The organism is Streptomyces sp. NPDC004610 (assembly GCF_040609715.1).
In the GTDB taxonomy this organism is placed as follows: Bacteria; Actinomycetota; Actinomycetes; order Streptomycetales; family Streptomycetaceae; genus Streptomyces.
In genome coordinates this window covers 1-111,117 of record NZ_JBEXLA010000004.1, presented here as the reverse complement: position 1 = coordinate 111,117, position 111,117 = coordinate 1, and the positions used below count along the sequence as shown (strand labels likewise).

At 71.6% G+C, this 111,117-nt stretch carries 105 protein-coding genes (1 of these 105 only partly in view); 46 read left to right on the top strand and 59 right to left on the bottom strand.

The genetic code is table 11. The annotated features are described in order from the left end of the window. Window positions 1–1,071, top strand: partial view of a tetratricopeptide repeat protein gene (locus ABZX40_RS05935; RefSeq protein WP_355737568.1) — the 3' portion only. 2,133 nt of this gene lie to the left of the window's left edge; only the last 1,071 of its 3,204 coding nucleotides appear in the window; its start codon lies off the left edge, out of view; it ends in the stop codon at window positions 1,069–1,071. Between the two features lie 122 nt (window positions 1,072–1,193). Here the strand turns inward: ABZX40_RS05935 and ABZX40_RS05930 are convergent, their stop codons facing one another. The 3 genes from ABZX40_RS05930 to mca all read right to left on the bottom strand — a co-directional run bounded on the left by ABZX40_RS05930 (window position 1,194) and on the right by mca (window position 4,485). Beyond that, window positions 1,194–2,021: a glycoside hydrolase domain-containing protein gene (locus ABZX40_RS05930; RefSeq protein ID WP_355737571.1), complete on the bottom strand. Its 828-nt coding sequence runs from the start codon at window positions 2,019–2,021 to the stop codon at window positions 1,194–1,196. 1,269 nt (window positions 2,022–3,290) lie between these two features. Continuing rightward, entirely contained in the window at window positions 3,291–3,611 is a 321-nt protein-coding gene (locus ABZX40_RS05925; protein ID WP_355737574.1) for a hypothetical protein, read from the bottom strand. After that, window positions 3,604–4,485, bottom strand: coding sequence for a mycothiol conjugate amidase Mca (gene mca / locus ABZX40_RS05920; protein WP_355737577.1), 882 nt, complete (start codon window positions 4,483–4,485; stop codon window positions 3,604–3,606). The genes ABZX40_RS05925 and mca overlap by 8 nt, the downstream gene beginning before the upstream one ends. A 232-nt stretch (window positions 4,486–4,717) precedes the next feature. On the opposite strand from mca, the gene ABZX40_RS05915 reads away from it, so the two are divergent. Together ABZX40_RS05915 and greA are read left to right on the top strand one after the other, a co-directional pair. Next, the gene (locus ABZX40_RS05915; protein WP_355737580.1) at window positions 4,718–5,119 is read left to right on the top strand and encodes a DUF4307 domain-containing protein; all 402 of its coding nucleotides are present in this window, start codon (window positions 4,718–4,720) and stop codon (window positions 5,117–5,119) included. Between the two features lie 161 nt (window positions 5,120–5,280). After that, window positions 5,281–5,781, top strand: a complete 501-nt coding sequence (greA, locus tag ABZX40_RS05910; protein ID WP_355737583.1) for a transcription elongation factor GreA — start codon at window positions 5,281–5,283, stop codon at window positions 5,779–5,781. A 135-nt stretch (window positions 5,782–5,916) separates the two neighbouring features. Here the strand turns inward: greA and ABZX40_RS05905 are convergent, their stop codons facing one another. From ABZX40_RS05905 to ABZX40_RS05880, 6 genes are all read right to left on the bottom strand, one after another. After that, window positions 5,917–6,351 (bottom strand): DUF6281 family protein, encoded by a 435-nt coding sequence (locus ABZX40_RS05905; protein ID WP_355737586.1) that lies wholly within the window; start codon window positions 6,349–6,351, stop codon window positions 5,917–5,919. Window positions 6,352–6,431: 80 nt separating this feature from the next. Beyond that, on the bottom strand, window positions 6,432–7,082 hold the full coding sequence (locus ABZX40_RS05900) for a dihydrofolate reductase family protein (protein WP_355737588.1): 651 nt from the start codon (window positions 7,080–7,082) through the stop codon (window positions 6,432–6,434). Window positions 7,083–7,207: 125 nt separating this feature from the next. Continuing rightward, window positions 7,208–7,705, bottom strand: coding sequence for a hypothetical protein (locus tag ABZX40_RS05895; protein ID WP_355737591.1), 498 nt, complete (start codon window positions 7,703–7,705; stop codon window positions 7,208–7,210). A gap of 88 nt (window positions 7,706–7,793) precedes the next feature. After that, a complete protein-coding gene (locus ABZX40_RS05890; protein ID WP_355737594.1) occupies window positions 7,794–8,042 on the bottom strand; it encodes a hypothetical protein in 249 nt (82 codons plus the stop codon). Window positions 8,043–8,135: 93 nt separating this feature from the next. Further along, on the bottom strand, window positions 8,136–9,377 hold the full coding sequence (locus tag ABZX40_RS05885) for a helix-turn-helix transcriptional regulator (protein ID WP_355737596.1): 1,242 nt from the start codon (window positions 9,375–9,377) through the stop codon (window positions 8,136–8,138). A 232-nt stretch (window positions 9,378–9,609) separates the two neighbouring features. After that, the gene (locus ABZX40_RS05880; protein ID WP_355737599.1) at window positions 9,610–10,788 is read right to left on the bottom strand and encodes a helix-turn-helix transcriptional regulator; all 1,179 of its coding nucleotides are present in this window, start codon (window positions 10,786–10,788) and stop codon (window positions 9,610–9,612) included. A 105-nt stretch (window positions 10,789–10,893) separates the two neighbouring features. On the opposite strand from ABZX40_RS05880, the gene ABZX40_RS05875 reads away from it, so the two are divergent. After that, window positions 10,894–11,238 carry a hypothetical protein gene (locus ABZX40_RS05875; RefSeq protein ID WP_355737856.1) on the top strand — a complete coding sequence of 115 codons (345 nt, stop codon included), beginning with the start codon at window positions 10,894–10,896 and terminating at the stop codon, window positions 11,236–11,238. 109 nt (window positions 11,239–11,347) lie between these two features. On the opposite strand, the gene ABZX40_RS05870 is transcribed toward ABZX40_RS05875, so the two are convergent. The 3 genes from ABZX40_RS05870 to ilvA all read right to left on the bottom strand — a co-directional run bounded on the left by ABZX40_RS05870 (window position 11,348) and on the right by ilvA (window position 14,643). Beyond that, on the bottom strand, window positions 11,348–12,193 hold the full coding sequence (locus ABZX40_RS05870) for an ABC transporter permease (RefSeq protein ID WP_355737602.1): 846 nt from the start codon (window positions 12,191–12,193) through the stop codon (window positions 11,348–11,350). Continuing rightward, a complete protein-coding gene (locus ABZX40_RS05865) occupies window positions 12,190–13,194 on the bottom strand; it encodes an ATP-binding cassette domain-containing protein (protein ID WP_355737605.1) in 1,005 nt (334 codons plus the stop codon). Before ABZX40_RS05865 ends, ABZX40_RS05870 begins: the two co-directional genes overlap by 4 nt. 201 nt (window positions 13,195–13,395) lie before the next feature. Continuing rightward, complete coding sequence (ilvA, locus tag ABZX40_RS05860; RefSeq protein ID WP_355737608.1) at window positions 13,396–14,643, bottom strand: threonine ammonia-lyase; 1,248 nt, start codon at window positions 14,641–14,643, stop codon at window positions 13,396–13,398. Window positions 14,644–14,788: 145 nt separating this feature from the next. On the opposite strand from ilvA, the gene ABZX40_RS05855 reads away from it, so the two are divergent. From ABZX40_RS05855 to ABZX40_RS05845, 3 genes are all read left to right on the top strand, one after another. Further along, window positions 14,789–15,337, top strand: a complete 549-nt coding sequence (locus ABZX40_RS05855; RefSeq protein ID WP_355737611.1) for a MarR family transcriptional regulator — start codon at window positions 14,789–14,791, stop codon at window positions 15,335–15,337. Window positions 15,338–15,494: 157 nt separating this feature from the next. Next, entirely contained in the window at window positions 15,495–16,016 is a 522-nt protein-coding gene (locus tag ABZX40_RS05850; RefSeq protein ID WP_355737614.1) for a sigma factor-like helix-turn-helix DNA-binding protein, read from the top strand. Window positions 16,017–16,193: 177 nt separating this feature from the next. After that, the gene (locus ABZX40_RS05845; RefSeq protein WP_355737616.1) at window positions 16,194–16,442 is read left to right on the top strand and encodes a hypothetical protein; all 249 of its coding nucleotides are present in this window, start codon (window positions 16,194–16,196) and stop codon (window positions 16,440–16,442) included. Window positions 16,443–16,850: 408 nt separating this feature from the next. On the opposite strand, the gene ABZX40_RS05840 is transcribed toward ABZX40_RS05845, so the two are convergent. Next, window positions 16,851–18,005 carry a cystathionine gamma-synthase gene (locus ABZX40_RS05840; protein ID WP_355737618.1) on the bottom strand — a complete coding sequence of 385 codons (1,155 nt, stop codon included), beginning with the start codon at window positions 18,003–18,005 and terminating at the stop codon, window positions 16,851–16,853. A 153-nt stretch (window positions 18,006–18,158) separates the two neighbouring features. Here ABZX40_RS05840 and ABZX40_RS05835 point away from each other — a divergent pair, with 153 nt between their 5' ends. Then, window positions 18,159–19,277, top strand: coding sequence for a hypothetical protein (locus tag ABZX40_RS05835; RefSeq protein WP_355737621.1), 1,119 nt, complete (start codon window positions 18,159–18,161; stop codon window positions 19,275–19,277). 115 nt (window positions 19,278–19,392) lie between these two features. Here ABZX40_RS05835 and ABZX40_RS05830 read toward each other — a convergent pair whose 3' ends face one another. Both ABZX40_RS05830 and ABZX40_RS05825 read right to left on the bottom strand, forming a co-directional pair. Then, window positions 19,393–20,055 carry a TetR/AcrR family transcriptional regulator gene (locus ABZX40_RS05830; protein WP_355737624.1) on the bottom strand — a complete coding sequence of 221 codons (663 nt, stop codon included), beginning with the start codon at window positions 20,053–20,055 and terminating at the stop codon, window positions 19,393–19,395. Continuing rightward, window positions 20,052–20,723 (bottom strand): DUF998 domain-containing protein, encoded by a 672-nt coding sequence (locus tag ABZX40_RS05825; RefSeq protein WP_355737626.1) that lies wholly within the window; start codon window positions 20,721–20,723, stop codon window positions 20,052–20,054. Before ABZX40_RS05825 ends, ABZX40_RS05830 begins: the two co-directional genes overlap by 4 nt. Window positions 20,724–20,944: 221 nt before the next feature. On the opposite strand from ABZX40_RS05825, the gene msrA reads away from it, so the two are divergent. The 5 genes from msrA to ABZX40_RS05800 all read left to right on the top strand — a co-directional run bounded on the left by msrA (window position 20,945) and on the right by ABZX40_RS05800 (window position 27,436). Continuing rightward, on the top strand, window positions 20,945–21,613 hold the full coding sequence (gene msrA / locus ABZX40_RS05820; protein ID WP_355737629.1) for a peptide-methionine (S)-S-oxide reductase MsrA: 669 nt from the start codon (window positions 20,945–20,947) through the stop codon (window positions 21,611–21,613). A gap of 311 nt (window positions 21,614–21,924) precedes the next feature. Continuing rightward, on the top strand, window positions 21,925–22,311 hold the full coding sequence (locus ABZX40_RS05815; protein WP_355737631.1) for a hypothetical protein: 387 nt from the start codon (window positions 21,925–21,927) through the stop codon (window positions 22,309–22,311). After that, a complete protein-coding gene (locus tag ABZX40_RS05810) occupies window positions 22,298–23,410 on the top strand; it encodes a caspase family protein (protein ID WP_355737634.1) in 1,113 nt (370 codons plus the stop codon). Before ABZX40_RS05815 ends, ABZX40_RS05810 begins: the two co-directional genes overlap by 14 nt. A gap of 45 nt (window positions 23,411–23,455) precedes the next feature. Next, complete coding sequence (locus ABZX40_RS05805; protein ID WP_355737637.1) at window positions 23,456–25,543, top strand: restriction endonuclease; 2,088 nt, start codon at window positions 23,456–23,458, stop codon at window positions 25,541–25,543. Between the two features lie 243 nt (window positions 25,544–25,786). Further along, on the top strand, window positions 25,787–27,436 hold the full coding sequence (locus tag ABZX40_RS05800; protein WP_355737640.1) for a sigma-70 family RNA polymerase sigma factor: 1,650 nt from the start codon (window positions 25,787–25,789) through the stop codon (window positions 27,434–27,436). Between the two features lie 424 nt (window positions 27,437–27,860). Here the strand turns inward: ABZX40_RS05800 and ABZX40_RS05795 are convergent, their stop codons facing one another. Further along, window positions 27,861–28,241, bottom strand: coding sequence for a VOC family protein (locus tag ABZX40_RS05795; protein WP_355737643.1), 381 nt, complete (start codon window positions 28,239–28,241; stop codon window positions 27,861–27,863). Window positions 28,242–28,402: 161 nt separating this feature from the next. Between ABZX40_RS05795 and ABZX40_RS05790 the strand changes: the two genes are divergently transcribed. The 3 genes from ABZX40_RS05790 to ABZX40_RS05780 are packed head-to-tail and all read left to right on the top strand — an operon-like array spanning window position 28,403 to window position 31,610. After that, a complete protein-coding gene (locus tag ABZX40_RS05790; protein ID WP_355737859.1) occupies window positions 28,403–29,443 on the top strand; it encodes an iron-siderophore ABC transporter substrate-binding protein in 1,041 nt (346 codons plus the stop codon). Then, on the top strand, window positions 29,443–30,441 hold the full coding sequence (locus ABZX40_RS05785) for an iron ABC transporter permease (protein ID WP_355737862.1): 999 nt from the start codon (window positions 29,443–29,445) through the stop codon (window positions 30,439–30,441). The genes ABZX40_RS05790 and ABZX40_RS05785 overlap by 1 nt, the downstream gene beginning before the upstream one ends. After that, entirely contained in the window at window positions 30,438–31,610 is a 1,173-nt protein-coding gene (locus ABZX40_RS05780) for an iron ABC transporter permease (RefSeq protein ID WP_355737646.1), read from the top strand. The genes ABZX40_RS05785 and ABZX40_RS05780 overlap by 4 nt, the downstream gene beginning before the upstream one ends. A gap of 22 nt (window positions 31,611–31,632) precedes the next feature. On the opposite strand, the gene ABZX40_RS05775 is transcribed toward ABZX40_RS05780, so the two are convergent. Beyond that, window positions 31,633–32,673 carry an NAD(P)-dependent alcohol dehydrogenase gene (locus ABZX40_RS05775; protein WP_355737649.1) on the bottom strand — a complete coding sequence of 347 codons (1,041 nt, stop codon included), beginning with the start codon at window positions 32,671–32,673 and terminating at the stop codon, window positions 31,633–31,635. 221 nt (window positions 32,674–32,894) lie between these two features. On the opposite strand from ABZX40_RS05775, the gene ABZX40_RS05770 reads away from it, so the two are divergent. Then, window positions 32,895–33,809 (top strand): helix-turn-helix transcriptional regulator, encoded by a 915-nt coding sequence (locus ABZX40_RS05770; protein WP_355737865.1) that lies wholly within the window; start codon window positions 32,895–32,897, stop codon window positions 33,807–33,809. Window positions 33,810–33,906: 97 nt separating this feature from the next. On the opposite strand, the gene ABZX40_RS05765 is transcribed toward ABZX40_RS05770, so the two are convergent. The 5 genes from ABZX40_RS05765 to ABZX40_RS05745 form a co-directional block, all read right to left on the bottom strand. Further along, entirely contained in the window at window positions 33,907–37,218 is a 3,312-nt protein-coding gene (locus ABZX40_RS05765; protein ID WP_355737652.1) for a S8 family serine peptidase, read from the bottom strand. 248 nt (window positions 37,219–37,466) lie between these two features. After that, window positions 37,467–38,150, bottom strand: coding sequence for an ABC transporter ATP-binding protein (locus tag ABZX40_RS05760; RefSeq protein ID WP_355737867.1), 684 nt, complete (start codon window positions 38,148–38,150; stop codon window positions 37,467–37,469). A gap of 344 nt (window positions 38,151–38,494) precedes the next feature. Further along, window positions 38,495–39,949: an ABC transporter permease gene (locus tag ABZX40_RS05755; RefSeq protein ID WP_355737654.1), complete on the bottom strand. Its 1,455-nt coding sequence runs from the start codon at window positions 39,947–39,949 to the stop codon at window positions 38,495–38,497. 160 nt (window positions 39,950–40,109) lie between these two features. Further along, a complete protein-coding gene (locus ABZX40_RS05750; protein ID WP_355737656.1) occupies window positions 40,110–41,384 on the bottom strand; it encodes an Ig-like domain-containing protein in 1,275 nt (424 codons plus the stop codon). Window positions 41,385–41,658: 274 nt separating this feature from the next. After that, complete coding sequence (locus tag ABZX40_RS05745) at window positions 41,659–42,135, bottom strand: hypothetical protein (RefSeq protein WP_355737659.1); 477 nt, start codon at window positions 42,133–42,135, stop codon at window positions 41,659–41,661. A 109-nt stretch (window positions 42,136–42,244) separates the two neighbouring features. Here ABZX40_RS05745 and ABZX40_RS05740 point away from each other — a divergent pair, with 109 nt between their 5' ends. Both ABZX40_RS05740 and ABZX40_RS05735 read left to right on the top strand, forming a co-directional pair. Further along, window positions 42,245–42,571 carry an LPXTG cell wall anchor domain-containing protein gene (locus ABZX40_RS05740; RefSeq protein ID WP_355737662.1) on the top strand — a complete coding sequence of 109 codons (327 nt, stop codon included), beginning with the start codon at window positions 42,245–42,247 and terminating at the stop codon, window positions 42,569–42,571. A 32-nt stretch (window positions 42,572–42,603) separates the two neighbouring features. After that, window positions 42,604–43,401, top strand: a complete 798-nt coding sequence (locus tag ABZX40_RS05735) for a hypothetical protein (protein WP_355737665.1) — start codon at window positions 42,604–42,606, stop codon at window positions 43,399–43,401. An 83-nt stretch (window positions 43,402–43,484) separates the two neighbouring features. On the opposite strand, the gene hutH is transcribed toward ABZX40_RS05735, so the two are convergent. The 3 genes from hutH to ABZX40_RS05720 form a co-directional block, all read right to left on the bottom strand. Then, window positions 43,485–45,023, bottom strand: a complete 1,539-nt coding sequence (gene hutH / locus ABZX40_RS05730) for a histidine ammonia-lyase (RefSeq protein ID WP_355737869.1) — start codon at window positions 45,021–45,023, stop codon at window positions 43,485–43,487. A 76-nt stretch (window positions 45,024–45,099) separates the two neighbouring features. Next, the gene (locus ABZX40_RS05725) at window positions 45,100–46,269 is read right to left on the bottom strand and encodes a diguanylate cyclase (RefSeq protein ID WP_355737668.1); all 1,170 of its coding nucleotides are present in this window, start codon (window positions 46,267–46,269) and stop codon (window positions 45,100–45,102) included. A gap of 340 nt (window positions 46,270–46,609) precedes the next feature. After that, the gene (locus ABZX40_RS05720) at window positions 46,610–47,413 is read right to left on the bottom strand and encodes an enoyl-CoA hydratase-related protein (RefSeq protein ID WP_355737671.1); all 804 of its coding nucleotides are present in this window, start codon (window positions 47,411–47,413) and stop codon (window positions 46,610–46,612) included. Window positions 47,414–47,601: 188 nt separating this feature from the next. On the opposite strand from ABZX40_RS05720, the gene ABZX40_RS05715 reads away from it, so the two are divergent. Then, window positions 47,602–48,192, top strand: coding sequence for a hypothetical protein (locus ABZX40_RS05715; protein WP_355737674.1), 591 nt, complete (start codon window positions 47,602–47,604; stop codon window positions 48,190–48,192). Between the two features lie 13 nt (window positions 48,193–48,205). Here the strand turns inward: ABZX40_RS05715 and ABZX40_RS05710 are convergent, their stop codons facing one another. Beyond that, window positions 48,206–49,324 (bottom strand): adenylate/guanylate cyclase domain-containing protein, encoded by a 1,119-nt coding sequence (locus tag ABZX40_RS05710; protein ID WP_355737677.1) that lies wholly within the window; start codon window positions 49,322–49,324, stop codon window positions 48,206–48,208. Window positions 49,325–49,600: 276 nt separating this feature from the next. Further along, entirely contained in the window at window positions 49,601–50,473 is an 873-nt protein-coding gene (locus ABZX40_RS05705) for a biotin--[acetyl-CoA-carboxylase] ligase (protein ID WP_355737679.1), read from the bottom strand. Window positions 50,474–50,663: 190 nt separating this feature from the next. On the opposite strand from ABZX40_RS05705, the gene ABZX40_RS05700 reads away from it, so the two are divergent. The 4 genes from ABZX40_RS05700 to ABZX40_RS05685 all read left to right on the top strand — a co-directional run bounded on the left by ABZX40_RS05700 (window position 50,664) and on the right by ABZX40_RS05685 (window position 53,429). Next, window positions 50,664–52,247: an acyl-CoA carboxylase subunit beta gene (locus tag ABZX40_RS05700; protein ID WP_355737682.1), complete on the top strand. Its 1,584-nt coding sequence runs from the start codon at window positions 50,664–50,666 to the stop codon at window positions 52,245–52,247. Window positions 52,248–52,268: 21 nt separating this feature from the next. Continuing rightward, window positions 52,269–52,475: an acyl-CoA carboxylase subunit epsilon gene (locus ABZX40_RS05695; RefSeq protein WP_355737871.1), complete on the top strand. Its 207-nt coding sequence runs from the start codon at window positions 52,269–52,271 to the stop codon at window positions 52,473–52,475. A 164-nt stretch (window positions 52,476–52,639) separates the two neighbouring features. Further along, window positions 52,640–52,768, top strand: coding sequence for a hypothetical protein (locus tag ABZX40_RS05690; RefSeq protein ID WP_355737685.1), 129 nt, complete (start codon window positions 52,640–52,642; stop codon window positions 52,766–52,768). A 31-nt stretch (window positions 52,769–52,799) separates the two neighbouring features. After that, window positions 52,800–53,429, top strand: a complete 630-nt coding sequence (locus tag ABZX40_RS05685) for a nucleoside triphosphate pyrophosphatase (protein ID WP_355737687.1) — start codon at window positions 52,800–52,802, stop codon at window positions 53,427–53,429. Here ABZX40_RS05685 and ABZX40_RS05680 read toward each other — a convergent pair. Then, complete coding sequence (locus tag ABZX40_RS05680) at window positions 53,398–53,844, bottom strand: hypothetical protein (RefSeq protein ID WP_355737690.1); 447 nt, start codon at window positions 53,842–53,844, stop codon at window positions 53,398–53,400. The two genes, ABZX40_RS05685 and ABZX40_RS05680, sit on opposite strands and share 32 nt — an antisense overlap. Before the next feature lie 352 nt (window positions 53,845–54,196). On the opposite strand from ABZX40_RS05680, the gene ABZX40_RS05675 reads away from it, so the two are divergent. Then, window positions 54,197–55,969 carry a biotin carboxylase N-terminal domain-containing protein gene (locus tag ABZX40_RS05675; protein WP_355737692.1) on the top strand — a complete coding sequence of 591 codons (1,773 nt, stop codon included), beginning with the start codon at window positions 54,197–54,199 and terminating at the stop codon, window positions 55,967–55,969. Window positions 55,970–56,049: 80 nt separating this feature from the next. On the opposite strand, the gene ABZX40_RS05670 is transcribed toward ABZX40_RS05675, so the two are convergent. Continuing rightward, window positions 56,050–57,057: a DeoR/GlpR family DNA-binding transcription regulator gene (locus tag ABZX40_RS05670; RefSeq protein ID WP_355737695.1), complete on the bottom strand. Its 1,008-nt coding sequence runs from the start codon at window positions 57,055–57,057 to the stop codon at window positions 56,050–56,052. Window positions 57,058–57,206: 149 nt separating this feature from the next. Beyond that, window positions 57,207–58,655, bottom strand: a complete 1,449-nt coding sequence (locus ABZX40_RS05665) for an NAD(P)H-quinone dehydrogenase (protein WP_355737698.1) — start codon at window positions 58,653–58,655, stop codon at window positions 57,207–57,209. Window positions 58,656–58,785: 130 nt separating this feature from the next. Here ABZX40_RS05665 and ABZX40_RS05660 point away from each other — a divergent pair, with 130 nt between their 5' ends. The 3 genes from ABZX40_RS05660 to ABZX40_RS05650 all read left to right on the top strand — a co-directional run bounded on the left by ABZX40_RS05660 (window position 58,786) and on the right by ABZX40_RS05650 (window position 62,001). Beyond that, the gene (locus tag ABZX40_RS05660; protein ID WP_355737701.1) at window positions 58,786–59,223 is read left to right on the top strand and encodes a gamma-glutamylcyclotransferase; all 438 of its coding nucleotides are present in this window, start codon (window positions 58,786–58,788) and stop codon (window positions 59,221–59,223) included. Between the two features lie 136 nt (window positions 59,224–59,359). Continuing rightward, on the top strand, window positions 59,360–60,184 hold the full coding sequence (locus ABZX40_RS05655; RefSeq protein WP_355737704.1) for a purine-nucleoside phosphorylase: 825 nt from the start codon (window positions 59,360–59,362) through the stop codon (window positions 60,182–60,184). 182 nt (window positions 60,185–60,366) lie between these two features. Continuing rightward, window positions 60,367–62,001, top strand: coding sequence for a phospho-sugar mutase (locus ABZX40_RS05650; RefSeq protein ID WP_355737707.1), 1,635 nt, complete (start codon window positions 60,367–60,369; stop codon window positions 61,999–62,001). Window positions 62,002–62,028: 27 nt separating this feature from the next. Here ABZX40_RS05650 and ABZX40_RS05645 read toward each other — a convergent pair whose 3' ends face one another. The 11 genes from ABZX40_RS05645 to ABZX40_RS05595 all read right to left on the bottom strand — a co-directional run bounded on the left by ABZX40_RS05645 (window position 62,029) and on the right by ABZX40_RS05595 (window position 76,452). Then, a complete protein-coding gene (locus tag ABZX40_RS05645) occupies window positions 62,029–63,270 on the bottom strand; it encodes a hypothetical protein (RefSeq protein WP_355737710.1) in 1,242 nt (413 codons plus the stop codon). Window positions 63,271–63,313: 43 nt separating this feature from the next. Beyond that, a complete protein-coding gene (locus ABZX40_RS05640) occupies window positions 63,314–64,036 on the bottom strand; it encodes a hypothetical protein (RefSeq protein ID WP_355737713.1) in 723 nt (240 codons plus the stop codon). A 10-nt stretch (window positions 64,037–64,046) separates the two neighbouring features. Further along, window positions 64,047–64,973, bottom strand: a complete 927-nt coding sequence (locus ABZX40_RS05635) for a phosphate ABC transporter ATP-binding protein (protein WP_355737716.1) — start codon at window positions 64,971–64,973, stop codon at window positions 64,047–64,049. An 18-nt stretch (window positions 64,974–64,991) separates the two neighbouring features. Continuing rightward, entirely contained in the window at window positions 64,992–65,924 is a 933-nt protein-coding gene (locus ABZX40_RS05630; RefSeq protein WP_355737719.1) for a class E sortase, read from the bottom strand. A gap of 98 nt (window positions 65,925–66,022) precedes the next feature. Then, window positions 66,023–67,471: an Ig-like domain-containing protein gene (locus ABZX40_RS05625; RefSeq protein WP_355737722.1), complete on the bottom strand. Its 1,449-nt coding sequence runs from the start codon at window positions 67,469–67,471 to the stop codon at window positions 66,023–66,025. 144 nt (window positions 67,472–67,615) lie between these two features. Further along, complete coding sequence (locus ABZX40_RS05620) at window positions 67,616–68,662, bottom strand: hypothetical protein (RefSeq protein ID WP_355737725.1); 1,047 nt, start codon at window positions 68,660–68,662, stop codon at window positions 67,616–67,618. Window positions 68,663–68,827: 165 nt separating this feature from the next. Further along, entirely contained in the window at window positions 68,828–71,377 is a 2,550-nt protein-coding gene (locus ABZX40_RS05615) for a hypothetical protein (RefSeq protein WP_355737727.1), read from the bottom strand. Between the two features lie 236 nt (window positions 71,378–71,613). After that, the gene (gene pstS / locus ABZX40_RS05610; RefSeq protein ID WP_355737730.1) at window positions 71,614–73,371 is read right to left on the bottom strand and encodes a phosphate ABC transporter substrate-binding protein PstS; all 1,758 of its coding nucleotides are present in this window, start codon (window positions 73,369–73,371) and stop codon (window positions 71,614–71,616) included. Beyond that, on the bottom strand, window positions 73,371–74,738 hold the full coding sequence (gene pstA, locus ABZX40_RS05605; RefSeq protein ID WP_355737733.1) for a phosphate ABC transporter permease PstA: 1,368 nt from the start codon (window positions 74,736–74,738) through the stop codon (window positions 73,371–73,373). Before pstA ends, pstS begins: the two co-directional genes overlap by 1 nt. A 14-nt stretch (window positions 74,739–74,752) precedes the next feature. After that, the gene (pstC, locus tag ABZX40_RS05600; RefSeq protein ID WP_355737735.1) at window positions 74,753–75,757 is read right to left on the bottom strand and encodes a phosphate ABC transporter permease subunit PstC; all 1,005 of its coding nucleotides are present in this window, start codon (window positions 75,755–75,757) and stop codon (window positions 74,753–74,755) included. Window positions 75,758–76,065: 308 nt separating this feature from the next. Beyond that, window positions 76,066–76,452: a DUF1508 domain-containing protein gene (locus ABZX40_RS05595; RefSeq protein ID WP_355737737.1), complete on the bottom strand. Its 387-nt coding sequence runs from the start codon at window positions 76,450–76,452 to the stop codon at window positions 76,066–76,068. 498 nt (window positions 76,453–76,950) lie between these two features. On the opposite strand from ABZX40_RS05595, the gene ABZX40_RS05590 reads away from it, so the two are divergent. Beyond that, on the top strand, window positions 76,951–77,709 hold the full coding sequence (locus ABZX40_RS05590; RefSeq protein ID WP_355737740.1) for a DUF5707 domain-containing protein: 759 nt from the start codon (window positions 76,951–76,953) through the stop codon (window positions 77,707–77,709). Between the two features lie 96 nt (window positions 77,710–77,805). Here the strand turns inward: ABZX40_RS05590 and ABZX40_RS05585 are convergent, their stop codons facing one another. Continuing rightward, the gene (locus tag ABZX40_RS05585; protein ID WP_355737743.1) at window positions 77,806–78,474 is read right to left on the bottom strand and encodes a PH domain-containing protein; all 669 of its coding nucleotides are present in this window, start codon (window positions 78,472–78,474) and stop codon (window positions 77,806–77,808) included. A 225-nt stretch (window positions 78,475–78,699) separates the two neighbouring features. Here ABZX40_RS05585 and deoC point away from each other — a divergent pair, with 225 nt between their 5' ends. The 3 genes from deoC to ABZX40_RS05570 are packed head-to-tail and all read left to right on the top strand — an operon-like array spanning window position 78,700 to window position 81,966. Beyond that, a complete protein-coding gene (deoC, locus tag ABZX40_RS05580) occupies window positions 78,700–79,647 on the top strand; it encodes a deoxyribose-phosphate aldolase (RefSeq protein WP_355737746.1) in 948 nt (315 codons plus the stop codon). Between the two features lie 5 nt (window positions 79,648–79,652). After that, on the top strand, window positions 79,653–81,089 hold the full coding sequence (locus ABZX40_RS05575; RefSeq protein ID WP_355737749.1) for an aldehyde dehydrogenase family protein: 1,437 nt from the start codon (window positions 79,653–79,655) through the stop codon (window positions 81,087–81,089). Beyond that, the gene (locus ABZX40_RS05570) at window positions 81,082–81,966 is read left to right on the top strand and encodes an aldehyde dehydrogenase family protein (RefSeq protein ID WP_355737752.1); all 885 of its coding nucleotides are present in this window, start codon (window positions 81,082–81,084) and stop codon (window positions 81,964–81,966) included. The genes ABZX40_RS05575 and ABZX40_RS05570 overlap by 8 nt, the downstream gene beginning before the upstream one ends. Before the next feature lie 64 nt (window positions 81,967–82,030). On the opposite strand, the gene ABZX40_RS05565 is transcribed toward ABZX40_RS05570, so the two are convergent. Beyond that, on the bottom strand, window positions 82,031–82,321 hold the full coding sequence (locus ABZX40_RS05565; protein WP_355737755.1) for a hypothetical protein: 291 nt from the start codon (window positions 82,319–82,321) through the stop codon (window positions 82,031–82,033). A gap of 298 nt (window positions 82,322–82,619) precedes the next feature. Here ABZX40_RS05565 and ABZX40_RS05560 point away from each other — a divergent pair, with 298 nt between their 5' ends. Next, window positions 82,620–83,363, top strand: coding sequence for a DUF5753 domain-containing protein (locus ABZX40_RS05560; RefSeq protein ID WP_355737757.1), 744 nt, complete (start codon window positions 82,620–82,622; stop codon window positions 83,361–83,363). Further along, window positions 83,342–83,551, top strand: coding sequence for a DUF397 domain-containing protein (locus tag ABZX40_RS05555; RefSeq protein WP_355737760.1), 210 nt, complete (start codon window positions 83,342–83,344; stop codon window positions 83,549–83,551). Before ABZX40_RS05560 ends, ABZX40_RS05555 begins: the two co-directional genes overlap by 22 nt. A 58-nt stretch (window positions 83,552–83,609) precedes the next feature. Here the strand turns inward: ABZX40_RS05555 and ABZX40_RS05550 are convergent, their stop codons facing one another. Next, window positions 83,610–83,990, bottom strand: a complete 381-nt coding sequence (locus ABZX40_RS05550; RefSeq protein ID WP_355737763.1) for a hypothetical protein — start codon at window positions 83,988–83,990, stop codon at window positions 83,610–83,612. Between the two features lie 132 nt (window positions 83,991–84,122). Between ABZX40_RS05550 and ABZX40_RS05545 the strand changes: the two genes are divergently transcribed. Beyond that, window positions 84,123–84,758 (top strand): uridine kinase, encoded by a 636-nt coding sequence (locus ABZX40_RS05545; RefSeq protein ID WP_355737766.1) that lies wholly within the window; start codon window positions 84,123–84,125, stop codon window positions 84,756–84,758. A 311-nt stretch (window positions 84,759–85,069) separates the two neighbouring features. On the opposite strand, the gene ABZX40_RS05540 is transcribed toward ABZX40_RS05545, so the two are convergent. Beyond that, complete coding sequence (locus ABZX40_RS05540; protein WP_355737769.1) at window positions 85,070–85,813, bottom strand: SigE family RNA polymerase sigma factor; 744 nt, start codon at window positions 85,811–85,813, stop codon at window positions 85,070–85,072. A gap of 294 nt (window positions 85,814–86,107) precedes the next feature. Here ABZX40_RS05540 and afsQ1 point away from each other — a divergent pair, with 294 nt between their 5' ends. The 5 genes from afsQ1 to ABZX40_RS05515 all read left to right on the top strand — a co-directional run bounded on the left by afsQ1 (window position 86,108) and on the right by ABZX40_RS05515 (window position 90,193). After that, window positions 86,108–86,785, top strand: a complete 678-nt coding sequence (afsQ1, locus tag ABZX40_RS05535) for a two-component system response regulator AfsQ1 (protein WP_355737772.1) — start codon at window positions 86,108–86,110, stop codon at window positions 86,783–86,785. Further along, window positions 86,782–88,398 (top strand): HAMP domain-containing sensor histidine kinase, encoded by a 1,617-nt coding sequence (locus tag ABZX40_RS05530; RefSeq protein ID WP_355737774.1) that lies wholly within the window; start codon window positions 86,782–86,784, stop codon window positions 88,396–88,398. The genes afsQ1 and ABZX40_RS05530 overlap by 4 nt, the downstream gene beginning before the upstream one ends. Next, on the top strand, window positions 88,395–89,006 hold the full coding sequence (locus tag ABZX40_RS05525; protein ID WP_355737777.1) for a hypothetical protein: 612 nt from the start codon (window positions 88,395–88,397) through the stop codon (window positions 89,004–89,006). The genes ABZX40_RS05530 and ABZX40_RS05525 overlap by 4 nt, the downstream gene beginning before the upstream one ends. A 315-nt stretch (window positions 89,007–89,321) precedes the next feature. Then, window positions 89,322–89,897 (top strand): VanZ family protein, encoded by a 576-nt coding sequence (locus ABZX40_RS05520; RefSeq protein WP_355737780.1) that lies wholly within the window; start codon window positions 89,322–89,324, stop codon window positions 89,895–89,897. 92 nt (window positions 89,898–89,989) lie between these two features. Beyond that, a complete protein-coding gene (locus ABZX40_RS05515) occupies window positions 89,990–90,193 on the top strand; it encodes a PspC domain-containing protein (protein ID WP_355737783.1) in 204 nt (67 codons plus the stop codon). 65 nt (window positions 90,194–90,258) lie between these two features. Here ABZX40_RS05515 and ABZX40_RS05510 read toward each other — a convergent pair whose 3' ends face one another. Beyond that, window positions 90,259–90,624 carry an ATP-binding protein gene (locus tag ABZX40_RS05510; RefSeq protein WP_355737785.1) on the bottom strand — a complete coding sequence of 122 codons (366 nt, stop codon included), beginning with the start codon at window positions 90,622–90,624 and terminating at the stop codon, window positions 90,259–90,261. Between the two features lie 197 nt (window positions 90,625–90,821). Beyond that, a complete protein-coding gene (locus tag ABZX40_RS05505; RefSeq protein WP_355737788.1) occupies window positions 90,822–91,994 on the bottom strand; it encodes an adenosine deaminase in 1,173 nt (390 codons plus the stop codon). A gap of 113 nt (window positions 91,995–92,107) precedes the next feature. On the opposite strand from ABZX40_RS05505, the gene ABZX40_RS05500 reads away from it, so the two are divergent. Then, window positions 92,108–92,869, top strand: coding sequence for an alpha/beta hydrolase (locus ABZX40_RS05500; RefSeq protein ID WP_355737791.1), 762 nt, complete (start codon window positions 92,108–92,110; stop codon window positions 92,867–92,869). Window positions 92,870–93,035: 166 nt separating this feature from the next. On the opposite strand, the gene ABZX40_RS05495 is transcribed toward ABZX40_RS05500, so the two are convergent. Next, window positions 93,036–93,989, bottom strand: coding sequence for a LysR substrate-binding domain-containing protein (locus ABZX40_RS05495; RefSeq protein ID WP_355737794.1), 954 nt, complete (start codon window positions 93,987–93,989; stop codon window positions 93,036–93,038). Between the two features lie 63 nt (window positions 93,990–94,052). Here ABZX40_RS05495 and ABZX40_RS05490 point away from each other — a divergent pair, with 63 nt between their 5' ends. Next, window positions 94,053–95,405 (top strand): MFS transporter, encoded by a 1,353-nt coding sequence (locus tag ABZX40_RS05490; protein ID WP_355737796.1) that lies wholly within the window; start codon window positions 94,053–94,055, stop codon window positions 95,403–95,405. Window positions 95,406–95,606: 201 nt separating this feature from the next. After that, window positions 95,607–96,623 (top strand): sigma-70 family RNA polymerase sigma factor, encoded by a 1,017-nt coding sequence (locus ABZX40_RS05485; protein WP_355737799.1) that lies wholly within the window; start codon window positions 95,607–95,609, stop codon window positions 96,621–96,623. Here the strand turns inward: ABZX40_RS05485 and ABZX40_RS05480 are convergent. Beyond that, a complete protein-coding gene (locus ABZX40_RS05480; RefSeq protein WP_355737801.1) occupies window positions 96,507–96,893 on the bottom strand; it encodes an STAS domain-containing protein in 387 nt (128 codons plus the stop codon). The genes ABZX40_RS05485 and ABZX40_RS05480 overlap by 117 nt on opposite strands. A 145-nt stretch (window positions 96,894–97,038) precedes the next feature. Between ABZX40_RS05480 and ABZX40_RS05475 the strand changes: the two genes are divergently transcribed. Beyond that, the gene (locus ABZX40_RS05475; RefSeq protein ID WP_355737804.1) at window positions 97,039–97,962 is read left to right on the top strand and encodes an AEC family transporter; all 924 of its coding nucleotides are present in this window, start codon (window positions 97,039–97,041) and stop codon (window positions 97,960–97,962) included. 6 nt (window positions 97,963–97,968) lie between these two features. Here the strand turns inward: ABZX40_RS05475 and ABZX40_RS05470 are convergent, their stop codons facing one another. From ABZX40_RS05470 to ABZX40_RS05425, 10 genes are all read right to left on the bottom strand, one after another. Further along, window positions 97,969–98,562 carry a Uma2 family endonuclease gene (locus ABZX40_RS05470; protein WP_355737807.1) on the bottom strand — a complete coding sequence of 198 codons (594 nt, stop codon included), beginning with the start codon at window positions 98,560–98,562 and terminating at the stop codon, window positions 97,969–97,971. A gap of 95 nt (window positions 98,563–98,657) precedes the next feature. Continuing rightward, window positions 98,658–99,950, bottom strand: a complete 1,293-nt coding sequence (locus ABZX40_RS05465; RefSeq protein WP_355737810.1) for a thymidine phosphorylase — start codon at window positions 99,948–99,950, stop codon at window positions 98,658–98,660. Between the two features lie 91 nt (window positions 99,951–100,041). Further along, window positions 100,042–100,437 carry a cytidine deaminase gene (locus tag ABZX40_RS05460; RefSeq protein ID WP_355737812.1) on the bottom strand — a complete coding sequence of 132 codons (396 nt, stop codon included), beginning with the start codon at window positions 100,435–100,437 and terminating at the stop codon, window positions 100,042–100,044. Beyond that, window positions 100,434–101,699, bottom strand: a complete 1,266-nt coding sequence (locus ABZX40_RS05455) for an ABC transporter permease (protein WP_355737815.1) — start codon at window positions 101,697–101,699, stop codon at window positions 100,434–100,436. The genes ABZX40_RS05460 and ABZX40_RS05455 overlap by 4 nt, the downstream gene beginning before the upstream one ends. Further along, complete coding sequence (locus ABZX40_RS05450) at window positions 101,696–102,820, bottom strand: ABC transporter permease (RefSeq protein ID WP_355737818.1); 1,125 nt, start codon at window positions 102,818–102,820, stop codon at window positions 101,696–101,698. The genes ABZX40_RS05455 and ABZX40_RS05450 overlap by 4 nt, the downstream gene beginning before the upstream one ends. 1 nt (window position 102,821) lies before the next feature. Next, window positions 102,822–104,597, bottom strand: coding sequence for an ABC transporter ATP-binding protein (locus ABZX40_RS05445; protein ID WP_355737820.1), 1,776 nt, complete (start codon window positions 104,595–104,597; stop codon window positions 102,822–102,824). Window positions 104,598–104,816: 219 nt separating this feature from the next. Further along, complete coding sequence (locus tag ABZX40_RS05440) at window positions 104,817–105,875, bottom strand: BMP family ABC transporter substrate-binding protein (RefSeq protein WP_355737823.1); 1,059 nt, start codon at window positions 105,873–105,875, stop codon at window positions 104,817–104,819. A gap of 297 nt (window positions 105,876–106,172) precedes the next feature. Next, window positions 106,173–107,228, bottom strand: coding sequence for a BMP family ABC transporter substrate-binding protein (locus ABZX40_RS05435; RefSeq protein ID WP_355737825.1), 1,056 nt, complete (start codon window positions 107,226–107,228; stop codon window positions 106,173–106,175). Window positions 107,229–107,496: 268 nt separating this feature from the next. Then, window positions 107,497–108,774: a M20 family metallopeptidase gene (locus ABZX40_RS05430; protein ID WP_355737827.1), complete on the bottom strand. Its 1,278-nt coding sequence runs from the start codon at window positions 108,772–108,774 to the stop codon at window positions 107,497–107,499. Window positions 108,775–109,362: 588 nt separating this feature from the next. Continuing rightward, entirely contained in the window at window positions 109,363–109,791 is a 429-nt protein-coding gene (locus ABZX40_RS05425) for an ATP-binding protein (protein WP_355737829.1), read from the bottom strand. Window positions 109,792–109,971: 180 nt separating this feature from the next. Here ABZX40_RS05425 and ABZX40_RS05420 point away from each other — a divergent pair, with 180 nt between their 5' ends. Continuing rightward, window positions 109,972–110,823 (top strand): helix-turn-helix transcriptional regulator, encoded by an 852-nt coding sequence (locus ABZX40_RS05420; protein WP_355737831.1) that lies wholly within the window; start codon window positions 109,972–109,974, stop codon window positions 110,821–110,823. Continuing rightward, window positions 110,820–111,026 (top strand): DUF397 domain-containing protein, encoded by a 207-nt coding sequence (locus tag ABZX40_RS05415; protein WP_355737833.1) that lies wholly within the window; start codon window positions 110,820–110,822, stop codon window positions 111,024–111,026. The genes ABZX40_RS05420 and ABZX40_RS05415 overlap by 4 nt, the downstream gene beginning before the upstream one ends. Window positions 111,027–111,117: the final 91 nt, after the last annotated feature.

The window sequence follows — 111,117 nt, the reverse complement described above, 5'->3', positions numbered from 1 at the left end:
CGCGAGGCCCTCGACCTCCAGGCGCCCCCGCAACTGGCCACCGACCGGGCCTGGACGATGCACGCGCTGGCCGCCGTCGAACGCGACCGGGCGCATCTCGCCGAGGCCCTGGACCTGCTCACCGGCTCCCTCGCCCTGCACCGCGCCGGCGAGTCCGTCCACGGCGAGGCATGGGCGCACTTCCAGCTCGGCCAGCTCCATGTCCGCCTGGGCGACACGGACAGCGCCGAAGCCTCCCTCCACGCCGCCCTGGAGCTGTACGACCGCACCCGCGACGCCCGCGGCACCGCCTGGGCGCTGACCCAGCTGGCCCGCGCCCACCTGGTCGCCGGAGACGCCTCCCCGGCGGTCGACGAACTCCGCGCGGCAGCCGCCCGGCACCGCGAGAACGAGGACGCCCGCGGTGAGGCGTGGACCCTGTACTACCTCGGCCAGGCCCTGGAGGAGAGCGGCGACCGCGAGCAGGCGGTCCGGGACCTGGAACGCTCCCGCACGATGTTCTCCCGGATGCGGGACGTGTACGGGCTGGCCTGCGCCCGGCACCACTCGGCCCGCGTCACCCGCGACCAGCGCGCCGCGCAGACCGGCTCCCTGCGCAACTCCGGTTTCGCCCGTCAGCTCCTGGTCGACGCCCGCGCCGACTTCCAGCGCATCGGCGTCGCCCACGGCGAGGCGTGGACCTGTCTGGAACTGGCGGTGGTGGACGCCGGGAACGCGAAGACGCCCCAGGCGCTCGACCTGTGCGAGGAGGCGGCGGCGCTGTTCGCCTCGTACGGCGACCGGCGTGGCGAGGACTGGGCCCGCTTCCTGCGCTGCACCCTCCTGCCCTACGCGGCCCCGGGCGGCGTCGAGGTCGGCACGGCGGTCGCCCAGGAGGAACTGGCCCAGCTCGCCCGCACGACCCACACCATGCGCGACCCCAAACTCACCGAGTACGCGGAGACGTACCAGCTCTTCCTGGAACGCGGGATCAGCCTGGAGGCGGGCTGGCAGGCCTGGCGCCTGGGCATGGTCCCGAGCCGCCATGCGCGGGAGGTCATGGGGGTGGGGGTGGTGGGGGTGGGGGGCTGAGGAGAACGGTGGGGTTCGCTGGGGTTCGGTGCTGGGGGGCGGGGCGGCTCGGGCAGTAGGCAGCCCGCGCCGCCGCGCCTGCTCCGGGACCGCCCGCGCGACCGCGCCAGGAGACGCTGCTGCTATCCGATCAGGGCCACGGGGGCGTCCCAGGCATTGCGGTCGACGGTGATGGTGTGGCCGCCACGGGTCTCCTTGCTGTTGACCATGTACTGATGGCCGCGGCTGTGGTTGGTGTACAGCTTGGGATCCCAGGGCCAGTCGTCCGTGGTGGTGTTCTTGTTGTTCCACAGCGCGTACCAGAGGTTGCCGGGCAGGTCGGTCCGGTCCTTCGCGGTGGCGATGGCCTTGGCGCTGGAGCTGCTGAAGCCGTAGTAGCCGGCGCGGTAGGTCTTCGCCCGCAGGGTCTTGGTGAAGGAGCGCACGTAGGTGAGCGTGGCGTCGTTGCACGCCTTGTTCGTGATGTCGTACGACTCCATGTTGAGGTAGATGGGGCTGCCGGGCTTCATACCGAGGGCGGCTGCTTTGGCGATGGCGTCGTTGGCGTTGCTCGCGCCGAGGGAGGCCGCGGTGGACGCGGTGAACCTCTCCGGGTTCCTGCTGGTCTGGCAGGGCGGCTGGGCGCCGACGTAGAGCGGGATCAGCTGCCAGCCGGCGGTGCTGACGGACTTGACCCAGGACGCGGTGAGGTTGGGCTGGGCGCAGCCGCGGTTCTTGCCGCCGATGTAGACCGCCGCGGCGCCGTAGAAGCCGGTCTTCCATGCCTTCATCGCGGTGAGTGAGGGCGCTGTGCAGGTGTCGAACGCCCGTCCCGTGTACGTCTTCTGCGCGGGCCAGCTCGTGGCGGCCATGGAGGTCTGCGCCGCGATCCCGGCGCCTGCGACCACGACGACGCCGGTCGTGGCCCACGCGATGTAGCGGCCCCTCTTGGACAGCCGGTGACTGGACATTCCCACCCCATTCAAATCACGGCCCGCAGCCCGCACCTGGTGCACATGAAGGCCTGCGCGCGGTGGCACACCAGGGGGTGTGACCGCGGTGCTCGCCAGGACGGCGGTACGACTCCGGCAGTCGGAGCGCTCCGTACCCTATCCAGGGGAGATTCCCCACCCTGCCCCGCGGTCAGCCCCCTGCGCCCTTCCTATGGGCGGCCATTGATATCGCTCCGGCTCCTGTGGACGAGCCAGACGGCGAAGAGTGATCCGGCGGCCGGGGGAATGAAGTTGAGTGACGCCCTCAGGCCCCATTGTGCGGCGGTGAAGAGTGCGGCGACGTGGATGAGCACCGCGATTGTCGAGACGAGGAGTAAGGGGCCTCTGGCGAGCATCGTGTGTCTTTTCTGGGCGGGGCTGGCTTTGCTTGGTTTTTGCCAAGAGGGTCAGCATGCCGCGTGGCACTTGCGTCCGCAACAGCAGGTTGTTGCAGGGTTCCGAACCGGTGACCCCGTACGTCCCTTTGCGGAGACATTGCGAATCTGGGGCTGATTACTACCGTGCGGGGCGATCGGGGACGTTTCTCACCCGACGCAGGTTGGCCTATTCTTTTTGGTTTGGCTCATTTGGTTTGGCTCATTCGTTTCGCGGGCTGCATACGCCTCCACACCCGAGAGATCCGGTGGCTGCGAGCATGCCGGTCTCAACGAGGCACTGTCCCGAACAGCTGACAGGAAACCCTCATGAAATCCATAGGAATCGAGCTCATTTCGGCAGGGTCTGCCCTGGCAGCAGTCGCCGACTTCTTCGACAGGAAAAAACGGCGAGCAACCGAGCCGGTGACATTCGGCGTCGCGCTGAGATCCGCCCCGCCGGAGAGGTGGAGCCAGTCGGCACGGTGGGGCGCGGTTGCCGCCCTGGCCGTACGTGTCAGTGTCAACGCGGTGGGTGATGGTCAGGATGCCGGTACCAGCGAGGGCGCAGACCAGCGCCGGTATCGCGGACGCGCACAGCCCAGGCCGGTGGTCCGGGCCGCCGAGGTGGCGTGCCTCGACCGGTTCCAGCCGTCCAGCCGTCGGGCCGCCACGGTCGCCACGGCCTCCAGGCCCCGCGGCGGCCCGCGGCCTCCAGTGCCCAGGGTCGCCACGGCCTCCAGGCCCTGGGTCACCACAGCCGCCAGTGCCCTGCGCCGCCGCGGCCTCCAGTCCCCTGCGCCGGGAGGCGTCGGCCGCCGTCCCGGACCGCGTGGCGCCCCGCACTCGCTGTGGAGCCCGCCCCGACCTGGGACTACGCCCGGGTGTCGCCGCCTGCCGTCGGTGCCGCGGCGGCGCCGGCGGTGCTCGCCGTCGTGGTCTTGCGGACGCCCCCGTCCGCAGCGTCCGCCGCCTCGGCCGCCTCCGCCGCCGGATCCTCCGGCGCCTCCTTGAAATCGACCTTGCCCATATGGCGGCTCATCGACTTCATCAGGCCCCACACGGCCAGGGCCATCACCGCGAACACGATGAAGCCGAGGACGCCGGGGGTCACCTTGTCCTCGTCGAGCTCCTTCGCGGCGAAGGTGACGAGGTTCGTCATTGCCAGGCTTGCGCTTGCGCTCATGTCAGGCATTGTCCCGGACGCCCGCGAAGAGGTCGTCCTCGGGGAGGGAGGTATCGACCAGAGACTTCGCCAGCTCGTACTCCTCCGTCGGCCAGACCTCCTTCTGGAGCTCCAGCGGCACCCGGAACCAGCCCCCGTCGGGGTCGATCTGCGTGGCGTGCGCGATCAGCGCCTTGTCCCGGATCTCGTAGAAGTCCGCGCACGGCACATGCGTGGTGAGCGTGCGCTCCTTCTGGCCGAACTCGTCCCACCGCTTGAGCCAGTCCCCGTAGGGCGACTCCATGCCGCGGTCCAGCAGCGCCTGGTGCAGCGCCTCGGTGCGGGGGCGGTTGAAGCCCTGGTTGTAGTACAGCTTCAGCGGCCGGTGGGCGGGCCCGTACTCGGCCTCCGGGAAGCGCTCGGTGTCCGCCGCGCCCTCGAACGCCACCATGGAGATCTTGTGGGTCATGATGTGGTCGGGGTGCGGATAGCCGCCGTTCTCGTCGTACGTGGTGATCACCTGGGGCCGGAAGGAGCGGATCCGGCGGACCAGCTCGCCCGCCGCGTGCTCGACGTCCTCCAGGGCGAAGCAGCCGTCCGGCAGCGGGGGCAGCGGGTCCCCCTCGGGCAGCCCGGAGTCCACGAACCCCAGCCACTCCTGCTTGACCCCGAGGATCTCCCGGGCCTCGTCCATCTCCTTCTTGCGCACCTCGTGGATGTGCTCCTCGATGTAGGTGTCACCCTGGAGCTTGGGGTTGAGGACGGAGCCGCGCTCGCCGCCCGTGCAGGTCACGACCAGCACGTCCACCCCCTCCGACACATACTTCGCCATGGTCGCCGCGCCCTTGCTCGACTCGTCGTCGGGATGCGCGTGCACGGCCATCAGTCGCAGCTGGTCAGTCAAGACTCAATCCTCGGTGAATAGGCGCCCGGGGGTCGACCGGGCGCGATGGTCGGTGCCCGGCCCGCCTGATGGGCCCGGATGGGCCCGGATGGGCGAGGGGCGGGGGTCCGCGGCGGACGGGCGGCTTCTATAGTGACCGAATCGGAGGGCCAATAATTCCGGAGTCCGGCTCCGGGGCCCCTTTTGGGACAGCGTCTTCGGATTTGTTCCACCCGCGGCCGAGAGGACGATCATGAGCACGGTGACCACGCCACGGCCGGACGGCCGCTACGGCCGTGCCTCGGACGAGCGGGCCGACCGCACGCTGAGGATCGTCGGGACGGCGATGGGCGCGGTGCTGATCCTGCTGCTCGGCTACTTCGGCTACCACTACGTCGGCCAGAACAAGATCAGCGCCGAGCTGATCAGCTTCGAGCTGGGCGAGGACGCGGTGCAGGTCAGGCTGAAGGTGGAGAAGGACGCGGGGGCCTCCGGCTACTGCACGGTCCGCTCCCAGTCGGCGGACGGCGCCGAGGTGGGCCGCGCCGACTTCCGCTTCGACGGCGACGACGCCTCCGGCGGCACCGAGGTCGTCACGCTCCGTACGACCTCCCCGGCCACCTCCGCGGAGCTGCTCGGCTGTCACGCCGACTGACCAATACCTCCGTGCTGAGCTGCGTTGACGGGATTTTGGTGACTTATGTCCTCCCCGTATCGCCATTGAATTGTTAGGCTCGTGGTTTCGCCCACTCATGAAGGAACATCCTTCTGAGTAGGGCGATGCTTTGTATTCCCAGTACCGACGAGGAGCACCCTGTGACCCAGACCAGCGAGAACGTCACCTGGCTGACCCAGGAGGCGCACAACAAGCTCACGGAAGAGCTTGCCTACCTTACTGGTCGTGCGCGCACGGAGATCGCCGCCAAGATCGCCGCCGCGCGCGAGGAGGGGGACCTGCGCGAGAACGGCGGGTACCACGCGGCCAAGGAGGAGCAGGGCAAGCAGGAGCTGCGGGTCCGCCAGCTGACCCAGCTGCTGGAGAACGCCCAGGTCGGCGAGGCCCCGGCCACCACGGACGGCACCGTGGCCCCCGGGATGGTCGTCACCATCGCCTTCGACGGCGACGAGGACGACACCCTGGCCTTTCTGCTGGCGTCCCGCGAGTACGCCAGCTCGGAGATCGAGACCTACTCGCCGCAGTCCCCGCTGGGCGGCGGCGTGCTCGGCCACAAGGTCGGCGAGGACGTGGAGTACGAGCTGCCCAACGGCCGGAAGGCGTCCGTACGGATCCTGAAGGCGGAGCCGTACAGCGGTTGACGCTCCGCTCGGTTCGGTTCGGTTCGGGTCCGGGTTCCGGATCGGGTTCGAGTTCGGGTTCGACGGCTGAGGCCCCCGGCGTCCTGAGGGATGCCGGGGGTCTTGTGCTGCTCGGCCCGCGTCCCGTACTCGGCGTCACGAACCGCCGATCAGCCGCTCGATCTCCGGAGGGAGATCGCCGTCGAGAGTCTCCGCGACGAACAGGACGCCGTCGGGTGCGTCCTCCACGGCGATGGCGATGCTGGGGTCCACGCCCTCGACCGCGTAGGCGATCGTCGAGGTCGGTGAGTCCGGCGAGTCCGGGCCGTCTTCGTCGTCGAGGGAGTCGTCGCACGGGGGGACGGTCGCGGAGCCCAGTTCCTCACCGATCGTGAAGTCGGCGTTGGCGAGGCCCGTGTACGTGCGGGTGTCGTACTCGACCAGGTACTCGCAGGAGGACCCGGACCCGGACCCAGACTCGGACTCGGACTCGCCGCCGCTCGGTGAGGCACAGGAGGCAGCCGCCATGACGGCCGCCGCCACGAGTGCTGCCAGGGGGATACGCCGTCCAGCCATGACCAGGGGTTTCACCCGGTCACCTCCTTCTGAGCGTCTGCCCTTGGACTGTCCCCGGGCCCGCCACGTACCCCTACCCGTCGTCCCTTGCCTCCTCACTTCCGCCAGAACAGATGGTGGCTGACGCCGCTGGGGCTGGGCACGACCTCCAGGTGGAAGCGGTCGAGGAGGTCCTCGGGGGACTCCCACAGGCGCCTTCCGGAGCCGAGTTTCAGGGGCGAGACGGCCACGTGCAGGGTGTCGACCAGGCCGGCGTCGAGGAACTGCCGGATGGAGGAGACCCCGCCGCCGAGCCGGACGTCCTGGCCGTTCGCGGCCTTCTTGGCCCGGTCGAGGACGGTGGCCGGGTCGTCGTCCACGAAGTGGAATGTGGTGTCGCTGAGCGTGAACGAGGGGCGCGGGTGGTGGGTCATGACGAAGACCGGGGTGCGGAAGGGGGGCTCGTCGCCCCACCAGCCCTGCCATTCATGGTCCTGCCAGGGGCCGCGCTGGGGGCCGAATTTGTTGCGGCCCATGATCTCGGCGCCGATGTTGCGGGCGAAATCGCGGGTGAAGTAGTCGTCCAGGCCACGGGTACCGCCGGGATCCGTCCGCATGGGCCAGCTGGCGGTGGCTCCGGCCCAGGAGAACAGCCGTTCGGGGTGCTCGAAGCCGAAGGGCTGGTCAAGGGTCTGGTCCTGGGCCTCACCGGCGGCTACTCCGTCGCTGGAGACGTTGAAGTTCATGACGCGCAGTAGCTGATCCATGGGGTGCCGTGCCTCTCCTCGCGGGTGGCGGGTGCTGTCCCGCCATCGTGGAGCAGGGGCTCCACATCTTCATGTCGATCGGGGGACGGCCGGATCGACAGGGCAGGGGTTTCTTCTTTTTCTCCTCACCGGGTGGCTGTCGTCTCCGCCGGTCGGGCGATGCCCCACGCGTCGAGCCGGGCGGCCAGCCAGCCGGGTGCCACGCCGTAGTCGTGGGCGAGGCGGGTGAGGGGGGCGCCCATGAGGTAGCGGTGGGCGAGGGTGTCGCGGTCGCGGTCGGGGTCGGGGTCGCCGAGCGCGTGTGCTTGTGCGGGGGTGGGGTGTGGGAGGGCGGGGGTGGGCTGGGGCGGGGGCGGGACTGCGGGGGCGGGCTCGGGTCGGTGCGGGAGAGCGGGGACGCGCTCCGGTGGGCAGGGGACTGCGGGGCCGGGCTCGGGTCGGCGGCCCTGGTGGGCGCGGTTCTCGTGGAGTGACCGGAGGTCACGCGCGCGGATGACTCCGTCGATGTCACCGAGGGCGGCTCTGGTGTGGAGGGCCTCGCGGAGGGCTCGGCACCAGGGGCAGCGGGTGGGGTCGGGTGGGCCGGGGCGGGGGGTGGTGAGGGGGTTGCGGGGGGTGGGCATCGGGTCTCCGGGGGCGTCGGCCGGCGGTCGGTCGACGCGCGCTTCGGGGTGGGCGGTGGCTGTGGCTGTGGCTGTGGTCGGTGCTCGCTCAGAGGCGCTGTCTGGAGGCCGCGTTGCGCGCCGCGTTGCGGACCCTCAGCTCTTCGCGCGCGGTGAGGGGACTGACGGTGAAGGCGTCCCACTCCGTGCCGCCGTTGATCGGGCGGAGCTGTACGCGGTCACTGCCGTAGTGCCCCATCACTACGCCGACCAGGTCCCGGTCGATGTCCTTGACCAGGGTGCCGAGGCCGCAGTCCTGGGGCGGCACGGCCGTCTGGTCTGTGTCCGTTGTGGCCATGCGTCGACGCTACGGGCGGTGACGGCCGGCAACCAGAAAGGCAGCGATGCACTTCCGCCGACGTATCGTCAGAAGTGCATCTGGGTGGTGCAGTTACGCGAAAGCGCCCAGGCGGGCGCCCACCCTCCGCATCTCCGCCGTCAGGGTCCGACGCTTCTTCGAGATCTCCTCGAACGTGATCGCCGCCGATGCCTGGTGGCAGAACCACTGGGGTGCGGCCTCATCAAGGTGGGTCAGCTCCTCCATGGCCGCCGTGGGGTCTCCCGTACGGACAAACGCACGCGCGAGGTCGAGCCGGTAGCGGTGGCCGTCGTTCGTGCTGGGCCCGCCAAGCCGCTTCCAGTGCTTCTCCTGGAGGGCTTCCTCGTCCTTGGACTTCCGGATCACGGACCGTGCATCGCCCACGATCATGTGGTCTTCGAGTTCCTTCATGGCCGCGGTGACGGGACCGAACCGCGACCAGTGCCGCAAGAAGTTCTTGTGCCCCTTGCCGACCGCTCTGGCCGCGGTACCGGCTGCCCGGCGCAGCGCCACGGCTTCCTCGGGACGGTTGTTGCGAATGGCGGCAGCCGCCGCCTCCATCGCCAGGCCGCCCCATGTGGCGTACTGATCCGGCGTAGCGCCCATGATCTTGGGTTCCACCACATCCATCGTCGCGACGGCGATGTCCTCGGCTTCGTCGAACCGCTGAGTCCTGATGAGGAGCCAGCACATCCCGCCCACGCCGGACGCTGCGGCAAGGTCGTCTCCCGCGCCCTTGGCGTCCTCGATCGCGCTCCTCGCCGCCACATGAGCCAGATCGAACTGCCTGACCTGGGTCAGATATCGGCCCACTACGTTGAGCGCCTGGGAGCGGAGAACAAGCGCTTCTGCCCGCTGCTCCCCGGAGTCGAAGTAGGTCACGGCGTCATTCGCCGCCTTGATGAGGCCGGGCAGTTCCGCAGCGATGCTCGTATAGGTGTCGCTGAAGTACAGAACAGAGTTGTCGTGCGTCATTCTGCGCAGACGGTGAAGATCGGGCTCGTCGCCCACCGGGCTGCTGGCGGGAGCCAGGCTGAGCGCGGGCGTCAGCGCGATACGCAGCTCACGCAGGTTCTGGCTGTTCGGGTCTTCGAGTTTCACCGGCTCGGGCGGCCCTGGCGCCATCAGGTCGGACGTCTTCACGCCCAAGGCACGTGCGATCGAGTGAAGGGTCTCCATCCGAAACCCGTCCTGCCCCTGCTCTATCCGCCGCACCGGACCGACGGACAGACCTGATCGATGGGCCAGTTCCTCTTGGCTGTACCCCCTTGCGCGCCGGTAGCGTCGTACATTGCGTGCGAGTTCTTCCGACATGCGTCACCACCTTCTCCGGCCAGCGTACGGCGGTGGGGGATGCCGCGATTTCCTGAGCCCGGCCCCCGGCACGGCGAAGGGCCGGCCAGCCGGGCGTCACGCCGTGAGGGTGCGCCCACGAGGTGGCTGGTGGGCGAGGGGGTCGCAATCGCCGAGGGCGGCGTGTACGTGTTCGGGGGTGGGCATCGGCCGTTGCTCGGGCGGAGCTGTACGCGGTCACTGCCACACGGCGTCACACCGGCAGGCTCACCACATCCGCGAGCGTCCGCATCTCCGGTGTGAGGGTGCGGCGTTTGCCCACGACGCGTTCCATGATGTCGCGGGCGTACCGCTGGTTCGGGAGCCACTGCGGTGAGGTTGCGTTGATCCCTTGCAGTACCTCGACGGCCTCCCCGTACCGCCGGGTGCGGGTATAGGCGTCGGCGACGTCGAGCAGGTGGCGGTTCCGGTTGTTCGACGTGGGCCTCAGCTTGTCGGCGGGGATCTGGGTCGCCAGGTGGAGCACCTGGTCCGGTCGGCCGGAGATCATCGCGTTCTCGGTGCGCTTCAGGGCCACGGTGACGGGGCCGAAGGTGCGCAGAAAATCCTCGGCGGGCGCGAACTCACGTCCCATGGCCACGGCTGCCGACTGCGCGAGACGCAACGCGTGCTCCGCCTCGCCCGGACGGTTGTCCCGGATACCGGCGGCCGAGGCACGGAGCAGGAGCCAGCCCCAGGCGCTCAGTTCGGACGGGGTGGCCCTGGACATGCGCGGCTCGGTGTCGTCGGCCCACTCCGTGGCGAGTTCGCGGGCCTGTGCGATACGTCCTCGGCGCAGGAGGAGCCAGCATTGGGTGCTGACCGTCGAGGCTGCCTGGAGGCGGTCGGCGGACTCGTCGAGGGCGCGTTCGAGGGCCATCTCGGCGATGTCGAACTGCCGGGTCTGGGTCAGGAGCCACCCCGTGAGCTGCATCAGCTTGACGCGGACCGCCCGGCCGTCCGGATCGTGCCGGGCGAGTACGTCGGTGTCCCGCAGCAGGGGCGGGAGGATCGCGCCGAGTTCGGCGAAGCGGTCCCCGGAGAAGAGGGGCATCGCGTGCCGCAGTGCGCTGCGCACCCCTTTGAGGGTGGGCTCCTCAAGGCCGTCGTCACCCGTCGGAGGGATGACGAGCGCCCGGCGCACGGGCTCCCACTGGTCGCGCGTCGCCCGTCCCGCGCCTTCCTCTACGGCGTCCGCCATCAAGCGGGTGGTGGGGACCCGCAGGGCGGCGGCGAGGCTGCGTGCGGTTTCCAGGCGAGTGTCTGCTCGGTCGCCCTGCTCCAGCTTTCGGATCAGGGAGAGGGAGATCCCGGACGTGTCGGCGAGTTCCCGCTGGCTCATGCCCCGGCGCTTGCGAACATCACGGAGCCGTGCCCCGATGTTGGCACTCATGATTCGAGGGTACGGCTTCCGGCAGCAGGCGCTCAGGCGTGCTGAGTTCGGCAGATCGACGCGACGAAAGGCATTGGCGTGGCACACCCCGAAGAAGACGGCCGGATGTTCCGGGAAGCCTGGATCACCGGTGTGAAGGCCCACTTCCCCGGGGAGCCCAAGCCCGGCTACATCACGCCCTGGGAGGACACCCCCGACTGGGAGCGCGAGTCCGCGGCCGTCGTCTGCGGTCAGGTCCGTGAGTTTCTGCGGGTCAGCGGGCGGAGCGCGGCGCGGCTCACCCGGGAGCAGAAGGGGCGCTTCGTCTCGCTCTGCTGGATCGCCCAGATCTTCGCCCACTTCCCCGACCCGAAGCCGTCGTACGTCGCCGACTGGCCGGAGCAGCCCGCGTGGCAGCGCGAGACCAACTCCGACATCTTCGAGGCGATCGAGGGCGCGACAAGGCCCTGAACGCCGACGGTACGGATGTGAATGTGAATGTGGATGTGGCGAAGGGCCAGGAACCGGTACCCCATCCCGGTCCTGGCCCTTCCGCACGCCTCGTCCAGCGGCGGAGCCGTCAGCTCGCCGCGCTCCGGTACTTCCGGACCGCCAGCGTCCGGAACACCACGATGATCAGGACCGACCAGATCAGCGACGCCCACACCGGATGCTGCATCGGCCACGCGTCCGACGGGGACACCCCCGGGTTCCCGAACAGCACCCGGCACGCCTGCACCGTCGCGCTGAACGGGTTCCAGTCCGCCACATGCTGGAGCCACGGCGTCATCCGGCTGCTGTCCACGAACGCGTTGGACACGAACGTCACCGGGAACAGCCACACCAGACCGCCGGACGTGGCCGCCTCCGGCGTCCGTACGGACAGGCCGATCAGCGCGCCGACCCAGGTGAACGCGTACCCGAGCAGAAGCAGCAGACCGAACGCGCCCAGTACCTCACCGAAGTTGGTGTGGGTGCGCCAGCCGACGAGGAGGGCGACGATCGCGAGGACGAAGAGCGTCAGCGCGGTCTGCACCAGGTCGGCCAGTGTGCGCCCGGTGAGCACCGCGCCCCGCGCCATCGGCAGCGAACGGAAGCGGTCGATCAGGCCCTTGTGCATGTCGTCGGCGATTCCGGCGCCCGCGCCCGCCGTCGCGAAGGTGACGGTCTGGGCGAAGATGCCGGCCATCAGGAACTCGCGGTAGACGGCGGGGTCCGTGGTGCCCCCGATGTCCATGGAGCCGCCGAAGACATAGCTGAACAGCACGACGAACATGATCGGCTGGAAAAGGCCGAAGATGATCATCTCGGGGATGCGGGACATCCGGATCAGATTCCGCCGGGCCACCACCAGGGAGTCCCGTACGGACTGGATCACCGGGTTCGTGGGCGGCGCGATCGGCACCGCGTCGGTGACGGCACTCACTGCGCGGTCTCCTTCTTCTGCTTGGGGGACTTGCCGGGGGCGGTGCCGTCCGCGGACTCCTCTTCGGCTATGTGGCCGGTCAGGGAGAGGAAGACGTCGTCCAGGGTGGGGCGGCGCAGCCCGATGTCGTCGATCTCGATGCCCCGGGTGTCCAGTTCGCGGATGATCTCCGCGAGGAGCTTCGCGCCGCCGGTGACCGGGACGGTCAGCTTGCGCTGGTGGTCCTCGACCGTCGTGTCCCCCTTGCCGAAGCCCCGCAGGATCTCGGACGCCGTGGCGATGTCCTCGCGCTCATGGACGACGACCTCGACGCGCTCGCCGCCGGTGCGGGCCTTGAGCTGGTCGGAGGTGCCGCGGGCGATCACCTTGCCGTGGTCGACCACCGCGATGTCGTGCGCGAGATGGTCGGCCTCCTCCAGATACTGGGTGGTGAGCAGGAGTGTCGTACCGCCGGAGACAAGCTGCTTGATGACCTCCCACAGCTGCTGGCGGTTGCGCGGGTCGAGGCCCGTGGTGGGCTCGTCCATGAACATCACCGGCGGGCGGACCACGAGCGCCGCCGCCAGGTCGAGCCTGCGGCGCATACCGCCGGAGTAGGTCTTCGCGGGGCGGTCGGCCGCGTCGGCCAGGTTGAACTGGTCGAGCAGCTCGGTGGCCCGGACCTTCGCGGCCTTGGACCGCATCTGGTAGAGCTGGCCGACCATCTGGAGGTTCTCCCGGCCGGTCAGATACTCGTCCACCGCGGCGAACTGGCCGGACAGGCCGATGGAGCGGCGGACGTCGTTCGGGTTCTTGAGCACATCGATCCCGGCGACGACGGCACGGCCGCTGTCGGGGCGGAGCAAGGTGGTCAGACAGCGGACGGTGGTGGTCTTTCCCGCGCCGTTCGGCCCGAGCAGGCCCAGCACGGTGCCTTCCGGGACATCGAGATCGACGCCGTCCAGTGCCTTTACGTCACCGAAGGTCTTGACCAGACCCTCGGCGTAGATGGCGCCTGGCATATGAGTCTCCACATGATCAGGTTGATTCGAGAAGAGTGGTGAAAGTCTGAGAAGCGTAGAAGGTGGTGTTCTGTTCCGCACAGGGGTGTGCGTGAAGGGGATGGTGGCGGGGGTACGCGTCCGCCACGCCGGACACCATAACGCGATGTATCGCGTCTTACAACGGGTTTATGCGCGAGCCCCGCCGCCCTCGTCGCCGCCTCAGTCGATGACCGTGTACCCCGCGTCACGCAGGGCCTGGCCGACCTCGGCGCAGTGGGCCGGGCCCTTGGTCTCCAGGTGCAGTTCGACCTCCGCCTCGGTGAGCCCGAGCCGGGGATCGGTTCGTACATGACTCACATCGAGCACGTTAGCGTCCACCACTGACAACGCCCCCAGCAGCGAGGCCAGGGCCCCGGGACGGTCGGTCAGCCGGAGGCGAACCGCCAGGTAGCGGCCCTGCGCGGCCATTCCGTGCCGCAGCACCCGCTCCATCAGCACCGGATCCACGTTCCCCCCGGACAGGACGGCGACCACCGGTCCCTCCGGCATCCTCGGCCCCGCCGGGTCGCTCAGCAGCGCCGCGACCGGGCTCGCCCCCGCCGGTTCCACCACCAGTTTCGCCCGCTCCAGGCAGAGCAGCAGCGCGGCCGACAGCGCGTCCTCGGAGACCGTACGGACCTCGTCCACCAGCTGTGCGCAGATCGCGAACGGGACATCCCCGGGGCGGCCCACCTTGATGCCGTCGGCCATCGTCGTCGGCAGTTCGACCGCCACCGGACGGCCCGCCGCCAGCGACGGCGGATACGCCGCCGCCCCCGCCGCCTGCACCCCGATGATCCGTACGTCCGGGCGCAGCGCCTTCACCGCGACCGCGATCCCGGCCGCCAGCCCGCCGCCGCCCATCCCCACGACGATCGTGCGCACCTCGGGGCACTGCTCCAGGATCTCCAGCCCGACCGTGCCCTGCCCGGCGATGATGTCCGGGTGGTCGAAGGGGTGGATGAACACCGCCCCCGTCGTCCGGGCGTACTCCTGCGCGGCGGCCAGCGTCTCGTCGACGACCTGACCGTGCAGCCGCACCTCGGCGCCGTACTCCCGGGTCGCGCTGATCTTGGGCAGCGGGGCGCCCTTCGGCATGAACACCGTCGCCCGCACCCCGAGCAGCGCGGAGGCCAGCGCCACCCCCTGGGCGTGATTGCCCGCGCTCGCCGCGACCACCCCGGCCGCCCGCTCCTGGGGCAGCAGCCCGGCGATCCGCACATAGGCGCCGCGCAGCTTGAACGAACCCGTCCGCTGGAGGTTCTCGCACTTGAGGTGCACCGGCGAGCCGACCAGCTGGGTCAGATAGCGGCTGCCCTCCATCGCGGTCACCCGCGCCACGCCCATGAGCATCTTCTGCGCGCCCCGCACATCGTCCAGGGTGACCGGGGACGAGGGGGCGGCGGGGGCGGTCCTGCGGTGGTTCATGACTCAAGTCTCGCAGTTCACAGGCGGCACACGCGGGTGTGACCAAGCACCGAGACCGGTTTCCGCAGCGCCGGTACGGCCCGCCTTCCATCCGCGTACCCTGTCCCCCAACCTTGGCACCCAGCATGAAGTGAGCCCCCTGGCCATGCCCACAACGCCTGACATGTCGATGGACATGACGACGGACGTGACGAAGGACGTGACGACCGTCGGTGACACCGGTCTTCTCGACGCGATGCAGCACGAGGTCGCGGTGTTCGCCCGCCGGGCCGAACAGACCCGGCTCGGTGGCGTCGGGCAGGTCCGCAACTCCATGGACCGGGCCGCGTACCTGCTGCTCAACCGGCTCGACAACGAGGGCCCCATGGGGGTCAAGGCCCTCGCCTCCAGCATGGGCATCGACTCCTCCACCGTCACCCGGCAGGTGGCGCCCCTGGTGGACACCGGGCTGGTCAAGCGGACCTCCCACCCCGAGGACGGCCGCGCGGTGGTCCTCCAGCTCTCCCCGCGCGGGCACTCCCGGCTGGACGAGGTGCGCTCCTCCCGCCGGCAGCTCATGGCCGAGCTGACGGAGGAGTGGACGCCGCAGGAGCGGGAGGCGTTCTGCACGCTCCTCACCCGTTTCAACCGGGCGCTGTCCTCCCGGATGTCCGCCCAGGACACGCCGGGCGCGGACGCCCCGGGCCTGTCCTGACCCTCACCGGCGTGTCCCCGGCCGTGCACGGTTCTTGACCGGCGGGGTGCGGCCGGTCTCCCATGAGGCGAGGGCGGTCGCTTCCGGCGCCGCCCCTCGGGAGACGGCTCCGGGAAGGCTTCAGGACGGCCTCAAAACGGCCTCAGGGGGAGGCGCGGTGTGGGCACGGGCACAGGCTCAGGCACGGCGGACGGTGCGGGACGCCCGCCGGGACGAGGAGTTCGCGGCGTTCGCGGCGGGCGCCTCGGGTCGGCTGCTGCACACCGCCACCCTGCTCACCGCCGAGACCCCGGACGCCAATCCCCGCGCGCGGCACCTGCTCACCCTGTCCCTCGCCCACACCTACGCGGCCTGGGACCGGCTGCGCGGGGAGGACCCGTACGACCGGACCCGGCAGTATCTCGCCGGACGCTTCGCGCGCTCCGCCTGGCACCAGTACGGGGCCCTCGGGCGGGCCCGCCCCCATCCCGACAGCACCCTGGCCGTGCTGGGCCCCCGGGAACGGCTGGTGCTGGTGCTGCGGCTGTTCGAGGGCGTCGCCGAGGAGCAGACCGCCGCGCTGCTCGGGCTCCCCGTGGAACGCGTCCACGCCCTGTGCGACCGGGCCACGGCGACACTGCTGCATCCCCCGCGCCGGGCCACGCCCCCGGTGCGGGCCCCGAAGGCGGCGACCTCGTGAACGGCCCCGGGGGGAAGGCGGCCGGGGTCATGAGCCGCGCCGACGGTACGGGCCCCGAAGCCAGCGACCTCATAAACGGCCCCGGACGAAAGCGGCCGGGGTCATGAGCCGCGCCGACGGTACGGGCCCCGAAGCCAGCGACCTCATAAACGGCCCCCGGCGAAAGCGGCCGGGGTCATGAGCCGCGCCGACCGTGAGGCCGCTGCCCGGCGGATCCTGGAGCGGCGGCCCCCGCCGGTCCCGCCCGAGCTGCACCGGGACGCCGTCCGCCGGGGCGGCCGGGCCCTGCGCCGCCGCCGGGTCGCGCTGCGGCTGCTGTGGCTGCTGATGCTGGCCGCGTGCGTGGCGTTCACGGTGTGGGCGCTGACCGTACGGCCCTGGGTGGAGCCGCCGTCGGAGACGACCCCACCGCTGACCGGCTGGTGAGCCCGGCGGACGGCTCGGCCCCAGGGCCCGCTGAGCGGTCGGTGCCCCCTGCGGGCGGGTCAGCGCAGGGCCCGCCGTGCGGCCGGTGAGCGGGGCGGGCCCCTGCGGGCGGCCCAGCCCGGCGCACCCTGAGGGGCTGGCAACCCCGGCGGGCGGCTCAGCGCAGGGCCCCGCCGACCGGCCGGTGAGCCGGGCGGACCCCTGCGGGCGGCTCATCCCAGCGCACCCTGAGGGGCTGGCAACCCCTGCGGGCGGGTCAGCGCAGGGCCCCGCCTACCGGTCGGTGAGCCCGGCGGGCCCCTGCGGGCGGCCCAGCCCGGCGCACCCTGAGAGGCTGGCAACCCCTGCGGGCGGCTCAGCCCAGCGCCCGCCTACCGGCCCGTGAGCCCGGTGGGCACCCTCGCGCGGCTAGCCCAGCGCCTGCTGGAGGTCTTCCAGGAGATCGTCGACGTTCTCGATGCCGACGGACAGCCGGACCAGGTCGCCCGGGACCTCCAGGGCCGAACCGGCGGCCGAGGCGTGGGTCATCCGGCCCGGGTGCTCGATCAGGGACTCGACCCCGCCGAGGGACTCACCGAGCGTGAAGATCCGGGCCCGGTTGCAGACCTCGACGGCCGCCTCCTCGCCGCCCGCGACCTGGAAGGAGACCATGCCGCCGAAGGACCGCATCTGCTTGGCGGCGATCTCATGGCCGGGGTGGTCGGGCAGGCCCGGGTAGAGGACCCGGGTCACGCGCGCGTGCCGGGTGAGCATGTCGGCGATCTTCGTGGCGTTCTCGCCGTGCCGGTCCATCCGGACCGACAGGGTCTTCGCGCCGCGCAGCACCAGCCAGGAATCGAACGGCCCGGCGACCGCGCCCATGGCGTTCTGGTGGTACGCCAGTTCCTCGCCGAGCGCCTCGTCGGCGACGACCAGCGCACCGCCGACGACATCGGAGTGGCCGCCCATGTACTTGGTCAGCGAGTGCACGACGACATCGGCGCCGAGCGCCAGCGGCTGCTGGAGATAGGGCGTGGCGAAGGTGTTGTCGACGACCAGCCGGGCGCCCGCGTCCCGGGCGATCTGGGCGACGGCGGCGATGTCCGTGATGCCGAGCAGCGGGTTGGACGGCGTCTCCACCCAGACCGCCTTGGTCTTCGGGGTGAGGGCGGCCCGTACGGCGTCGGGGTCGCTGGTGTCGGCGACCGACCACTCGACGCCCCAGCGCGCGACGACCTTGGCGAACAGCCGGAACGTGCCGCCGTAGGCGTCGTTGGGGATCACCACGTGGTCGCCGGGGGCGAGCAGGGTGCGCAGCAGGCAGTCCTCGGCCGCGAGCCCGGACGCGAAGGCAAGACCGCGACGGCCGCCCTCCAGCGCCGCGAGGTTCTCCTCCAGGGCGGTGCGGGTGGGATTGGCGCTGCGGCTGTACTCGTAGCCGCCGCGCAGTCCGCCGACGCCGTCCTGTTTGTAGGTGGACACCTGGTAGATCGGCGGGACGACCGCTCCGGTCAGGGGATCGGCGGTGTTGCCCGCGTGGATCGCGAGCGTCTCGAAGTGCTGACTGATGTGCCTGTCGCTCATGGGCCCCGAGCGTAGTCCGCCGGGCGGGACGGCGCGGTCAGGCGGTTGTCCACGGACGAGGGCCCGTGGTTGTCCACAGGCGGTCGCGGGCGGTTGTCCACAGGTGGGACGGTGGGTTGGCCAATTGTCGGCGTGGTCTGGTTCGCTTGAGGCATGGAGATTCTCTGGGTCCTGATGGCGCTGCTCATGCTCGGCTTCGTGCTGGGTCCGGTCGCCCTGCGCCGGCGGCGGGCCGTGGGGCTGGTCCCGCCCGGCCACCCGGACGCGGCGGACCCCGCGAACTACGGCTTCGTCCGGCAGGAGGAGCTGGACATCCGGATGCCGGGCCCGGACCAGGACCTGCTGGATGTGCTGGACGTGGTGCAGCGCGGCCAGGACCACCGCGCGGCGGCCCAGCTGCTGGCGGGCACTCCGGCGGACGGCGAGACGCGCTGGCAGCGGGTGCAGGCGTTCGCGGGCGCGGCGTCGCTGGAGCTCCAGCAGCGGCCGGGCGGGGTCGGTGAGACACCGGGCGGGCAGTGGCTGCGGGTGTGGCGCGCTGAGCAGCCGAAGGACGCGGGCGGCGCGGCGGTGCACGCCGAGTTCCTGGTCCAGCAGGCGTGGCGGACGGCGACGCCGGGCACGGACGACTTCCGGATCATCATGGAGGAGGCCAGGGCGGCCTGCGAGGAGGCGGCGCTGCTCGCCCCCGGGGACCCGATCCCGTACATCGTGCAGCTCTCGGTGGCGCGGGGCCTCGGTTATCCGCGCGAGGAGTTCGAGCAGCTCTGGCTGAAGATCCTGGACCGGGCGCCGAACCACATGGGCGCGCATCTGGCGGCGCTGCACTACTGGTGCGAGAAGTGGCACGGCTCGCGGGAGCTGGCGTACGCGTTCGCGGAGGCGGCGGCGGCGCGGGCGCCGCGCGGGTCGCTGCTGGCGGCGATGCCGCTGTTCGCGGTGTTCGAGCATCTGCCCGAGGTCAATCTGGTCGCGAGTTTCTACCAGAGCGAGGTCGTGACCAAGGCGATCCACGGCGCCCTGCACGCGGTGCACTCCGCCCGCGCGGACGATCCGATGCTGGCGCACGTCCGGCATCTGCTGGTGTTCTTCCTGGTCCGCTCGGAGCGCTGGGCGGAGGCCATGGGCCAGCTGGTGCATGTGGACGGCCATGTGGGCGCCCTGCCCTGGACGCTCTCGGAGGACCCGGCGGCCGAGTTCGCGGTGTACCGGGCCCTGGCGGTGGCGGGCTTCGAGGCGAACGGCGGCAGCCTGGCCTCTCTGAGAGCGTGAGCGTCCCGGTCTCGGCGGGCGGGACGCCTCCCGGAGGGGGGTGCCGGACATCCACGGGGTCCACGGGGTCCACCGGGCCCCTTTCGGCCCCGGCGACAGCCACGGCCGCCCCCGCTCACCCCTCCTCCGCCGGTCGCGGCCAGGTCGTCCGGCGGACCTGCCCGTCGGTCATCGCGGCCGTGGGCTCCGGTGTCGGTGCCCGAAGGCCGAAGCCCGTGAGCATGGCGTCGGCGTAGCGGCGCCAGGCGCCGGGGGCCACCTCCTGGGTGCGGTCGGCGATGGCCCCCATCATGTAGAGGAAGGCGTACACATCCGCGCTGGCGAAGTCCTCGCGCACCACGCCCGCCGCGACAGCCCGTTCGACCAGCCCGTCCACCCGCCGGCCGAACTCGTCGCGGATCCCCGCGATGGGCTCCGCCTCGATGCTCGCGCTGCCGAGGATGACCTCCAGGGCGCGGTCATCGGCCCTCCAGCGCGCCGCCTCCAACAGATAGGTGGTGAGCGCGCGCCCCGGGTCGGGGTCCTTCGCGGCGGCCGTCGCGATCTCCATGAACGCGGTGAAGCGCTCGGTGAACAGCGCGTCCAGCAGTGACTGCACATCGGGGAAGCGCCGGTACACGGTGCCGACCCCGACCCCGGCCGCGTGCGCGATCTCGTTGAGGGGGACGACGGACCCGCGCTGCGCGAACAGCCGCTCGGCCGTCTCCATGATCAGCCGGCGGTTGCGTTCGGCGTCGGCGCGCAGCGGAGGTCGCGTGGATCTGGTCTGCTCGGTCACACCGTGACATTCTCCACGACCGCCGGGCGGCGCAGCTTCCCGGCCAGGATCAGACCGCCGGTCACGACGCTCCAGAGCAGCCAGGAGTAGACACTGGCCCGCTCGAAGGCGCCGGCCGTCTCCACCGAGATCCCGACCAGGGCCAGGCTCAGCAGTCCCAGCACCCCGACGGCGACGCTGAACACGCGGTAGGACCGCGCCACGGGGAGGCCGCGCAGGGTGCCCGACATGATCGCCAGCGTGTTCGCGCCCAGGATCGCCATGCCCGCGCCGATCATATGCAGCGCCAGACCGTAGCTCGGCCCGCTCTCCGAACCGTGGTAGACGCCGACCAGCAGGAACCCGATGGCGTGCCCGACCGCGAGGGTCGTCACGATCTTGCGGGTACGACCGCTGACCAGCCGGGCGAGCAGCAGGATGCCGATCGCGAAGAGAACGCCCTCGGCGATGATCGAGACGTTCATCAGCGTGTGGTCGGGCGAGCAGATGACGCGGTCCTGGAAGGTGACGCCGCATTCCGGGACGCCCAGGTCGCTGATGTAGTTCCTGGCGTAGCTGTAGGGCGGATCGGTCCAGGCCGCCGCGGCCAACGCTTCGGAAACCACCCACTGCACCGCGTTCACGATCAGGACGACCGCGCCGAGCGGAAGCCACACCTTGCGTGACATCGGAGCTCCTCTCACCCTCATGTGCGCAGGCGCCATCCCGGCAGGGCTGACGCCGACTGCTGCTGCTGCGCGCAACGGTAGCACTATCTGGATAGATCTATCCGCTTGCGTTGAGTGGAGGGGTGCAGGGGTACAGGGGTGAGGCCCGGAAGGATCCGCGGCGATCGGAATTCCCGGGGAACCCCCCGCGTTGAAGTAGCCGACCCCGATTGGAGACCACGATGTTCCTGCACAGCCGCACGCCCCAGCTGCCGTCCCCCGAGCAGGCACTGCGGGGGCGCCCGGAGCCGGGCTTCACCGTCCCCGAGCGTCACACCGTCCTCGGCACCCCGCTGCTCGGCCCCTACCCCGAGGGCCTGGAGACCGCCGACTTCGGCCTCGGCTGTTTCTGGGGCGCCGAGCGCAAGTTCTGGCAGCTCCCGGCGGGGGTCTACACCACGCTGGTCGGCTACCAGGGCGGTTCCACCGAGAACCCCACCTATGACGAGGTCTGCTCGGGCCTGACCGGTCACACCGAAGTGGTCCGCGTGGTCTTCGACCCGAAGGTGATCTCGTACGAGTCCCTGCTCAAGACGTTCTGGGAGGCGCACAACCCCACCCAGGGCTTCCGCCAGGGCAATGACGTGGGCACCCAGTACCGCTCGGCGGTCTACACCCACTCCCCCGAGCAGGCAGCCGCCGCCGAGGCGTCCCGCGCGGCCTATCAGAAGGTCCTCACGGGCTCGGGCTACGGGCAGATCACCACGGAGATCCGCCCGGCGGAGGGCCGCGCCTTCTACCCGGCGGAGGGCTACCACCAGCAGTACCTGGACAAGAACCCGGCGGGCTACTGCGGCATCGGCGGGACGGGCGTGTCCTGCCCGATCGGCGTCGCCAAGGCCGACGGCTGACCCGTACGGCGCACCGCGCATCGCCTCCGGCGGCACCGACAACCCCATCGACCGGCGGGCCCCCAACCCGTCGGCGGCACCGACGCCCCCACCGGCCGACCGCCACCTCCCCCCGGCGGCACCGACATCCCCCGCGCGCCGCTCCCCGGTACCGACCGGGTGGGCGGCGCGAGACATGTCCGGCGCACCTCCACCGCCTCGCGCACCTCCACCGCCTCCCGCGCCACCACCTCCCCTCCGCCGCCCCTCCCCCGTACCGCACATATCCGCTCCCCACCCCCCAACTCCCCTTTTCTGCCAGGATGTTCGCCATGAGTGACGCAAAGGTGCGGATCGTCGTGGACACCGGCTCGGGGTCGGACGCACGGGAACGCGCGGACGCGGCCCGGCAGTTGCGGGAGATGCTGCTGCGGCAGCCGGTCGGGAGCGCCGAGCCGCTCGCCGGTGGGGCCCCGCCCGAGGGCAGCAAGGCCGGGGAACTGCTGGTCGCCGGGACCGTGGTCGTCACCCTCGCGCCGCAGCTGATCAACGCCGTCGTGGCCGTCGTCCAGGCGTGGTCGGAGCGGGCCGCCGGGCGCAGCGCGCAGCTCGTCCTCGGGGACGACAGTCTGGAGATGACCGGGCTCACCGCGCACCAGCAGCAGGAGCTGATCGACCGGTTCCTGCGGAGCGAGGGCGGTGGCGATGGGGCTGCGTAAGGCCCTGCTCATCGCCACCGGCGCCTACGAGGACGACCGGTGGAACCCGCTCGGCGCCCCGTTGCGGGACGCCGCCGAGCTGGGGCGGGTGCTGGGCGACCCCGCCGTCGGCGACTATCGGGTCACCCCGGTCCTCGATCAGCCCGCCTATGTCGTCCAGCGGGTCCTCCAGCGCTTCCTCACCGAGGCCGCCCGCGACGACGAACTCCTCGTCTACTTCTCCTGCCACGGCATCAAGGACTACGACGAACGGCTCTTCTTCGCCGGTACGGACACCCTGCGCGAACCCCTGCTGCTCCAGTCGTACGCCGTGCCCGCCGCCTTCGTCAGCGAGCAGCTCCAGCTGTGCCGGGCGGACCGCAAGGTGCTGCTGCTGGACTGCTGCTTCAGCGGTGCGATCCGGCCCGGCGCGAAGGGCGAGCGGCCGGATGCCCAGGAGCCCGGCATCAGGGTCGGCGGGTCCTTCCGGGGCAGCGGCACGGTCGTCATCAGCGCCACCGACGAGATCCAGCTCGCCTTCGAGACCACCCCCGGCACGGGCGACGACGACCTGTCCGGCCTCTCCGTGTTCACCGCCGCCGTCGTCCATGGACTGCGTACCGGCGCCGCCGATCTCGACGCCGACGGTCTGGTCTCCGCGCTCGATCTGCACCGGTACCTCAGTGCCGAGATGCTCGCCCGGCGCACCCGGCAAACCCCCAAACTCTGGATCCTGGACGGCGTCGGCGATCTCGTCATCGCCCGGGGGGAGGGGATAGAGGGCACCGGCGCTCCGCTCCCCGTGGTCCCCGAGTACGCCCCCGTCCCCGACAGCGCGCTGCTCCCCGAGGACATGCAGCCGGACACCATCTCCGGCATGGAGGTCGGCGCCGTCGCCTACACCCTCCCCTGGGCCATGTGGGCGGACGAGAACCGGCGGTTGTGGCTGCACCCGGACTACCCCGCCGACGCACAGCCCGGGGGCACCGTCGAGATGAAGATCCAGCGGGTGCCGGGCGGCTACCACGTGTGGGCCCCGCCGGATCACCATTACCAGCCGGGGCCGCCCGCCTATGTGGGCGCCCACGGCAGGCTTCCGGTGCTCAGGCTCGTACGGTAGGGGTTCGTTCGGTGGGGTGTTCGTGGGGTGGGAGGACGGGAACGGATGAGTCGTCGGTCTGCCGGTCTGGTGGGGATCTGGGCGGAGATGCAGCGGCAGCAGCAGCGGCTGATGGCCGCCGAGGCGCAGCGGGAGCGCCAGCAGGCGCGCTCGGCGCAGCAGCGGCGCCATCAGGAGGCGCGGGAGTACAAGGAGTGGCGGCAGGGCGAGGCGCGGCGCCGCACGGATGAACTGGAGGCCCGGCTGGGGGAGTTGCAGCGGATTCTGGTGACCGGCTGCCGGATACCCGGCTTCGGGCCGTCGGCGCTGCTGCGGGGGGTCGACCTTCCCGCCTTCGACCCCGGTCCGCTGGGCGTGCCCGTCGCGATGCCCGACCCGGCGCACTATCCGGCGCCGGGCGGCTGGAACGCGTCCCGGCGGGCGCAGGCCGAGGCGCGGGCCCGGTTCGAGCACGACTGGCACGCGGCGCAGGCCGCCGAGGCGCGGCGGCAGCACGAACTCGCCGACCGGCAGGCGGAGTACGAGCGGTGGACGGAGGGCCGCCGGGCCGAGGTGCGGGGGCACAACGCGGGGATCGGCGAGATCAGCGAGGGGGTCCGGCGCGGCGAACCGGAGGCGGTCGTCGCGTACTTCACCGCCGCGCTCTACGCCTCCACGGCCTGGCCGGACGACTTCCCCCGCCAGGTGTCCGCGGCCTACGAGCCGGGCGCCCGCCGGCTGGTCCTGGACTGGGAGCTGCCGCCGTACGCGGCCGTGCCCGAGGCGAAGGCCGTGCGGTACGTCGCCACCGAGGACCGCGACCGGGAGACCGCCCTGCCGGTCACCCGGCGCCGGGCCCTGTACCGGGAACTGCTGGCCCAGTCCGTCCTGCTGGTCCTGCACCAGTTGCACGCCTCGGACGCGTACGGGGCGCTGCGCTCCGTCGTCCTCAACGGGTTCGTGGACGACAACGACCCGGCCACCGGGCACCGTTCGCGGATCGTGCTGGCCTCCGTGAGCACCCCCCGGCATCTCTTCACCGAGCTGCGGCTCGACCAGGTCGACCCGGTGAGCTGTCTCACCGACGCGCTGCGCGGACAGCTCGCCGCCCGCCCGGACCAGCTGACCCCGGTCCGCCCGGGGCCCCGGCCCGACGAGGTCGGCAACCCCGTCGTCACCCATGGCGCCGGACTGCCGTACCTGGGCGACGAACCCGACCTGCACACCATGGACCCCATCGCCTTCGAAGGGCTCGTCGCCGAGTTGTTCCGGGCCATGGGCATGCGCGCGGTGACCACCCAGCGCTCGGGCGACGGGGGCGTGGACATCGACGCCGTCGACCCGGCGCCCATCCGGGGCGGGAAGATCGTCGTCCAGGTCAAGCGCTACCGCGCCACCGTGCCGCCCACCGCCGTCCGGGATCTGTACGGCACGGTCCAGGACGCCGGGGCCAACAAGGGCGTCCTGGTCACCACCTCCGGTTTCGGGCCCGGCTCGTACGCCTTCGCGCACGGCAAGCCGCTGGAGCTGGTCGGGGGCGTTGAGCTGGTGGATCTGCTGCACCGGCACGGGCTGCGGGGGCGGCTCGGCGACGCGGCGCGGCCCGAGCCCGCCGGGGCCTCGGACCCCACCCTCGTCATGCCCTCCCCCGCCGCCCCGCCGGTCCCGTCCGACCACAACACCCTCGGGATGTCCTGGTCCGGGCGGGTCGTGCTGGATGTCTGCGCGCTGGTCTGCCGGGGCAACCGGGTCCTCGGCGACGACCACTTCGTCTTCTTCAACAACCCCGCCACCCCGGACGGCTCGGTCCGCGCGGTCCGGGCCGCGCCGCCCGACAAGGCCGCGCTCCGGGTCGGCTTCGACGCGCTGCCGCCCGGCGCCGACCGGCTGGTGCTGGTCGCCGCCGTGGACCCGGAGGTGAACCCGGACGCCGATCTGTCCGGTTTCACCGACGCCCGGATCCGGCTGCTGGACCCCGCCGGGGCGGAGCTGGGCGAGCTGGAGGTGTCCGACGGGCGGCCCGGGGAGACGGCGTTGGTGCTGGGTTCGTTCCGGCGGCGGGCCAGCGGCGACTGGGACTTCGTCCTCGGCGGCAAGGGCTACCCGGGCGGACTGGCCCAGCTCATCGGGGACTTCGGCATCGAGGTCGAGTAGCCGCCCCCGGCCCCCGTGCCGGCCCTCGCCCCCGGCCCCCGCACCCGGTGGGGGCCCGGCGGGGGCCCGGCGTGGCCTCCGTCACGTCCGATTAGTCGCGCACCCGCGCCCCGGACCCCCCTACGCTCCCGTACTCAGATTTGCTCAGGTTTCTGTTATCGCCGTCGCCCGCGCGGGGTCTCCCGTGTGCCGGAAGGGACAGCGGCAGTACGCGGCGGTACAGGGACGACCCGAGGAGTGAGTGTGGGCAGGGAGAGGGACGGTGACCCGGCGCTGGTCGAGGCCGCGCAGCGGGGCGACGACCGGGCCCGGCAGGAACTGGTCGCCCGGTACCTGCCGCTCGTCTACAACATCGTGGGACGGGCCCTGAACGGCCATGCCGACGTGGACGACGTGGTGCAGGAGACGATGATCCGGGCGCTGAACTCGCTCGGTTCGCTGCGCGAGCCGGACCGCTTCCGGTCCTGGCTGGTGGCCATCACCATGAACCGAATACGCGGCCACGCCGACGCCGTCCAGGACGCCGCCCACCGCACCGCTCCGGTCTACGGGGACGGTCTGCGCGCGGCGTACGACGTGCCCGATCCCGGCGCGGACTTCGTGGAGCTGGCGATCCTGCGGCTGGGGCTGTCCGGGCAGCGGCGGGAGGTCGCGGAGGCGAGCCGCTGGCTGGACGACGACGACCGGGCGCTGCTGTCGCTGTGGTGGCTGGAGGCCGCCGGGCGGCTGAGCCGCGCCGAGGTCGCCGCCGCGCTGGAGCTGAGCCCGCAGCACACCGCCGTCCGGGTGCAGCGGATGAAGGGGCAGCTGGAGGCGGTACGGGTGGTGGTGCGGGCGCTGGCCGCCGCACCCCGCTGCGTCCTGCTGGCGGACGCGGTCGCGCACTGGGACGGGGTGCCGTCGCCGCTGTGGCGCAAGCGGTTGGTGCGGCACACCCGGGACTGCACGGTGTGCGGCGGTCTGGGGCAGGGGCTGGCACCGGCCGAGGGGCTGCTGGTGGGGCTGGCGCTGGTCCCGCCGGGGGTCGCCTTCGCCGCGTCCACGGCCCCCGAGCACCTGGTCGCGCTGGCGGCGACGGGGGGTCGCGAGCCGTTGGTCGCGTCGGCATCTCCGGGCATCCCCGACGGCGGTGGCCGGGTGCGGCAGCGGCACGCCCTGCGGCGCAGACGGCGGCGCCGGGCCGCCGTCGTGGTGTGCGCGGCGCTGCTGGCCGGGGGCGGGGGTGTGGCGCTGCTCGTCCCGGACGACGGGGCGGACGGACCGGCGCGGGCCGTGCGGGAGGACGCCGGTGCCACGGCGGCGCTCGCCGCGCCGGAGGGTTCCGCGTCGCCGAGCCCTTCCGGGTCCCCCTCGCCGTCCCCGTCGACCTCCGCGTCCCCGTCCCCGTCCGCGTCGAAGAAGCCGAGCCCGTCGGCGAGTTCGAAGCGTCCGGCGCCGAAGCCGACACCGAGCCGGACCACCACCCGGCCCGCGCCGCCGCCCCCGGAGGCCACCGAGGAGGCACCGCCGAGCGGCTTCGCGGGGCAGGTGCTGGCGCTGGTGAACGACGAACGGGCGCAGGCGGGCTGCTCCCCGGTCCGGCAGAACGGCACCCTGGACACCGCCGCGCAGCGGCACTCCGCCGACATGGCCGCCCGGGACTTCTTCGACCACACCAACCCGGACGGCGCGGACCCCGGCGACCGGATCACCGCGGCGGGCTACCGCTGGAGCACCTACGCCGAGAACATAGCCCGGGGCCAGCAGAGCGCCGCCCAGGTCATGCAGGGCTGGATGGACAGCCCCGGCCACCGGGCCAACATCCTCAACTGCTCGGTGAAGGAGATGGGCCTCGGGGTGCACGAGGGGTCGGGCGGCCCGTGGTGGACACAGGTGTTCGGTACGCGGGCGTGAGGCGGGCGGGGCGGCCGGCCGCGGCGGTGGTGGTGGTGAACCGGGCGGGGCGGCTGGCCGCCGCGGTGGTGATGAGGCGGGCGGGAGGTCGTCCGCCGCTGCGGCGGTGGTGAACCGGACCGAGGGTCGGCCGCCGCCGCGGTGGTCGTGACCGGGCCAAGGGCCGGCCGCCACCGCCGCCGTCGCGAACCGGACCGGAGGTCAGCCGCCGCCACGGCGGTGAGCCGGGCTGGGGGCAGCCACCACTGCGGCCGTCGCGAACCGGACCGGGGGACGGCCGCCGCCACGGCGGTCGTGAACCGGACCGGAGGTCGGCCGCCGCCGCGGTGGTCGTGACCGGGCCAAGGGCCGGCCGCCACCGCCGCCGTCGCGAACCGGACCGGAGGTCAGCCACCCCCACCACCGTCATCAACCGGACCGGAGGTCAGCCGCCGCCGTACGGCCGCGTCAAAATCTCCAGGCTGTGGCCGTTCGGGTCGTCGAAGTACACGCCCCGGCCGCCGTCGAGGTGATTGATCTCGCCCGCCCGGCGGTGGTACGGGTCGGCCCAGTAGGTGAGCCCGGCCCGCCGGATCCGGTCGAAGACGGTGTCGAAGTCGTCCTCCGAGACCAGGAAGGCGTAGTGCTGGGTGGTGATGGGGCCGCTGGTGTCCATGTAGTCGAGGGTGACCCCGTTGGGGACCTCGACCGGCACGAAGGGGCCGTACTCCGGGCGGACCTGGAGGCCGAGGAGATCGGCGAGGAAGCGGGCCGAGGCGTGCTTGTCATGGGCGGCGACGATCGTGTGGTTGAGCTGGACGGTCATGCCGTGAGCCTCCTGTGGGGCTGGTCGCGAGCCTGCTTCCAGGATCCCCCGGGGCGGGCGCCATCACACAGGAAGAGAAGCTAAGGTAAGCCTTCCCTTACCTACCCTCTCCTCCGCCGGAGCCCGTCGTGCGCACTTTCCGAAGCAGGACCATCCAGGCCATGGTGGCCGTCCTCGCCACCGGCGCGGTACTCGCCGGCTGCTCCTCCGACGACGGCGGAGGCGGAGGCGGGGACGCCGGGAGCGGGAGCGGCACGGACAGCGCCCGCAACCCGGTCGCCGGGGCCTCCGAGGGTCCCTCCGCCGCGCCGAGCGCGCTGGCCGACGGCATGGGCGCCGACACCGACACCGACGGGGAGTTCCCCCGCACGGTCACGCACTTCCAGGGCAGTACGGAGATCACCGCCGAGCCGACCCGGATCGCGGCGCTCTCCACCGGCCAGCTCGACGATCTGCTCACCCTCGGCCTGGTCCCGACGGCCACCACCCGCGCCGACAACGCCGGACTGGTCCCCGACTACCTCGCCGACGCCTTCCCGCAGTACAAGGAGCGGCTGGACGGCATGACCGACGCGGGCACCCGCTCCGCGCCCAATCTGGAGGCCCTGGCCGCCGCCGAGCCCGAGCTGATCCTCGCCAACGACTCCCTCGGCGAGCTGTACCCCGAGCTGTCGCAGATCGCCCCGACCGTGATCACCGCGGGCAACGGCATCAACTGGAAGCGGGATCTGCTGCTGGTCGGCGAGGCCGTCGGCCAGGGGCGGGCGGCGCAGGAGCTGCTGGACGGGATCGTCGCCGACGCCGCCGAGCGGGGCGAGACCATCGAGGGCGAACCGGCCGTCTCCATGGTCCGTTTCACCCCGGACCGCACCCGGATGTTCGGTGTCTCCTCCTTCACCGGTTCGATCGCCGTCGACATGGGCCTGTCCCGGCCCGAGTCCCAGCGCTTCCTCGCCATCTCGGAGGACATCGGCGCCGAGAGCATCGATGTGGCCGACGGGGACTGGATCTTCTACTCGGTGCAGGGCGACGCGGAGGAGACGGACGCGGCGAGTGTGCTGGCCGGGCCGCTGTGGCGGTCGATGGGCGCGGTCGAGGCCGGGCAGGCCATCCAGGTGGACGACGACCCCTGGTACCTCAACGCCGGTCCCACCGCCGCCCGCCTGGTGATCGGACAGCTCGCCGAGCAGCTCGGGACGTGATCCGCAGACCGGGCGTGCGGGGCCTGGTCTGGCCCGCCGCCGCCCTCGCGGTGACCGCCGTCGCCGTGCTGAGCCTCGCCGTCGGCACCCGGCCGATACCGCCCGGGGTGGTGCTGGACGCCCTGCTGTCCGGCGGGACCTCCCCGGACGCGCTGGTCGTACGGTCGCTGCGGGTGCCCCGTACCGAGGTCGGGCTCGCCGCCGGGGCCGCGCTGGGGCTCGCCGGGGCCGCGCTCCAGGCGGTCACCCGCAACCCGCTCGCCGACCCCGGCATCCTCGGCCTCTCCCAGGGCGCGGCGGCCGGGGTCGTCCTCGCCATCGGCCTGGGCCTGGCGAGCGGCTTCGGCGGCCATGTCTGGTACGCCTTCGCCGGAGCGGTGGTGGCGGCGGTGCTGGTGTACGGGATCGCCGCGCGCGGCCGGGGCGGGGCGACGCCGGTGAAGCTGGCGCTGGCCGGGACCGCGCTGTCGGCGATGGCGGCGGGCGGCACCACGGTGGTCCTCACCTCCAGCTCGGCCACCCTGGACCAGTTCCGGTTCTGGCAGGTCGGCTCGCTCAGCGGGCGGGACGCCGGGACGGTGGTGTCGATGCTGCCGTTCCTGCTGGCGGGGACGGTGCTGGTGCTGGGGTGCGCCCGGGGGCTGGACGCGCTGGCGCTGGGCGACGAGACGGCGGCGGCGCTGGGGCACCGGGTGGTGCGGGTGCGGGCGGCGGCGGCGCTGGGGGCGACCCTGCTGACGGCGGCGGCCGTGGCGGCGGCCGGCCCGATCGCCTTCGTCGGCCTGGCCGTCCCGCATCTGGCCCGCCGCCTGGTCCGGGGCGGCCACCGGACGATCCTGCCGCTGTCGGCACTGCTCGGCGCGGGCCTGCTGGTCGCGGCGGATGTCGCGGGCCGGGTGATCCGCGCCCCGGCGGAGATCCCGGCGGGCGTGATGACCGCGCTGGTGGGCGTACCGGTACTGGTGGTGCTGGTCCGGCGCCGGGGGGCTGTCTCATGACCCCCACCGGCCGCCCTCGAACTCCGGCACCCACCACCTCCCACCCCCGGACCCCGGCACCCGCCACCCCCCACCCCCGAACCCCGGCACCCCCCGCCCGACACCCGGGAAAGCCGCTGCCGCCCGCCGGAAACTGGGTCCTGCGCCCGCCCCGCACCCGCGTCTCCCTCCTCCTGCACCGGCGCTCCGCGGGGACCGCGCTCGCGCTCGCCGGGCTGTTGCTGCTGGTGATGGGGGCGTCGGCGTGTCTGGGGCTGGCGTTCGTGCCGCCCGGGGAGGTGTGGGCGACCCTGCGGGGCCGCGATACCGGGCATCAACTGGTCGTCGGTCAGCTGCGGGTGCCCCGGATCGTGCTGGGGGCGCTGGTGGGGGCGGCCCTGGGGGCGGCGGGGGCGCTGATCCAGAGCGTCACCCGCAATCCGCTGGCCAGCCCCGATGTGATCGGCGTGGGGCACGGCGCCGCCGCCGCGACCGTGCTGGCGCTGGCGACGGGGCTGGTGGCGTCGCCGGGGGCGCTGCCGGTGGTGTCGGTCGCGGGCGGGCTCGCCGCCGCCGCGCTGGTCTACGTCCTGGCCTGGCGGGGCGGGATGCAGCCGAGCCGGTTCGTGCTGACCGGGGTGGGGATCGGGGTGGCGCTGTCGGCGGTGGTGCAGCTGTATCTCACGGACAGCGAGCTGGAGGCCGCCGAGCAGATCAAGCTGTGGCTCACCGGCAGCCTCAACGGGCGGGGCTGGGAGCAGGCCGGGCCGCTGGCCGTCGTCCTGGCCGCCGCCGTGCCCGCGCTGGTGTGGGCCGGGCGGGCGATCCGCCCCCTGGGCCTGGACCCGGAGACCGCCGGGGCGCTGGGCGTCCGGGTGGACCGGGCCCGCCTCGGCCTGACCGTGCTCGGCGTCGTCCTCGCCGCGACGGCGACCGGCGCCGCCGGGCCCATCGGCTTCGTCGCCCTGACCGCCCCGCAGCTGGCCCGACGGCTGACCAGGACCCCCCAGCTGCCGCTGCTGTGCTCGGCGCTGACGGGCGCGGTGATCCTGGTCGCCGCCGATCTCGCCTCGCGGACCCTGCTCCCGCCCCTGGAGATCCCGGTCGGCGCGCTGACCTCCCTGGTCGGGGGGCCGTATCTGCTGTGGCTGCTGGGGCGGCGGGGCGGGCGGGGGACGCAGGGGAGCTGAACCGTCCGCCCGCCCCGGCCGGTCAGATCGTCGCCGTGTCGATCACGAACCGGTACCGCACATCGCTCGCGAGGACCCGCTCGTACGCCTCGTTGATCTGGTCCGCGCGGATCAGTTCGATCTCGGCGCCCAGGCCGTGCTCGGCGCAGAAGTCGAGCATCTCCTGGGTCTCCGGGATGCCGCCGATGCCGGATCCGGCGAGGGTCTTGCGGTTGCTGATCACCGAGAACAGATTGAGGGAGACCGGCTCCTCGGGGGCGCCGACGTTCACCAGCGCCCCGTCCGTGCGCAGCAGCGAGAGATAGGCGTCGAAGTCCAGCGGCGCGGACACCGTCGAGATGATCAGGTCGAAGGTGCCGGCGAGGTCCGCGAAGGTGGTCGGGTCGCTGGTGGCGTAGTAGTGGTCGGCGCCCAGCTTGAGGCCGTCGTCGCGCTTGCGCAGGGACTGCGAGAGCACGGTGACCTCGGCGCCGAGCGCGTGGGCGAGCTTGACGGCCATGTGGCCGAGGCCGCCCAGGCCGACGACCGCGACCTTCTTGCCGGGCCCGGCGTTCCAGTGGCGCAGCGGGGAGTAGGTGGTGATGCCCGCGCAGAGCAGCGGGGCGGCCTCGTCCAGGCCGATGCCCTCGGGGATGCGCAGGACGTAGTTCTCGTCGACGACGATCGTCCGCGCGTAGCCGCCGTAGGTGGGCTCGCCGTCCTTGCCGATGCCGTTGTAGGTCATAACATTGCCGCCGGTGCAGTACTGCTCCAGTCCGGCCTCGCAGTTCTCGCAGACGCGGCAGGAGTCGACCATGCAGCCGACGCCGACCCGGTCGCCGACCGCGTGCCGGGTGACACCGGGGCCGACCTCGGTGACGATGCCCGCGATCTCATGGCCGGGGACCATCGGGAAGATGGCCTCGCCCCAGCCCTCACGGGCCTGATGGATGTCCGAGTGACAGATTCCGGCGAACTTGATGTCGATCAGGACGTCGTGCTCACCGACCGCCCGGCGCTCGATGGTGGTGCGCTCCAGGGGAGCCTTCGCTGCGGGGGCGGCGTATGCGGCAACGGTGGTCATGCCGGGGTTCTCCTCCGGAAGAAACGGATTGAAGAGAGGGAGTAACGAGAGGGAGCAACGAGAGGGACGCGATCCGGTCGGACCGCGCCGGACGCCCCTCCAGGGTCTCTCCCCGGGCCGCATCCACCCAGGTCACGGCTTTGCGTACGTCCGCTGTGCCTACTACTGGCGGGGACAGGCTCCTGGGCCTACGACCGGGAATACTGGGGCGTATGGATGCCATGGACCCCACGGCCGGACGAGTCCCGGAGCGGCCCGCCTCCGGTGCGGCCCTGGACCGCCGGGCCGAGCTGAGCGAGTTTCTGCGCACCCGGCGTGCCCGGCTGAAGCCGGGTGATGTGGGGCTGCCCGACTTCGGGCGGCACCGCCGGGTGCCCGGACTGCGGCGCGAGGAGCTGGCCCAGCTCGCGGGCGTCTCGGTGGCGTACTACACCCGGCTGGAACAGGGCAACGGACGCAATGTGTCGGCCGAGGTGCTGGACGCGATCGCCCGCGCGCTGCGGCTGAGCGACGCCGAGCACGCGCATCTGACGCATCTGGCCAAGCCCAAGCAGCACAAGAAGAAACCGGCCGGGCGCGGGGCCCAGCAGGTGCGCCCGGCGCTGCGGCAACTGCTCGACGTCCTGGACGGCGTCCCGGCGTACATCGTCGGCCGCCGCGCCGACATCCTGGCGTGGAACGGGATGGCGGCGGCGGTGTTCGGCGACTGGGGCGCGCTGCCGGAGCGGGAGCGCAACTGGGCCCGGCTGGTGTTTCTGCGCCCGGACTACCAGGATCTCTTCGTCGACTGGGAGCAGAAGGCGATCGACGTGGTCTGCCAGCTGCGGATGGACGCGGGCTGCTACCCGGACGATCAGCGGCTGTCGGTGCTGGTGGGCGAGTTGTCGGTGAAGAGCGAGGACTTCCGGCGGCTGTGGGCCACCCATGACGTCAAGGAGAAGACCCATGGCGTCAAGCATCTGCACCATCCGCTGGTGGGGCGGCTGGATCTGCACTTCGAGTCGTTCCGCCCCGCCGCCGACCCCGAGCAGGCCCTGATCACCTATCACGCGGCCCCGGACACCGCGTCGGCCGAGTCCCTCCAGCTGCTGGCGAGCTGGGGCGCGGACGCGGCAGCGCGGGCGACGACCGTCTGACGGTCCCGGCGGTCCCCGCGCGAAAGACGACCGGCCCGCAGTTGTCGAGAAGAACGACTGCGGGCCGGCGGACGTACTGCGGCTTACTGCCTACTGCTTACTTCCCGTAGTACGCGTTGTAGATCGAGATCGTCGACTTGTTGTTCTTCTTGTCGCTGATCTTGGCGTGGAAGGAGATCGCCTTGCCCTTGGCCGGGCTCTTCACGGAGACCTTGCCGTCCCGGACGGTCAGCTTCTTCCAGGTCTGCCCGTAGTCGTACGACACGTACACGGCCAGCGACTTCAGGTTGCTGCCCTTGGCCGCGCCCTCGACCACCACCGGCACGGACAGCGTGCTGCCCGCGGTGACCTTGCTGTCCGCCCCGGTCGGCGCGTGGAACCGTGCCGTGGAGACGGGCAGCGCGCTCCACCCGGAGGTCTTCTTGGAGCGGAAGGTCCAGCTGGCGTCGATCCGGGTGGAGGCGGCGGCCACCTTGGTGGTCCGCTTCACCGAGGTCGTCAGCTTGTACTCGGCGTCACCCGAGGGGACCTTGAACGGGTCCATGCCGGTCAGCGGATCGCTGCTGGTGCGGACCTTGGTGCCGTTACGGTACAGGGTCGTCGCCGACGAGGTCAGCAGGGACGACCCGGGGTTGCGCTTGGAGTCGGCGAACAGCGGGATCATGCCGGTGATCTCGTTGCCCTCCCGGAACACCCCGAAGCCCTGGGTCAGGGTCGGTCCGAAGACGGCCCGGTTCACGGTCTTGGAGTAGCTCTTGCCGCCCTTGAAGGCTTCCCCGTAGGAGACGCTGTAGCCGGCCTCGACGGTCGGCCAGCCGTCCGGGTCCGGGGCACCGTACTGCTCGAAGTCGATGTCCCACTTCACACCGCTCACCGTGGACAGATACAGCGTCCGGGTGGCCGGCAGCTTCTGCTCGACGCTGATCCCGGAGGCACCGGAGACGCCGGGCAGCCAGCCGATGGCCGTGACACTGCCGGTCTTGCCGGAGGTCGGGGCGCCCGCGCCCACCTTGACGGTGGCGAGGTCGGCGGCCTTGTAGTGCTTGGTGAACCCGGTGGCCAGCTGCTTGACGGCGGAGCCGGTGGTGGTGGACCACTGCTTGTCCGTGCCCTTGACCCAGTGCCCGTCCCACTGCTGGGTCAGCGACCCGTCGGTGATCTGCGGCCCGAGGTGCGCGCTGCGGAAGCCGGTGTACGACTCCAGCCACCAGCCGAAGCCGTAGGAGGCGTTGCCCGCCTCGACGGTGTAGCCCGGTGCGGCGAAGGACGAGACGGCACCGGCGTCCGGGACACGGATGCTGACCGGCTTGGCCTTGCGGGCGTCGACGGTGACCGTGGTGTTCTTGCTGATGGTCAGCTTGGGCTGGGCCAGCCAGTCGGCGCCCTTGGAGAAGTCCTCGGGGTCGACGAACAGGGCGGAGTCCAGGATGTAGCCGCCCTTGGGGACCCGGACCGTGGCGGTGCCGTCCGCGTCGTGGACGCCCAGCCACCTGCCCGCGCCGAGCCCGTTGATGCCGATGACACTGGTGCTGTAGTCCTTGGCCGCGTTCCCGGCCCGGTCGAGGTGCTTGACCGTCAGGTCGTACGACTCCACCTCGCGCTGCACGGCCGCCGCGGTGCGGATGCTCTGCCCGCCGCCGGTGGCGGTGACGAACGCCGAGTAGGCGCCGTCGACGGTGCCGCCGAGCCTGGTGTCGGCGGTGAACGGAACGGAGGCGGTGCCGCCGTTCTTCGGGACGGTGACCTGGGTGGCGCCGAGGGTGAAGAACCCGGCGGGGGCCGCCTGGCCCTTGGGGTTGACGCCGGTCGCGCTCAGGGTGAGCGTGACGTCCTCGGTGCCGAGGTTGCGGTAGGTGACCTGCTTGGTGACCGGGGTGTCGTCGGTGTGCGGCCACTGCTGGGTGCCGAAGCTGACCGAGACGGGTTCGGCGATCACCGTCTGCTCGATCGCCTTGTCGACCTGGATCCGGCCCGAGCCCTGCTGGAAGGCGGTGTAGTTGCCGCCCTTGGTGGAGCCGGTCAGGGCGCCCTTGAGCTGGGCGGAGGTCCAGTCCGGGTGCTGCTGCTTGAGGATCGCGGCGGCACCGGCGACATGCGGGGTGGCCATCGACGTACCGTCGATCGTCAGATACCCGGCCGGGTTCTCGCCGACCTCGCGGGCGATGAGGCTGTCCTTGGCCGCGGCGGCGGTGATGGCGACACCGGGCGCGGTGACATCCGGCTTGATCGCTCCGTCGCCGACCCGGGGGCCGGTGGAGGAGAAGCCGGCCAGCTTGTCCTGGTCGTCGACGGCGCCGACGGTCAGGGCGGCGTCCGCGCTGCCGGGCGAACCGACGCTCTCCGGGCCGTCGTTGCCCGCCGCGATGGCGAACAGGATGCCCTTCTCGGCGGACAGCTTGTTGACCGCCGCCTCCAGCGGGTCGACCTCGGGGGTGTCCCCGCCGCCGAGGCTGAGGTTGACGACCCCGGCGCCCTGCTCGGCCGCCCACTCCATCCCGGCGAGGATGCCGGAGTCGTCGCCGTAGCCGTTGTCGTCGAGGACCTTGCCGTTGAGGATCTGCGCGCCGGGCGCGACCCCCTTGAACTTGCCGCCGGACTTGGCGCCGGTACCGGCCGCGATGGACGCGACATGGGTGCCGTGGCCGTACTTGTCACCGGCGTCGGCGGCGGCGGTGAAGTTCTTCGACGCGACGACCTGGTTCTTCAGATCGTCATGGTTGGTGTCCACGCCGGTGTCGAGGACGGCGATCTTGACGCCCTTGCCGTCGAAGTCCTTGGCCCATGCCTTGGGGGCGCCGATCTGGGGCACGGACTTGTCGAGGGCGACCTCGCGGACGCCGTCGAGCCAGACATGGGCGATGCCGGAGGCGGTGCGGTCGCCGTTGGTGACGGCGGCCCACAGATCGGCCGTGTCGTCCTTCGGGGCCTGCACGGCGTCCGCGTTCAGGGACGTCAGGCTGCGCCGCAGGGTGCCCGCGTCGCGGACGTCCGACTTGGTCGCGGCGGCGGCGCCCTGGTAGCCGACGATGACCTTCAGGCCGTTCTTCTGGGCCTTGCGGGTCGCGGCCTCGTTCAGCTCGGTGACATCGAACAGCCGCTGGTCGAGCTTGCCGGTGGCGACCAGCTTGGCCGCGTCGGCGGGGATCACCAGCGTGTGCCCGTCCGCCTTGCGGATCTGCACGGGTATGCGCTCACGGCCCTTCGCGGGCTCCAGGCCGACGACGCGGCCCTTGGCGTCGAGGCTCACCCGGTCGCCGGTGATCAGCGTGACCCGCTGTTTGCCGGTGGACGAGGGAACGCCGCCGCCGACCGCGTCCGCTGCGGGCTTCGCGGCTGCCGGGCTGGTCAGGCCCGCCGCGAGGACCACGGCCGCGGCGGTGGCGACGGTCGCCGCGCCCGCTCTTTTCACTTGTCTGCGCAAAACTCCCCCTGGAGACGAGGTACCGGGCTCCCATGGGTGTTCACCCGGCCGGGGGCGGTCTCGTACATGTGCGCGTACACCCCCCGGACGTCGCAGTATGCCGGGGGGTGATCACGCACCTCAATAGGGGTCTCTGTCACGACTTCGCTATAAGTCGCCTGTGGGGCGCGTGTGTTGCGGATGTATGTCGTCGCAGGCGCCGGGGCGTGACGGGGGCGCGCGACGGGCGGCGCGGCTCAGGCCTGGGGGTTCTCCTTGACGGAGATCTTCCCCTTGCGGATGGTGGCGACCCGGGGGGCCTTGCGGGCGATGGCGGAGTCGTGGGTGACCATGATGAAGGTCAGCCCGTGCTCCTTCCACATGGTCTCCAGTACGTCCATGATCTCGTCGCGCATCGACTCGTCGAGGTTGCCGGTGGGTTCGTCGGCCAGCAGCACCTTGGGGCGCTTGACCAGGGCGCGGGCGATGGCGACGCGCTGCTGCTGGCCGCCGGACATCTCGCCGGGCAGATGCCCGAGGCGTTCGCCGAGCCCGACCGACGACAGTGCCTCGGCGGCGCGTTCGGCGCGGTCCTTGGCCTTGATGCCGAGCGGGACGAGCGCGGTCTCCACGTTCTCCTGGGCGTTGAGGGTGGGGATGAGGTTGAAGCTCTGGAAGACGAACCCGATGCTCTCGCTGCGGACCTTGGTGAGACGGGCCTCCGGGAGGCGGGCGAGGTCGGTCCCGTCGAGGACGACCTCCCCCGACGAGGGGCGGTCCAGCCCGCCGAGCATCTGGAGCAGGGTGGACTTGCCGCCGCCGGTGGGGCCCTGGATGACCAGACGGTCCCCGTCGGCGATGGTGAGATCGATCCCGGCGAGCGCGTGGATGGACTGCTTGCCGCGCTTGTATGTCTTGGTGACGGCGCGTAGTTCGTACATGGTGGGTGGCTCCTGGGTGGTGAGGGTTGTTCGTTCGGGTGCGGTGGGTGGGGGCTGGTCGCGCAGTTCCTCCCCCAGAGGGGGCACCCCCAGCGCCCCTGGAAGCAGGGCGTTGCAGTCGGCCGCGTGACAATCCGGAGCGGGTGCCCCGGCCGTGCGCGGTTCCCCGCGCCCCTCAAAACCCGCTCAGCCGCGGGCAGTCGTGCCGCTGGGGCGATGGGGGTCCCCCCGCGCGAGCGAAGCCGAGCGTGGGGGAGGGTGGGCGCTGGGGGTACCCCCTCTGGGGGAGGCACCCCGCTCGCGCGGGTGAGCGTCGCGCCCACCCCCGCTGCCGCTGAGGCCCGCTACTCCACGCGTCGCAACGCGTCCGCCGGGCGGAGCCGGCTCGCGCGCCAGCCGCCGAACGCGCCCGCGATCAGCCCGCCCGCCACCGCGAGCCCCACCGCCAGCGCGATCGTCGTCACCGACACCGGCGCCGTCAGGGCGACTTCGAGGGTGCGGGACGCACCCGGGCCGCCGGCCGCCGCCATCATCCGGCCACCGCCCCCGCCCGGCCCCGCCGCCTCCCCGCCGCCCAGCTCCGCCTGGAGCGTCGGCGACACCGCCGTCACCACATACGCGCCGGCCAGCCCGACCGCGATCCCCAGCGCCCCGCCGACGAGCCCGTTGACCATGGCCTCGCCGATCACCTGCCGGGTCACCCGCCCCGACTTCCAGCCGAGCGCCTTCAGCGTGCCGAACTCCCGCACCCGCCGCGACACCGCCGACGAGGTCAGCAGCCCGGCCACCAGGAACGCGGCGAGGAGCACCGCGACGGACAGCCACTTGCCGACGCTGGTCGCCAGGTCCGCCGCCGTGGACAGCGACCCGGACACCGTGTCCGCGAGATCCGCGGAGGTCGTCACCGTCGTCCCGGAGATGTTCTTCTGGATCTCCGACTTCACGGACTCGATCTGCTGGGAGTCGCTCGCCTGGACATAGATCGTGGTGATCTTGTCCGCGGAGTCGCTGAGCGTCTGCGCCTGCTTCAGCGGGACGTACAGATCGGCGGTCGAGTCACCGCTGTCGGCGGTGGCGACCCCGACGACCTCGTACGTGACGTCCTTGATGGTGACGTCCGAGCCGACCTTGAGGTCGTTCTCCTGGGCGTAGGCGGCGTCCACGACCGCCACCTTGGCGTCGGTCTCGCCGGACTCGAAGGTACGGCCGCTGGTGATCTTCGAGGTGGTCAGGGGGCCCAGCTCCTGCTGGGCGACATCCGTGCCGTAGACCGAGTAGCTGTTGACGTCGAAGCTGGCGCCGCCGCCCTCGACCCGGCCCTCGCCGCCCGTGCCGCCGCCCTCGCCGGGAGCGGTGGGCATACCGCCCTCGCCCGGCTGGAACTGGCCCTGGGTGAACTCCCCGTTGACCTTCATGACCTGGAGGCTCAGCCCGCCGACCGCGTCGGAGACGCCGGTCTGCTCGCCGACCTCGCCGACGGTCGAGGCGGCCAGGGTCTCGAAGCCCTGGACCAGGACCCGGTCGCTGCTCTGCTCCTCGGATCCCTCTTCACCCGCGTCGAACTGGAAGCGCGGACGTTCGCCGTCCTCGCCGGTGGGCTGTGCGGCGGCCTTGGTGACCGTCATATCGGTGCCGAGCCCGTAGAGGGACTCCAGCACCTTGTCCTGGGCCTTGCCCATGCCCGACGACACGGAGTTGACCACGATGACCAGCGCTATTCCCAGCGCCAGTCCGGAGGCGACGACAAGGGCCGCCTTCCTGCGGCGGCGCAGCTCGCGCCTCAGATAGGTGAAGAACATGCGCCGAAAAGTAGGGAGGCACCGTGATGGCGGCATAAGGCCCGGATAAGAGGAGCATGAGAAGCCCGTACAGCTCCCGCAAAGGGCCCACGCGCGGAGTGCCGCCCCCGTCAGGGAGCGGCACTCATCGGCTAGGTGGCGGACGCGGCGTCAGATCGGATCAGACCGCCGAACCCGCCTTCCACTGGGTCCAGTCCATGTTCCAGCCGTTCAGGCCGTTGTCCGGGGCGATGGTCTTGTCGCCGGTGTTCTGGACGACCACCACATCGCCGATGATCGAGTTGTCGAAGAACCAGGCGCCGGGCGTACCGGAGTCGTTGGCGCCCTTGGTGTCCGACAGACCGACACAGCCATGGCTGGTGTTGACGCTGCCGAAGATGGACTTCGCGCCCCAGTAGTTGCCGTGGATGAAGGTGCCGGAGGTCGACAGCCGCATGGCGTGCGGGACGTCCTTGATGTCGTACTCGCCCTGGCCGTCGTCGTCGGTGAAGCCGACCGTCGCGCCGTTCATCCGGGTCTCCTTGAACTTCTCGGAGATCACCATCTGACCCTGGTAGGTCTTGGTCTCGGGGGCGCCCGCGGAGATCGGGATGGTCTTGACGGTCCTGCCGTCCTGGGTGATCTTCATCTGCTTGGTCTTGGCGTCGACGATCGAGACCTGGTTACGGCCGATGGTGAAGGAGACCGTCTTCTGCTGGACCCCGAAGACCCCGTCGGCACCCTCGACACCGTCGAGCGCCAGCTTCAGCGTGACGGTGGAGTCCTCCTGCCAGTAGTCGTCGGGGCGGCAGTCCATGCGGTTGGCGCTGAACCAGTGGCAGACGACCTCCTGGCCGCTGCTGCTGCTGACCGTGACCCCCTGCTGGACCTCGGCCTTGTTGGTGATCGCCTTGTCGAAGGTGATCGAGACCGGCATGCCCACCCCGACCGTGGAACCGTCCTCCGGGGTGAAGGTGCCGATGAAGCTGTTGTCCGGGGAGACCGTGGTGAACGAGGCGTTCTCGTGGGCCGCGCGGCCCTCGCCGTCCTCGGCGGTGACCTGGACCTTGTAGGAGGTGGAGCGCTCCAGCTGGTCGGTGGGCTTCCAGCTGGTCTTGTCGGCGGATATCTCGCCCGCGACCGCCGTCCCCTCGGTGGTCGTCATGGTCACCTTGGTCAGGGTGCCCTTACTGACCGTGACCGCGGCGGAATTGTTGATGGAGGCGTTGGCCGAGCCGTCCTCGGGTGTGATCTTGATCTGGGCCTCGGAGGTCTTCTGCGCCGCCGCCTCGTCGACCTTGGCCTGTGAGCTGCTGTCGCCGCCCCCCTCTCCGGAGGAGGAGCCGTCGCCCCCGTCACCGGAACACGCAGAGAGCACCAGCACACCGCCGAGCAGAGCGGACGCGACCGTGAGGCCCCTGCGCCGCTTGCTGTTCGTCATCACACGCTTCTCCATCACTGCCGATTCCCCGGTACCACGCAGTACCCCGAGAGTCCCCGTCCAGACCTTCAACGCTACGACCGGTTCATCCCGTTCCCCATGCCTGGGCTGTGTGGGGCGCACCACGTCCGCGAGATCCGGGTGGCGCACATCGGTCCGTGCGCCAGGTGAGACGGGAAAACCCCGGGCGGTGGTTCCCGCCCGGGGCCCTGAAACCCTCAGACTTTTACCGGGACTTTGCCCCGGCCCGGCGCGTCCGGGAGCGCGTCCGGGAGCGCGTCCGCGGGTGCTAGCGGGTCGCCGCCCGGAGCGGGGTCACGGTGCTGCCGCCGTTCCCGTGCGCACCGTCCGCGCCATCGGCGTCGACGGCGTCATCGGTGCCGTAGGCGTCGTACGACTCGTATTCCTCGTCGTCCGCCGTGTACTCCGCGTCGCCGTCGTAGCCGTCGTCGCCGTCTGCGTCCTCGTCGGCCTCCCAGTCCGGTGCGTCCGGGTCGTAGACGATCCGCTCGCTGCTCCAGGACGCCTGGTGCAGCTCGACCCCGGGGACCTCGCCGACCAGGTCGAACGGGTCCACGAGATACGCCAGCGCCTCGGCTGTGTCCTCGCTCACAGCGGCCTCGGCGTGCGACCGCTCCGCCGCCGGCAGCTCCGCGTCGCCCGCGACCCTGGCCAGCGCGGCCCCGGTCACCGCGGCGGCGTCCTCGACCTCCAGCACGAGGTCCACCCGAAGCCGTACAAAACGTGATGTCTCTGGTGTGCTCATGGTCGGAGCGTAAGGCCAGCCGCTCCCGTGACTTTCCCGTGACCCGCGCCTTTCACTAACATCGCCCCACACGGCCAATTCGCCAGCGTCACAAGGGGATCGATATTCCGTGTCATCCGCCCGCCGTCCGTTGCTGACCGCCGCCGCCGCGGGGGCCCTGCTGGGGGCCCTGTGGTTCGTCCCCTCCGCCAATGCGACGGACGACGACCCCGCGCCCGCGACGACCCCCACCACCCAGGCCAGGATCGCCACGATCACCACCGACGACCCCTCCGCCACCGACACCGGCGACCTCGGCGGGGGCACGGAACTGGCCAATACCGGCAGCTTCGACAGCACCCCGTATGTCGTCGGCGGCACCCTCTTTCTGACGGTGGGCGCCGGTTTCGTGGTGTATTCGGTACGGCGTGACCGCCTGTACACACCTCAGATTTGACGATTGTTTGACCCGTTCTTCATAGTCCGCTCATGAAGAGATCATCGAGGGCGCGGCTGAGCGCCACGGTCACCGTGAGCGCGTTGTCGTTGGCCCTCATCACGGGGTGCGGGGAGTCGGGGGACAGCGGGTCGACGGACGCGGAGGGGTCCCAGGACTCCGGTGCGGCGGCGAAGGCACTGACCACGGCGGAGCTGGAGAAGCTGCTGCTGACCACGGCGGACCTCGAAGGCCACACGGTCGAGTCCGCCGCCGAGAACGAACTCGTCGCCAAGTCGGAGGTCAAGGTCGACAAGGCGGCCTGCGAGCCCCTGGCCTGGGTCACCTCCGCCGTCCCGCCCGGCGACACGGACGCCACCGCGGCCAATGTCGTCATCGAGGAGGCCGAGCAGCCGGACCCGACCTCGACCGAGCTGACCGAGGAGTCCCTCGGCGAGGCCGAGGACGCGCTGGCGGCGGCGTTCGACGTCGACATGACCATCGTGGGCCTGTCGTCCTACGACGGTGACGGCGCCGAGCAGGCCATGAAGTCCGTCTCCGACGCGGTCGAGGAGTGCGGGGACGGCTTCGTCATGACGGCCGCCGGTGAGGAAACGAAGGTCACCAAGGTCACCGCCGCCGAGGGCTCCGGCCGGGGCGACGAGTCGGTGGTGTTCAACGAGGACATCGACGTCGAGGGCGAGTCCGTCACGGTTCAGGCGGAGGTCGTCCGCAAGGGCGGCACGATCGCCACGTTCTTCACGGTGAACATCGCGGCGCTCAGCGGTCAGGGCGGCGCGACCGAGGTCCCGGCGCCGGTCGCCGAGGCCCAGCTCGCCAAGCTGAAGTAACGATTCCGTAGGCACGGGAAGGGCCCTCCGCCATGGGAGGGCCCTTTTCGTCCGCCCGGTCGGTGGAGCTTTCGTCCGCCCCGTCAGTGGAGCGGCCCGGTGACCGTCTCCGCCGCCGCGACCAGCGCCCCCTCCCGTACGAAGGCATCGGCCGCGGCGAGGTCGGGCGCGAGGAAGCGGTCCGGACCGGCGCCCTGGACCCCGGCGGCGCGCACGGCGGTGATGATCGCGCGGGTGGCCGGGGCGGGGGTGAGGCCCGTGCGCAGCTCGACGGCGCGGGTGGCGGCGTACAGCTCGACGGCGAGGACGCGGGTGAGGTTGTCGACGGCGGTGCGCAGCTTGCGGGCGGCCGACCAGCCCATGGAGACATGGTCCTCCTGCATCGCGGAGGACGGGATGGAGTCGGCGGAGGCGGGCACGGCCAGCCGCTTCAGCTCGCTGACCAGGGCGGCCTGGGTGTACTGGGCGATCATCAGCCCGGAGTCCACCCCGGGGTCGTCGGCGAGGAACGGCGGCAGCCCATGGCTGCGGTTCTTGTCGAGCAGCCGGTCGGTACGGCGCTCGGCGATGGAGGCGAGATCGGCGACGGCGATGGCGAGGAAGTCGAGGACATAACCGACCGGGGCCCCATGGAAGTTCCCATTGGACTCCACCCGTCCGTCGGACAACACGACGGGATTGTCGACGGCGGCGGCGAGTTCGCGGTCGGCGACCAGCCGGGCGTGGGCGAGGGTGTCACGGCCGGCCCCGGCGACCTGGGGGCCGCAGCGCACCGAGTAGGCGTCCTGGACCCGGGGGGCGTCGTCCTGATGATGCCCGGTCAGCCCCGATCCTCGCAGCACGGCCAGCATGTTGGCGGCGCTGGCGGCCTGGCCCGGGTGCGGGCGGATGGCGTGCAGTTCGGGCGCGAGGACCTTGTCGGTGCCGAGCAGCGCCTCCAGGGAGAGGGCGGCGGTGATGTCGGCGCAGGTGTAGAGGGTGTCGAGGTCGGCGAGGGCCATCAGCAGCATGCCGAGCATGCCGTCGGTGCCGTTGAGGAGGGCGAGGCCCTCCTTCTCGCGCAGTTCGACGGGGGCGATGCCGTGCGCGGCGAGCAGTTCGGCGGCCGGGCGGACGGCGCCGTCCGGCCCCTCCGCCTCGCCCTCGCCCATCAGGGCCAGGGCGCAGTGGGACAGCGGGGCGAGATCGCCGGAGCAGCCGAGGGAGCCGTACTCGTGGACGACCGGGGTGATGCGGGCGTTGAGCAGATCGGCCATGGTCCGCGCGACCTCGGGCCGCACGCCCGTACGGCCCGAGCAGACGGTCTTCAGCCGCAGGAACATCAGCGCCCGGACGACCTCCCGCTCCACCCGCGGACCCATCCCGGCGGCGTGCGAGCGGACGATGTTGCGCTGGAGCCGGGTGCGCAGGTCCGGGCCGATGTGGCGGGTGGCCAGGGCGCCGAAGCCGGTGGAGACCCCGTAGACCGGGTCGGGCTTGGCGGCCAGCGCCTCCACGATCCCGCGGGCCGCGGCGAGGGCGGCGACCGCCTCGTCGGAGAGCGCCACCCGGGCGCCGCCGCGCGCCACGGCGAGTACGTCGGACGCGGTCGTACCCGACGTCCCCACCACCACAGTGTGCATATCCATATTCAGGAGCGTACGCAGTGAATGCGATGATGTCACCAGTGGAGCCGGGGTTCACCCCTTACCGGCACCCTTACCGCTCACCGCCCTCCGGTTCGCGGCCCCGGAAGCGGCGGCGTTCGGCGCCGGGCCGGGGGGCAGGGGCGGGAGCGTCGGCGAGGCGTACGACGGGGTCGTCGGGGCCCTCGCGCCCGGCGACGACCGGTTGCGCCGCGCGCTCCGCCTTGGCCCGGTACTGGGCGGCGTCCGCGAGCCGGAACAGCCGGCGGGCGGAGCGGACCGGGCCGATCGCGTCCTGCGTGGACGCCACCCCGCAGGCGACCCCTTCCCCCAGATCGAGTTCGGCGGCGCGGCGGCACAGCTCATCGGCGACCTTCACCACGTCGTCGGCCGGGGGGCCGACCGCGAGCAGACAGAACTCGTCCCCGCCGAGCCGGGCGGCGAGGGCGCCGGGGAGCATCGCCCCGCACAGCGACAGCACCGACCCGAACCGCTCCAGCAGCCGGTCGCCCACCGCGTGCCCCTGGGTGTCGTTGACGCGCTTGAGCCCATTGAGGTCGCAGACGACCAGGCTGACGACGGTGGCGTCCCGGCGATGGCGCTCGACGGCCTCGTCCAGCCGCAGATCGACACAGCGGCGGTTGGCGAGCCCGGTGAGCGAGTCGGTGAACGCCAGTCTGCGGGCCTCCTCCAGCCGCTCGGTCTGCGCGATCCCGGCGGCCACGACGGAGGCGAGCACGGTGGCGAACTCCGCGTCCGCCCGGTCGAACACGGGTGCGCCGACCGGGCGGGCGACATACAGCTCGCCCCAGGCCCGGCCGTGCAGGACGAGGGGGGCGACGACGCAGGAGCCGCGGCCCCGGCGGCGCAGGGCGGCGACGCGCTGGTGGACGTAGCCGGGGCGGCCGGTGGCGGGGCCGTCGGCGGTCTCCACCCAGGCGTGCGGGGCGCCTCCGCCGGCCCAGCGTTCGTGCAGGAACTCGGTGATCTCCGGGAACTGGTGGACGGGGTACGCCTCGGCGTCCGGGAACTCCTCCTCGTCCGGCGCGAGGTCGTCTCCGACGTTGACCAGGACGCGGAGGCGGCCGAGTTCGCGCTCCCATATCGACAGGGCGGCGAAGCTGCCGCGCAGGGCTTGGCGCGCGCGGGTGGCTGCCGCCCGGTACGCGTCTCTCGGGGTGCCGGCCGCGGCCATGGCCTGCGCCAGGGCAACGATGCCGACGAGCCGGGTGTCCTCTGCCATTCATCCAGGTTAGGGATGAGTGGGGGGAATGCGAGGTGGGGGGTGGTTGATGTGCATTGCCGGGTGCGGGTGTGTGGGGGCTGGTCGCGCAGTTCCCCGCGCCCCTAAAAGCAGGGCGCTGCCCTGCTCCGCTTTGTTCCGCGCCGCCCAGCCACCTCGCCGCCCCAGCGTCCTCCGCCTCCCCCCTAGCCGCGGGCAGTCGTGCCGCAGGGCGGCACGGGTGGGCGCGGCGGCACCCCGCCAACGCGGTGAGTGACACCCCCTGCGCCCGCCTCCCCGGCGGCACCCGCCAACGCCATGAGTGACACGCCCCAACCCCGCTTCCCCGGCGGCAGCCCCCTCACTCCCCCGGCCACACCGGCCTCCGTTTCTCCGTGAACGCCGCGACCCCCTCCGCGCGGTCCCCCGAGACCGCCACCGTGTGCCACGCCGCGTCCTCCACCTCCAGCCCGGACCGGAGGTCCAGCCCGTGTCCCACCCGCAGCGCCCGCTTCGCCGCCCGCAACCCCACGGGAGAGTTCGCGGCGATCCGCGACGCCAGCGCCAGCGCCTCCTCCCGGTCCCGTCCCTCCTCCACCAGCACATCCACCAGCCCCAGCTCCCGCGCCTCCACCGCCTCCACCCGCCGCGCCGTGAAGATCAGCTCCGCCGCCCGCGCCGCCCCCACCCGCCGCGGCAGCAACTGCGTACCGCCGCCCCCCGGAATCACCCCCACCGACACCTCCGGCAGCCCCACCACCGCCGTCCCGTCGGCCACGATCACATCGCAGGACAGCGCCAGTTCGAAACCGCCGCCCAGCGCGAACCCGTGCACCGCCGCCACCGTCGGCATCGGCAGCTCCAGCACCCCCGTGTACGCCCCGCGCGACACCGGCCGCCGCCGCACCAGCTCGGCGTCGCTCAGCCCGTTCCGCTCCTTGAGGTCCGCCCCGACACAGAACGCCCGTTCGTGCGTCGAGGTCAGCACCACGGCCCGTACGTCCCGGTCCGCCCCCAGCGCCGCGCAGGCCGCCGCTAGGGACAGCGCCAGGTCGTGGGACATCGCGTTCATCGCCCGTGGCCGGTCGAGCACCAGCTCCGCCACATGGCCGTCGTCGTGCCGCCGCACCGCCACGAACTCCCCGAACCGCTCCTCGCCGCCCATGACACCCTCCGGTTAACGCGGGTTAACTCCAACGCCCCGATCATCGCAGCCGGGCCCGGCCGGGGAAAGACCCGCCCGCCCCGCGCGACAGCGCCCCGCACCCCGTTCGGGTGACATCCCACCGGACCCGCGCCCCCTCACCCGGACGAGCCCATAGCGTGCGCACCGCCATACCGGGGAGGGGACCCATGACGGACACGACGGCCATGCCCGAAAAGCGGGCGGACACATCCACAGGAACCCGTACAACCCCGCGGTTCTGGCCCCTGTCCCCCGGCGGACGGCACCGCCGCCCCCGCCCGCGCGGCATCCTCGTCGCCGTCACCGGACTGGCGCTCGCGATCGGCGCGCTGAGCCTCGTACCGGCCGACGACGGGAGCGGGAGCGGTGGGGTGCGGGCCGGTCAGGCGGGGCCCGGGGCCGCGGCTGCGGTCCGGCCGGACACCCGGCGGGAAACCCGGGAGGCCCGTCCGGGTCCGGCGGCCTCCGGATCCTCCGCCGGGTCCCGTCAGCCAGGCGCCCCACCCGCCTCCGAGAGCGTCACCGGAGAGGCCGCGAAAAGCCCCTCCGCCGCACCACCCCGCGACGACAGCATCCCCACCCCCACGACAACACCCTCACCGGCACCCACCCCCACCCCCCAGCCGTCCCGCCCGGCGCCCGCCCCGAGCAGCACCCCGCCCCCGTCACAGCCCCCGGACGACGACAACGGAACCGCCGACCCCGGCCTCTGCCTCCCGCTGCTGAACCTCTGCCTGGGCGGCCTCCTCGGCGGCTGACGCCGACCGGAGGCTAGGACCCGCTCCCCCGCCGCGTCAGCAGCCAGGGTTCGACCACACCGAGGCCGCGCACCGGGCGCTGCCACATCGGCTGGAGGGCGAAGCGGTACGAGGGCGGCTCCTCGCCCTCCTTCTCCGCGGCGGCGGCCCGTTCGGCGGCCTCGGACTCGGAGGCCGGGGCCTCGCCCGCGCGGGTGAGTTCCTCGGCGAAGGCGGAGTCGACCAGAACGGCGTCCCGGGGCGCTATCGAGGTCAGCCGGGAGGCCAGGTTGACCGTCGTACCGAAGACATCGCCCATGCGGGTGGTCACCGTGCCGAAGGCGATGCCGACGCGCAGTTCCGGCATGGTCTCGTCGCCGGACATGGTCTCGATCAGGCGCAGGGCGATCTCGGCGGCCACCCCGGAGTCGTCGGCCGCGTAGAGGACCTCGTCGCCGAGGGTCTTGATGAGCCGGCCGCCGTGCGCGGCCACCAGGTCGGCGGCGGTGGTCTCGAACGCCTCCACCAGCTCGCCGAGTTCCTCCTCCTCCAGACGGCGGGTGAGGCGGGTGAAGCCGACGAGGTCGGCGAAGCCGACGGCGAGCCGCCGGTCGACCATCTCCTGGTCGTCGGCGGCCTGCACCACCCGTCCGGTCGCCGCGGCGAGCTGGCGCCGCCAGACATAGACGAGGAACTCCTCCAGCTCGGGCAGGAGCAGTTCCATCAGGGGGTAGGTGACCTCGGTGCGGGTCATGCCGGGCTCGGGGGGCTCGGTCAGGCCCTCCAGGAAGGAATCGATCTGCCATTCGGCCAGCCGGGCGCTGGTCTGGCCGGTGGAGCGTGCCACCTGCACCGCCATCGCCTCGCTGAGCAGCCCCGCCTCCACCAGACCGGCGAGCCGCCGCAGGGCGAGGACATCGGCCTCGGTGAGCGCCCTGGCCTGCCCGATGTCGGCGAAGCCCATGGCCCGCCAGAAGCGCGAGGCCAGTTCCATGGAGACCCCGGCGCTGCGGGCCGCCTGGAAGGGGGTGTAGCGCCGCTCGGCGCCGAGGATGAGCTGCTCCAGCCGGAGCGCCAGGGGGTCGCCCCCGGGGTCGGTGCCGTCGGGCGCTGGGTTACGACCCATGCCGGAGCCCGTGTCGTCGACGGTCACGCCTGCTGCCCTTCCGATCTGCCGCGGTCAGGATCGACCGGCCACAACTTTACGGTAGCTGTGGGCCAGGTCACTCCGTTGGTTGAGGTGACGCCATCGTGCCGCCTCCGGCGCCGCGGCGGACGCCGGTGTCACCCCTTCTGTCCGGACCGGCACGGAAAAGTGCCCGTTCACACCAGGTTTCGGCCACATCGGGCCCCGCGCACCCCCCACCCGCACCCGCACAGCGGCCCCACAGTGACCTCAGGGCGACCTCAGGGCGACCTCACGGCGGTCTCACAGGGGCCTCAGATGGACGACGTCCCCCGCCCCGACCGGTTCCTGCACGCCCTCCCCGGTGGCGATCACCAGCCGTCCGTCACCGTCGATCGCCACGGCCTCCCCGGTGATGGACCGGTCGCCGGGGAGTTCGGCGCGGACGGTGCGGCCGAGGGTGGCGCAGCCGGCCGCGTAGGTCTCCTGGAGGCCGCTGGCCACCGGGTCGCCGCCGGCCGCCAGCCAGCGCCGGTACCAGTCCTCCAGGGACCGCAGGACCGCTCTGACCAGCGGGTCCCGGTCGGTGGTGACGGCTCCGGCCAGCGCCAGGGAGGCGGCGGTGGGCACCGGCAGCTCGTCCTCGCGCAGGGTGACGTTGATCCCGGCGCCGATGACGACCGCGCCCTCCCCGACGCGCTCCAGGAGAATGCCGCCCGCCTTGCGCTCCTCGCCGCCGACGGTGACCAGGAGGTCGTTGGGCCACTTGAGTGCCGTGTCGACACCGGCCGTGCGGGACAGGGCGGTGGCCACGGCAACCCCGGTCAGCAGCGGGAGCCAGCCCCAGCGGGCGACCGGGACACCGGTGGGCTCCAGCAGCACCGACAGGAACAGGCCCGAGCGGGGCGGCGCGGTCCACTGCCGGTCCAGCCGCCCGCGCGCCGCGGTCTGCTCCTCGGCGATCAGTACGGTGCCGTCCGCCGCCTCGCCGGCCCTGGCGCGGGCGACCAGGTCGGAGTTGGTGGACCCGGTGCGCTGCACCACCTCCAGCGCGCGCCAGAGCCCGCCCTCGCGCAGCAGGGCCCGGCGCAGGGCCGTGGGGTTCAGGGGCGGCCGGTCCAGATCGGACCAGCGGCCGGCCGGGGCGTCCGGCGCGTCATCGTCTCGCGGCGTCATACCGGCCACCCTAGGACGGGCGCGGCACCCCAGGACGGGCGCGGCGCATACCGGCGGGCGACCGGCACCCGCTGTGATCCGCAAGGCACGCCGGGTGTGGGAAACGCCGCACTGCCGATCGCAGGGGCCAGCACTACTCTACGGATGAGTAACAGTCCCCCCTTTTGAGCAGGCAGGGAGCCGCATCCCGATGTCCGAGCCGGAAGTGATCGACACGCACACCACCGCGGGCAAGCTCGCGGATCTCCAGCGCCGCGTCCAGGAGGCGACGCACGCCGGTTCGGAGCGCGCGGTCGAGAAGCAGCACGCCAAGGGAAAACTGACGGCCCGTGAGCGGATCGGTCTGCTGCTGGACGAGGGGTCCTTCGTCGAGCTGGACGAGTTCGCCCGGCACCGCTCCACCAATTTCGGCCTGGAGCACAACCGCCCGTACGGGGACGGTGTGGTGACCGGCTACGGCACGGTCGACGGGCGGCCGGTGGCCGTCTTCTCGCAGGACTTCACGGTCTTCGGCGGGGCGCTCGGCGAGGTCTACGGCCAGAAGATCGTCAAGGTGATGGACTTCGCGCTGAAGACCGGCTGCCCGGTCATCGGCATCAACGACTCCGGCGGCGCCCGCATCCAGGAGGGCGTGGCCTCGCTCGGCGCGTACGGCGAGATCTTCCGCCGCAACACCCATGCCTCCGGGGTGATCCCGCAGATCAGCCTGGTCGTCGGCCCCTGCGCGGGCGGCGCGGTGTACTCCCCGGCGATCACCGACTTCACCGTCATGATCGACCAGACCTCGCACATGTTCATCACCGGCCCGGACGTCATCAAGACGGTGACCGGCGAGGATGTCGGCTTCGAGGAACTGGGCGGCGCCCGCACCCACAACTCCGTCTCCGGTGTGGCCCACCACATGGCCGGCGACGAGAAGGACGCCATCGAGTACGTCAAGCAACTGCTGTCGTATCTGCCGTCCAACAATCTCTCCGAGCCGCCCGCGTTCCCGGAGGAGGCGGACCTCGCCCGCACCGACGAGGACGCCGAGCTGGACACCATCGTCCCGGACAGCGCCAACCAGCCGTACGACATGCACACGGTGATCGAGCACGTCCTGGACGACGCCGAGTTCTTCGAGACGCAGTCCCTGTTCGCGCCGAACATCCTGACCGGCTTCGGCCGGGTCGAGGGGCGCCCGGTGGGGATCGTCGCCAATCAGCCGATGCAGTTCGCGGGCTGTCTGGACATCGCGGCCAGCGAGAAGGCGGCCCGCTTCGTCCGCACCTGCGACGCCTTCAACGTCCCCGTCCTCACCTTCGTCGACGTCCCCGGCTTCCTGCCCGGCGTCGACCAGGAGCACGACGGCATCATCCGCCGCGGCGCCAAGCTGATCTACGCCTACGCCGAGGCGACGGTCCCGCTGATCACCGTCATCACCCGCAAGGCGTTCGGCGGCGCCTACGACGTCATGGGCTCCAAGCACCTCGGCGCCGATCTCAACCTGGCCTGGCCCACCGCCCAGATCGCGGTGATGGGCGCCCAGGGCGCGGTCAACATCCTGCACCGCCGCACGATCGCCGAGGCGGCGGACCCGGAGGCCACCCGGGCCCGGGTCATCCAGGAGTACGAGGACACCCTCCTCAACCCGTACATCGCGGCCGAGCGCGGCTACATCGACGCGGTGATCATGCCGTCCGACACCCGCGGCCATGTCGTCCGGGGTCTGCGTCAGCTCCGTACGAAACGGGAATCCCTGCCTCCGAAGAAGCACGGCAACATCCCCCTCTAGGAGCCCCAGGAGCCTCGCATGATGTCGATCAAGGTCATAAGGGGCAACCCCACCCCCGAGGAACTCGCGGCGGCGGTGGCGGTGGTCCGAGCAAGAACGGCAGCCGCAGACCCCACCCCGGACCCCCCGACCCCCCGGGCCTCCTGGTCGGACCCGTCCCGCATCGCCACGGGAAGGGTCCCCCACCCCGGCCCCACGTCATGGCCCCGCACGTATTGGCCGACCTGAGCCCCCGTTTTTAGGGGCGCGGGGAACTGCGCGACCAGCCACACACAACCCGCACCCGCCACACCACCGATGGCCCCCCGCCGCTCCCGCGCAGATAACGGGGGGCACCAACTTGAGTACGCATACTCAGGCACCCCACCCCGGCCAAGCCCCACGCTAGTGGCATGCTGTGGTCCGACCCCGAGAACAAACCCCCCAAGGAACTCCGCGAAACGCAGGAGATGCTCCGGCGGCTCGGGGTCCTCATGGCCCTGGCCATGGTCCTGGCGATGATCGTGATCGGCCTCGGCTGAGCCGGGGAGGGGCGCCACGTAATCTGACCGCATGACCGACCACACGGCCGCCGCCCCCCGCAGGCTGATCCTCGCCTCCCAGTCCCCCGCCCGGCTCAATCTGCTCCGGCAGGCCGGTCTCGCGCCGCAGGTGATCGTCAGCGGCGTCGACGAGGACGCCGTCACCGCCCCCACCCCCGCCGAGCTGGCCCTCGCCCTCGCCGAGGCCAAGGCGTCCGTGGTGGCCGCCCGTCCGGAGGCGAAGGACGCCCTCGTGATCGGCTGTGACTCGGTGCTGGACCTGGACGGCCGGGCCCTCGGCAAGCCCGCCGACGCCGAGGAGGCCACGGCCCGCTGGAAGGCGATGCGGGGCCGCGCCGGGACCCTCCAGACCGGTCACTGCGTCTACGACACCGGCACCGGCCGCTACGCCTCCGGCACGGCCTCCACGGTGGTCCGCTTCGGTACGCCCACCGACGCCGAGATCGCCGCGTACGTGGCCTCCGGGGAGCCGCTGCACGTCGCCGGGGCGTTCACCCTGGACGGCCGTTCGGCGCCGTTCATCGAGGGCATCGACGGCGACCACGGCAATGTGATCGGCATCAGCATGCCCCTGGTCCGCCGGCTGCTCGCGCAACTGGGCGTCGGGATCACGGAGTTGTGGGCGCCGCGGGAGAGCTGACCCGCTCCCCCGTGCCGCGCGGCGGCGGGCCGTCGTGGGTCATCAGCAGCAGCACGATCAGGGCGAGCACCAGCACCATGAAGAGGAACGCGGGCCACCCGACCAGCCCCCAGAGGACCGCGCCCAGCAGGGCGTGCACCACGGCCGCGCCGATCAGCACCCCCCGGCCCACCCCGGCCGGGGCCCGGTCGCGCAGGGCGACGCGCAGGGCGATCAGCGCACACAGGGCGCAGTAGAGCCCGAAGGCGACTCCGCCGGTCTTCGAGGACACCGCCATAAGGTGCGGGTCCAGCCCGGCCAGGGACATCTCCTGACGGTCGACCACCATCCCGAGGAACCAGTTGAGCGCCGCGACCCCGAGCGCCTCGGCGAACAGCACCACCGCCACGACCCAGGCCACCGGTCTGCGTATCACCGGCCCCCACCCCCTCTCCGTTACCGCGAGTACCTCCGGGACAGCGCGAAGGCTACTAACGGGTAAACCATGGGACAAGGGTTCTGCGGACCGCAAAGAATCGTTGGGCCATTAGTAGGGACTCCACAAAGAAACCCAGTGGCCCGCAGCACGTGATGACAGAGACCTTGACCACAGAGGGGGGCTAGGGTTTTACGGACGGTCCCTGCGTACCACGGTGCGACAAGGGCTTTCGCGGGTGGAGCGAGCCTCGTATCACGCTCCGTGTGGGCAAGCTCACCATTGGGGACGGGTCGAAGTGTCGTGTCGGCTGTCCCTAAACTCGGCTTGTTTCAAGGAGGGAGCCTCAATCGTGCGCAAGGTGCTCATCGCCAACCGTGGCGAAATCGCTGTCCGTGTGGCCCGAGCCTGCCGGGACTCAGGGATCGCGAGCGTGGCCGTCTACGCGGATCCGGACCGGGACGCGCTCCATGTCCGCGCCGCCGATGAGGCATTCGCCCTGGGTGGTGACACCCCCGCCACCAGCTATCTCGACATCGAGAAGGTGCTGGCCGCCGCCCGCGAATCCGGCGCCGACGCCATCCACCCGGGCTACGGCTTCCTCTCGGAGAACGCCGAGTTCGCCCAGGCCGTGCTGGACGCCGGGCTGACCTGGATCGGCCCGCCCCCGCACGCGATCCGCGACCTCGGTGACAAGGTCGCCGCCCGCCATATCGCCCAGCGCGCCGGCGCCCCCCTGGTCGCCGGTACGCCGGACCCGGTCTCCGGTGCGGACGAGGTCGTCGCCTTCGCCCGGGAGAACGGACTGCCGATCGCGATCAAGGCCGCCTTCGGCGGCGGCGGACGCGGTCTGAAGGTCGCCCGGACGCTGGAGGAGGTCCCGGAGCTGTACGACTCGGCGGTGCGTGAGGCGGTCGCGGCGTTCGGGCGGGGCGAGTGCTTCGTCGAGCGCTATCTCGACCACCCCCGGCATGTCGAGACCCAGTGCCTGGCCGACACCCACGGCAATGTCGTGGTCGTCTCCACCCGGGACTGCTCGCTCCAGCGCCGCCATCAGAAGCTGGTAGAGGAGGCCCCCGCCCCGTTCCTGTCGGACGCCCAGGTCGAGCAGTTGTACTCGGCGTCGAAGGCGATCCTGAAGGAGGCCGGCTATGTCGGCGCCGGGACGGTGGAGTTCCTGGTCGGCAACGACGGCACGATCTCCTTCCTGGAGGTCAACACCCGCCTCCAGGTCGAGCACCCGGTCACCGAGGAGGTCGCGGGCATCGACCTGGTGCGCGAGATGTTCCGGATCGCCGACGGCGAGGAACTCGGCTACGGCGACCCGGTGCTGCGCGGCCACTCCTTCGAGTTCCGGATCAACGGCGAGGACCCGGGCCGGGGCTTCCTGCCCGCGCCGGGCACGGTCACCCGGTTCGACGCGCCCACCGGTCCCGGCGTCCGGCTGGACGCGGGGGTCGAGTCGGGGTCGGTGATCGGCCCGGCCTGGGACTCCCTGCTGGCCAAGCTGATCGTCACCGGCGCCACCCGGGAGCAGGCCCTCCAGCGGGCCGCCCGCGCGCTGGCCGAGTTCCAGGTCGAGGGCATGGCCACGGCCATCCCGTTCCACCGCAAGGTGGTCAGCGACCCGGCGTTCGCGCCCGAGCTGACCGGCTCGGCCGACCCGTTCACGGTCCACACCCGCTGGATCGAGACCGAGTTCGTCAATGACATCGCGCCCTTCACCGCCGCGGCCGACACCGACACCGACGAGGACACCAGCCGCGAGACGGTGGTCGTCGAGGTCGGCGGCAAGCGCCTGGAGGTCTCCCTCCCGGCGTCCCTGGGCATGTCCCTGGCCCGTACGGGGCTGGCGGCGGGCGCCAAGCCGAAGCGGCGGGCGGCGCGCAAGTCCGGCCCCGTCGCCTCCGGCGACACCCTCGCCTCCCCGATGCAGGGCACCATCGTCAAGGTGGCCGTCGAGGAGGGCCAGGAGGTGAAGGAGGGCGACCTGGTCGTCGTCCTGGAGGCGATGAAGATGGAGCAGCCGCTGAACGCCCATAAGTCGGGCACCATCAAGGGCCTGTCGGCGGAGGTCGGCAACTCGCTGACCTCGGGCGCGACGATCTGCGAGATCAAGGACTGACACCCGCGGCACAAGCGGTGGGAAGGGGTCGGCCGACCGGCCGACCCCTTCCGTTTCTGTTTCTGTCTCCGTTTCCGTGGCTACCTGCGCCGCAGATCCGCCACCCGCGCCCGCTCCGCCCCCGGCGGCTGCTCGCCCAGCACGGCGGCGGGGCCGCGCAGGGAGGTGCCGCCCGGGACGCCCCGGCGGGGGCTCGGGAGGGGGACGTCGCGCATGTCCCGGCGGGACTGGCGGGCCGGTGCGGGGGTGTCACCCCCGGCGTTTCCCGACGGGCCGCCCGTGGCACCGGCTACGGCGATCTGGACGCCCTGGTCGGCGAGGGCCTGCAATTCGGTGGCCGCCCGGTCGTCATGGGCCGGGGGCTCGTCGGTGACCAGCCGGGTGATGACATCCGTGGGGACGGTCTGGAACATGGTGTCGGTGCCGAGCTTGGTGTGGTCGGCGAGGACCACGACCTCGGCGGCGGCCTGCACCAGGGCCCGGTCGACGGAGGCGGAGAGCATATTGGAGGTGGAGAGCCCGCGTTCGGCGGTGAGCCCGCTGCCGGAGAGGAAGGCACGGGATACCCGCAGGCCCTGGAGCGACTGTTCGGCGCCGGAGCCGACGAGGGCGTAGTTGGAGCCCCTGAGCGTGCCGCCGGTCATGACGACCTCGACCCGGTTGGCATGGGCCAGCGCCTGGGCGACCAGCAGGGAGTTGGTGACGACGGTGAGTCCGGGGACCCGGGCGAGCCGGCGGGCCAGCTCCTGGGTGGTGGTCCCGGCCCCGACCACGATCGCCTCGCCTTCCTCGACCAGGCCCGCGGCGAGATCGGCGATGGCCGTCTTCTCCGCGGTGGCGAGATGGGATTTCTGTGGAAAGCCGGATTCCCGGGTGAATCCGCCCGGCAGTACCGCACCGCCGTGCCGGCGGTCGAGGAGTCCTTCTGCCTCCAGTGCGCGCACGTCCCGCCGTACGGTCACTTCGGAGGTCTGGACGACGCGGGCCAGCTCACGGAGCGATACCGCTCCGTTCGCTCGCACCATTTCGAGGATCAATTGACGACGTTCTGCAGCGAACACGAAACTGACAGTAACGCCAACGTCCATCTGCTTTCAGCTGTTTGCGGTGAATAGCAGAAGATGTTCGCACGCGACCACTGGAAGTGGTATAGGGGTCGAAACCCGGTGATGATGCCGGGCGCACGGTCGGGACATCGGGCCAACTCCCGGCGCCCGGCGGGGAGTCGGGCCCGCCGTCAGCCCTCGCCGCTCGTCTTGCGGGTGTGCAGCTGCCGGGCCACCTCGGCGATCGACCCCGACAGGGAGGGGTAGACGGTGAACGCGTTCGCGATCTGTTCGACCGTCAGATTGTTGTCGACGGCGATCGAGATGGGGTGGATCAGTTCCGAGGCGCGCGGCGAGACGACCACCCCGCCGACCACGATGCCGGTACCGGGACGGCAGAACAGCTTGACGAAGCCGTCCCGGATGCCCTGCATCTTGGCGCGCGGATTGCGCAGCAGCGGCAGCTTGACGGCGACGGCCTCGATCTTCCCGCCGTCCACATCCGCCTGGGTGTAGCCGACGGTGGCGATCTCCGGGTCGGTGAAGACATTGGAGGAGACGGCCTTGAGGTTGAGCGGCGTCACCGCGTCGCCGAGGAAGTGGTACATGGCGATGCGGCCCTGCATGGCGGCGACCGAGGCGAGGGCGAAGATCCCGGTGACATCACCGGCGGCGTAGACGCCCGGCGCGGTGGTGCGGGACACCTTGTCGGTCCAGATGTGCCCCGACTCGGTGAGCTTGACGCCGGCTTCCTCCAGGCCCATGCCCGCGGAGTTGGGGATGGCGCCGACCGCCATCAGACAGTGCGAGCCCTCGATGACCCGGCCGTCGGCGAGGGCGACCTCGACCCGGTCGCCGACCCGCTTGGCGGAGGCGGCGCGGGAGCGGGCCATCACATTCATCCCCCGGCGCCGGAACACGTCCTCCAGGACGGCGGCGGCGTCCGGGTCCTCGCCGGGGAGCACCCGGTCGCGGGAGGAGACCAGGGTGACCTCGGAGCCGAGCGCCTGGTAGGCACCGGCGAACTCGGCGCCGGTGACACCGGAGCCGACCACGATCAGTTCGCTCGGCAGTTCGGTCAGGTCGTAGACCTGGGTCCAGTTCAGGATCCGCTCACCGTCCGGCTGGGCGTCGGGCAGCTCGCGCGGGTGACCGCCGGTGGCGATCAGCACGGCGTCCGCGGTGAGCGTCTCCTCGGTGCCGTCGGCGGCCCGGACCACGACCTTGCGGGAGCCGTCGAGGGACTGCATGCCCTCCAGCCGGCCGCGCCCGCGCAGCACCCGGGCGCCCGCGCGGGTGACGGAGGCGGTGATGTCGTGCGACTGGGCGAGCGCGAGGCGCTTCACCCGCCGGTTGACCTTGCCGAGGTCCACCCCGACGACCCGGGCGGCCTGGTCGATATGGGGGGTGTCATCGGCGACGATGATCCCCAGCTCCTCGTACGACGAGTCGAAGGTGGTCATCACCTCGGCCGTCGCGATGAGCGTCTTCGACGGCACGCAGTCGGTGAGCACCGACGCCCCGCCCAGACCGTCGCAGTCGACGACGGTCACCTCCGCGCCGAGCTGCGCGGCCACCAGCGCCGCTTCGTACCCGCCGGGTCCGCCACCGATGATCACGATCCGAGTCACGTCCCCCATTGTCCCGCACACCTCAGAGTGCCCGCGCCCCGGGGGCCTGTCGTCACATTCCGTCGCCGCCCGAAGGGCGGGCCCGCTGACACCACTGTGACGGGAGGGACTGCCGTTCCGGCTGCCGTACTCTCGTCGCATGTCGCTCTACGCCGCCTACGCGAGCAACCTCGAAGCGCGGCTGATGTCCCGCCGCGCCCCCCATTCCCCGCTGCGCGCCACCGGGTGGCTGAACGGCTGGCGGCTGACCTTCGGGGGCGAGCACCTCGGCTGGGAGGGCGCCATCGCGACCCTCGTCGAGGACCCCCTCGCCCAGGTCTTCGTGGCGCTGTACGACATGGCCCCGATGGACGAGGAGTCCCTGGACCGCTGGGAGGGGCTGGGCCTGGACCTCTACCGCCGGATCCGGGTCCGCGTCCACACCCTGGAGGGCGAGGAGCAGGCGTGGACGTACGTCCTGAACGCCTACGAGGGCGGTCTGCCCTCGGCCCGCTATCTGGGCGAGATCGCCGACGCGGCGGAATCGGCGGGCGCCCCGCACGACTATGTGATGGAACTGCGCAAGCGCCCGTGCTGACCCCGGCGCCCCCCGCGCCGCCCTCATATGCCGTTCATGGGAAACGACCGTTCATGGGAAACGACAAGGCAACGATCCCAGAACCGTGAGGTCCGTCATCTACGCGCGTAGGCCGTGACCGGCTACCCTCATGCGCGTGAACGCATCTCTTCTTCCGGACGACCTCCAGGGCGACCCCTACAGCGCCGCCGACGCCGCCGCCGCGCGCGTGCGCGCACTGACCGGCGCCGAGTCCCACGACGTCGCCCTCGTGATGGGCTCCGGCTGGGCCCTGGCCGTGGACGCGCTGGGCGCGGCCGAGGCCGAGTTCCCGGTCACCGAGCTGCCCGGGTTCCCGCCGCCCGCGGTCGCCGGCCACGGCGGCACCGTCCGCTCCTACGCCGTCGGGGACAAGCGCGCCCTGGTCTTCCTGGGCCGCACCCACTACTACGAGGGCCGCGGGGTGGCCGCCGTCGCGCACGGGGTGCGCACCGCGGTGGCCGCCGGCTGCAAGACCGTCGTCCTCACCAACGGCTGCGGCGGGCTGCGCGAGGGCATGCGCCCCGGTCAGCCGGTGCTGATCAGCGACCACATCAACCTCACCGCCACCTCCCCCATCGTCGGCGCCAACTTCGTCGACCTCACCGACCTCTACTCGCCCCGGCTGCGCGCCCTGTGCAAGGAGATCGACCCGTCCCTCGAAGAGGGCGTCTACGCACAGTTCCCCGGCCCGCACTACGAGACCCCGGCCGAGATCCGGATGGCCCGGGTGATCGGCGCGGACCTGGTCGGCATGTCGACCGTGCTGGAGGCCATCGCGGCGCGGGAGGCGGGCGCCGAGGTGCTGGGCATCTCCCTGGTGACCAATCTCGCCGCGGGCATGACCGGCGAACCGCTGAACCACGAGGAGGTCCTCCAGGCGGGCCGCGACTCGGCCGCGCGGATGGGCGCGCTGCTGACGCGGGTCCTCGGCAGGATCTGACCGGCGCCCCGACCGGAACCCGATCAGAAGCCCGATCGGAAACCTGATCGGAAGCCCGATCGGAGTCCGGCCAGAAGCACGATCAGAGCCCGATCAGAACCCGCCCAGAAACCCGGCCCGACCAGTAACCCGATCAGAACCCGATCCGGACCCGGCTCCGGACGACGAGAGGCTGAGCGAGCGTGCACGACGATCTCCTGGCACGGGCCGAGGCATGGCTCGCCGAGGACCCCGACCCCGACACCCGCGCGGAACTGGCCGCGCTGCTCGCCGCCGGGGACCGGGCGGCGCTGGCCGACCGGTTCTCCGGCACCCTCCAGTTCGGCACCGCCGGGCTCCGCGGTGAGCTGGGCGCGGGGCCGATGCGGATGAACCGCGCGGTGGTGATCCGCGCCGCCGCCGGACTCGCCGCCTATCTGCGCGGGCAGGGGCACGGGGACGGCCTCGTCGTCATCGGCTACGACGCCCGCTACAAGTCGGCCGACTTCGCCCGGGACACCGCCGCCGTCATGACCGGCGCGGGCCTCAGGGCCGCCGTCCTGCCCCGCCCGCTGCCCACCCCGGTGCTCGCCTTCGCCGTCCGGCACCTGGGCGCGGTCGCGGGCGTGGAGGTCACCGCCAGCCACAACCCGCCCCAGGACAACGGCTACAAGGTGTACCTGGGCGAGGGCTCGCAGATCGTGCCCCCGGCGGACGCGGACATCGCCGCCGAGATCGAGGCGGTCGCCGCCCTGGCCGACGTACCGCGCCCCGAGGGCGGGTGGGAGACGCTGGACGACTCGGTGCTGGAGGCGTATCTCGCGCGGACCGGCGCGGTGCTCGCGCCCGGGTCGGCGCGGACCGCCCGGACCGTCTACACGGCGATGCACGGGGTGGGCCGGGACACACTGCTGGCCGCGTTCGCCCGTGCCGGGTTCCCGGCGCCGGTGCTGGTCACCGAGCAGGCCGACCCCGACCCGGCGTTCCCCACCGTCGCGTTCCCCAACCCGGAGGAGCCGGGCGCGATGGACCTGGCCTTCGCGCAGGCCCGCGCCGCCCGCCCCGATCTCGTCATCGCCAACGACCCGGACGCCGACCGCTGCGCGGTGGCCGTACCGGACGGCCCGGACACCTGGCGGATGCTGCGCGGCGACGAGGTGGGCGCGCTGCTCGCCGCCCATCTGGTCCGGCGCGGCGCGCGCGGCACGTTCGCCGAGTCGATCGTCTCCTCCTCCCTCCTCGGCCGCATCGCCGAGAAGGCCGGACTCCGCTACGAGGAGACCCTCACCGGCTTCAAGTGGATCGCCCGCGTCCAGGATCTGCGCTACGGCTACGAGGAGGCCCTCGGCTACTGCGTGGACCCCGAGGGCGTGCGCGACAAGGACGGCATCACGGCCGCGCTGCTGATCACCGAACTGGCGTCGGAGTTGAAGGAGAGCGGCCGTACGCTGCTCGACCTGCTGGACGACCTCGCGGTCGAGCACGGGCTGCACGCGACCGACCAGCTCTCGGTGCGGGTGCGGGATCTGTCGGTGATCGCGGACGCGATGCGCCGGCTGCGCGAGCACCCGCCGGCCGAACTCGCCGGACTGACGATCACCGCGGCGGAGGATCTGTCCAAGGGCACGGAGTCGCTGCCGCCGACGGACGGACTGCGGTACACCCTGGACGGCGCCCGGGTGATCGTCCGCCCGAGCGGTACCGAGCCCAAGCTGAAGTGCTATCTGGAGGTCGTGGAGCCGGTCGCCTCGCACGGGGAACTGGTGGCCGCGCGGGCGAGGGCGACGGAGCGGCTGGCCGCGCTGAAGCGGGATCTGGCAGCGGCGGCCGGTATCTGAGCGGTACCGGGGGGTCTCGGGGTCGGTTCAGGGGGTGGGGGGAGCTGGGGTTTCGGTGGGGGTGGGGTTTTCAGGGGTTTCGGGGGTCTCCGGGACCTCGGGGATTTCCGGGACCTCGGGGGGCTTCGACTCGGTGGGCGGGGTCTCGGTCGGGGTGGTGGGTTCCTCGGTGGTGGGCTCGGAGTCGGGGGGTGTCGCGGTCGGAGTGGGGGTGGAGGTCGGGGGCGGGGTCGGGGGCGGAGAGGGCTTGGCGGGGTCGACGGGGGTGAGGGTCCCCGGGGGTGTGGGGGTGGGCGTGGGGGCAGGCCGGTCGCCGCGCCCGGGACCGCCGGGACTCGCGGGGTTCACGTCCCCGTTGCCGCCCCCGTTCCCGTCCCGTACCGGCGTGTCGCTGCCCGCCCCCGGGCTGGCCGGGACCGTCGCGGTGCCGTCGGGGACGGTGTGCACGCCCCGCAGATAGAACTCCCGCCAGCCGAGCACCAGGGCGAGGTAGTCGCGCGAGTGGTTGTAGCTGAGGATCGCGCGCTCCAGCCCGGCCGCCGTGCCGAGGTCCCGGTCACCGGCGCAGAGGTAGTGCCCGGCGGCGAGGGCGGCGTCGAAGATGTTGTCGGGGTCGGAGATCCCGTCGCCGTTGCCGTCGGCGCCCCAGGTCTTCCAGGTGGTCGGCAGGAACTGCATCGGCCCGACGGCCCGGTCGTAGACGCTGTCGCCGTCCCAGGCGCCGCCCTCGCTGTCCGGGATCAGGGCGAAGCCGTCGCCGTCGAGGGCGGGCCCGGTGATCGGGGTGAGGGTGTCGCCGTCGGCGTCCACCGCGCCGCCGCCCGCGTGCCCGGACTCGACCTTGCCGATGGCCGCGAGCAGTTCCCAGCGCAGTCCGCAGGACGGATCGGTGCGGCCGGTGGACTCCTCGGCACCGCGGTAGGCGGCGAACACGGTGGCGGGCAGCCCGGCCTCGGCGGTGGCCCGCTCCCCGGCCGCCCGCTCCACAGGCGGCACGTCCTTCAGGGGCGGCACGTCCTTCAGGGGCGGGAGTTCGATGTGGTACGAGCCGTCGCCCTGGGACGGTACGCCGGGCAGCGGGGCGTCGGGGCCCGGGGATCCGACGGGCGCGCTCGCCCGGTCGTCCCGTGCGGCGGCCGGGTCGGCGCCGGTGGCTCCCGGTGCCTGGGAACCGGCGGTGAGCAGGGCCGCGGCGACGGTGGCGACCGTCGCGGCACAGGCGCCGCGCAGGCCGCGCCGGAGGGGTCTGGTCAGCGGAGGACGGGACATGGCGGCGGCAACTCCTTGCGACGGGCCGGGCGTTCGGGTCGGCTCATATGCGGGTGAGATAGCTGAATCCGGTGTCCGGGCCCACGCAGGACTGGAGGGTGAGGTCGCCCCAGTAGAGACCGGCGGCGGGGGTGCCCCGACCGGGACTGAGGTGGTGGGCGTAGACGCGGTAGCGGAAGGTGCCGCGCGGGGTGGTGGCGGTGACGACCGTGCCGAGGGGCAGGGTGGCGAACCGGTCGAAGCCGCCGCAGTGGTCGTGCCCGACGATCACGGCGGTGCTCAGCTCGTACCCGTCCTCGGTGCCGAGGTCGGGCCCGGTCCACTGGACGGCGTCCTCGCAGGCGTCGACGGCGTCCTGCCCGCCCCGCACGACCCGGGCGGACCAGGAGCCGATCCGCAGGGTGGTGGCCCCGCCGGGGAGGGCGGACTCCTCGGGCGGCGGCGAGGGGGAGGGGGTCGCAGAGGGCGACGGAGTGGGCGAGGGCGGTGGTGTCACGGGGGCCTCCGTCGCCGGGCGCCTGGGCAGCTCGACCGGGGTCTCGGGCTCGACGGACACGTCAGGGGCAGTCGGCACGGCTGGCACGACCGGCACGACCGGCTCCCCCGCCCCGCCCTGCGCCGCCCGCGCCGGGGTCGAGGCGGCGGACGCGGCGGGTGGCCGGGCGGGCGGCGTGTCCGGTACGGCGGGGGCGGCGCAGCCGGTGAGGGCCGCGGCGGCGAGGAGGCCGAGCGCGGCCGGGGTGCGGCGGGACCGGTCCGGGGTCACGCGGGCTCCCTCATCCGAAGCGCCCGTTGACGTAGTCCGTCGTCCTGGGGTCCCGGGGGGTGTGGAACATCGCGTCCGTGGAGCCGTGCTCGACGATCACACCGGGGGTGCCCTGCTCCGCGAGGAAGAAGGCGCACTGGTCGGAGACGCGGGCGGCCTGCTGCATGTTGTGGGTGACGATGACGATGGTGACGTCGGACTTCAGTTCGTGGATGGTCTCCTCGATGCGCCGGGTCGAGGTGGGGTCGAGGGCCGAGCAGGGCTCGTCCATCAGCAGCACCCGGGGCCGTACGGCGAGGGAGCGGGCGATGCACAGCCGCTGCTGCTGGCCGCCGGAGAGGGCGCCGCCGGGCTGGCGGAGCCGGTCGCGGACCTCTTTCCACAGGCCCGCCTTGGTCAGGCACTCCTCGACCAGCCGGTCCTTGTCGTCCCGGCCCGCCTTGAGGCCGCTGAGCTTGAGACCGGCCAGGACGTTGTCGTGGATCGACATCGCGGGGAACGGGTTGGGCTTCTGGAAGACCATGCCGATGTTGCGGCGGGCGTGGGTGATGCGGCGGCCCCGGTCGTAGATGTCGTCGCCGTCGAGCAGGACGCGGCCGGACAGGGCGGCCGAGCCGACGAGTTCGTGCATCCGGTTGAGGATCCGCAGAAAGGTGGACTTGCCGCAGCCGGACGGGCCGATGAGGGCGGTGACCTGGCGGGCGGGCATGGTCAGGGACACCTGTTCCAGGACCTTGTGGTGGCCGAACCAGGCCGAGATGGCGTCGGCCTCCAGGGTGGCGGGGTCGCTCTCGGCCGCCGCCGGGCCGGTCCCCCGGCGGGGCGCCACCGTGGCCAGTTTGCGGGTCGGGGCGAGGATCTCGTCCACGAGGGCGGTGTCGGCGACGGAAGAGGTACCGGTGGTACCAGAGGTACTGGTGGTGCCGGTGTCGGACATGGTGGGACTCCTCGTGGCTCAGAGCAGGTTGGGCAGCAGACGGGTGGCGGCGCCGGAGACGGCGAGACCGAACGCGGCGAGCACGGGCACCGAGGCGATCCAGGTCTGCCAGCGGCCCCAGACGCGATGGGCGGCCATGGTGAGCAGGGCGGCGATCAGCAGCCCCTGCGACCAGAGGAAGACCGGCAGCCAGGCGCCGCCCTCCCCGCCCATGGCCTGCTCGGAGCCGTCGATCCAGCCCGGCGCGAGCGGGCGCGGCGGCGCGGGCCGGACCTCGCCGGTCAGTGCGGCGTCGACCCGGACGGTCCCGGAGGGCGTGTACGGGCCGCCCTCGGCGGTGATCAGGGTGAGCCGTCCCTCGCCCTCCTTCAGGGCGGGCGGCAGCGGGTCGCCCTCCCGGCGCAGCGCGGTCACCTCGTAGGTGGCGGTGCCCTGGCCCGTCGTCACCCGGATCTCGGTGCCGGGCGGCAGCCGGTGCAGATCGTTGAACGGGCTGCCGTACCCCCACTGGCGGCCCATCAGCACACTGGTCCCGGCCTGGCCGGGCAGCGGGGTGTCCCGGCGGTGTCCGGGGCCGGACATGAGGATGCCGGAGGTGGTGCCCTCGGCGACCACCTCCTCCAGGGCCAGGGCCGGGATGCGCAGCAGCGCCACCGGATCGCCGGGGGTGAGGAGTTCGCCCTCGTAGGTCCGCTGTCCCACCGGGGCGATGCCCAGGGCGAGCTGGCGGCGGAGTTCGTCGTAGGCCGTCTGCTGGTCGCGGGTGTGCTGGAGGTGCCCGACGATCGTGAGGTTGGCGGCGAAGCCGAGGAGCAGCGCGGCGAGGACGCACAGGGCGGCACCGGCGAACGCGTATCCGGCGCGTTCGGCGGGCGGCGCGGGGTCGGGTGGGGGCGCCGGGGCCGGTGGCGCCACGGCCGGCGGGGGCGGGGGCGGGGACAGCACGGTCACGGGGAGCGCTCCTGAGGAGTGGGGCGGTGGGTCGGTCGGTGGGTGGGGCGGGTGCGCGGGCGGCGGGGTGGGGGCCCGCCGCCCGTGCGCCGGGGCCGTCAGGCGCGGGGCCCGGCGAAGCGCAGCAGCACGTTGCGGCGGCCGAAGCGGACCGCGAGGACACCGGCCGTGAGCAGCACGATCGCTCCGATGCCGGAGAACAGGGCGAGCTGCGAACCGGTGGAGGCGAGTCCGCCGGAGGGGGAGGTGCCACCGGTCGAGCCGCCGGTGGAGGAGCCGGAAGTCGTCCCGGTGGTCGTCCCGGTGGTCGTGCCGGAGGTGTCGCCGGACGGGTCGTCCGACGGGTCACCGGACGGGTCGTCGGAGGGGTCGTCCGACGGGTCGTCGCTGGGATCGCCGGAGGGGTCGTCGCTGGGGCTCGGGGAGCCGGAGGGCTCGGCGAGGGTGAAGGAGAGCTGGCTGTTGCCGGAGCCGCAGGCCGGGCTCCAGGACCAGACGTTGTCCCCGGCGACGGCGTCCTCGGGGACGGTCAGGCCGGCCCAGGTCGCGATCCCGTCCGCGTCGGCGGTGGCGGCGGGGAACTCCGTGGCATCGCGCCCCAGGGTGAGGGCGAGGTCGGCGCCGGGCTCGCAGCGGCGGACGACGAGTTTCACCTGCTGGCCGCGCTCCAGTTCCGGGTTGCGCGGCAGCCGCTCGCCCCGGGCGTCGTACAGGTCCGCGCCGGGCGGCTCGACGATCAGCCGCAGGGGCTCGGACTCGGAGCCGCCCCAGTCGGCGGTGCTCGCCGGGACGAACCGGGCCGTGAAGTCGTGGGTGCCCTCCGTCAGCGCGGGAGTGGTGAGTTCGGCCTTGCCGTTCGACACCGGGGCCTGGCCGAGGGAGGTGTCGCCGTCCAGGAAGGTCACGCTGCCGACGGCCTCGGCGGGGGTCAGGGTGGCGGTCAGCCGTACGGTCTGGCCGGGTTCGACGGTGCCGGTGTCGACGGTCAGCGCGGTGGAGGTCGCCGTGGCGCCCTCGCCCCGCGCCCAGGTGTCGCCGGTGACGGTGATCTTCTGGGTCCAGTACGGGTTGCCGGGGACGGTCTCCTCGCTGGGCTTGGCCCAGTCCCAGTTGTCGACGCAGTAGACCCGCAGTTCATAGGTGCCGTCGCTGGAGATGATCTCGGGGAGGCTCCTGGCCACCATGCCGGGGTTGTCCGCGCCGGTGAGGGAGATCGCCGGGGTGGGGGCGGTGTAGGGCCCGGCATTGCCGACGCCCTTGAGCACCGCCTCCTCGGTGCCGTCCGCCATGACGGCGTAGACATTGAGGTAGCTGTTCCAGTTGATGTCTTCGAGGGTGATGTCGGGGCAGGCGGCCGGGATTCCCAGGGTCGTCCCGAGCGGTTCGGCGTCGTTCAGTCCGCCGCCGGAGGCCAGGGTGAACTCCCCGATGGACGCCGCTCGGGCGGGCTGGGACTGGGCGGCGACCAGGGTCACCAGTCCGGCGGCGAGCACGGCACAGGCGGCCAGGATCGCGGCTGCTCTTCGAAATGGTCGGAGCACGGTCATGTGCGGAGCCCCCCGGGGAGCGTTGGGACGGACGGGATCGGAATCGGATGAAGAAAGTCGGACGGGGAAACGGGAACAGCGCGTGGGGCCGGGCACCTGGTGGGTGCCCGGCCGTCACGCGAGGGGTCGGATGGCGATCAGTGCCTACCGCCGGCCGGTGATGTCGGTGTCACCGCAGTCGGAGGCGGCGGAGTCGGCGGCCAGATCGCCGAAGCCGTAGTTCTTGATGGTGGTGAGGTTCAGGCAGACCTGGGACGAGGCGCCCACGAAGGCCCGCACGATGGCCGGGTCGGCGAGCCTGTCGCTGCGGACGACGTTGTAGACGTCGCGGGCGAAGGTGAAGTTGGGGTTCAGGGCCAGCGTGGCGCCGGAACCGGTGGTCGGCGCGACCCCGGCGATGTTCCGCAGCCGGGACTCGCCCCGCCGGTTGGGGACATCGGCGAAGCCCTTGCCCTGGGCGATCCACTGGGCGACCGAGTACGGCATGATCTGGGTGCCGTTGGCGATCGCGATGCCGTCGTGCTCCTGCACGGTGTCGTCGACGCAGCCGGCGGCCTTGGCGGTGGCGATCTCGGCCTCGGTGACCCCGATCGACGACAGCCAGTAGGTGCGGGTACCGGAACCGGTCTGCGGCAGCAGCGCCTTGGAGACCGTCTTGGTGACGCCCGCGTCCACGAAGGTGCAGGTCTTGTAGATGGAGGCCAGCTGAGCGATGCTCAGATTGGTCGGCAGGGTGCTGCCCAGGTCGGTGGCGTAGGTGACCGCGTCCTTGCCGAAGGGGATCCAGGTCAGCTCGGGACCGGCGGTCACCGGGCCGCGCGAGGCACGGGCGAAGTCGACACAGTCGGACGCCGGGTTCGTGTAGTCGGCGTACAGTCTGTCGATTCCGGCCGAGGAGCCGTTCGGCCGGGGGATGCCGGCGCAGTGCGGGGCCGCGACCGCGTCCTTCGGGGTGATGGTGGCCGAGCCGGTGGCGTTCCATGAACCGACGAGCTTGTTGCCGCTGGCGTCCACCACGACCTCGCCCAGGCCGTTCACCACGTACTGCGTGGTGTCGGAGCCGACGCCGGCCAGCGGGCGGAACGGCGGAGTGGTGTAGTCCGCGGACGCCGGGGTGGACAGGACGCCGACACCGATGGCGGCGGCGCCGAGAACCGCGGCACCGACCTTGGCGCGAGACTTGACGTTCACTTCTGATCTCCCTGTTTCGGATTTCGAAGACTGGACGTTCAAGCGAATCCGGATTGTGGTGCCGCCGACCCGTCGACCGGCACCGCATACCTTTCCAAGATTCCCTTGCGGAGGCCACCAATTCCCAGTGAGGGAAAGGTTACGGGCAGGCTTCCTAGGTATCTCCTATGGGGTCCGGCGATGGGCGAGACGAAGCATTATCGGACCGGAAAGGGCCGCGGCTCCACCGAGAATGAGAACGGCGAGAAGAACCCAGCGGATAATTCCGAGAATGTCTCCCGGGGTGAATCCGCCCTGGGCGTCGGCGACATTTCGCTGCGGTCCGGAGGAGGGGGAAGCCGACGCGCTCGCCGCCGACGCGGACGCCGACGGGTCGTCCGTCGCCCCGCCCGCGCCGGAGGCCGCGCCGCCGCCCGTGGCGCCGGAGGAGGACCCGGAGGCCCCGCCGGCGAGCCCGGACCCGGTGCCGCCCGGGTCGTCCGGGCCGGGGGTGCCCGAGGGGTCCCCGTCACCGGCGACGGCTCCCCGCTCCAGGTCGTCGGCCGCCGCCTCCGCCCGGGTCCGCAGGTCCTCGGGCAGCGGGGCGTATCCGTGGGGCAGTTCCCCGGCGGACGGGCCCGGTGTCTGGCCCGGTCCGGCCGCGTACCGGATGAACTCGGCGTAGGCCGTGCGGGCGGCCTCGTCCTGGTCGACGGAGGCGGCGGCGTAGGTCACGGCGGTCAGCGGATAGGCGCCGCCCTCGGCCCGCGCCGGGTCGGCGTCCAGCACCGCCGGGTCCGTGGCCGACGGCTCCATGGCGGCGACCCCGGCGAGCAGAGCGTCCGTGGAGGGCTCCACGAAGGTGCCGCCGGCATTGCGCAGCGCCGCCGTCGGCAGCCCGTAGCGCTCGGCGGACGCCACGTCGACGACCGCCATCACGGTACGGCGGCCCGGCCAGGGCGCGTCGTTGACCAGCTTGGCGGGGACCCCGGCGTCGCCCTGCGCCCAGCTGATGGTCCGGTTGTTGTTGCCGCGCCGGGCGCGGACGGCACCGTCGTGCAGATCGTTGGTGTAGGGGGCGAGGTCGAGGAGGGTGTAGTTCAGGGGCGCGGCGGCCGAGTTCCCGACGGCCGGGGCGACGGTCGGATCGACCTTCGGATACTGGTTCAGCTCCGCGTTCCGGTCGAGCGCCAGATCCTGGAAAGAGGAATTCACCCGCATTCCATCGGGGTCCGGCTCACCGGCCAGGAATGCGCGGGCCTCCGCGTCGGACTGGAGCCAGTTCCAGACCAGACGGGCGGTGTCCGAGTTCCCGATCGGCACCATCAGGCTCGATGCAGCGCCCCGCACCTCGGGGAAGTCCGGATTCAGTCGCCGGAATTCCGGGTCGTCGAGATAGGTCATCGGGTTGCCCCGCACCTGTTCCGGCGGCGGGGCCGTCCACGGCACATCGGAGACATAGGAATGGGTGAGCATCTTCGCCACGATCCGGGGTGAGAGATTCATGTCCCGCACCACTCCGTCCGCCCCTTCGACGAAGAAGGCGAACGCCAGTCCGGACACCGCCACCGGCGCGTGCACCACCGCCGGGCCGCCCTCGGCGGGCTCCACCGGCTCGACCGTGAAGCCCAGCGTGGGCAGTTCCTCGGTGGTGGTCAGCACCTGGTCCCTGGCCTGCTCCTCGGCGGCCGAGGTGAAGCCGAAGGTGCTGTCCGTCGCAGTGCACAGCTTCGGCTGCCAGGAGGTCACGGCGTCCGTCATCAGCTCGGACCCGACCGTCGGCCGCTCCTCCTGCCCGGCCGGGCAGAACCGGTCGGCCTGGAGGAAGCCGAGGGGGAAGACGATCCGCTGCGCCCAGTTGGTCGCGGACAGCGGCGAGGTGACCAGCCGGCTGCCCGGCGACTCGGCCCCGTCCGCCTGATGCGTGCCCCGGGGCACCACCACCAGCCAGCAGGGGCGCGGCACCGGAGTGCTCCCCTCGGGGGCGGTGTTCACCCCGCACCCGAGATAGTCCGCCTGGATGCCGTCCTGGACCTCGAACACCGCCTCGCCGGTGCCGCCCGCGAAGGTCAGGTTGGCGGGCTGCTCGTTGGTGTCCAGGGGGCCGAAGTAGGTGTAGTCGTAGGCGGAGGTGGTGGCGGGCTCACCGTTGGCGGGCCGGAAGGGCACGAAGGACGCGCGGTCCTCCGCCGGGTCCGCGCCGGGGGTGAGCACCCGGCCCATGCCGTCGGCCACCACCGCGCTGGATCCGCCGTAGACGCACTGCTCGGGTGCGGGGCCCGCGGGGTCGTCGCCCCAGCACTGCATGATCTGGAGGTAGTCGGTGTTGAACACCCCGTTGCCGGGCAGGGTCTGCCGTCCCCCTTCCCAGCTCACCCGGACCCCCTGGGACCGCAGCCCCTGCGTCTGATGGACCGTCACCTCCAGCGCGGAGAAGTCGTCGTACTTCCCCTTCGTGCCGCTCTTGGTCACCGCCGAGGAGACCTCCGACGGCACTTCCGCCGCGACCGCCTCCGGCGACCCCGCCGGGGGCAGCGGCAGCAGCGCCACGACCACCGCCGACACCAGCAGCGCCACCGCGACGACGGGCCACGCCCGGCGGCGCCGCAGCGACTCCAGCAGCGCCAGCGACTTCAGCGACTCCAGCAGCGCCAGCGGCGCCAGCGACTTCAGCAGTTCCGCGAGCCGCGCCCGGCCCGCGTTGACGCCCGCCCTTCGCGCGCTCCGCGTCCTCACGCCCGCTATTCGGACCCGGCCCGCCATGACGACCGCCCTTCGCACGCTCCCCGTCCCCACGCCCGCCATTCGGGCCCGTGCCGCCATCACGCCCACCCCTCGCACGCTCCCCGACCTCACGCCCGCCCCTCGCACGCGCCCCGACCTCACGCCCACCCCTCGGGCCCGGCCCGCTATAGCGACCGCCCCTCCGGCCCGCCCCGTCCCCACGCCCACCCCTCGCCCTCTCCCCGCCATCACGCCCGCCCCTTGCGCCGTGCCCGGCCCGCCAGTACCCGGGCCACCGCGGGCGGCCCCACGACCACGCCCACCAGCAGCGCCGCCGACAGCGCCATCAGCGCCGTCCGCAGCCCCGGGGAGTCGCCCGTGCCCAGGGACACCGGCGCCGCCACCACCGAACCGTCCCCGGCGCCCTGGTCCCCGCCGAGCACCTCACCGGTGTCGGGGTCGACCACCGCGCCGCCGGTCGAACCACCGGAGGAGCCGGAACCGGAACCCGAACCGGAGCCCGCGTCCGAACCGGAGCCGCCCGTCGCCCCGCCGGACCCGGACCCGGACCCGGAGCCGCCGGTCGAGGACGAACCGCCCGTCGAGGACGAACCGCCCGCCCCGGAACCCCCGGTCGCCCCGGAACCGCCGGAGGCCGCCGCGGAGCCGGTCGAGCCCCCCGAGGAGGTGTTCGTCGGCTGCTTGGCACCGCCCGTGCCGGTGGCGCACTGCGCCGAGCCCCGCTTGTCGCAGGCGGGCGGATAGGGCGCGTTCTCGATCAGGGTGTTCCTGCCACCGGAGAAGGTGGGGTTGTTGCACCGGTTGATGTCGATGGACGCGCTCTCGGCGCCCGGGATCTTCCTGGTCTGCTCCATACCGGCCTCGACCAGGTTCTTCGGCAGCGGCGAGTAGCCGAGCCGGTCCGCCTGCTGCTGGCCCTCGCAGAGGAAGTAGTTGTTGAAGGCGCTGAGCGTGCGGCCCTTGGCCTTGGTGAAGCCCATCTCCTCCTCGGTCGGGATGATCATGTAGCTGTAGGAGGAGAGCGGGTAGGTGCGGCGGTCACCGAAGGAGTAGACGCTGTCGAGGTTCTGGGTGAGATAGCCCGCCGAGCGCGGATCGTTGTTGATCTTCGCCTCGGTGAGCGCCACGGCCACGCCGGAGGCGGTCGGCTCGACGTAGTAGCCGGACTCATTGAGGACCTTGGCCACCGGGAAATCGGCGTTGACCGCGTAGGAGTACTCGACGTAGGTGATGGCGCCCTCGGCCTGCGGCTGGCGGGTGTAGCCGGCGACGCCGAGCGAGGTGGACTGGGAGACGAAGCCGGAGCCGGGGATGTTGGGGAAGTAGGAGGTCAGTCCGCAGGGGGTGGGCTTGCCGGCCCGGCGGCAGTAGTCGTTCCACAGCGACCCGTACTGCTTCGACATCCACAGGGTGAACTGCGCGGTCGTCCCCGAGCCGTCGGAGCGGACGACCGGGACGACCTTGCGGGCCGGGAGGGTCAGCCCGGGGTTGTCGGCCTTGATCTCCGGGGAGTTCCACATGGTGATCCTGCCGGTGAAGATCTTGGCGAGCACCTCGCCGGACAGCCGCAGATTGGTGACCATCCGGCCGCCGATCTTCAGGTTGTACATGAACGCCGTGCCACCGGCGACGATCGGCATATAGGCGTAACCGCGGGTCGGCGGCGAGTCGGTGTTGCCGAGGTCGTTCAGGCCGTAGGGGATCTCGGAGACACCGAAGTCGGAGGTGCCGTCCCGGAACTGGTTGCGGCCGATGGTGGAGCCGACCGAGGAGTAGTTCACCGTCATGCCCTGCTGGCGGACATTGCGCCGCCACTGCTCGATGGCGTTGGCGCTCCAGGTCGAGCCGGAACCGCTGATCTTGGTGTAGGTGGCGGCCTCGGCGTTCGGCGGGTTCAGCGCCAGCAGCGCGCACACCAGGGCGGTGAACAGCGCCAGCGCCTGGTACCCGCGCAACGCGCGTGGATGTCGGACGGTCGGGGACATCACGGGGTGCTCCTCGTCGGTGCGGTGCCGCCGGACGACGACGACGGCGGCGGTACGGAGGGGGCGGCGGCGCGACCGGGATCGCGGGCATCGGCCAGGGCATCGGCACCGGCACGGGCGCCGACAGGGGAGGGGACACCGGCATCGGCACGCGCATCCGCGCGGGCGCCGAACCGCTGGGCGTCCCGGCGCGAGGCCCGTACCCGGCGGTGCTCCTGACGGCGGGTCAGCTGCCCCGGGCCCCGGCCGCCGAAGAAACGGGCGAGGACGAACAGGACCAGCACCAGCACCAGCAGCACCGCCGCGGTACCGAACCCGCGGGCGATGTACGTGGCCTCCGGTGACTTGACCAGCTCGAACGCGGCCAGCGGCAGCGAGACCATGGGGTCTTTCAGCGGGTTGGTGTTCAGCTCGGCGGTGTAACCGGCGGTCAGCAGCACCGGCGAGGTCTCCCCGACCCCGCGCGCGGTGCCGAGGATGACGGCCGTGGTGAGTCCGGAGCGCGAGGTGGGCAGCACCACATGCCAGACCGTCCGCCACCGCGAGGTGCCCAGCGCGTACGACGCCTCCCGCAGGGTGCCCGGCACCAGCCGGATCACCACGTCCGCCGCCCGGATGATGATCGGCAGCATCATCACCGAGATGGCGAGCGCGGCGGCGAGCCCGGAGCGGTCGAAGCCCAGCGCCAGGATGAAGGTGGCGTAGATGAACAGACCGGCCACGATGGACGGCAGCGCGGTCATCGCCTCGACGATGGTCCGCACGAACCGGCTGAACCGCCCCGGGATCTCGTTCAGGAACACCGCGCACACCAGCCCGGCCGGGATGCAGATCACCAGCGCGATGCCGATCTGCCAGAGCGTGCCGACGATCGCGTGCAGGATCCCGCCGACGTCCAGCGGCTCCAGCGGACCGGCGGCGGCCATGGACTCGGTGTAGAAGTTCAGATGCGGCAGCGCCTCGCGGCCCTCGTAGAGCGTGTAGACCACCACGAAGGCGAGCGCGGCGAGCATCAGCACACCGAGGCTCTGGACGACGGCGGCGGCCACCCGGTCGCGGACCGCCGGGCCGTCCTCGTCGAACGAGACCAGCAGCGCGTACAGCCCGATGAAGAGCGTGAACGCGACGACGACGAAGCCGAGGGCGCCGTTGAAGGGCAGCAGCCGGTCGAAGAGCAGCCAGGTCAGACAGAGCGCGGCGGCCCCGGCGCCGAGCAGCGCGTAGACATCGCTGGCGCGCAGCGTGGCCAGATTGCGGCGGGCCTCGGAGCGGGGGACGCGTACGGGCAGCACGGTGGGGGCGGGGGGTTCGGGGGGCCGGGCGCCCGCGCCGCCGGGTGGGCTCTGGGAGGTGGTGACGGTGGTCATCTGGCTCGGTCTCCTCAGGAGTCGCTCGCCGCGCCGGAACGGCTGCGGGCGACGATCGACGACGCGGCGAAGTTGACGACGAGGGTCATCAGGAAGAGCGCGAGGCCGGCGGCCATCAGCGCGGACATACCGAATGCGGTGGCCTCGCCGTAGCGCAGGGCGATCAGCGCGGAGACCGAGTTGGTGCCGTTCTGGAGGAGGTGCGGCTGGATCTCGAAGACCGGCGAGATGATCAGATAGACGGCGATGGTCTCGCCGAGCGCCCGGCCCAGGCCCAGCATGGTGCCGCCGATCATGCCGCCCTTGCCGAACGGCAGGACGACGCTGCGGATCATGCCCCAGCGGTTGGCGCCCAGCGCGTAGGCGCCCTCCCGCTCACCGACCGGGGCCTGCGAGAACACCTCCCGCATCACCGAGCAGATGATCGGCGCGACCATCAGCGAGACGACCATCCCCGCGATGAAGGTGGACGAGGTGAAGACGGTCGCGGTGGCCAGCGGGTCGGTGGGATCGGTGCCGTCGACCCTGAAGAGGGGGATCCAGCCGAAGTAGGTGGAGATCCAGCGCGAGACGGTGACCACATGCCCCTGGAAGAAGAACAGCCCCCACAGCCCGTAGACCACCGACGGCACGGCGGCCATCAGATCCACGACGCTGATCAGTGTCTGTCTGATCCGCGGCGGCGCGTACTCGGAGATGTAGAGCGCGGTACCGAGCGCGAGCGGCACCGCGAAGGCGATGGCGACGAGCGCGATCAGGATGGTGCCGACCAGTACGGCGGCGATACCGAAGCTGCGGCCCTCGGGCTCCCACGCCTCGGTGGTGACGAAGCCCCACCGGGCCACCTCCAGCGCCTGCCAGGCCCGGTAGGTGAGAAAACCGCCGACCAGCAGCATGATCGCGAGCACCAGGGTGCCCCCACCGCGCAGCACACCCCGGAACACCCGGTCGGGCACACCGGGGTCGACGTGCAGCCGTCTCGGCCCCTCGTCCCCCGGCACCACCGTTCGCTCATCCATTCGCGTCGTCACATGAGTCGACGCTCCTGAGGCCCGATGGACACCTGCGCCCCTAAAGGTGAACGCGGGCACCCCGAGGGGCAACTTCCGGTGTTGACGTGAACGCGACGCACACACAAGCCGCGCGCATCCCTCCGGACGAAGCCCGGAAGACGACCGGACCGGAGCCCCGGGAGACGGGAGGCAGCACCGGAAACCACGGAGAGCCGGAGGCGGCCCCACCGGCGACCCCCGACCCCCGACCCCCGACCCCCGACCCCCGACCCTCCTCCCCGAACCCCCGAACCCCCGAACTCTCCGACTCACCCCTACCCGACGTCGTCCCAGCAGATCACCCCGCCGGCCCCCAGCTCAGCCAGCAGCGCCCGGAACCGCTCATAGGCGGCCTGGCAGGTCGAGTGGCGTTCGTACGCCCGCGACGAGACGGCGAGCGCCCCGCCGACCGGATCCCGCAGCCGCCAGACCCAGCCGCTGCCCTCCGTGGTGTGGTGCACCGCCCCGGGTAAGTCGGCGACATCCGCGCAGAGCCGCTCGAACGCGGTACGGCACTCGGCATAGTCCCGGTAGGTCCGGGCCGCGACGGCGATCACCCGTCCGTTCGTGGCCGTGAGGCGCCAGGAGTACGTCCCGTCTGCCCCGATGTCTATATGACAGCGCGTGCCGGGCACGGCAGCGCCGCCCTTTCTTCCCGCCATCCATCCCCACCCCTGTGTTCCCCTGATTCCCGACTGTTCCCGACGGTTTTGACTTCAGGAAGCTGCACGAGTCAACGCCGATTCATCGGCCGTGCGGCACAGGCAGATTAGTGAGACGGGAGTGATATCCGATCGCCCTCGGTAACCGCAATCGTCATGCTTCATGCGAATGTTGCCCCTTGTTCATGTCCCGCCCCGGCAGGACTCGTTGCCGCTGGCCGAACCGCGCCGGTACACGTAGGTGGGCGCCAGGTCCGCTGAAATTCGGCCCGAATTTCCCCATAGGCTTTCCACCAAAACAACCCACCGGATATTCCACACGCATTCCTCCGCCAAGAAATCCGAACGCCCCTCCCGAAGCACCCCTCCCGACGCACCCCACAAAAGATTCCGAAATCGCCACGGAATGAGTACGCTGCCCACGTCAATTCGGCCCGCCGGGGGATAAAAACCGGGCCGTTGTGCATTCAGCGTTCACATTGGGGAATTCGCATGCGCATGAGCTCCGCTGTCGCCGCCGCGTGTGGCGTCGTCGCCCTGTCCGCCCTCACCGTTCCGGCCGCACACGCGGACGAGCAGTTCGGCGACACCGAGATCACCGGCGTCACCGTCAACGGCGGACAGCCCGTCGTCGTCGGCACGGCCGCGAGAACGGTGACCGTCGACATCACCGCCACCGACCCCTCCGGCCTGGAGCAGATCAGCGCCACCCTGTACCGCGGCACGATCGACGCCCCCGAGGTCTCGGTCGCCCCGGCCGCCCCCTGCGGCCCGACCACCGCCACGACCACCACCTGCACCCTGACCTTCACCCTCACCCCGGGCACCGCCCCCGCCGACGCCGCACAGGCCGGCACCTGGCAGGTCAGCGCCTTCGCCATCGCCCCCGACAGCGACGCGGTCTTCAAGGACAGCGCCGCCGACTTCGCCGTACGGCGGGCGACCGAGGTGACCGTCGACGCCGGACCCGAGCCGGTCCGCCGGGGCCGCCTCCTCACCGTCACCGGCGCCGTGCGGCACGCCGACTGGGCCACCGGCACCCTCACCGGGGCCCCGGCCGGGCAGCCGGTGAAGCTCCAGTTCCGCACGGCGGGCTGCAAGGAGTTCACGACGGTGAAGACCGTCACCACAGCCCCCGACGGCACCCTGAACACCACCGTCCGCGCCTTCCTGGACGGCACCTACCGCTGGTCGTACGCCGGTACGGACACCACGGCCGCCGCGGTCTCCGAGGGCGACCACATCGACGTGCGCTGACCCCTTCACCGCGCGCGTACGGCGACGGCCCCCGCTCGGACCCGGGGACCCGGCGCCGTACGCGCGCCCCCGCCCGGCGTCAGCCGATCGCCAGCGTCAGCCGGTCGCCAGCAGCACCGCGAGCAGCACCGCGCCCACGGCCACCGGCCCGGCGATCTCGTACGCCCAGCGCACCGAGACCTCGCCCTGCGAGGAGGCCGCCTTGTCCCGGGCCTCCCGGATCTGCCGCAGCTCGGCCATGATCCGGTCACCCTCGGCGAGCCCGGAACCGTCGTCCAGCGCCGCCGGATCGACCCCTGCGTGACCGCCGAGTCCGCCACCGCTGCCGAAGAGACCGCCACGCACCTTCTTGCCACTGGCCGCCGCCGCCCGCTCGGCCTGGCGCCGGTCCTCGCGCCGCGCGGCCCGCTTGCGCCCGCGCAGGGACACCGGGACGGCCCAGAGCTGGAACTTGGCGCCGGAGTTCGCGATGACCTCATTGGTGTACCCCGACCGCAGCGAGGCGACCTCGCCCCAGGGCAGCACGATCACCCGCAGCGGATTGCGCACCCGCAGCCGGTCGTCATCGGCGTAGACCGCCGGACGCAGGGTGAAGGCGGTGACGACCGGTACGAAGATCAACAGCACGGCGAGCGCCAGCCAGGGGGTGCGGCCCTCGCCGTTCACGATCGCGTCGACGCCGAGCCAGAGGGCGAGGGCGAGCAGCAGTACGCCGCCCACCAGCGCCATCGGGGAGCGGTAGATGCGGTCGTTGGTGGAGGTCATGAGGGCGATTGTGCCTCACGGGGCGGGGAGGGCGCCTGGGCGGTGGGGTGGTGATGGTTGCGTGGGCGAGTGCGGGTGCGTGGGGGCTGGCCGCGCAGTTCTCCCCCAGAGGGGGCATCCCCAGCGCCCCTAAAAGGGCGCTACAGCCGCCCGCGTCCATCGGTGGAACCTTCCCTCCCCGCCCTGTACAGCCGCTACGCGCGTAGATATGCTCGTCTGGTGACCATGCCCACCACTGCACACACCCTCATGGACGTGGCGGCCTCCGACGGCTCGCTGCGGCGGTTCCTGCACGGGCTGCCCGGCGTCGACGCCGTCGGGCTGGAGGCGCGCGCCGCCTCGCTCGGCACCCGTTCCATCAAGACCACCGCCAAGGCGTACGCCATCGACCTCGCCATCTCGATGGTCGACCTGACGACCCTGGAAGGCGCCGACACCCCCGGCAAGGTCCGGGCGCTGGGCGCCAAGGCGGCCCACCCGGACCCGACCGACCGGACGGCCCCGACGACGGCCGCGGTCTGTGTCTATCCCGACATGGTGACCGTCGCGAAGGAGGCGGTGGCCGGCTCCGGTGTCCTGGTCGCCTCGGTCGCCACGGCGTTCCCGGCCGGCCGTGCCGCGCTCTCCGTGAAGCTCGCGGACGTACGCGAGGCGGTGGCCGCCGGTGCCGACGAGATCGACATGGTCATCGACCGCGGCGCCTTCCTCGCCGGGCACTTCCTGAAGGTGTACGAGGAGATCACCGCGGTGAAGGAGGCGTGCGGCACGGCCCGCCTCAAGGTCATCTTCGAGACCGGCGAGCTGTCGACGTACGACAACATCCGCCGCGCGAGCTGGCTCGGGATGCTGGCGGGGGCCGACTTCATCAAGACCTCCACGGGCAAGGTCGCGGTCAACGCCACGCCCGCCAACACCCTCCTCATGCTGGAGGCGGTCCGCGACTTCCGCGCGCAGACCGGCGTCCAGGTCGGGGTAAAACCCGCCGGAGGCATCCGGACGACCAAGGACGCGATCAAGTTCCTCGTCCTGGTCAACGAGACGGCGGGCCCGGACTGGCTGGACAACCACTGGTTCCGCTTCGGCGCCTCGTCCCTCCTCAACGATCTGCTGATGCAGCGCCAGAAGCTGGCCACCGGCCGCTACTCCGGCCCCGACTACGTGACGGTGGACTGATCATCATGGCTTCCGTGTTCGAGTACGCACCGGCACCCGAGTCCCGCTCGCTCGTCGACATCGCCCCCTCCTACGGCCTCTTCATCGACGGCGAGTTCGCGGAGGCGGCGGACGGCAGGGTCTTCAAAACAATCTCCCCCTCGACCGAGGAGGTGCTGTCGGAGATCGCCCAGGCCGGGAGCGAGGACGTGGACCGGGCGGTGAAGGCGGCCCGCAAGGCGTTCGAGAAGTGGTCGGCGCTGCCCGGCACCGAGCGCGCCAAGTACCTCTTCCGGATCGCCCGGATCATCCAGGAGCGCAGCCGTGAACTGGCGGTCCTGGAGACCCTGGACAACGGCAAGCCCATCAGGGAGACCCGCGACGCGGACCTTCCCCTGGTCGCCGCGCACTTCTTCTACTACGCCGGCTGGGCGGACAAGCTCGACCACGCCGGGTTCGGCCCGGCCCCCCGCCCGCTCGGCGTCGCCGCCCAGGTCATCCCCTGGAACTTCCCCCTCCTGATGCTGGCGTGGAAGATCGCCCCGGCGCTGGCGACCGGCAACACGGTGGTCCTCAAGCCCGCCGAGACGACCCCCCTGTCCGCGCTCTTCTTCGCGGACATCTGCCGCCAGGCGGGCCTGCCGAAGGGCGTCGTCAACATCCTCCCCGGCTACGGCGACGCGGGCGCCGCCCTGGTGGCCCACCCGGATGTGAACAAGGTGGCGTTCACCGGCTCGACGGCCGTCGGCAAGGAGATCGCCCGCACGGTCGCGGGCACCGCCAAGAAGCTCACCCTGGAGCTCGGCGGCAAGGGCGCCAACATCGTCTTCGACGACGCCCCCATCGACCAGGCCGTCGAGGGCATCGTCACCGGCATCTTCTTCAACCAGGGCCAGGTCTGCTGCGCGGGCAGCCGCCTCCTGGTCCAGGAGTCGATCCAGGACGAGCTGCTCGACTCCCTCAAGCGCCGCCTGTCCACCCTCCGCCTCGGCGACCCCCTGGACAAGAACACCGACATCGGCGCGATCAACTCCGCCGAGCAGCTCGCCCGCATCACGGCCCTCGCCGAGACCGGCGAGGCGGAGGGCGCCGAACGCTGGACGGCCCCCTGCGACCTCCCCGCCTCCGGCTACTGGTTCGCCCCGACGCTCTTCACGAACGTCACCCAGGCCCACACCGTCGCCCGCGACGAGATCTTCGGCCCGGTCCTGTCGGTCCTGTCCTTCCGCACCCCGGCCGAGGCGGTCGCCAAGGCGAACAACACCCAGTACGGCCTCTCCGCCGGCATCTGGACCGAGAAGGGCTCACGCATCCTCGCCGTGGCGAACAAGCTGCGCGCGGGCGTGATCTGGTCCAACACCTTCAACAAGTTCGACCCGACCTCGCCCTTCGGCGGCTACAAGGAGTCGGGCTTCGGCCGCGAGGGCGGCCGACACGGTCTGGAGGCCTACCTCGATGTCTGATCGTCTGTCCGTCTTCAAGACCTACAAGCTGTACGTCGGCGGGAAGTTCCCGCGTTCCGAGAGCGGCCGGGTGTACGAGGTGTCGGACTCCAAGGGCAAGTGGCTGGCGAACGCGCCCCTCTCCTCCCGCAAGGACGCCCGGGACGCGGTGGTGGCCGCGCGCAAGGCGTTCGGCGGCTGGTCCGGCGCGACCGCCTACAACCGGGGCCAGGTCCTCTACCGCGTCGCCGAGATGCTGGAGGGCCGCCGCGACCAGTTCGTCCGCGAGGTGGCCGACGCCGAGGGCCTGTCGAAGTCCAAGGCGGCGGCGGTCGTGGACGCGGCGGTGGACCGCTGGGTCTGGTACGCGGGCTGGACCGACAAGATCGCCCAGGTGGTGGGCGGCGCCAACCCGGTGGCGGGCCCGTACTTCAACCTCTCCTCCCCCGAGCCGACGGGCGTGGTAGCGGTCGTGGCCCCCCAGGACTCCTCCCTCCTGGGCCTGATCTCGGTCCTGGCCCCGGTCATCGCGACCGGCAACACGGCGATCGTGATCGCGTCCGAGAAGTCCCCCCTCCCGGCCCTGTCCCTCGCCGAGGTGCTGGCCACCTCCGACGTCCCCGGCGGAGTCGTCAACATCCTCTCCGGCCGCACCGCGGAGATCGCCCCGCCCCTGGCCTCCCACCAGGACGTCAACGCCATCGACCTGGCCGGCACGGACGAGTCCCTCGCGAAGACCCTGGAGATCGCCGCGGCCGACAACCTCAAACGAGTCGTCCGCCCCCACCCCACGGACTGGACGGAAACCCCCGGAATCGACCGCATGACCCCATTCCTGGAAACAAAGACGGTCTGGCACCCGACGGGGGCGCTGGGAGCGTCCGGCTCCGCCTACTGATCGGACCCGGGGCGAGGGCTCCGCCCACCCACCAGAGTCCTCGCCCCTCTCCCCTCCTCTCTCGCTACAGCGCCTCCCCTCTGCTCCGGGCGTTCGCGTCGGCCACCCGCGCCGACAGCAGCGCCCGCGCCCCCGCGCTCCCCTCGACCGGCCGTAGGTCGCCCGCCCGCGCGGTCCACTCCGTCCCACCGCGCTCGGGACGCAGCCATACGAGGCCGCCCTCGTGGTCCATGACGATCGCGCGCTTGTCCTGCCGGGTGTCGTGCACGAGTTGCCCCACGGGAAGCCGGGTGCCCTCCGGCTTGGCCCGGCCCGAACCCACGCTCACACTCTGTCGCTGTTTGCCATTCTCCATGCACTCAACGTCACTCCGGTGGGGCGGACGAACCAGGGTGACGGTGTTCCGAACCGGTTCATGGAACGGCCCCCACCTGCCCTTCCTCACCATTCGCGCCCAGACTGTCACCCACCGCCACTACGGTGGACGCGAGCCGTTCCCTCACCGGCACGGAACACCCCCACAGCACACGGCAAGGGAGCCGAGACGATGACCCCGCCCTCCCAGGACCTGAACCCCTCCGCTTCCGCACACGACCTGTACGGCGTCGAACTGCGCCGCCAGCGCCGGGCAGCCGGGCTGTCGCTGGACCGGCATGTCGGACATCGTCAACTACAGCAAGACGCATCTGCACGGAGTGGAGTCAGGGGAGCGGCTGCCGCTACCACCCCTCTCAGAAAAGCTGGACGCGGCTTTCGGGACGGGGGAGTTGTTCCAGGGGTTGTGGGGGGTGCTGAAACGGGAGTACACGCCCCGGCGGTTCGACCTTTGCCTGGAGTTGGAGGCCAGGGCGGCCCGGATTCAGGAGTTCAGCACAAGCGTCATTCCGGGGCTGCTGCAAACTCCGGCGTACATGCGGGCCCTGTTCCTCAAAGGCCATCCAGGGCTGTGCCCCGAAAAGATCGAAGGCTTGGTCGCCACTCGTTTGGGCCGTCAGGAGGTCCTGCGAGCCGACAATCCGCCCGACGCGTGGTGGATTCTCGGCGAAGCAGCCCTACGGCAAGCCGTCGGCGGCTCTGCGGTGATGCGTGAACAACTCGCGGCACTGCTGCCCTGGGTGGACACGCACCACACGACGGTCCAGGTCGTGCCATTCGAGGCGGGCGCGTGCACCCTCATGAGCGGAACTCTCATCCTGCTGACGCTCCAGGACAACTCGACGACGGTGTACCAAGAAGGCCCCAGGAACGGCGAAACCTTCGACGACCGGAAGACCGTCACCCGACGCGTGCGAGAGTACGATCTGATGAAGGCCAGCGCCCTCCCACCAGGAGAATCCGCAGCGCTGATCGAGGCGACGATGGAGACGTACGAGTCATGCGAGTCACCCAGGACGTGAGCACCGCCCGCTGGCGCAAGTCCTCGTACAGCGGAAACCAGCAAGGGGACGCCTGCGTCGAGGTCTGCGACAACTACCCCAGCCGGGTCCCCGTCCGAGACAGCAAAATCACGACCAGCCCCATCCTGATCCTCAACGAAGCCGCCTGGCAGCCCTTCATCAACGGCGTCAAGAACGGCACCCTGTAACAGGAGGAGAGCCGCGCCCCTCTCAAGAAGGAGCCCGGCTCCCCTCGCCGGACGGCGGTCAGCCGCCCAGCAGCCCCGCCACCGGCCCCACCACCGGCAGACTCCCCACGCTCGGCGCCTGAGCGATCGGCCCCGTCAGCATCTTCGACGTCACCGGCTGGAAGTCGGCCAACTGCGTCCCCACCCCGTTGTCGAGCGGATCGACCCCCGTCCCCGCCAGCGGATTCGGCTTCAGGCCCGCCACCGGCCCCGTCACGTACTGGACCGACACGGTGACCGCCGCGAGCCCCGCCTGGGGGTCCAGGTTCCCCAGCGAGGTCGGACGCGTCCGCATCACATCGATCACCGGCTCGCTGTCGGCCACGGCACTCGCGGACCCCGTACCGACCGCGGCACCCGCCAGCGCCAGCACGGCCAGCGACCTCTGACGAAGAGACACCACAACCACCCTCATTCTTTCGCTCACCCAGGGTAAACAATTCCACACAAAGGGTAGTTGAGATGTGACGCGCGCTTCAAAGCCGACCCGCGGTCTCGTTCGGTGCCCACCCATACCGCACACTGGTGACCCGTGAGTTCCCATCCGCCCATACCCACGCGGGTCGTGCTGCTCTGCGGCCCGTCCGGCTCCGGAAAGTCCCTGCTCGCCCAGCGCTCCGGTCTGCCGGTGCTGCGGCTAGACGACTTCTACAAGGAGGGCCACGACCCGACGCTGCCGCAGGTGCTGGGAAGCTCCGACATCGACTGGGACGACCCCGCCTCCTGGGACGCGGACACGGCCGTCGCCGCGATCACCGACCTCTGCCGCACGGGCCGTACCACCGTCCCGGTCTACGACATCTCGCTGAGCGCCCGCACGGGCGAGGACCGGGTGGACATCGGCCGGACCCCGCTGTTCGTGGCGGAGGGCATCTTCGCCGCCGAGATAGTGGGCAGGTGCCGGGACCTCGGGGTCCTCGCCGACGCGCTCTGTCTGAGCCGCGGCCCGGTGACGACGTTCCGCCGCCGCTTCCTGCGCGATCTGCGGGAGGGGCGCAAGTCGGTGGCGTTCCTGCTGCGCCGGGGCTGGCGGCTGATGCGGGCCGAGCGGGCGATCATCGCCCGCCAGGCCGGACTGGGCGCCCACCCCTGCGACCGGGACGAGGCGATGGGCCGGCTGGCGGCAGCGGCGGCGGGCCGGTGCACACAGACCAGGACGGCCTCGTAACGCGTACCTCGCCCGGACACAGAGAAGCGGGACTGGACGGACCCCCCGGCCCTCCAGTCCCGCTCCCCTTGGTGCTCCCCCGTGCTCCCCCGTTTTTCCTTTATTCAGTTGTTTCTCTGCTACCCCCGTAGCTTCCCCCGTGTCCCCCCGTGCTCCCCCGTACCTTGCTCCCCCGTGCTTCCCCCCGAGGCCCTTCGTACTGCCAGGTGCTTCCCCGGGCCCTGTAGACAAGACCCCCGTACCCTCCCCCTGATACACCCCCCGAGGGTCTTTCTTTTTTTCTCCCCCCGAACCTCCGGGTGACCGGTCCGTCAGGCGACCAGTTCGCCGAAGGCGTCCTCCTGGTCACGGCCGAAGCTCAGGACCTCGTCGTCGCGCAGCCGGCGCAGCGAGCGCCAGATGCTGGACTTGACCGTGCCCACACTGATGTCGAGGATCTCCGCGATCTCCGGGTCCGTGCGGCCCTCGTAGTAGCGCAGGACCAGCATGGTGCGCTGGAGTTCGGGGAGCCGGGCGAGCGCCTGCCACAGGACCGCGCGCAGTTCGGTGCCGCGCATGGCGTCCGTGTCGCCGGGCGTCTCCGGCAGTTCCTCGGTCGGGTACTCGTTGAGCTTGCGGCGCCGCCAGGCGCTGATGTGCAGATTGGTCATGGTGCGGCGCAGATATCCGCCGACCGCCGCCTTGTCACTGATCCGGTCCCAGGCCCGGTAGGTCGAGAACAGCGCGCTCTGGAGCAGGTCCTCGGCCTCGAACCGGTCACCGGTCAGGTGATAGGCGGTGGCGTACAGGGAGGCGCGGCGCTCCTGGACGTAGGCGGTGAACTCCACCTCCGACAGCGAGCGTCGCTCCCCCGGTTCCTCCCTGTACGCGGCTCCCCCGTACGTCTCCCCCGTGTGACCGTCAACCACCGTCATGTACGCGGTGTGCTGACGTCCGGTGCCGCGAGCGCACCCCCGCCCGCTCACGACACCGGACTTCTCGGAACCCCGGCCCCCGTTCACGTCGTGCAGCCGCGTGATCACTGCGCTGGAGCTGGTGCCGTGCAGCGTGTTCATCTCGCGCCCCCCGTCGTGGACTTCCGGTGTTCGGTCTTCGTGCTCCGTGGCTTCCGGCCCGGATTCGGCCGTCGTCCCGTGCTCGTGCCAATGAGACTGCCGGGCCTCCTTCATCGGCGTGTCCGCCGTCTGTCACAGACCTGTCACAGGGGTCTGTGACCCCGCTGTTCCAAGATCGCGCACAGGGTTCAGATATGCGTCCGAGCTGGGCACTGCCGACGATCCCCACCCGATCCGCACCTGATCCGCACCCGCAGGTCGAACACCGAACCCCTCATGGGCCAGAATGAGCCCGTGCCTTCCCTGTTGCTGATCGAGGACGACGACGCCATCCGGACGGCCCTGGAGCTCTCGCTGACGCGCCAGGGACACCGGGTGGCGACCGCTGCCAGTGGTGAGGACGGTCTGAAACTGCTGCGTGAGCAGCGGCCGGACCTGATCGTGCTGGATGTGATGCTGCCCGGTATCGACGGCTTCGAGGTGTGCCGTCGTATCCGGCGCACCGACCAGTTGCCGATCATCCTGCTGACCGCGCGCAGCGATGACATCGATGTGGTGGTCGGTCTGGAGTCCGGCGCCGACGACTATGTCGTCAAGCCCGTGCAGGGCCGGGTGCTGGACGCCCGGATCCGCGCGGTGCTGCGCCGCGGCGAGCGGGAGGCGAACGACGCGGCGACCTTCGGCAGCCTGGTCATCGACCGGGCCGCGATGACGGTCACCAAGAACGGCGAGGACCTCCAGCTCACCCCGACCGAGCTGCGGCTGCTGCTGGAGCTGAGCCGGCGGCCCGGTCAGGCGCTGTCCCGCCAGCAGTTGCTGCGGCTGGTGTGGGAGCACGACTATCTGGGCGACTCCCGGCTGGTGGACGCCTGTGTGCAGCGGCTGCGCGCCAAGGTCGAGGACGTACCGTCGTCGCCGTCGCTGATCCGTACCGTGCGGGGTGTCGGCTACCGGCTGGATCCGCCTCAGTGACAGAGCGGGAACGGGGGGACCGCGGCTGGGCCGCGGCTCGCAGGGCGGTGCTGTCCGGGTTGCGTTTCACGAGTCTGCGACTGCGGCTGGTGGTGGTGTTCGGGCTGGTCGCGCTGACGGCGGCGGTGTCGGCGTCGGCCATCGCGTACTGGCTGAACCGGGAGGCGGTGCTCACCCGCACCCAGGACGCGGTGCTGCGCGACTTCCAGCAGGAGATGCAGAACCGGGCGGGTTCGCTGCCCGAGCGGCCGGACCAGAACGAGTTGCAGATCACCGCCGGTCAGATGGCCACCAACAGCAGCCAGCGCTTCACGGTGCTGCTGATCGCCGAGGGCGCCGACGGGAAGACCGTCTCCGGCAGTTCGGGCGGCCTGAGCGGCTTCAGCCTCCAGGACGTACCCGAGTCGCTGCGCGAGGCGGTGGACAAGCGCCAGCCGACCACCGACGGCAACAGCTCCCCGTACCACCTGTACTGGCAGCGGATCGTCGACGACGGGACGCCGTATCTGGTGGCGGGGACGCGGGTGGTCGGCGGTGGGGCGACCGGGTACATGCTCAAGTCGCTGGAGCCGGAGGCCAAGGACCTCAACTCGCTGGCCTGGTCGCTGGGGATCGCCACCGGGCTGGCGCTGATCGGCTCGGCGCTGCTCGCGCAGGCCGCCGCCACGACCGTGCTGAAGCCGGTGCAGCGGCTGGGGGTCGCCGCGCGGCGGCTCGGCGAGGGGCGGCTCGACACCCGGCTCAGGGTGTCCGGCACCGATGAACTGGCCGATCTGTCGCGGACCTTCAACAAGGCGGCGGCGGCGCTGGAGAAGCGGGTGGACGACATGGCCGCCCGGGACGAGGCGTCCCGCCGGTTCGTCGCCGACATGAGCCATGAGCTGCGTACCCCGCTGACCGCGATCACCGCGGTCACCGAGGTGCTGGAGGAGGAGCTGGACGCGGACGGCGGGACCATCGATCCGATGATCGAGCCCGCGGTGCGGCTGGTGGTGAGCGAGACGCGGCGGCTGAACAGCCTGGTGGAGAATCTGATGGAGGTCACCCGCTTCGACGCGGGCACCGCCCGGCTGGTCCTGGACGATGTCGATGTCGCCGACCAGATCACCGCCTGTATCGACGCCCGCGCCTGGCTGGACGCGGTGGAGCTCGACGCCGAGCGCGGTATCCACGCCCAGCTCGACCCGCGCCGCCTGGACGTGATCCTCGCCAATCTCATCGGCAACGCCCTCAAGCACGGCGGCTCCCCGGTGCGGGTCGAGGTGCGCGAGGAGCACTCCGCGGAGGACGGCGACGAGGTGGTGATCCGCGTCCGCGACCACGGCCCCGGCATCCCCGAGGACGTCCTGCCGCATGTCTTCGACCGCTTCTACAAGGCCAGCGCGTCGCGCCCGCGCTCCGAGGGCAGCGGCCTGGGCCTGTCCATCGCGCTGGAGAACGCGCACATCCACGGCGGTGAGATCACCGCCGCGAACTCGCCCGAGAGCGGCGCGGTGTTCACCCTGCGGCTCCCGCGCGACGGCTCGACCGTGTCCGGCCCGGACGACGGTGACGACGGAGGAGACGGGGGCACCGGGGACGGCCCCGGGACCGACAAGGGGACAGCGGGATGAACGTACGACGACGGGCCCTGCTCTGCGTCCCCCTGCTGGGCGGGCTGCTGCTCTCCGGCTGCGGCATCCGGGCGACCGAGGTGCCCACGGACTTCGGCGCGGCCCCCTCCCGGGCGCACTGCACGGCCACCGGCGACGAGGTCACGTCCCGGACCGCCCTCGGCTTCCCGGCCCAGTTGTTCCTGCTGTGCGGGTCCTCGCTGGTCGCGCTGGACCGGCTGGTGGAGATCCCGCCGGAGTCGATGGAGGCACCGCGCCGCGTCCAGGTCGCCCAGGGCCTGCTGGACCAGCTCGCCGAGGAACCGACCGAGGCGGAGCGCTCGGCCGGCTACACCACGGACGTCCACCACGGCCTCGCCGTCACCGGCCCCTACGGTGACGAGCCCGACGACACCCTCCGCCTCAGCGTCACCCCCGCCGACCTCTCCGGCCCCGCCCTCGCCCAGATCGTCTGCACCTTCGCCGACTCGGAAGCGGCCGAGGGCGACGGCTCGGTCATCCTGGGCGGCCCCCGGGACACCCCCCTGCGCCGCTACGACTGCACCGACGAACTCCGCGCCAACCCGGACACGGAGACACCAGCGTCTGAGGAGGTGCGGTCGGGGTGAGGGGGGCGGGGGGCTTAGTGGCTGGGGGGGGGTGATGGGGGGTGCGGGGGGCTGGGGGGCGGTGGTGGAGCGGTGCGGGGCTCTGGGGGGCGGCGGTCGAGCGGGGCCGGGTGGCCCTGGGAGGGTCGTCGCCGAGCCTCCCCGATGGGCCCGGAAGGCGGCACCGCCAAACCCCGCCCTACAGCCCCGGCAGGGGCGTCGTCGAGCCTCGCCCGGCGTCCCCGAAGCCGCGGCCAGGGGCATGTGGCCCACGCCTCACCCCGCGACGGCCCCGCCCCCGGAACCGATCCCGCCGCCCCCCGCGTCTACGGGGGCGTGCAGCGTCAAGGCTCGATGGGCGGCGGCAGCGGTCCCGCCCTCCGCATCCGGGCGACGGGAGCCGTCCTCCTCGTCGTACATCTCGCGTTCGTCGGCTGGCTGACGCTGCGCTCGCTCGATGTCCCCTGGGTCGCCCCCGCCAATCTCCGCCCACTGGCCGGTATCCGCGCCGATCTCGCGCTGGGCTGGCCGGACGCGGCGATCCGGCTCGGTGAGAGCGTCGCGCTGCTCGCGCCGCTCGGGGTGCTGCTGCCCGCGGTGGGCGGGCGGCTGGATGTCTCGCCGCTCGCGTCCGCGCTGCGGACCGTCGCCGCCGGGACGCTGATCTCGCTGACGATCGAGCTGCTCCAGACCGGGGTGCCCGGCCAGGTGACGGACGTCGACTCGCTGCTGCTGAACACCGCGGGCGTGCTGGTGGCGCATGTCACGGTCGTCCCGGCGGCCCGCGCGCGGCTGCGCCGCCGTGCCGCGCGCCGGGCGATGCGGACCCGGGTGGAGGAGGCTCCCCTCCCCCAGGACGAGGCGGCTCAGGGTCGTACCCCGACGATTCCCAGGGTCGGGATCGCCCCGTAGAGCGACGCTTGGGGTGGGTTCGTCTTCGTACGGTGGTGACAGATGGGGCCACCGGATCGGCGGCCCCCACCGACGCTCACGAAGGAGCAGCCATGTCCCGCCTCGCCCGCCCCACCAACGGCCGCGTCATCGGCGGTGTGTGTGCCGCGCTGGCCCGGCGCTTCGGCACCTCCGCGACCACGATGCGGGTGATCTTCCTGGCGTCCTGTCTGCTGCCGGGACCGCAGTTCCTGCTCTACATCGCCCTGTGGATATTCGTCCCCGCCGAGGGCAAGGCCGCCCGTACGGCCTGGTGACGACGCCGGGGCGCACCCCCTGGGTGTGGGGTGCGCCCCGGCGCTGGTCGTGGGTCGGTTCCGGATCAGCCCAGCGGGATGCCGTTGATCGGCAGACCGTGGGTGGGCAGGCCCTTGACGGGGAGTCCGCCGAGCAGACCGGCGGCGGGCTGGGTCGGGCCCTGGGCGAGCACCCGCTCGGCGGCCGGCTGCGCGGCGGCCAGACCGGTGCCCAGCGCGCTCTGCCCCTGGATCACGGCCTCGGCGGCACCCGGCAGCGCCTGGGTGAGGTTCTCGGCGGGGAGGGTGTGGGCGACGGCGCCGACGGCGCTCAGCGCCTGACCGGCGTCCGGCACGGCCGCCGGGGCGGCGTTGGCGGCGCCGGCGCCGGTGGCGGCGAAGGCGGCACCGAGGGCGGCGACACCGAGGGTCTTGGCAGCAGACTGCTTCATGGTGAATGCGTCCTTGGGATGAACGAACTGAAATGAAATGAACGGAACAATGAAATGAACGGAACGGGGATCGGACGGGGATGCGGGAGCGGTCCACGAACGTAAACACGCGGGGCCGCCCGCCGCAAACATCGAAATGCGGACGAGTGGTGAACACCCGCCCGCATTTCAGAGTCCGCTCCGTCCCCCGTTCAGCCCTATTTCTCGCCAGAACCGCTGGTGGAAGCGGTCTGCCGGAACAGCCATTCGGATTTCAGTTCGGCATAGCCGGGCTTGATCACGTCATTGATCATGGCAAGTCGTTCATCGAAAGGAATGAATGCTGACTTCATAGCATTGACGGAGAACCATTGCATGTCATCGAGCGTGTATCCGAACGCCTCGACGAGCTGCTCGAATTCCCTGCTCATACTGGTGCCCGACATGAGGCGGTTGTCCGTGTTCACGGTGGCCCGGAAGTGGAGCCGGCGCAGCAGACCGATGGGGTGCTCGGCGTAGGACGCGGCAGCGCCGGTCTGGAGGTTGGAGCTGGGGCACAGCTCCAGCGGGATCCGCTTGTCCCGGACATACGCGGCGAGCCGCCCGAGGGTGACCCGTCCGTCGTCGGCGACCTCGATGTCGTCGATGATCCGGACGCCATGGCCGAGCCGGTCGGCGCCGCACCACTGGAGGGCCTGCCAGATGGACGGCAGCCCGAAGGCTTCCCCGGCGTGGATGGTGAAGTGGTTGTTCTCCCGCTTGAGGTACTCGAAGGCGTCGAGGTGGCGGGTGGGCGGGTAGCCGGCCTCGGCTCCGGCGATGTCGAAGCCGACGACGCCCTGGTCGCGGTGGCGGTTGGCGAGCTCGGCGATCTCCAGGGCGCGGGCCGCGTGCCGCATCGCGGTGAGCAGGGCGCCGATCCGGATCCGGTTGCCGTCGGCGCGGGCCCGCCGCTCGCCCTCGCGGAAGCCCTCGTTGACCGCCTCCACGACCTCTTCGAGGGTGAGCCCGCCCTCCAGATGCTGTTCGGGGGCGTAGCGCACCTCGGCGTAGACGACTCCGTCCGCGGCGAGGTCCTCGGCACACTCGGCGGCGACCCGGACGAGCGCGTCCCTGGTCTGCATCACCCCGACGGTGTGCGAGAAGGTCTCCAGATACCGCTCCAGCGAGCCGGAGTCGGCGGCCTCGCGGAACCAGATGCCGAGTTTGCCCGCGTCGGTCTCCGGGAGGGCGGTGTATCCCGTCGCGCGGGCGAGTTCGACGATCGTGCCGGGACGGAGGCCGCCGTCGAGATGGTCGTGCAGCAGGACCTTGGGCGCCCGGCGGATCTGGTCCGGGCTCGGGACGGTCCTCTTCCGGTCGGTCTGGTTCCGGTCACTCTGGCTCGTCATTTTCGCACCCTAACTCCTACGCGCGTAGATCGCTCGTTCACCCGTTCCGTCGATACGTAACAGTGACCCCGCGGACGGGTCAGGTGCACCAGGTCTTCTGACACTGTTCTGTCATGGCACAGCAAGCGACGCCGGTCCGCAGCGCGCGTCTGGGACGGGCGCTCGGCCCGGAGCCGACGGCGGTCAGCGCGGTGGTCCTGCTCCTCCCCGGCGGTGACGAGACCTCACACCGCAAGCCCTCCCCCATGTTGGCGACGGCGTCCGTCCGCGCCCTGGGACGCCGGCTGCTGCGCGCCGGACGGGACGAGGGGCTGGCCGCGCATGTCGTCCACTACCGCTACCGCGGCTGGAACGGCGCCGACGCCGATCTCGCCCACGACGCCCAGTGGGCCGCCGAGGAAGTGGTACGGCGCTACGGCGACGTCCCGATCTGCCTCGCCGGGTTCGACATGGGCGGACGCGCGGCGCTGCACGCGGCCGGGCACGAGGCCGTCAACTCCGTGCTCGCCATCGCCCCCTGGCTGCCGGAGGAGGCCGCCGCCGCCGGGTCACCCGAACCGGTGAAACAGCTTGTGGGGCGGCGGGTGCTGCTCGTGCACGGCACGTACGACGAGCGGACCGATCCGGAACTGTCGTTCCGGCTGGCGGCGCGGGCGAAGAAGTCGAACCGGGATGTGTGCCGGTTCGAAGTGCACGGGGACCGGCACGGGTTGCATCAGTACCGGGACGAAGTGCTGGCGCTGTCGGTGGACTTCGTGATGGGGGCGTTGTTCGGGAAGGCGTTCGCGCGGCCCGTGCGGGATGCGCTGGCCGCGCCGCCGCCGTTGGGGTTGCGGATGCCGCTTGCTTCTGGGTTCGGGAAGGCTTATCGGTAGCGCCGTTCGGGTTGGGGTTGTTGTCGGGGTGCGGGTTCGTGGTGGTTGATCGCGCAGTTCCCCGCGCCCCTGAATGGCGTCCCGGCTCAGGTCGGGAACAGGTTGCCCCTTCTTGACAGGAGGAAGCGCTGCCGTTCCCCGCGCCCCCAAGAGGCGGCGTTGAGGCTCAGGTCGGGAGCAAGTTGCCCCTTCTCGATAGGAGGAAGCGCTTGAAAGCGGCCACCGGTGGGGTGTCGGGGTGGCCCTCCAGCCAGGCGACGCCGATTTCTCGGATCGCTCTCGGGGACGTGACCGTCAGTTCCACCACTCCGGGGCGGGGGACCGTCGGTGGGGGGAGGAGGGCCACGCCCAGGCCCGCGGCGACCAGGCCGCGCAGGGTTTCGGTCTCCTCGCCCTCGAAGGCGATGCGCGGGCGGAAACCGGCCTCGCGGCACAGGTCGTCGGTGATGCGGCGCATGCCGTAGCCGGGTTCCAGGGTGACGAAGGTTTCGTCGGCGGCCTCGGCGAGGCGGATGCGCTTGCGGGTGGCGAGGCGGTGGTCGGCGGGGACGACCAGGCGCAGTTTCTGCTCGTCCAGGCGGCGGGCGACGAGGTCGGGGGCGTCCGGGACCGGTGAGGTGAGACAGAGGTCGAGTTCTCCGGCGCGCAGACCTTCGAGCATGGCCTCGCCGTAGTTCTGGACGAGGGCGAAGCGGACCCGGGGGTGGTCGGCGCGGAAGGCGTGCAGCAGGCCGGGGACGGTCTCGGCGCCCATGGTGTGCAGAAAGCCGAAGGCGACCTTGCCGGTGGCCGGGTCGGCGTCGGCGCGGACCTCGTCGGCGGCGCGCTCGATCTCCGCGAGGGCGCGTTCGACGGAGGCCAGGAAGGTGTGCCCGGCGGTGGTCAGGGCGACCGTACGGCCGCGGCGGGCGAAGAGTTCGACGCCGAGGTCCTGTTCGAGGCGGACCAGGGAGCGGGACAGGGTGGACTGGGGGACGTTCAGCTCCAGGGCGGCCCGGGTGACGTGCTCGGTGCGGGCGACCCCGGCGAAGTGGACGAGGCGCGGGGCGAGCAACGCGACGATGTCTTCTGTGTCACTGCCCGGTGACAGTCTCCTCGGTGAGCTGTGCTGATGCTTCATGGGAACGATTATGGGCGTTTCATGCATTGGACGGATGAGCGGGAGGGGAGCAGGGTTCATGGCATGACTCCCGCCAGTACCGGGGCGGCCGGCACCTTGGACGCCGCCGCCTCCTCCGTCCCGTCCACCTCCCCCGTTTCCTCCGTCCCGTCCGTCACCCGCCCCGACTCCCGGCTGAACCCCGGCGGGCCCGGTTACCGCCGGATGAGCTTCGCGCTCTTCCTGGCCGGAGTCGCCACCTTCGCGCTGCTGTACTCGACGCAGGCGCTGCTGCCGCTGATCTCCGGGGACTTCGGGGTGACGGCGAGCGCGGCGAGCTGGACGGTGGCCGCGTCCACCGGTGCGCTGGCGCTGTTCGTGCTCCCGATGAGCGCCCTGTCGGAACGTTTCGGCAGGCGGGCGGTCATGACCGGCTCGCTGGCGGTGGCGGTCGCCGTGGCGGTGGCGGTGCCGTTCGCGCCCTCGCTGGAGGCGCTGGTCGTGCTGCGGGCCGTGCAGGGCGCGGCGCTGGCGGGCGTACCGGCGTCGGCGACCGCGTATCTGGCGGAGGAGGTCCGGCCGAGGGCGCTGGTCACGGCGATCGGGCTGTTCGTCGCGGGCAACAGTGTGGGCGGGATGAGCGGCCGGGTGCTGACCGGCTGGGTGGCGCAGGAATGGGGCTGGCGGGTCGCGCTCGGCGCGCTGGGGCTGATGGCGGTGGGGTGCGCGGTGGCGTTCCGGCTGCTGCTGCCCGCGCCGCGGCACTTCACCCCGGGCTCGCTCCGGCCGGGGGTGCTGGTGGCGACCGTACGGGGGCATCTGGCCGATCCGCTGCTGCGGCGGCTGTACGCGATCGGCGCGCTGTTCATGACCGTGTTCGGCGGGGTCTACACGGTGATCGGGTACCGGCTGACCGAGGCGCCGTTCTCGCTGCCGCAGGGTGTGGTCGGGTCGATCTTCCTGGTGTACCTGGTCGGGACGGTGTCCGCGTCCACGGCCGGGCGGCTGGTGGGGCGGTTGGGGCGACGCGGCGCGCTGTATCTGGCCGGGGGGACGACGGCGGCCGGGCTGCTGCTGTCGCTGGCGGACTCGCTGGGGCTGGTGCTGCTGGGGCTGGTGCTGATCACCGCCGGGTTCTTCGCGGGGCACGCGGTGGCGTCGTCGGCGGTCAGCAAGACGGCGACGACGGGGCGGGCGCAGGCATCGGCGCTGTACCAGTCCGCTTACTACGTGGGGTCGAGTGTCGGGAGCACGGTGGGCGCGGTGGCGTTCCACGCCGGGGGGTGGGGCGGGACCGTGGGGGTCGGGCTGCTGGCGGTGGTGGGGGTTGTGGGGATCACCGTGGCGGGGTCGCGGGCCGCGGCGCGCTCCGCGGGGGGCGTGGAGGGGGGTCGGGGGCGGTCCGTCGTCGGTCGGGTGCGGGTTGGTGGGGGCTGATCGCGCAGTTCTCCCCCGGAGGGGGTACCTCCGGCGCCCCTGAGAACGGGGGTTCGTGATCCGGCGTCCTCGGCGCGGCCCCTTTTTGACCTGCGGTTTTGTTCGCTCCAGCGGCCATTGTCAGTGGGCTGCGGTAGCTTGCGAGGTGCTGGGCGCAATGCGGCGAACGGCGGACGGAACGGCCACAGGGGTGGGTGGACGATGAGCAACAGCACGGCGACTACGACAGACCTCGACGCGACGCTGGAGAAACACCGGGTCGAGCTGACCGGGTACTGCTACCGCATGCTCGGTTCGTCCTTCGAGGCGGAGGACGCGGTGCAGGACACCCTGGTCCGCGCCTGGCGCAGCTTCGACAAGTTCGAGGGCCGCTCCAGCGTCCGCTCCTGGCTCTACCGCATCGCGACGAATGTGTGTCTGGACATGCTGAACGCGGGGAACAAGCGGGCACGCCCGATGGATCTGACCGAGGCCACCCCGCTCGCCCAGGCGGCGCTGTCGCCGCGCCCGGACCACACCTGGCTGGAGCCGATGCCGGACTCCCGGGTGCTGCCTTCGACGGCGGACCCGGCGGAGGCGGCGGTCGCCAAGGAGTCGGTGCGGCTGGCGTTCATGGCGGCGCTCCAGCAGCTGCCGCCCAAGCAGCGCGCGGTGCTGATCCTGCGGGAGGTGCTGGCGTGGCGGGCCGCCGAGGTCGCCGAACTGCTGGGGACATCGGTGGCGAGCGTCAACAGCGCCCTCCAGCGGGCCCGTGCGACGCTGGCCGAGCGGGAGCAGGCGGGCGCCGACGCGTCCGTGTCGGATCCGCTGGACGAGGAGCAGCAGAAGCTTCTGGAGCGCTATGTCGCCGCCTTCGAGGGGTACGACATGACGGCCCTGACGGCGCTGCTGCACGAAGACGCGATCATGACGATGCCGCCGTTCGACCTGTGGCTGCGCGGCACGGCGGACATCACCGGTTTCATGACCACGCTGGGCGCGGCCTGCGAGGGCTCGCGGCTGCGTCCGGTGCAGGTCAATGGGCTGCCCGGGTTCGCGCACTACAAGCCGGACCCGGAGAAGGGCGGTTTCTCGCCGTGGGCGGTGCAGGTGCTGGAGCTCTCAGACGGGCGGATCACCGGCTTCCACTGCTTCCTCGACGTGGCGCGCTGGTTCCCGCTGTTCGGGCTGCCCCTCCATCTCGAAGCGGAGACCGACGAGGTCGAGGAGGGCGTGTAGCGCGGGATCGGGGTCGCGCAGCCGGATGCGTCCGCCGGCCCGGCGGGCGGTGAGTTCCATCCGGGCCAGCAGGTCGACGGCGGCCAGGCCCGGCGGTCCGATCGCGGCGACATCGCACACCACCACCGGGGCGCCCGTGGCTTCCAGCAGGGTCCGCACCTCGGCGCACAGCCCGGTCACCCCGTCCCGGGTGACAGGGCCGGCGAGCACGATCTCGGCAAGGGGCTTGGCGTCCACGTGCGGTAGACCGGCGCGGCGGGCGTAACTCATCGCGCTTCCTCGCGATGTGTCGTGCGGGACGGTACGGAGCGTGGCTCCGGCCTGCCCGGAAGCGGCGCTGGGGCCCGGCCGCTGACCCCGTGACACCACCTTGACCTGGGGTGCCGCTGCCCCGAGGGTTGGCCGAGGGAGCGCCGTGCAGGGGGTGTTGAGCGGGTTCGCGGTGATCGCGGTGGTGATCGTCGTCGGGTATCTGATCGATGTCCGGGGGCATCTGGGCGAGCAGGGCCGCGAGGTGCTCACCAAGCTGGCGTTCCATGTGGCATCCCCCGCGCTGCTGTTCACCACGCTCGCGGCGGCGGATCTGTCGGTGGTCTTCTCCAGTCGGCTGCTGGTGACGGCGCTGTCGACGGTGGCGGTGGCGGGGGTGTTCGTGGCGGTGGCCGTCGTGCGGCGCTGGGGGGTGGGGCGGACCACGATCGGGGCGCTGTGCGCGAGTTATGTGAACGCCGGGAATCTGGGCATTCCGATCGCGGTGTATGTCCTCGGGGATGCCTCGCTGGTGGCGCCGGTCCTGCTGTTCCAGCTGATCGGGGTCACCCCGATCGCGCTGACGATCCTGGATCTGACGAGCGGTGGGGGCACCGAACGGCCCTGGTGGCAGCTGGTGCTGACGCCGTTGCGCAATCCGATAGCGGTCGGTTCGCTGGCCGGGGTGGCGGTGTCGGCGACGGGGGTGCGGGTGCCGGGGCCGGTCCTGGACCCGCTGATCCTGATCGGCAACATGTCCGTCCCGGCGGTGCTGCTGGCCTTCGGGATCTCCCTGCGCGGCAGCACCCTGCCGCTGCGGGGCGCGGAACGCACCCCGGTGCTCCTCGCCGTGGCCCTGAAGTCCTTCGCCCAGCCCGCGCTGGCCTGGGCACTGGCGGCGGGCGTCTTCGGCCTGAAGGGCGCGGCCCTGCTGGACGTGGTGGTCACCTCCGCCCTCCCGGCGGCCCAGAACCTCTTCACCTACGCGAGCCGCTACCGGGTGGGGGAGGTTCTGGCGCGGGAGTCGATCCTGCTGTCTACGGGGTTGTCGGTGCCGGTGTTGGTGGTGGTGGCGGCGTTGTTGGGGTGACGCCGCTCAGTCTGTGAGGAACTCGTCGGTTTCGAGTTCGAGGTCGAAGGGTTCCGGTAGATGGATCGGCTCGCCGAACTTTCCGGCGCGCAGAACTCGGTAGACGTCCCCATGAGGTTCGCCGTAGAGCGTGATGGTGGGGCCTGCGGGTGCCCAGCTGTCGATCAACAAGTACAGCGGAACTGCTGCCTGGGCATATCCGGCGGCCTTCTTCAGCCGGTCGTTGATCGCGTTGGACTTGGACGTGATTTCAACAACCAGTTCGGCCGCCGCCGCTGGAATGCAGTTGCCGGGCTCGGAACGCACGACAGCCCTGGGCGCCACGGCGATGTCCGGGATGTACAGGCCGTCCCGTGAAGGGACCGCAGTGCCCAGCGTCTGATAGATCCCCAGACTCCGGGGGATGACGGCATAAAGACTCCGCTGGACCAGGTCGGCAATGTCGTTGTGTGCGTTGGACGGCGGCGGTGCCACGGTGACGATCCCCTCGATGATCTCCACCTTGCAGCCCTCGGGCGCGTCCGTCTCCTTCCAGATCCGGACGAGGCCGTCCCACTCGTGGCCGTTGGCCGTCGAGTGGTCGACGGTGAGTGCGCTCATGGCGGTCTCCAATCAGTACGTCACCGATCCCAGCATGCCGAACGGGACCGGCGGAGGTCCACCGGTCCCGTGCACCCATATGGGGAAACCCCAGGTCAGGCGATGCGTTCCAGGATTACGGGGGTCGGCTCGAAGGGGGTTTCCGGGGTCGCGATGTCGTAGGCGGCGGAGAGGGACTCCAGGGCGTACGGGAAGCGGTCCGGGGTGTCGGTGTGGAGGGTGAGGAGGGGGGTGCCCTCGGTGATGTGGTCGCCGGGCTTGGCGTGGAGTTCGATGCCCGCGCCCGCCTGGACCGGGTCCTCCTTGCGGGCGCGGCCCGCGCCCAGGCGCCAGGCGGCCACGCCGATGGCGTAGGCGTCGAGGCGGGTGAGGACGCCGGAGGAGGGGGCCGTGACGATATGGGTCTCGCGGGCCGTCGGGAGGGGGGCGTCCGGGTCGCCGCCCTGCGCGGTGATCATGCGGCGCCAGACGTCCATCGCCGAGCCGTCGGCCAGGGCTTTCGCCGGGTCGGCGTCGGGCAGGCCCGCCGCGGTGAGCATCTCGCGGGCCAGGGCGAGGGTCAGTTCGACCACGTCGGAGGGGCCGCCGCCGGCGAGGACCTCGATGGACTCGCGGACCTCCAGGGCGTTTCCGGCGGTCAGGCCGAGGGGGGTCGCCATGTCGGTGAGGAGGGCGACCGTGCGGACACCGTGGTCGGTGCCGAGGCCGACCATGGTGGCGGCGAGTTCACGGGCGTCGTCCAGGGTCTTCATGAAGGCGCCGGAGCCGACCTTCACGTCCAGGACCAGGGAGCCCGTGCCCTCCGCGATCTTCTTGGACATGATGGAGGAGGCGATCAGCGGGATGGCCTCGACCGTGCCGGTGACATCGCGCAGGGCGTACAGCTTCTTGTCGGCGGGGGCCAGGCCGTCGCCCGCGGCGCAGATCACCGCGCCGGTGGTGTCCAGGACGGAGAGCATCTCCTCGTTGGAGAGCAGGGCCCGCCAGCCGGGGATGGACTCCAGCTTGTCCAGGGTGCCGCCGGTGTGGCCGAGGCCGCGGCCGGAGAGCTGGGGGACGGCGGCGCCGCACGCGGCGACCAGGGGCGCGAGGGGAAGGGTGATCTTGTCGCCGACCCCGCCGGTGGAGTGCTTGTCGGCGGTCGGGCGGGAGAGCGCGGAGAAGTCCATGCGCTCGCCGGAGGCGATCATGGCCGCCGTCCAGCGGGCGATCTCGCGGCGGTTCATGCCGTTGAGCAGGATGGCCATCGCGAGCGCGGACATCTGTTCGTCGGCGACCTCGCCGTGGGTGTACGCGTCGATGACCCAGTCGATCTGCGCGTCGCTCAGCTCTCCGCGGTCCCGCTTGGTGCGGATGACGGTGATGACGTCCATGGCCGTGGGTGGCATCGGTGGGGTTCCTTCCGGGTGGATGGAGAAGGGGGCGGAGAAGGGGTCGGCCCCTCCGCGGGGGTGGGGCGGAGGGGCCGGTGGGTGGTGGTCAGTGGGCGAGATGCCCCGGGCCGAACGCCTGCGGGAGCATCGCCGACAGCGGCACGATCCCCTCCGGGGTGTCGAGCAGGAGACCGGGGCCGCCGAACTCGTACAGGAGCTGGCGGCAGCGGCCACACGGGACGAGGAGGTCGCCGTTGCCGTCGACGCAGGTGAAGTGGGTCAGCCGGCCGCCGCCGCTGCGCTGGAGCTCGGAGACCAGCCCGCACTCGGCGCACAGGCTCAGCCCGTAGCTGGCGTTCTCCACATTGCAGCCGGAGACCGTGCGGCCGTCGTCGACCAGGGCCGCGACCCCGACCGGGTAGCCGGAGTAGGGGGCGTAGGCGCGGGTCATGGCCTCGCGGGCGCGGGCCCGCAGGCCGTCCCAGTCGGCCGCCGCGGTCACTTGCCCTGTCCCTTGCGGTACGGCATGCCGTCCGCCTTCGGCATCCGCAGCCGTTGCGCGGAGAGCGCGAGGACGACCAGCGTGATGACGTACGGCGTCGCGGAGACGACCTGGTTGGGGACCTCGTTGGTGCCCGCGTACCAGGCGAAGACCAGGGCGCCGATCACCAGGGTGATGCCCGCCTTGACGTACTTCTTGCGGACGGCCAGCCAGATCGCGCCGATGATCAGCAGCAGCGCGGCGAGCAGGAGGAGGGCGTGGACGTTCTCGGAGCCGCCGCGCAGATTGAGGCTGTCGGTGTAGCCGAAGAGGCCGGCGCCGATGGCGAGGCCGCCCGGCATCCAGTTGCCGAAGATCATCGCGGCGAGGCCGATATAGCCGCGCCCGCTGACCTGGCCCTCCAGATAGAACGGGTTGGCGACGATGGAGAGGAAGACCCCGCCGAGCCCGGCGAGGCCGCCGGAGATGATCACGGCCAGGTACTTGTACTTGTAGACATTGACGCCGAGGGACTCGGCGGCGACCGGGTTCTCGCCGCAGGAGCGCAGCCGCAGTCCGAAGGCGGTGCGCCACAGGATCCACCAGGTGGCGGGGATCAGGGCGATGGCGATCAGGGTGAGCCAGGAGACATTGGTGACCAGGCCGCCGAGGAGTCCGGCGAGGTCCGAGATCAGGAACCAGCCCTGCTCGTTGAGATCTCTGAGCCAGTCGGAGAGTCCCGGCACGGTGAACTGGCCGAGCGATTCGACCGCCGGGGACTGCTTGGCGGAGCCGCCCTGGTGGCCCTCGAAGGCGAGCGGCGCGAGATAGCGGGTGGCGCCGAGGGCGAGGATGTTGATGGCCACACCGGAGACGATGTGGTTGACGTTGAAGGTGACGGTCACGATGGCGTGCAGCAGTCCGCCGAGGCAGCCGCCGATGATGCCGACGAGGACACCGGTCCAGGGGCCCCACTGGAATCCGGCCCAGGCGCCGAACCAGGTGCCGAGGATCAGCATCCCTTCGAGGCCGATGTTGACCACGCCCGCGCGCTCGGCCCACAGTCCGCCGAGTCCGGCCAGTCCGATGGGCACGGCGAGCTGGAGGGCGGTGGACATCTGGCTGACGTTGGTGATGCCGTCGGCGCCGGTGATGATCCGGACCAGCGAGGTCAGGGCCAGGGCGCCGGCGATGACCAGCATCAGCACGGGCAGGGAGAGCCGGCGGCCGGTGGGCGCCGCGGGTCGCAGCGTGGGCTGGTTGAGGTCGGTCACGGTGGTCATCGGCCAGCCACCTCCTTCGTGGAGTTGTCGGTGGCGCCGAGCACATGACCGGCGGCGAGTTCGGCGCCGACCCGGCGCTGCTGGCGGCGCAGGCCCCACTCCCGGACGGCCTCGTAGGAGACGACGACCGAGAGGACGATGAGGCCCTGCATGATGACCGCGATCTCCTTGTCGTAGCCGTGGAAGTCCAGCTCGGGCGATGCCTTGTCGAGCCAGGCCCACAGCAGGGCGGCGAAGGCGATGCCGACCGGGTTGTTGCGGCCGAGGAGGGCGATGCCGATACCGAGGAAGCCGATGCCGGTCGGGAAGTTCAGGCTGTAGGTGTGGGTGTCGCCGAGCAGGATCGGCAGCCCGGCGAGTCCGGCGATGGCGCCGGAGAGCAGCATCGCGGTGAGCGTCATCCGCTTGGGGTTGACGCCGCTGGCCGCGGCGGCGGTCTCGGAGGCGCCGGAGGCCCGCAGATCGAAGCCGAAGCGGGTGCGGTTGAGGGTGATCCAGTAGCCGATGCCGAGCAGGACGGCGAGGACGACCAGGCCGTAGATCTCACCGGCGGCGCCCATGTCGAAGCCGGGGACCCAGCCGGACTCGTACATCTCGCCGGTGGTGTTGTTGTTGCCGACCTTCACGCCGAAGACGTCGGGGAGCCACATATAGGCGATGACGGCGGTGGCGATGGCGTTCAGCATGATCGTCGCGACGACCTCGCTGACCCCGCGGGTGACCTTGAGGACACCGGCGATCCCGGCCCAGAAGGCGCCGGTGCACATGGCGGTGAGCAGCAGCAGCGGGATCTGGATGACGGCCGGGAGGTCGGCGTGGGCGCCGACGACGGCGGCCGTCATGGCGGCCAGCTGGTACTGGCCGTCGACACCGATGTTGAAGAGGTTCATCCGGAAGCCGATGGCGACCGCGAGGGCGGCGATGTAGTACATCGACGCCTGGTTGATGATCAGCACCTGGATGTCGGAGAAACCGGCCTGCTCGATCATCAGGACGAACGGCTCGACCGGGTTCTTGCCGGAGGCGAGCAGCACGAGGGCGATGAGCACGAAGGCCACGGCGAGCGCGATGACCGGCCCGGCCAGCGTGAGGAGCACCCGCTCCTTGTCGAACTTCTTCATGTCAGCGGGCCTCGTCTTCCGGAGACTCGGGGGACGGTCCGGTCTTGCCGGTCCCGGGGGTGTCCTCGGGGGTGGCCGCCGGGGCTCCCGGGGTTTCCGGGGCTCCCGGGGTGTGCGGGACGCCCAGGGTTCCCAGGTTCTCGGGGTCGCCCACGATCTCCGGGCTGTCCTCGTCGAGGTGGCCGGTGGAGGCGCCGGTCATGGCGGAGCCGAGTTGTTCGGGGGTGATGGAGCCGGGGTCGGCGTCGGCGACGAAACGGCCGTTGTAGATCACCCGCAGGGTGTCGGAGAGGCCGATCAGCTCGTCCAGGTCGGCGGAGATCAGCAGCACGGCCAGGCCCTCGCGGCGGGCCTCGCGGATGTGGTCCCAGATCGCGGCCTGGGCGCCGACGTCCACACCCCGGGTCGGGTGGGCGGCGATCAGGAAGCGCGGCTTGTGGCTCATCTCGCGGCCGACGATCAGCTTCTGCTGGTTGCCGCCGGACAGCGAGGCGGCGGTGACGTCGATCCCGGGGGTGCGGACGTCGTACTCCTCGACGATCCGGCGGGTGTCGGCCTGGGCGGCCTTGGGGTCCAGCCAGACGCCCTTGGCGTTGGGCCGCTCGGTGACATGGCCGAGGATACGGTTCTCCCACAGCGGCGCTTCGAGGAGCAGGCCGTGGCGGTGGCGGTCCTCGGGGATGTAGCCGATGCCCTGCTCACGGCGCTTGCGGGTGGGCCAGCCGGTGATCTCGTCGGCCGTGTCGCCGGTGGTCTCCCGGGTGGCCAGGGTGATCGTGCCGGAGTCGGCGCCCTTGAGGCCGATGAGCGCGTCCACCAGCTCGGTCTGGCCGTTGCCCTCGACCCCGGCGATGCCGAGGATCTCGCCGGCGTGGATGGTGAAGGTGATGTCGTCCAGCAGGGCCTTGCCGCCGGGGGCCACCAGGCGCAGTTTGTCGACGGTGATGACCGGGTGGTCGGTGACCGTGGACTCGGCGGTCTCCGGGGTGGGCAGTTCGCTGCCGACCATCATCTCGGCGAGCTGCTTGGTGGTGGTCTCGGCGGGGACGGCGGTGCCGACCGTCGTACCGCGCCGGATGACGGTGATCTCGTCGGCGACGGAGAGGACCTCGCCCAGCTTGTGGGAGATGAAGATGACCGAGAGGCCCTCGGACTTCAGCTCGCGCAGATTGTCGAAGAGGGCGTCGACCTCCTGCGGGACCAGCACCGCGGTCGGCTCGTCCAGGATCAGGGTGGTGGCGCCGCGGTAGAGGACCTTGAGGATCTCGACGCGCTGCCGGGCGGCGACCCCCAGCTCCTCGACCAGCACATCGGGGGTGACGCCGAGGCCGTAGCGCTCGGACAGCTCGGTGATCCGGCGGCGGGCGCGGGCGCCGATGCCGTACGGCTTCTCGCTGCCGAGGACCACGTTCTCCAGGACGGTGAGGTTGTCGGCCAGCATGAAGTGCTGGTGGACCATGCCGATGCCGCGGGCGATGGCGTCGGCGGGCGAGGAGAAGGTGACCTTCTCACCGTCCACGGCGATGACGCCCTCGTCCGGCTTCTGCATGCCGTAGAGGATCTTCATCAGCGTCGACTTACCGGCGCCGTTCTCGCCGACGAGGGCGTGGACGGTGCCCTTGCGGACGGTGAGATGGATGTCGTGGTTGGCGACGACGCCGGGGAATCGCTTGGTGATCCCGGTGAGTTCGACGGCGGTCGCCTGACCGCCCGCCGCGGCTGTGGCGGGGCCGTCGGCCGGAGGGCTGCTGGACGCGTTGATGGCGCACTCTCCCATATGGACGGAGGGTCGGGGGTCATCTACACGCGTAGCGCCCCTACGGCATACGAAGGTACGGAGGGCGACGCACCGAGACAACGGGGTACAGGGAGAAAGCCTCCCCGTACCCCGTTGAGCGGACGTAACCCTTTGGTTACACGTTGCTCGGACAGCTGATGTCAGCCGACAGTGGCCGATGGTGGCCAGCTGATGTCAGCCGATGTCAGCTGACGGTGGTCAGCTGCTCTTGACCTGGATCTCGCCGCTGATGATCTTCTCCTTGGCCGTGTCGATGGCTGCCTGGAGCTCGGCGTTGTCGGCGAACACCGGGTTGGACTCCGACAGTCCGACCTCGCCGGTCTTCAGATCGCCCTTGACGATACCGGTCTCCGGCGTGCCGTCCTCGACGGACTTCGCAAGGTTGAAGACGGCCTTCGCGACGTCCTTCATGGCGGAGGTGAGGATCGAGTCCTTGTACTTGGCGAGCGCCTCCTGCTGGTACTGGTCGGAGTCGACACCGATCGCCCACACCTCGTTGGCGGCGGCGGCCTCGATGACACCCTGACCGGACAGACCGGCGGCGGCGTACACCACGTCGGCCTTCTTCTCGATCTGGCCCTCGGCGGCGGTCTTGCCCTTGTCGGGGCTGGAGAAGCCGCCCTCCTCGGCCGTCTGCGTCAGATACTGCGACAGGACGGTGGCCTCGGGGTTGGTGTCCTTGACGCCCTGCTCGAAGCCGGCCTGGAACTTGTGGATCAGCGGGATGTCGACACCGCCGACGAACCCGACGACATCGCTCTCGGTGCTCTTGGCGGCGGCGACACCGGCCAGGTAGGACGCCTGCTCCTCGGAGAAGACCAGGTCGGCGACGTTGTCCGCCTCGACGGTGGAGTCGTCGACGATGCCGAAGGTGGTGTCCGGGAACTTCTCCGCCGCGCCCTTGATGGCCGCCGCGTAGGCGTAGCCGACGCCGACGACCGGGTTGTAGCCCTGCTTGGCCAGGGACTCCAGCCGCTGCTGCTTGTCCGCGTCGGTCTCGCCCTCGGTGGGCTCGACGTCCTCGGTCCGGTAGCCGAATTCCTTCTGCGCCTGCTCCAGCCCGGCGTACGCGGCGTCGTTGAAGGACTGGTCGCCCTTGCCGCCGACGTCGTAGGCGATGGCGAGGCCCTTGTCCTCGCCGCCCGACTCCGAGGACGAGCTGGAGGAGGAGGTCGAGGTCCCGCCGCAGGCGGCGAGGGCGAGGGCCAGCGAGGCGGTCGCCGCGCCTGCGACCGTGATCCGGGAAATGCGGCGCATGAGTGGTGCTCCTGTCGTACAAGCGCCGGGGGGGTTCAGCCAGGGTCAGCTTCGGCGCTGGTTTCGCCGCAGATTAACGCGCGTAGACCTGCCTGAAAACCCCTTCTGTCCACCTTGTTATCCGCCCGTGCCCAAGCCCGTCCGGGCCCGCCGCGGCACTCATGAGGGGCGTTGCCATCGGGAATACGGCAAGCGGATGGCAGGCCCGGGGCCTGCCATCCGCTTGATACGGCTTCCTACCCTGTCTCCCCTTTTGCCAGATTTTTACCCAGAACAGTGAACCGATGCCCTGCGGAGCTACTCGGTGGCGACCTTGATCGAGCCGTCGATGATCCCGGCCTTGGCGGCGGCGACCGCGTCCGTCAGGCCCGCGACCTCGGCCATCTTCGGGTTGGTGTCGGCCAGACCGACGCCGTCCACCTTGAGGTCGAAGGTCTGGGTACCGGTCAGCGGCTCGCCGTCCTCGACCGACTTGGCCAGCGCGTACACGGCCCCGCCGACATCCTTCAGCGCGGAGGTCAGGATGTAGTCCTTGTACGAGGCCAGCGCCTCCTGCGCGTACTGGTCGGAGTCGACACCGATCGCCCACACCTTGGCGGTGGCGGCGGCCTCGATCACGCCCTGCCCGGACAGCCCGGCGGCCTGGTAGACCACATCGGCGTCCTTCTCGATCTGCCCCTCGGCGGCGGCCTTGCCCTTGTCCGGGCTGGAGAAGCCGCCCTCCTCGGCGGTCTGCGTCAGATACTGCGAGACGACGGTGACCTCGGAGTTGGTGTCCTCGACGCCCTGCTTGTAACCGGCCTCGAACTTGTGGATCAGGGGAATGTCGACCCCGCCGACGAACCCGACGGTATTGGTCTTGGTGGCCTTGGCGGCGGCGACCCCGGCGAGATAGGAAGCCTGCTCCTCCGCGAACACCAGCGAGGCGACGTTCCCGCCCTCGACCACGGAGTCCACGATGCCGAAGGTGGTGTCGGGGTAGTCCTTGGCGACGGCCTCCATGGCGGGACCGTAGGCGAAGCCGACACCGATCACCGGGTTGTAGCCCTGCCGGGCCAGGGAGGCGAGGCGCTGCTCCTTGTCGGCGTCGGTCTCGCCCTCGGTGGGCTCCACATCGGCCGTCTTGTAGCCGTACTCCTTCTGCGCCTGGTCCAGGCCGGCGAACGCGGCGTCGTTGAAGGACTGGTCGCCCTTGCCGCCGATGTCGTAGGCGATGGCGAGACCGAGGTCCTCCGCGGCCGACTCACCGTCCGAGGCGTTGTTCTCGCTGCTGGTTCCACCGCAGGCGGTGGCGGCGAGGGCGAGCGACGCGACCCCCACCGCGACGCGGGTCAGTTTGGAAATCCGACGCATCTGAAGTTCCCCATTCTCCAAAGCCCCGCAGTGGGTGCTGAGTTCGGCGCACATTAACGCGCGTAGACCATCCTGGGAACGGGGTATCGCCTGGCCGTTATCCATTCGTGCCGGTGACTGGTTACGGGCCTGTGACTCACCGGCGCGAATAGGGCACGGGGGGTTAATTCGCGCGGGGGGTGGGGGGTGGATTTTTGGGGCGCGGGCGGGTGCGGGTGGGGGGTGGCTGGTCGCGCAGTTCCCCGCGCCCCTGGAGGTGGGTGGTGACTCAGTTGCTGATCAGTGCGGCGGCGGTGAACAGTTCGACGCCGACCGTGATCGCGTGCTCGTCGACATCGAAGTCTCCTTGGTGGAGATCCCGTACCGTGCGCTCGCCGGGGGTGCGGACGCCCAGGCGGGCCATGGCGCCGGGGACGCGCTCCAGGTACCAGGAGAAGTCCTCGCCGCCGAGGCTCTGCTCGGTGCTCTCGACGGAGTCGGCGCCGCGGCGGACGGTCATCGCGTCGCGGAGCAGTTCGGTGACGGCGGGATCGTTGACGACCGGGGGGACGCCCCGGACGTAGGTGATCTCGGACTTGGCGCGGTGCAGGTTGGCGACCTCGTCGATGGCGGCGTGGACGATGTCGGGGGCCTGGCGCCAGGCGTGGATGTCGAGGCAGCGCACGGTTCCGGACAGCTCGGCGTGCTGCGGGATGACATTCGGGGCGTGGCCGGATTCGATCCGTCCCCAGGTGACGGCGAGCCCGGCGCGGGTGTCGACCCGGCGGGCGACCAGCGCGGGGACGTCGGTGACGACCCGGGCGACGGCGGTGACCAGGTCGGTGGTGAGGTGGGGGCGGGCGGTGTGGCCGCCGGGCCCGTCGAGCGAGATCTCCAGCCGGTCGCAGGCGGAGGTGATGGCCCCGGTACGCAGTCCGATGCGGCCGGCGTCGACGCGGGGGTCGCAGTGCACGGCGATGATCCGGCCGACGCCGTCCAGCACCCCGCAGTCGATGGCGTCGGAGGCGCCGCCCGGGAGCACCTCCTCGGCGGGCTGGAAGAGCAGCCGGACGGGGCGCGGCAGCCGTCCCTGCCGGTGCAGCTCGGCGAGGACGAGTCCGGCGCCGAGGACGACCGTCGTATGCACATCGTGGCCGCAGGCGTGGGCGCGGTCGGGCACGGTGGAGCGGTAGGCGCACTCGGTCTTGGCGTCCGGGATGGGAAGGGCGTCGATGTCGGCGCGCAGCGCGAGCATCCCGGAGGGGGCGGGACCGTCGTCCGGTACGCCGATGTCACAGACGAGTCCCGTGCCCATGGCGAGGACGCGGGGGGTGAGGCCCGCCTTCTCCAGCCGCGCCTTGATGGCGGCGGTGGTGCGGAACTCCTGGTTGCCCAGCTCGGGGTGCATGTGCAGGTCGCGACGGAAGGCGACGAGCTCCTCGCGGAGTGCGTCCGGCAGGGTGCCGGGCAGGGCGCCGGAGTGGACACCGGAGTGGGCACCGGACTCGGTGCCGGGCAGGGCTTCCCCGGGGAGGTCGACCTCGAACTCTTCGGACTCTCGGGACATCAATTGCTTCACCCTCTGAAGGGTAGGCCGCCCGGATGGTCAACTGACCCACGATCTACAAAACTTCAGCCGGTTAGGGCAAAAAAATCTGGCCGTCCGGGGCATAGCTATGGACTTGGGCGGGTAAGCTCCAGCGCTTTTCTTGCCGCGATCACTGCCTGGCACTGCCGTGGGCACTGCCGTGGGCGCGGGAAACAACCCCATCCTCCACGGATACCACGTCCGCCTCAGGTCTTGCTGAACCGTTCATCTGGCGGGACCGGGGGGGATGGGGGCGGACTCTCCCTACTAGCGTGCGGTGCTGTGACGACGCAGACGAACGGAGACGCGGGCCGGGGCCGGGGCCGGGGCCTCGCGGCGGCCACCGGGGGGCGTACGGCGGTCTTCGGGGTGGATGTTTCGCCGCGGATGGTGGAGATAGCTGGCTGCGCCTACCCTCACCTGCGGTTTCATGGGGGTTCGATGGCGTCGCCGGATCTGGCGGAGGGCGGGGAGGGGCGGGCGCGGGGGTTTGTGGTGGGGGTGCGCCGTAGGGATGTGCGGGTGGGTGGGTGGCTGGTCGCGCAGTTCCTCGCGCCCCTGAGGGCGTCAGGCTGCCGTCAGCTCGCACCAGACGTACTTGCCGCCGACGCCGAATCGGCCGGACGGGTGCCAGCCCCAGCGATCGGCGCAGGCGCTGACGAGGGCGAGGCCCCGGCCGGCCTCCATCTCCTCGACCGGCTCCAGCGCGCGGGGGCTGCTGGGCGGGAGGGGGTCGGCGTCCCACGCCCCGATCCAGACGGTCCCCCGAGGGGTGCGGCGCACCTGGAGCGCGGCGGGTCCCTTGGTGTGCAGTACGGCGTTGGCGATCAGCTCGGCGGCGAGCAGCTCCGCGGTGTCGACCAGCCGGATCAGTCCGTGCAGGGTGAGGATCAGGCGGACGGTGCGGCGACAGAGGGTGACGGCGCGGAGATCGCTGGGGATGTGGAGGAGGTACTCCCAGGTGTCGGGGGCGACGGTGGGTTCGGTTTCGGGCATGGGGGATCAACTCCGGTGGGGGCGGGGGAATTGAGCGTGCTGCGGCAGCACCGCGCAGATGCCCCTCTGTGCGGTTGGCGCGTCACTGACGGTAGGGCTAATCGCTTAGACTTCGCAAGCGGATCGCCTACTGTGGCGCCCGAACGAGTAATGCTCCCGGGCATGTTGAGAGGAGAGCCGATGGCTCTGAGGACCGAGCCGACGGCACGGCAGGTGCGACTGGGGGTCGAGCTGCGCAGACTGCGCGACGCGGCTGGACTCACCACGAGAGAGGCGGCTTCGCTGCTCGGGGTCACGGGGCCGGTCATCAGCCAGATCGAGTCGGGCGTCTCGGGAGTCAGCGAGAAGCGCCTTCGGCGACTTGCCACGAATTATGTCTGTGCAGATGAGGAGGTGATCGAGGCGCTGATCGCCATGGCGACCGATCGCACTCGTGGATGGTGGGAGGAGTACCGGGGAGAGTTGCCTGCCGCCTTCCTTGACCTCTCAGAGCTGGAGCACCACTCGACATACCGGCGCGACGCCGAGTTCCTCCTCATCCCTGGCCTCCTCCAGACCGAGGCTTACGCTCGGGCCGCGTTCTCCTCCAGGATCCCCGAACTCTCAGAAGAGGACAGGGAGCTACGCGTTCGACACCGCATGCAACGCAAGGTCATCCTCGAACGGGCTGAACCCATCCCATACGAGGCGGTGATCCATGAAGCGGCTCTGCGGATCAAGGTCCTCGACAGAGCCACCTTGCACGCTCAACTCATCCGTGTTCTGGAACTCTCGGAGGCCCACCACATCACCGTGCGAGTGATGCCTTTCGAGTTGGACGGCTTCGGCGGATCCTGGAACCCGCTGATGCTCGCGGGAGGCGCCGTACCCGAACTGGACACTGCCGCTCGGGACGCTCCCAGTAGCGTTGGTCAAATCCAGTCGCAAGCCCACATAGAACTGCTGCGGCGGCTGTTCCAACGACTGACGGCAGCCACGCTCGACCCTCCCCGCTCTCGTGATCTGATCCACCGACTGACGAAGGAACTGTGAGCGCCACTGTGACCACCTCCAACGCGTGGCGGAAGTCGACCTACTCCGGAGGAAGCGACGGGAGCAACTGCGTCGAGATCGCGGACCGCGCCTCCCACATAGCCATCCGCGACTCCAAGAGGCCTGCCCTCGGCACCCTGCGCATCGGCCCCGCCGCCTTCGCCCCCTTCATCCAAGGACTGAGGCACGGCCAACTCACCTAGGGCGTGTCTTCAATTGATCTTGCGTGGTGGATCATGGTCGGGTGATACGTCGTCATGAGCTGTCTGATGAGGAGTGGGAGTTCCTCCGTCC

What these genes read in the sequence shown, in the direction of transcription:
- ABZX40_RS05930 (WP_355737571.1), bottom strand. Translation starts at nt 2,021, where the DNA reads ATGTCCAGTCACCGGCTGTCCAAGAGGGGCCGCTACATCGCGTGGGCC.
- ABZX40_RS05925 (WP_355737574.1), bottom strand. Translation starts at nt 3,611, where the DNA reads ATGCCTGACATGAGCGCAAGCGCAAGCCTGGCAATGACGAACCTCGTC.
- ABZX40_RS05915 (WP_355737580.1), top strand. Translation starts at nt 4,718, where the DNA reads ATGAGCACGGTGACCACGCCACGGCCGGACGGCCGCTACGGCCGTGCC.
- ABZX40_RS05900 (WP_355737588.1), bottom strand. Translation starts at nt 7,082, where the DNA reads ATGGATCAGCTACTGCGCGTCATGAACTTCAACGTCTCCAGCGACGGA.
- ABZX40_RS05895 (WP_355737591.1), bottom strand. Translation starts at nt 7,705, where the DNA reads ATGCCCACCCCCCGCAACCCCCTCACCACCCCCCGCCCCGGCCCACCC.
- ABZX40_RS05890 (WP_355737594.1), bottom strand. Translation starts at nt 8,042, where the DNA reads ATGGCCACAACGGACACAGACCAGACGGCCGTGCCGCCCCAGGACTGC.
- ABZX40_RS05885 (WP_355737596.1), bottom strand. Translation starts at nt 9,377, where the DNA reads ATGTCGGAAGAACTCGCACGCAATGTACGACGCTACCGGCGCGCAAGG.
- ABZX40_RS05880 (WP_355737599.1), bottom strand. Translation starts at nt 10,788, where the DNA reads ATGAGTGCCAACATCGGGGCACGGCTCCGTGATGTTCGCAAGCGCCGG.
- ABZX40_RS05875 (WP_355737856.1), top strand. Translation starts at nt 10,894, where the DNA reads ATGTTCCGGGAAGCCTGGATCACCGGTGTGAAGGCCCACTTCCCCGGG.
- ABZX40_RS05865 (WP_355737605.1), bottom strand. Translation starts at nt 13,194, where the DNA reads ATGCCAGGCGCCATCTACGCCGAGGGTCTGGTCAAGACCTTCGGTGAC.
- ilvA (WP_355737608.1), bottom strand. Translation starts at nt 14,643, where the DNA reads ATGAACCACCGCAGGACCGCCCCCGCCGCCCCCTCGTCCCCGGTCACC.
- ABZX40_RS05855 (WP_355737611.1), top strand. Translation starts at nt 14,789, where the DNA reads ATGCCCACAACGCCTGACATGTCGATGGACATGACGACGGACGTGACG.
- ABZX40_RS05845 (WP_355737616.1), top strand. Translation starts at nt 16,194, where the DNA reads ATGAGCCGCGCCGACCGTGAGGCCGCTGCCCGGCGGATCCTGGAGCGG.
- ABZX40_RS05840 (WP_355737618.1), bottom strand. Translation starts at nt 18,005, where the DNA reads ATGAGCGACAGGCACATCAGTCAGCACTTCGAGACGCTCGCGATCCAC.
- ABZX40_RS05835 (WP_355737621.1), top strand. Translation starts at nt 18,159, where the DNA reads ATGGAGATTCTCTGGGTCCTGATGGCGCTGCTCATGCTCGGCTTCGTG.
- ABZX40_RS05825 (WP_355737626.1), bottom strand. Translation starts at nt 20,723, where the DNA reads ATGTCACGCAAGGTGTGGCTTCCGCTCGGCGCGGTCGTCCTGATCGTG.
- msrA (WP_355737629.1), top strand. Translation starts at nt 20,945, where the DNA reads ATGTTCCTGCACAGCCGCACGCCCCAGCTGCCGTCCCCCGAGCAGGCA.
- ABZX40_RS05815 (WP_355737631.1), top strand. Translation starts at nt 21,925, where the DNA reads ATGAGTGACGCAAAGGTGCGGATCGTCGTGGACACCGGCTCGGGGTCG.
- ABZX40_RS05810 (WP_355737634.1), top strand. Translation starts at nt 22,298, where the DNA reads ATGGGGCTGCGTAAGGCCCTGCTCATCGCCACCGGCGCCTACGAGGAC.
- ABZX40_RS05805 (WP_355737637.1), top strand. Translation starts at nt 23,456, where the DNA reads ATGAGTCGTCGGTCTGCCGGTCTGGTGGGGATCTGGGCGGAGATGCAG.
- ABZX40_RS05795 (WP_355737643.1), bottom strand. Translation starts at nt 28,241, where the DNA reads ATGACCGTCCAGCTCAACCACACGATCGTCGCCGCCCATGACAAGCAC.
- ABZX40_RS05790 (WP_355737859.1), top strand. Translation starts at nt 28,403, where the DNA reads ATGGTGGCCGTCCTCGCCACCGGCGCGGTACTCGCCGGCTGCTCCTCC.
- ABZX40_RS05780 (WP_355737646.1), top strand. Translation starts at nt 30,438, where the DNA reads ATGACCCCCACCGGCCGCCCTCGAACTCCGGCACCCACCACCTCCCAC.
- ABZX40_RS05775 (WP_355737649.1), bottom strand. Translation starts at nt 32,673, where the DNA reads ATGACCACCGTTGCCGCATACGCCGCCCCCGCAGCGAAGGCTCCCCTG.
- ABZX40_RS05770 (WP_355737865.1), top strand. Translation starts at nt 32,895, where the DNA reads ATGGACCCCACGGCCGGACGAGTCCCGGAGCGGCCCGCCTCCGGTGCG.
- ABZX40_RS05760 (WP_355737867.1), bottom strand. Translation starts at nt 38,150, where the DNA reads ATGTACGAACTACGCGCCGTCACCAAGACATACAAGCGCGGCAAGCAG.
- ABZX40_RS05755 (WP_355737654.1), bottom strand. Translation starts at nt 39,949, where the DNA reads ATGTTCTTCACCTATCTGAGGCGCGAGCTGCGCCGCCGCAGGAAGGCG.
- ABZX40_RS05750 (WP_355737656.1), bottom strand. Translation starts at nt 41,384, where the DNA reads ATGGAGAAGCGTGTGATGACGAACAGCAAGCGGCGCAGGGGCCTCACG.
- ABZX40_RS05745 (WP_355737659.1), bottom strand. Translation starts at nt 42,135, where the DNA reads ATGAGCACACCAGAGACATCACGTTTTGTACGGCTTCGGGTGGACCTC.
- ABZX40_RS05735 (WP_355737665.1), top strand. Translation starts at nt 42,604, where the DNA reads ATGAAGAGATCATCGAGGGCGCGGCTGAGCGCCACGGTCACCGTGAGC.
- hutH (WP_355737869.1), bottom strand. Translation starts at nt 45,023, where the DNA reads ATGCACACTGTGGTGGTGGGGACGTCGGGTACGACCGCGTCCGACGTA.
- ABZX40_RS05725 (WP_355737668.1), bottom strand. Translation starts at nt 46,269, where the DNA reads ATGGCAGAGGACACCCGGCTCGTCGGCATCGTTGCCCTGGCGCAGGCC.
- ABZX40_RS05720 (WP_355737671.1), bottom strand. Translation starts at nt 47,413, where the DNA reads ATGGGCGGCGAGGAGCGGTTCGGGGAGTTCGTGGCGGTGCGGCGGCAC.
- ABZX40_RS05715 (WP_355737674.1), top strand. Translation starts at nt 47,602, where the DNA reads ATGACGGACACGACGGCCATGCCCGAAAAGCGGGCGGACACATCCACA.
- ABZX40_RS05705 (WP_355737679.1), bottom strand. Translation starts at nt 50,473, where the DNA reads ATGACGCCGCGAGACGATGACGCGCCGGACGCCCCGGCCGGCCGCTGG.
- ABZX40_RS05700 (WP_355737682.1), top strand. Translation starts at nt 50,664, where the DNA reads ATGTCCGAGCCGGAAGTGATCGACACGCACACCACCGCGGGCAAGCTC.
- ABZX40_RS05695 (WP_355737871.1), top strand. Translation starts at nt 52,269, where the DNA reads ATGTCGATCAAGGTCATAAGGGGCAACCCCACCCCCGAGGAACTCGCG.
- ABZX40_RS05690 (WP_355737685.1), top strand. Translation starts at nt 52,640, where the DNA reads ATGCTGTGGTCCGACCCCGAGAACAAACCCCCCAAGGAACTCCGCGAA.
- ABZX40_RS05685 (WP_355737687.1), top strand. Translation starts at nt 52,800, where the DNA reads ATGACCGACCACACGGCCGCCGCCCCCCGCAGGCTGATCCTCGCCTCC.
- ABZX40_RS05670 (WP_355737695.1), bottom strand. Translation starts at nt 57,057, where the DNA reads ATGGACGTTGGCGTTACTGTCAGTTTCGTGTTCGCTGCAGAACGTCGT.
- ABZX40_RS05665 (WP_355737698.1), bottom strand. Translation starts at nt 58,655, where the DNA reads ATGGGGGACGTGACTCGGATCGTGATCATCGGTGGCGGACCCGGCGGG.
- ABZX40_RS05660 (WP_355737701.1), top strand. Translation starts at nt 58,786, where the DNA reads ATGTCGCTCTACGCCGCCTACGCGAGCAACCTCGAAGCGCGGCTGATG.
- ABZX40_RS05645 (WP_355737710.1), bottom strand. Translation starts at nt 63,270, where the DNA reads ATGTCCCGTCCTCCGCTGACCAGACCCCTCCGGCGCGGCCTGCGCGGC.
- ABZX40_RS05635 (WP_355737716.1), bottom strand. Translation starts at nt 64,973, where the DNA reads ATGTCCGACACCGGCACCACCAGTACCTCTGGTACCACCGGTACCTCT.
- ABZX40_RS05625 (WP_355737722.1), bottom strand. Translation starts at nt 67,471, where the DNA reads ATGACCGTGCTCCGACCATTTCGAAGAGCAGCCGCGATCCTGGCCGCC.
- pstS (WP_355737730.1), bottom strand. Translation starts at nt 73,371, where the DNA reads ATGTCCCCGACCGTCCGACATCCACGCGCGTTGCGCGGGTACCAGGCG.
- pstA (WP_355737733.1), bottom strand. Translation starts at nt 74,738, where the DNA reads ATGACCACCGTCACCACCTCCCAGAGCCCACCCGGCGGCGCGGGCGCC.
- pstC (WP_355737735.1), bottom strand. Translation starts at nt 75,757, where the DNA reads ATGGATGAGCGAACGGTGGTGCCGGGGGACGAGGGGCCGAGACGGCTG.
- ABZX40_RS05595 (WP_355737737.1), bottom strand. Translation starts at nt 76,452, where the DNA reads ATGGCGGGAAGAAAGGGCGGCGCTGCCGTGCCCGGCACGCGCTGTCAT.
- ABZX40_RS05590 (WP_355737740.1), top strand. Translation starts at nt 76,951, where the DNA reads ATGAGCTCCGCTGTCGCCGCCGCGTGTGGCGTCGTCGCCCTGTCCGCC.
- ABZX40_RS05585 (WP_355737743.1), bottom strand. Translation starts at nt 78,474, where the DNA reads ATGACCTCCACCAACGACCGCATCTACCGCTCCCCGATGGCGCTGGTG.
- deoC (WP_355737746.1), top strand. Translation starts at nt 78,700, where the DNA reads ATGCCCACCACTGCACACACCCTCATGGACGTGGCGGCCTCCGACGGC.
- ABZX40_RS05575 (WP_355737749.1), top strand. Translation starts at nt 79,653, where the DNA reads ATGGCTTCCGTGTTCGAGTACGCACCGGCACCCGAGTCCCGCTCGCTC.
- ABZX40_RS05570 (WP_355737752.1), top strand. Translation starts at nt 81,082, where the DNA reads ATGTCTGATCGTCTGTCCGTCTTCAAGACCTACAAGCTGTACGTCGGC.
- ABZX40_RS05565 (WP_355737755.1), bottom strand. Translation starts at nt 82,321, where the DNA reads ATGGAGAATGGCAAACAGCGACAGAGTGTGAGCGTGGGTTCGGGCCGG.
- ABZX40_RS05560 (WP_355737757.1), top strand. Translation starts at nt 82,620, where the DNA reads ATGTCGGACATCGTCAACTACAGCAAGACGCATCTGCACGGAGTGGAG.
- ABZX40_RS05555 (WP_355737760.1), top strand. Translation starts at nt 83,342, where the DNA reads ATGCGAGTCACCCAGGACGTGAGCACCGCCCGCTGGCGCAAGTCCTCG.
- ABZX40_RS05540 (WP_355737769.1), bottom strand. Translation starts at nt 85,813, where the DNA reads ATGAACACGCTGCACGGCACCAGCTCCAGCGCAGTGATCACGCGGCTG.
- ABZX40_RS05525 (WP_355737777.1), top strand. Translation starts at nt 88,395, where the DNA reads ATGAACGTACGACGACGGGCCCTGCTCTGCGTCCCCCTGCTGGGCGGG.
- ABZX40_RS05515 (WP_355737783.1), top strand. Translation starts at nt 89,990, where the DNA reads ATGTCCCGCCTCGCCCGCCCCACCAACGGCCGCGTCATCGGCGGTGTG.
- ABZX40_RS05510 (WP_355737785.1), bottom strand. Translation starts at nt 90,624, where the DNA reads ATGAAGCAGTCTGCTGCCAAGACCCTCGGTGTCGCCGCCCTCGGTGCC.
- ABZX40_RS05505 (WP_355737788.1), bottom strand. Translation starts at nt 91,994, where the DNA reads ATGACGAGCCAGAGTGACCGGAACCAGACCGACCGGAAGAGGACCGTC.
- ABZX40_RS05500 (WP_355737791.1), top strand. Translation starts at nt 92,108, where the DNA reads ATGGCACAGCAAGCGACGCCGGTCCGCAGCGCGCGTCTGGGACGGGCG.
- ABZX40_RS05495 (WP_355737794.1), bottom strand. Translation starts at nt 93,989, where the DNA reads ATGAAGCATCAGCACAGCTCACCGAGGAGACTGTCACCGGGCAGTGAC.
- ABZX40_RS05490 (WP_355737796.1), top strand. Translation starts at nt 94,053, where the DNA reads ATGACTCCCGCCAGTACCGGGGCGGCCGGCACCTTGGACGCCGCCGCC.
- ABZX40_RS05485 (WP_355737799.1), top strand. Translation starts at nt 95,607, where the DNA reads ATGAGCAACAGCACGGCGACTACGACAGACCTCGACGCGACGCTGGAG.
- ABZX40_RS05480 (WP_355737801.1), bottom strand. Translation starts at nt 96,893, where the DNA reads ATGAGTTACGCCCGCCGCGCCGGTCTACCGCACGTGGACGCCAAGCCC.
- ABZX40_RS05470 (WP_355737807.1), bottom strand. Translation starts at nt 98,562, where the DNA reads ATGAGCGCACTCACCGTCGACCACTCGACGGCCAACGGCCACGAGTGG.
- ABZX40_RS05465 (WP_355737810.1), bottom strand. Translation starts at nt 99,950, where the DNA reads ATGCCACCCACGGCCATGGACGTCATCACCGTCATCCGCACCAAGCGG.
- ABZX40_RS05455 (WP_355737815.1), bottom strand. Translation starts at nt 101,699, where the DNA reads ATGACCACCGTGACCGACCTCAACCAGCCCACGCTGCGACCCGCGGCG.
- ABZX40_RS05450 (WP_355737818.1), bottom strand. Translation starts at nt 102,820, where the DNA reads ATGAAGAAGTTCGACAAGGAGCGGGTGCTCCTCACGCTGGCCGGGCCG.
- ABZX40_RS05445 (WP_355737820.1), bottom strand. Translation starts at nt 104,597, where the DNA reads ATGGGAGAGTGCGCCATCAACGCGTCCAGCAGCCCTCCGGCCGACGGC.
- ABZX40_RS05440 (WP_355737823.1), bottom strand. Translation starts at nt 105,875, where the DNA reads ATGCGCCGCATTTCCCGGATCACGGTCGCAGGCGCGGCGACCGCCTCG.
- ABZX40_RS05435 (WP_355737825.1), bottom strand. Translation starts at nt 107,228, where the DNA reads ATGCGTCGGATTTCCAAACTGACCCGCGTCGCGGTGGGGGTCGCGTCG.
- ABZX40_RS05430 (WP_355737827.1), bottom strand. Translation starts at nt 108,774, where the DNA reads ATGTCCCGAGAGTCCGAAGAGTTCGAGGTCGACCTCCCCGGGGAAGCC.
- ABZX40_RS05425 (WP_355737829.1), bottom strand. Translation starts at nt 109,791, where the DNA reads ATGCCCGAAACCGAACCCACCGTCGCCCCCGACACCTGGGAGTACCTC.
- ABZX40_RS05420 (WP_355737831.1), top strand. Translation starts at nt 109,972, where the DNA reads ATGGCTCTGAGGACCGAGCCGACGGCACGGCAGGTGCGACTGGGGGTC.